Below are 114,168 nucleotides of genomic sequence, written 5' to 3'. Positions count from 1 at the left end.
CGGCGCAGGGTCTGCGACAGCCAGGGCTCAAACGCCGGGTGGCGGCCGAGCACGTGGTCGCACAGCCGCACGAGGGCGTGGGCATCGTTCAGTGCTTCCTGGCCGGTGAACATCAGGAAGGCATGCGACATCACATGGGAGCAGAACCAGGCCGGACGCACGGTCAGGCGCGGCACGTCTTCCGGCAGCGGTGCCACGTCGGTGATGCGGGCATAGCGCCAGTCGATGACGGCCGCCCAGGCCGCCTCGATGCGCAGCCGCAGGTCGCTCACGTCGGTGTGCGACTCGAAGCGCGCCGCGACCCATTCGCAGCTGGCAATGCCCAGCGCATAGAGCGGCGTCGGCTTGATTCTCTGCATGGCTTGCGCGAGCCGCGGGTCGTCCTCGTCGTTGGAGGTCCAGATCAGGTTGGCATCGATGGGCTCCCAGCTGAAATCGAGAGGCCATGCCGCGAGGTCGAGCGACTGCAGGTAGGTGGGGAAGGTCATGGTGGAGCGCAGGTCACATGTTCTTGGCAAGTTCGGCCGCGCGCTTGGCGGCCGCGCGTCCGGGCGTTGGGGCGCCGTCGACTTTCGTGCACAGTGCCCGGTACGATCCGTCGTCGGCGCAGTCGTCCTTCGAGATCGGTGTCGGTTCCTTGTCCTCGGCGCAGATCAGGATGACGATATCGCATTCCTTGGCGGCCTTGCAGAGCATCGCGTAGCAGGTCGGGCACGGCATGCCCGACTGATCGGCGCGCCCATCGGGCTGCTTGAAGCGCCAGTCGATGTTCAGCACCACGGTGCCGCCCCGCATCGCCGCGGCGCCGGCCTTGTTGGTCAGGTCGTTGAAGATCTTCGGCTCGGCATGCCCGCCCTTGCCGCCGCCGGGGTGGACATGGCTCTTGTCGCACAGCACCCCCGCTTTCTCCTTGGCCGCGTCGTGCTTCGAGTCGTCGCTCTCGCGGGTTTCCTTGTTGCAGCCGACCTTCTGCTCGCTGGTGCCGCCCGGCGTCAGCCCGCTCGGATTGCATTCCTGCGCCGGGCCGCTGCTGCTCGCGCAGAAGGTGCCGCCGGCCCCGGGGATGCTGCTGAGCGCCGACGAGAAGGTCATGCCGGTTCCCTTGGCCTTGTCGAGCGTCTTCTGCAGCTCCTCGCTCAGGTACCCGCTCTGGCGCCTCTTGCGCTTCTCGATGATGTCGATCGTGCGCTTGCGTTCGCCCTCATTGCGGATCTCGAGCTTCCCGCACTCGTTCTCGAACCCGGGCGGTGCCACGCCGCCGGTGATCATCTGGGGGGGGGCAACGCTCGGCGTCATGCGGTGGTCTCATCCATTGTTGCTGGTGGTCAGGTCGAGCAGCCGGATCGCGTTCTTGCCCTCGAACTTGACGTCGAAGGACCAGGCTTGCGCGATGGTCTTGCCCTGGATGCAGTGCGAGCCGACGTTCATGCCGAACGACCGAGTGGCCGCCTCGTCGCCCTTGCATTGCTTGTAGTTGGAGTCGCTCTTGATGCCGGCCTGGTCGCCGCCGATCTTCACCGAGCGGGTGCCGTCGCCGGTGTCCGACGCCTTCGAGAAGACCGGGTAGGGCAGCGGCAGCGGACCGGCCGGCGGCCCCGGCGGGGACAGGCACACGTCGGGCATGGCCGCGAGGACCTGGTTGTCGTCCTTGGTGGCCGATACCTCGCGGCCGTTGGCGAACACGTTGGCACTCATGTCGATGGCGCGCCGGCAGGCGGCGCAGCTTGAAGGACCAGCGCGGCGCGGCCGCCGTCGTCGCTGCCGATGTGGCACAGCGCGCGCAGGCCGGGCGCATAGCCCGCCAGGTGCGCATGCCGTGTCCACGCCAGCAGACAGGGCAGCACCGCGGCGCCGATCTCGCCGAGGAACTCGATCGGATGCCACAGCGGCAGCGCGCCGTCGCGCGTGCTGCGGTCCAGCCGCATCGCGGCCAGCAGGGCTTCCTTGAACTTGTAGTGCTCGCCGGACAGGTCGGTAATGCGCCAGGCGACATCGCCCATGCCGACGCCGGCCACGCCCAGCGCCTGCTTGATCGCCGCGGTGAGCCCGCGCGCCCGCAGCGGCTGCGTGTCCTCGATCGTCGCGGCTTCGCGCGCCAGCCCCCAGCCGGCGATGTGCAAGGCATCGGGCGCCGCCGCGCCGCGCCGCGCGAGCAGCACGGCGCAGCCGGCCTCGCCCGGCAGGAAACCGTTGAAGTTGGCTGCGGTCAGCAGCCGCCGACGTTGCTCGTAGGCTTCGAGCGTCCCCGCGCTCAGGAAACTGTCGACACCGGCCACGACGACGTGATCGGCCTGGCCGGTCGCCAGCAGTTGCTCCGCCAGCAGCAGCGCCTGCATGCAGCCGATCTGGTCGCCGGCGAACAGGCGCGAGACCGGATGCGGCGCCCGCTCGAGCCGGAGATGGACCTCCCCCAGCAGCCGGGCGTCGAGATCGGCCGGCCGCCCCGGGCGGGCGGCGCTCGACACGCCGAGCAACAGCGGCACGCGCGCATGGGCGTCCGCGGGCAGGGCCTGGAGGCATTCATGGATGGCCGGCGCCACCAGCTCGGCCAGCTTGCCGGTGCCTTCCCACCAGTGCGGCAGCGACACGCGCGCGCCGCGGATCGGCTGGCCGTCCTGGGTGTCGACCCAGCGCGTCGCCTGCACCGCGCTGACGCCGGCGCGCAGCGCGGCGAGCGTCGACGGCGCGTTGTAGCCCAGCGCGGTGACCATGCCGCTCGCGAGCACCATCATGGGCGCTCCCTTCGTGCCGAGCGGCGCGCCGCCACCGCATCGGCCAGGCTGCGGTGGTAGGTCTTGCCGGGAAAGCGCCGGGCCCGGTGCCAGTCGTCGGACTTCTCGCCGACGATCACTTCCTTGACGTCGAACACGCTCTTGCCGAGCGGCAGCGTGACGCGCCACGTCAGGCAGAAGCGGTTCAGCTCCGGCTCGATGACGATGGTGTCGATCTGCGCATCGCGGCGCAGGTCGCGGCCGCGGTACGGCGCGAACAGCACCGGCATCGGGTGCACCGGCAGCCGGAACGCCCGCAGCCCGTCGGGCGTCAGGTTGCGCAGCACCACCTGCTCGCCACCCACCGGGTGGGGAATCACCTGGTCGGCGGGCGCGGCATGGAAGTAGCGGTCGTCGAAATCGTCCGGCCAGAACGGCGCCTGCTCCTCGATCCACGCGTCGTCGTAAGTGCCGGCCCACCGGTGGCGCGGGAACCAGTTGCGCCCGACCGGCGAGAAGGCCATCGGCAGGTAGTCGCCGTGGTGGTCGGTCACGCTGCGGCCGATCTCTTCGGTGTTGGGCAGCGGCAGGCCGTCGATCTCGCGGGTGTGCTTCATGAAGCCGCGTCCGACCGGGTTCGCCAGCACGCTGGCCACCTCGCCGCCGGACGCTTCTTCGGTGCGATCGGTGCCGCCCCACGCGTGGTCGTAGCCGACCGGCATGGTCTCGAACGGCTCGGGCGAGGTCGCGGTGACGACGCCGAGGATCCGCTTGTGCCAGCGGCGATCGCCGACGACGTTGAACTGCTTGACCAGCGATCCGACCTGCAGCCCCACCGCCAGCTGCGAGACGCGCCGGCCCGGCGGCGCATGAGCCTGCCCGTTGATCAGCACGTCGCAGGCGGGTTTGCGGTGCGCGAAGTCGGTCTCGTAGCGCGGCGCGCTGAGGCCGGGCTCGCCGGTGAACTCGTCCGCCTCGACCAGCGGCACTTGCTGCCGCGCGAGCCGCGGCTCGTCGCCGGAGGCCGGCAGCTCGTAGGTGGCCTTGACGACCACGATCAGCAGCTCGCGGGCGTCGCGGTCGTAGCCGCTGGTCCACTTCGCCGGCAGGTGGCTGTCGTTGGTGAATCTCATGCGGCCCGCCGGTGTCGCTCGAGCTTGCGCTGTTGCCAATCGGCCCGTGCCGCGACGGCAAACAGCGACGCGCCCGGCACCAGGCGTGCCAGCTCGAAGGCCGCCGCGGCGCGCTGCCGCTGGTAGCCGTTGGCGAGCACCGTCAGCAGGGGCTGCACCGCCACCGGTTGACCGGCGAGGTAGCGTTGCCCGGGTTCGAAGGCCGAGCGGTGGCCGTGCCACCAGGCGGCCAGGCCGTCGACGTCGGGCCATGGCAGCTCGTCGTCATCGGGGTGGTCGGGATCGACAGGTTCAGCGGGATCGGCGGCTTCGGCCGGTGCTGCCGGCGCATCGCGCTTGAGGCCGAGTTCGTCCAGGTCGGCGCCGGTGATCATCGTGAACGCTTCGCCGGCAACGCGCGCGAACCGCGCATCGGCCATCGCCTGCAGCAGCCACGGCACTGCCGCCGGATCGCCGAGCGCGGCGGCCGCGACGATGCCTTCGCGCCGGCTCGCGGGGTCGGCGGCGAATGCCCGCACCCGTTCGCGCCCGGCCTGCATGTCATCGGCCCGCACGGCGTGCTCGATCGCGAGCCGGGTGCGGCCGGGCAGGCTCGCGCCGGATTCGAACAGGCGCGTCGGGGCGCCCGGTTCACCGAGGACGACCAGCGACCAGGCGGCCCAGAAGCGGCAGCCGGCATCGCCATCCGCCAGGCCGGCTTGCGCGGCGGCCGACAGGTCGCGGCGCTTGCATTCGCCGACGGCACGCAGCGCGCGCGAGCGCAGCGACGCGTCGGTCGCGCCCAGCGCCTGCGGGATGAGGGTGCCGCTGTCGAGCCGGTGCGCGCCGGCCGCCGCGAGCTGCAGCCGCCGGTGCACCGGCAGCGTGGATCGCGCCAGGCGTTCGAGCGTGTCGCGCAGGCGCTCCGGCTCGATCCAGGCGAGCGCGGCGACCAGCGCCTGCGTGAAGGCGGGCGTGGCCAGGCCGCATTGCAGCGCCAGGCGCATGCGCTGCGGCTGTTGCTCGCGGAAGGCCAGCCAGGCGACGACGAAACAGGCGCCGGCGTCGCCGCTCTCGAGCGCGCGGCAGGCCAGCTGCCAGCCGGTGTCGCCGGCGGTGTGCACGCCCTCGAGATGGGCGGTCACGCGCTCGTCGAGGCGGGCCAGGTGGAGCAGCTTGTAGTGCGGTGCGGCAAGGGCCCGCTCGCGCAGCATCCACAGCGCGGCGGCCTGGCCGACGTGCTCTTCCACCACCGGGCGGTTCACCAGGCGAGTGATCTCTGACGGCGCGAAGCCGATGGGCTGAAGAAGGGCGGCGGTATTCACGCTCATTCCGTCGCGCTCATTCAGTTCAGCTGAACAGAACCCCCGCGCACATGGTTGGCGCCGACCGCCTGCGTGATGACGGTCTCGCCCCGGATCTCGACCCGGCCATCGCTGCGCAGCACGATGCTCGATTCGCCGCAGCGCAACACCAGCTGGTGGCGAGCCGACACGGTCATGCGCTCGCCGTCGGCCGAGACCTCGACGTTGCCGACGCTCTCGCGCAGCGGCCAGCCTTCGTCACCGCCGAGCACGCCGAGCACGATCGGGCGGCGCAGGTCGCCGCCTTCGTGGCCCATCACGACCCGGCGGCCCACGTGGGCGCCGTGCAGGTCGACGGCCGACTGCGCGGGCAGGGCGGGTCCGTCCGACGCGTCGACGACGGCCACCAGCGGCGTGCGGCCTTCGTTCGTGAAACCGACCAGCCGCCCGACCACGAGGCCCGCGGCAGGCGCGCGGACGCCGCGCGCATCGAGGAGGCTGTCGGTGATCAGGCTGTCGGATGGCAGCGGCGGCAGGGGCACTGGGTCGCGGGCGCTCATGAGGATCCTTGCGTGCGGGAGCAGGGGCAATGTCCACAACGCGACAACGGCACAGCGACCGGGGCCGGACATCGATTCGCCGGCAGGATTGCGCACCGGAGCCGGGGCGTAAAGCGACCAAAGTCACGCCCGGGTTCTCTCCTGTTCCTGTTCCTGTTCCTGCCCCTGCTCCTACGCCGGCTGCGCCTGCGGCGCGCGCGTTTTCATCATGAACGCCGCGAACTGCCACACGATGAACACCGCGATCAGCCCGATCAGCGTCGCGCTGATCGGCCGCGTGACGAACGCGCTGAAACTGCCGCGGCTCAGCAGCATCGCGCGGCGGAAGTTCTCCTCCAGCATCGGCCCGAGGATGAAGCCCAGCATCAGCGGCGCCGCGTCCATGTCCAGGCGCGAGAACAGGTAGCCGCCCAGGCCGAACGCCGCGGTGACGAAGATGTCGTCGAGGTTGTTGTTGACGCTGTAGGTGCCGATGCAGCAGAAGAACAGGATCGACGGGAACAGCACGCTGTACGGGATCTTGAACACCGACAGCCAGTAGCGCACCAGCGGCACGTTCAGGATCAGCAGGAAACAGTTGCCCACCCACATGCTGGCCACCAGCCCCCAGAACAGGTCCGGGTGCCCGGCGATCATGTTCGGCCCGGGCTGGATGCCCTTGATCACGAAGGCCGCCATCATCAGCGCCATCACCGCGTTCTCCGGAATGCCGATGCTCATCAGCGGGATGAAGCTGGTGCGGGCGGCGGCCTCGTCGGCCGCGGCCTGGCCGGCCACGCCCTCGATCGCGCCGGAGCCGATCTCGTGGCGGTACTTGCTGACCTTCTTGTCGAGCGCGTAGGCGGCGAACTGCGCGATCACCGGCCCGCCGCCCGGCAGGATGCCGAGGAACGAACCGACGACGCTGCCGCGCAGCGCGCTCGGGATGATGCGCTTGAACTCGGCCCAGGTCGGCATCAGCTTGATGGTGCCGTTGAAGGGCGAGCGCTCCTCGCGCGAATCGAGGTTCTTCGTGATCTCGGCGATGCCGAAGCAACCGAGCGCGACGCTGACCAGGCCCACGCCGTCGGCGAGCATCGGCAGGTCCCAGGTGTAGCGCTGCACGCCGCTGTTCACGTCGGTGCCGATCTGGCCGAGCAGCACGCCGATCAGGCACATCGCCATGCCGTTGAGCAGGCTGCCGGTGGTCACGAAGCTGACGCAGACGAAACCGACCAGCATCAGCGCGCAGTAGTCGGCCGGGCCGAACAGGAAGGCCACTTCGCCGAGGCTGGGCGCCAGGAAGGTCAGCACGACGATCGCCACCGTGCCGCCGATGAAGCTGGACACGCCGGCGGTGAACAGCGCCAGGCCGGTCTTGCCCTTCAGCGTCATCTGGTAGCCGTCGATGCAGGCCACGATGCTGCTGGCGTGCGGGATCTTCATCGTGATCGCACTGACGCTGTCGCCGTACTGCGCACCGTAGTAGATGCCGGCCAGCATGATCAGCGCGCCGTTGGTGGGAATGGAATACGTCAGCGGCAGCAGCAGGCTGATGGTGGCCAGCGGCCCGAGGCCCGGCAGCAGGCCGACCAGCGTGCCCACCGTGCAGCCGATGGCGCAGAACAGCAGGTTCTGCATCGTCAGCGCGTGGCTGAATCCGAAGGCGAGGTTGTGCAGGAGATCCATGTCCGTCGCCTCAGTACAGGTTGAGGCTCAGGCCGAGCAGTTTCTGGAAGACCAGCGCCACCAGGAACAAGCCGACCGACACCTTCAGGTTGCGCACGATCGAGTACTTGGCCGTGCCGGCGAAGCCCGAGATGAACACCATCGCGACGATGCCGGCCGTCATGTTCAGCACCCGCGAGACCAGCGCGAACGCGCACAGGGCGGACAGCAGCAGCGCGATGTTGACCGGGTTGAACTCGAAGCGCGGGCCGGTGACGACGCGCGACCGCACCAGCGTCGCCAGCGCGATCAGCAGCAGCAGCACGCTCACCATCAGCGGGAACAGCCCGGCGCCGGCGCGGGCGAAATCGCCGATCGGGTAGCGCAGCGCGCCGAGTCCGAAGGCCAGCGCGATGGCGGCCAGGAAGAGTCCCCGGGCAAGGTTTCTGTCGATCATGGTGGCTCCGTCAGAGGAGGCCCACTCTAGGCAGTGCGCCCTCCGCAGGCGCCATCGGTTTTTACCTACGACAGGTTGGCGACAGGTTCAGCGGAGGCCGCGGGTGCAACGCTGCGCGGCAGCGTCACGCTGGCGACCAGGCCGCGGCCTTCGGCGCCGGGCCGCAGCACGGCATCGCCGCCATGCAGGCGCGCGATGTCGCGCACGATGGCCAAGCCGAGGCCGGTGCCCAGGCCGCCGGCACCGGCGCCGCGGCGGAACCGGTCCCAGACCTGCGGCAGTTCGTCGGCGGGCAGGCCGCGGCCGTCGTCGATCACCTCCAGCAGCGAACGTTCGGGCTCGCCGCGCGTGCGCACGGTGATGCGCGATCCGGCACCCGCATGCTCGATCGCGTTGTGGATCAGGTTGCCGAGCAGCTCGCGCAGCAGCAGTGCATCGCCGTCAACGAGCGCGGGTTCGAGATCGAAGCCGAGGTCCTGCCCGGCAGCGAGCGCGGGCCGCAGCCAGTCGTCGGCCGACTGCGCGGCCAGCGCGGCCAGGTCGATGCGCGCGAGCGGCGTGCCGGCGCCGAGTGCCGCGCCGTCGGCACGCGCCAGCGTCAGCAACTGCTGCACCAGGTGCGCGCCGCGCTCGGCGGCCGCGTGCAGCCGCAGCAGCGTCGGCTGCAGTTCGGGCGGGCAGGCCTGCGCCAGCGCCTGCGTCGATTCCACGCGCAGCGTCGACAGCGGCGTGCGCAGCTGGTGCGCGGCGTCTTCGACGAATGCACGCTGCGCCGAGGCGGCCAGGCGAAGCCGCGCGAACAGGTCGTTCAGCGCCGCCACAAAGGGCGCGACCTCGCGCGGCACGGTGTCCGGCTCGATCGGGTCGAGCCGCTGCAGCGAGCGCGCTCCGATCTCGACCGATGCGCGCTGCAGCGGGCGCAGCCCGCGCTGCACCGCCACCACCGACAGCAGCCCCAGCGACAGCGCCAGCAGCACGGCCGCGGCCAGCGCGGCCCAGGCCACCGCGCGTTCGGCATCCTCGCGCTTGCCGAGCGATTCGGCGACCAGGATCGTGCAGACCTGCACCGGCTCGCCGCAGCGCGCCCCGAAGGCGGCCGCGCGCATGTGCCGGCCGCGCAGCGTGGCATTGAAGAAGCGCCATTGCCCGGCCTGCAGCACCGGGGACAGCGCGAGCAGCGCGGCGTCACCACCGAGCGGCCGGCCTTGCGCGTCGCCGACCACGAAGGCCACCTCGTCGACCAGGTCGGCTCGCAGCGCGCGCAGCGTCTGCGCACTGAGCGGCAGCGTCGCCTGGCCGCCGTGCACTTCGAGGATGCCGGTCAGTGCGACCGCGGTGTCGGTCAGCGCGCGGTCCAGCCCGTCGAGCGCCGGGCGCACCGCGAGCGCATAGACCACCGCGGCCGACAAGGGCACCAGCGCGACCAGCGGCAGGATCAGCCAGCGCAGCAGCGTGCGGCGCAGGCTGCTCGCGGGCGGCGTTGTCGTCACCGGCAGCGTCACGCGTCGTCCCCCGCGTCGAGCAGGTAGCCGAGGCCGCGCACGGTGCGCAGGCGCACGCCTGCTGGTTCGATCTTCGTGCGCAAGCGCGACACCAGCAGGTCGAGTGCGTTGTCGGAGGTGGCGCCGCTCCAGCCCGGCACCAGCGTGACGAGCTGCTCGCGCTGCACCACGCGCCCGGCCTTCAGCATCAGGTACTGCAGGATGTCGCACTCGCGGCGCGAGAGCTTCACCGGCTCGTCGCCGACCCAGGCGCGCAGCGCCTTCGGATCGAAGCGCAACCGGGCCACCGACAGCACCTCGGCCACGCGGTTCTCGTGGCGGCGGGTAAGGGCGCGCAGCCGCGCGACCAGCTCGACTGGCGCGAACGGCTTGACGAGGTAGTCGTCGGCGCCGACCTCGAGCCCGTGCACGCGCTGCTCGACGGTGTCGCGCGCCGTCAGCATCAGCACCGGCAGCCGCGAGCCTTGTGCGCGCACGCGCCGCAGCGTCTCCAGCCCGTCGATGCCGGGCAGGCCGATGTCGAGGATCAGCGCGTCGTAGTCGTCGCGCATCAGCGAGGCCGGCACCGGCTCGCCGAGCGGGCTGATGTCGACCCGCCAGCCTTGCGCGCCGAGCGCGCCCGCGATCGACGCGGCGAGAGGCTGGTCGTCCTCGACCAGCAGGATCAGCATGGGGGCGGGGCCTCGGCGAGAGGATTGCGATCGTGCGGCGTCATCGGGTCTTCCCAGCAGGCACTTCGCTGACCATGTCGTGTCTCCTGTAGGTTGAGAAGCCCAGGCCGACAGTATGTCCGGATCGGCCCCATCCATCCCCAACATGAAGGACAAGCCGCCCTGACGGCTTGAGCTAGGGATGTCCGTGCGCGAAGATCTTCCGAAGAATCCGCTTCCGACCACCACAAGACTTCAGGGAGGACACATGACTGTCCTGGTCTTTGCGATCGATGGCGTGCCGCTGCGGCGGCAATGCCCCCATGACTGCACCGCGTTGCACCGTCGCCGCCTGCCACGCGCATGACGCGCTCGCGCAGTCGCTGAGCGGCGTCATCGCGGCAGCCGACCTGTTCAGCGTCGGCCGCCACGCGTTGTCGCTGTGCGATGCCGACTGCGACCTGCTGGTGCCGATCGTCGATGCGGGCAACGTCGCCCGCATGGCCGGCGACATCGCGCTGTGGCGGCACGGCCATCCGCATGCGAGCGTGGTGCCGGCGGTCATCGACCTGTCGCAATCGCAGCTGCTCGACCTGATGACCAGCGGCGCGTTCGACTTCACCAGCCTGCCCGGCGACGACGCCGCGATGCTGGTGCGGCTGCAGCGCGCGGCCGGCCTGCTGCCTGCTCAACCGTTGTCGCCGCAGCCGATGCCGCCGCACCTGCTGGCATCCCCCGCGCTGCGCGAGCTGGTCGGCAGCAGCCCGGCCTTCGTCAAGCAGCTCGCGCTGCTGCCGGGCATCGCCGGATGCGACGCCGGCGTGCTGATCCTCGGCGAGACCGGCAGCGGCAAGGAGATCTATGCCCGCGCGATCCACTACAGCTCGGCGCGCGCGACCCGGCCGCTGGTGGCGGTGAACTGCGGCGCGATCCCGGCCGAGCTGCTCGAGAGCGAGCTGTTCGGCCACGTGCGCGGCGCCTTCACGCATGCGCACACGGCGCGCGCCGGGCTCGTGCGAGAGGCGCAGGGCGGCACGCTGTTCCTCGACGAGGTCGATTCGCTGCCGGCACCGGCCCAGTCGAAGCTGCTGCGCTTCCTGCAGGAGATGGAGTTCCGCCCGGTCGGCGGCGACACGGTGCAGAACGCCGACGTGCGCGTGATCGCGGCCAGCAACCAGGACCTTCCCGGCCTGGTGGAGCGCGGGCTGTTCCGGCGCGACCTCTACTTCCGGCTGCACGTGCTCAGCGTCACGCTGCCGCCGCTGCGCGAGCGCGCCGAAGACATCGTGACGCTCGCGCTGCGCTTCATCCAGCAGTGCGCCGCGCAGAACCGCCGGCCCACGCTCGGCCTGTCGCCGCAGGCGATGCGGCGCCTGCTGGCCCACCACTGGCCGGGTAACGTGCGCGAGCTGAAGCATGTGATCGAGCGCGCGGTGCTGCTGGCCGACCACGCGACCATCCAGGAAGACGACCTGGAGCTGCCGGCGCCTGGCGCGCCGCTGGACGCCGACGAATCGTTCCGCGCCGCCAAGTCGCGCATGGTCGACGCCTTCGAGCGCTGCTACATCGAGCGCCTGCTGGCCGCGAGCGGCGGCAACATCACGCAGGCCGCCGAGATGGCCAAGAAGAACCGGCGCGCGTTCTTCGAGCTGATCCGCAAGCACGAGATCTGCACCGAGCGATTCAGGGCCTGAGCAGGACATTCGCGCGCATCTGCGCGGACAAATTTGTCCACGCGATCCCCCACGGCAGGGAAGGCACCAACGACCCGATCGCGCGGCTTGGCGCGTGGACAAATTCATCCACGCTGCAGGTCCCGACCACGGCGTTTCTCCCCGCAAACGTCCGTTGAAAAGCATGGCACCGCTCTTGCGATGAAGAGCCTCAACAGGCCGCAGCCGCCATGAACGCCAACGATCCGGTCGAGGAGATTGTTCGAGCCTTGTCGCGGTACCTGCGCCTGAACCCGCTCGCGTCCGACACGCTGGAAGGCATCACGCAATGGTGGCTCACCTTCGACGACTTCACCGACACCGAGTTGCAGCAGGCGCTGCAGCGGCTGGTCGATGCCGGCGCCGTCGAGGCGGTGCCGGCGGCCGATGGCCGGGTGCGCTATCGGCGCTCCGCGCTGAACGCGAGCGTCGACGCGCAGCTTGACCGATTCATTGCCGGACCGCGTACCCCCTAGGAGGCCCCATGGTGCAAGTGACTTATCCAGGCGTCTACATCCAGGAAGTGTCGAGCGGGGTGCACACGATCACCAGCGTGGGCACCTCCATCACCGCCTTCATCGACTTTTTCCGCGAGGGGCCGCTCGACGAGGCGACCGAGATCTTCGGCATGGCCGATTTCCAGCGCATCTTCGGCGGGCTGGACGACCGCAGCGACGCAAGCTATGCGCTCGCGCAGTACTTCCTGAACGGCGGCAGCTCGGCCTACGTGATCCGTGTCGCCGGCACCGGCACCGGCACCGGCGCGGTCATCCTGCGGGTCGACGCCGCCGGCGGCAGCACCCAGCTGCTGCGCGCCGATGCGGCCAGTCCCGGCCTGTGGGGCAACACGCTGCGCATCGACATCGACCACAACGTCGACGACCCGGCCGGAAAGCTCTTCAACCTGGTGGTGGCGCGCTACGACGGCCCGGGCCCGCGTGCCAAGCCGCTGGGCGTCGAGCGCTACCTCAACGTCACGCTCGACAGCACCAAGCCGCGCTATGCGGTGAGCGTGGTGAATGCCAATTCCCACCTGGTGCGGCTGACCCACCTGGTCTCGAGCGACGTGCGGCCCGCCGCCACCGGAACCGTCAGCGGTGCGCTCGACACGCTGATCACGACCGACTACAACGGCCTCAGTGCCGACAAGATCGACATCACCGTCACCACGGCCGCCGGCGCCACAGTGTCGACCGCGACGCTGGACACCTGGGTCGCCGGCAGCGTCACCACCCTCAAGCAGCTGCGGCCGCTGCTGGAGGATGCGGTGCAGAAGGCCGCCCCGGCGCAGGACGCGCTCTCGGGCGCCAGCGTCGAGATCGTCGGCAACCGCCTGCGCATCGTTGCCGGCCGCAACGGCAAGGACTACGACCCCAGCGCCGTTCTCAGCTTCGCGAACGGCGGCGGCGACACCGCGGCGACCGTGCTGAAGCTGGTGGCCGCCGCCAATGCCAGCATCCAGCAGTACGCCCTCGGCCTGGCCACCAGCGCCGGGGCGCAGACAGCCTCGACGGTCGGTGCGGACGGCGGCCTGCCCGGGGCGCTGCAGATCGTCGGCAATCCGGCGCTGTTCACCGGCCTGTACGCCCTGGACCGCGTGGACCTGTTCAACATCCTGTGCATCCCGCGCGCGGTCGCCAAGGACATCGCCGCCACCCCGGCGCAGATCGACGCGATCTACAGCCCGGCGCTCGCGTTCTGCGAACGCAAGCGCGCGTTCCTGCTGATCGACGTGCCGGAAGACATCGACGAGGTGGCCGAGGCCAAGGACTGGCTCGACGACCACGCGACGCTGCGCCACCGCAATGCCGCCATCTACTTCCCGCGCACGCAGATTCCCGACCCGGTGAACGACTTCCGGCTGCGCTCGGTGGCCGCCAGCGGCACGATGGCCGGCATCTTCGCGCGCACCGACAACCAGCGCGGTGTCTGGAAGGCGCCGGCCGGCGTCGAGGCGGTGCTCAACGGCGTGGTGCAGCTCGACATCCGCCTCACCGATGCCGAGAACGGCGTGCTCAATCCACTGGCCATCAACTGCCTGCGCACCTTCCCGGTCTACGGTGGCGTGGCCTGGGGCGCGCGCACGCTGGTCGGCGCGGACCAGCTGGCGTCGGAATGGAAATACGTGCCGATCCGCCGGCTCGCGCTGATGCTCGAGGAGTCGCTCTTCCGCGGCAGCAAGTGGGTGGTGTTCGAGCCGAACGACGAGCCGCTGTGGGCCAAAGTCCGGCTCAACGTCGGCGCCTACATGAACTCGCTGTTCCGCCAGGGCGCCTTCCAGGGCGCCACGCCGAAGGAAGCGTACTTCGTCAAGTGCGACGCCGAGACCACCACCCAGGACGATCGCAACAAGGGCATCGTGAACATCCAGGTCGGCTTCGCGCCCCTGAAGCCCGCCGAGTTCGTCGTCATCAGCATCCAGCAGATCGCTGGCGATCTCTAAACCCTGCGCGGAGAACCAGCCATGGCAAACACAGGCTTCGTCGTCAACGCCACGCGCGTCGACCCCTACAAGAACTTCAAGTTCCGGGTGCTGTGGGACGGCAAGACCGTGCTCGGCGTGTCCAAGGTCGGCTCGCTGAAGCGCACCACCGAGGTCGTCAAGCACCGCAGCGGTGGCCAGAACAGCTACGACCACAAGTCGCCCGGGCGCTCGTCGTACGACGCGGTCACGCTGGAGCGCGGCATTACCCACGACCTGGAGTTCGAGAAATGGGCCAACGCGGTGTCCAGCTACGCCGGCGATTCGGCGATGGACCTGGCCGGCTACAAGAAAGACCTGACGCTGGAGGTGCTGAACGAGAAGAGCCAGGTCGCGATCCGCTACTTCCTGTTCCGCTGCTGGGTCAGCGAGTTCACGACGCTGCCCGACCTCGACGCGAACGCCAACGCGACCGCGATCGAGCACCTGAAGATCGAGCTCGAAGGCTGGGCGCGCGATGTCGACACGCCCGAGCCGAGCGAGGCGGGCTGAGCGGCCATGCACGCCGTGGCATTTGCGTCATCGACCGCCGGCTGGCAGGCGCGCGCCTTCGGGAGCGGCGCCGATGACGTGGCGGTCGTGTTCGACGCGGCCGAACCGGGCAGCGCGACCACGGCGGTGCTGGCGGCCTGCCTGAGCGATGGCGACGGCCGTGCGCTGCAGCACGAGGAGGCCTGGGACTGGACGCTGAACCGGCGCCTGCACGGGCTGATCGCGGTGCGCCTGGCAGCGGGTGACGCGAGCCTCGAACTGCAGGCACCGTGCGGGGCCTGTGGCGAGCCGATGGCGCTGCCGCTCGACGTGGCCAGCCTCGGCAGCGAACCGGCCGCGCCGCGTTTTGCGTGGCGCGATGCGCAGGGCGTGGAGTTCCGCCTGCGCCTGCCATGCGGGCGCGACCTGCGGCAGTGGCGCGACCGTGCGTCGCTGTCGCCGATGGCGCTCGCCCGCACGCTCGTCGAGGCGATCGACGACCGGTCGGTGGAAGAAGGCGTGCCGTGGAGCGCCGACGCCTTGCCCGCACTCGACGACGCCTTCGAAGCGCACGACCCGCTGACGGCGCTGCGGCTGCAGGCGGGCTGCCCGTCCTGTGGCCAGGTCAACGACGTGGCCTGCGACCTGGAGGCGGCGTTGCTGGCCGGCTTCGCGGGGCGCCAGGCGGTGCTGCTCGACGAGGTGGCGCGGCTGGCCGGCGCCTTTCACTGGAGCGAGGCCGAGATCCTGGCGCTGCCGCGCTGGCGGCGTGCGCAGTATCTGCGGCGCATCGACGGCGCGGGGAGCTGGGCATGAGCGGGTATTTCGCGCGGCTGATGGCCAAGGCGGCACCGGTCGCGGCGGCGCCGCGGGCTGCGTCGGCGGTCGCGCCGCTGGAGCAGGTGGTGGAGGTCGAGTCGGTGCCGGTCGGCGTGGCGCGGCCGGTGGCATCGGCCCCCGCCGAGGCGACGCGTGGGGTCGAGCAGGCGGTGTCGAGCGCGCCGGGACCGACGGTGCAGCGCGAAGGGTTGCCGGCGGCGTCGTCCGCGATGCCTCTGCCTGCATCGATGCCGGCGCGGAGCGAACCGCAGGGTCGCGAGGCGCCGGTGCGGGGCACCCCGACGCAGGCCTTGTCATCGACCGCGCCTCGCCGCGAATTGCCCACGTCGCTGACCCCATCGCTCGCGCAGCCGGTGAGCTCGACGCTGCCTGGCATCGAGACCGCGCTGCCGGGGCTGCAGACGATCCACACCGAGACGCGCATCCCATCGGAGGCGGGTGTGTCGACTCCCTCCGCCGTGCGATCCGTCGACGCGCTCGACCTGCAGGCGACGCTCCCCGTGCAGACCGCCGCCCACGCGACGGCCGACATCGCGGCACGCGCGATGCCCGCCCTCATCGCCGGCTCGCCCCTCCGTTCGATCGACGCAGCGCCGTCCCCGGTCGTCCATGCCGACGCCGTCGCCACGCCGTTGGTTCCGCCGGCCCCGTCCCGCCGCGACACCCCCGCGCGCCCGGACGTGCACATCGGCACCGTCTCGCTCGAAGTGCGCCTGCCACCGCCCGCCGCCCCCGCCGCTCGCCCCGCACCGGCCGCCGCGGCCCCGGCGCCCGCCGCACCGCGCTTCTCGCCGCAGCGCCACTACCTGCGCTGGAGCTGAGCCATGTCGCTTGCCGCGAGCCAGGAAGCCATCGGCGCCGTCAGCGAGCTGCTGAAGGTGCAGCTCGCGGTGCGCACCGGCATCAACGCGGTGGCCGTCGGCCGCCCCGAGGAGGCGAGCAAGGCCGCCTCGTCCGGCTCGGGCGGCAGCAGCTTCAACCTGTTCCTGTACCGCGTCGGCATCGACGGCCAGCTGCGCAACCGCGCGCTCGACGACGGCCAGGCGCCACCGGTGTGGCTGGTGCTGCACTACCTGCTGACCGCGTTCGACGGCACCGACAGCGACTCGCCGCTCGCGCACAAGCTGCTCAGCCGCGGCATGGTGGCGCTGAACGCGATGAGCATCCTGCGCCCCGCGGCGACCAACGTGGTGCTCGCGAGCAACCCCGATCCGCTGCGCATCAGCTTCGACGAGGCCGACGTGGAGATGCTGTCGAAGGTGATGCAGGGCAGCGACGAGAAGTACCGCGTGTCGGCCGCGTTCCAGGTGCGCCCGGTGATGCTGGCCTCGACCGATGCGGCGCCCGCCTATGCCTTGCCGGTGCAGACCATCGGCCCGGCGCTGCCGCCCCCGCAGCTGTACACCGGCGTCAGCGTGCTGCCCGGCATGGGGCCGCGCATCAGCGCGATCGAGCCCGAGCGCTTCGCCGCCGGCCAGGCCTTCGTGCTGCGCGGCAGCGACCTTGCCGGTTGCGACCAGGTCTTCATCGGCGCCACCGCGTACCCGGCGACGCCGACCGCCGACGGTGGCCTCGGCGCGACGATCCCGCTGGCCGACACCAATGCCGCCGGCACCTACCCGGTGTGTGCGGCGCGCACGCTGCCCGACGGCCACCTGTTCAGCAGCAACGCGCTGGCCGGTCACCTGCTGCCGAAGATCACCGGCGTTGCGCTGAACGGGCCGCTGGTGCCGCAGCTGGGCAAGCTGTCGGGCAGCTTCACGGTCACCGGCAGCCAGCTCGGCGGGCCGCTCGCGGCCGCGTATGCGGCGCTGTACCTCGATGGGCAGGCCCGGTTGCTGCTGGAGCCGCAACCCGGCGGCACGCCGACCGCGCTGAGCTTCACCGTCAGCGACGTGCAGGCGCTGCCGCCCGATCCGGCCTACCGCGTGATCCTGCGCGTCAACGGCGAGCAGGCGCTGGACACGCCGACGCTGGCCTGGACCTGAGCCGCGATGAACGCGCCGCAACTCCTGCTGCCGCCGGCCCTGAACCCCGAGCTGGGTCCGGACGACCCGCTGTGCGCGCTCTGGCTGGCCCAGGTCAGCCTGCGGCTGCGGCGTGAGGTGGCCTGGTGCTGGCACCAGCGCGGCGTCAGCCAGCCGGCGCCGGGCGCGTTGCCGGCGGCCGGCGACCCGGCGCAGGACAGCCTCGACCTGCTGCGCTTCCGCGACGACAAGCGGCGCTTCTTCGACGCCGACCCGACCGCGCGCTACCTCGACGACTGCCTGGCCGCGCTGGCGCCCTCGCCACAGCACAGCGCGCGGCGTGGCGACTGGGCCTGGATCGCCGCCGAATGCCGGTTGACGCCGGCCGCGCAGTTCGTGCTGGCGTGTGCGCTGGCGGGCCGCGCCGATGCCGCGCTCGGACCCGTCTGCGCCGCCTGCCTGAACGACGCGTCGCGCCCGTGGCCGACGTTCGCGCTGGCGCAGCGCCTGTGGGACGAGCCGCTGGCCATCGCGGCCTGCGCCGATGCCGGCCATGCGCTGTTCCGCCACGGCCTCTTGAGCCTGCCGCCGGGGCGCGACGCGCTCGACTGGCACCAGCCGCTGGAGATGCCGTCGCGGGTGGCGCAGGCACTGCTCGAACCCTTCGCCACGTTCACCGCGGACGACGACCTGCCGCCGCGCCGCGAGATCCCGCCGGCACTGCAGCCGCTGCTCGCGCGCCTGCGCTGCGACCCACCGTCGGCGATGCAGGTGTTGCCGCTGCAAGGCGCGCACGGCACCGACTTCGCCGCGTGGGCGCAGACGCTGGCCCAGGCCTGCGGCCGCGGGCTGATGGGGGTCGGTGATGGCGTGACCGCCGAGCGCGGCCTCGGCGGGATCGCCACGCTGGCCTGGCTGCAAGGCTGCGACCTGCTGCTGCCCGAGCACTGGCAGGAGCGCTGCTGCGCCGGTGCCGCCGACGGTGCCTGGACCGCGCCGATCTCGGCGCTGCCGCTGCGCTGGATGCTGCCGGTCGGCGAGGGCAGTGCTGCTCTGCGCGGGGTGCCACCGGGACTGCTGCTGCCGGCCTGGCCGGTCGCGCCGCTCGACACGCCGGCGCGCACCGCGCAACTCGTGCAGGCGCTCGCGACAGCGGCCCCGGCGGTGCGCGCCGCCGGGCCCGAAGCGGCACGCCGTTTCCGCCTCGCCGAGCGGCCGCTCGCGCGCGTCGCCGCGGCCGCCTGCGGGCTGGGCCCGGACGCCGGCGCACGCGAGCTGTTCGCCGTCTGCCGGGCCGAGGCGCGGCTCGAACTCGACGGCCTGGCGAATGCCGTGGCGACCCGCTTCGACCTCGACGAGCTGGTGCTGCCCGCGAACCAGGCGAGCCAGCTGCGCGAGATCGTCGACGCGATGGGCGCGCTCGGCCGCGTGCACCACGACTGGGGCACCGCGCGGGCCTGGAACGAGGGCGGGCTGTCGGTGCTGTTCTGCGGCCCGCCGGGCACCGGCAAGACGATGGCGGCCGAGGCGCTGGCGCAGACGCTCGCGCTGCCGATGTACCGCATCGACCTGTCGCAGGTCGTCAACAAGTACATCGGCGAGACCGAGAAGAACCTGCGCCGCATCTTCGACGCGGCCGAGACCAGCGACTGCCTGATGTTCTTCGACGAGGCCGATGCGCTCTTCGGCAAGCGCACCGAGGTGCGCGACGCCCACGACCGCTTCGCCAACATCGAGATCAGCTACCTGCTGGAGCGCATGGAGCGCTTCAAGGGCCTGGCAGTGCTGGCCAGCAACCGGCGCAAGGACCTGGACGAAGCCTTCACGCGGCGCCTGCGCCACATCGTCGAGTTCCCGATGCCCGGCGTGCCCGAGCGCGAGCGGCTGTGGCGCCAGGCCTTTCCGGCGCGCGTCGACATCGGTTCGCTCGACTGCCGCTGGCTCGGCCAGCAGTTCGAGCTGGCCGGCGGGCACATCCGCTCGGCTGCGTTCAACGCCTGCCTGATCGCTGCCGGGCGCGCGCCGCAGGCCGAGGCGCGGGTCGACATGGTGCATGTGCTGGGCGCCGTGCGGCGCGAGCTCGAGAAGATGAACCGGGTCGCCGGGCGCGAGCAGTTCGGGCGCTACGCACCGCTGCTGGAGAGCACGCCATGAGCCTCGAGATCGCGCGGCTGTCGATCACGTTGCATGGCGGCTCGGGCTTGCTCGGCGCGGATCTGGCCGAGGCGATCGAGGGCGCGCTGCAGCGGGCGCTGGCGCGGCACGCCGGCCTGCAGGGCCTGGCCGACACCGCGCAGCTGGACCTGGGCGTCGTCAACGCGCCGGCGGGCGCGCAGCGGGATGCCCATGCCATCGCCGACCTGATCGCCGCGCGCCTGCTCGCGCTCGGCGGGGAGGGCCGCTGAATGGCACTCTTCCCGTTGCGCGGCGTGCTGGTCGAGTACGGCATCAACCTGCTCGGGCCGATCCCGAACATCGTCGTGTTCCAGTTCAACCCGGACCAGATGACGCGCACCATCGCGATCCCGGCGCCGCCGCCCGCCGCGTCGGCGCAGCCGCGCACCGAATCGCATTCGGCCGCCGCGCCGCCATCGGAGAGCTTCGAGGTCAGCGCGCAGTTCTCGTCCGCCGACGACCTGGGCGCCGGCGGCGTGGTGTCGGCGATCCCGCGGATCTTCGGCGTCGGCCCGCAGCTCGCGGCGCTCGAGAAGATGATCTACCCGCCGACCACGCCGGGCGGCCTGCTCGGCGCGGCGATCGACGCGATCGGCTCGGCACTGTCCGGCCCGAAGAAGGACCCGCCGTCGCAGCCGGTGCCGCGCGTGCCGCTGCCGCGCATCCTGTTCATCTGGGGGCCGTCGCGCGTGCTGCCGGTCAGCATCACCTCGATGACCATCACCGAGCAGAAGTACGACGTGCTGCTGAACCCGATCCAGGCCGAAGTGAAGATCGGCATGCAGGTCTCCAGCCAGGCGCCGGCCGACGACGCGGTGGGCGAGGGCGCCTGGCAGTACTCGCAGATGGTCAAGGACACCCAGGCCACGCTCAACCTGGCCAAGGTGATCGAGTTCGCGCTCGACATCATTCCCTTCTGAACACCCCAAGCCCATGAATGCACTCGACGTTCGCAACGAAGCACCGTTCGGGGTGAGCGCACATCCGTTCGGACTGAGCCTGTCGAAGGGCCTGTCCGTCGAAGGGGTGTGCCTGGCGCGCGCAGGACTTCGACAAGCTCAGTCCGATCGGGCGGGGGCTCCGTCGGACCCTTCGACAGGCTCAGGGCGAACGGGGATTCCTTGCCGCTGCACAAAACCCGCTCGCCCTGAGCAGGGACCGAGCTTGTCGAGGGCCCGTCCGTCGAAGGGTTGTGCCCGAAGCGCGCATGGCCTTCGACAAGCTCAAGCCATTCGACAGGCTCAGGACGATCGGACCCTTCGACAAGCTCAGGGCGAACGGTTTTTTTTGCGAGCGCCGGGTTCCTTCGGGGACCTCTTGTGCTCCGACCGAGCTGCCTCCTGAAAGGACCTGCCATGTTCCTGCCGAACTCCCGCTACCACGGCCTGCCGACGGTGACCGTGCTCGACCGCACCGGCGCCGAGGTGGCGGCCGTCAAGCTGCGGCCTTTGCCGGAGACACCGGGCGACCCGGTCACCGTGCGCGCGCACGACCAGCTCGACGCGCTCAGCGAGCAGCGCTATGCCGATGCCACCCGCTACTGGCACGTGGCCGATGCCAACGCCGAGCTCGAGGCCGGCACGCTGCTGCAGCCGGTCGGCCGGCCGATCAACCTGCCGCGGGGCTGAGCACCATGGCCAAGGCCGAGTTCCGGGTCTTCTTCGACAACGCGCCGGCCAGCGTGGAGCAGCTGGCGCGCTTCACCGAGATCCGCATCGACCAGGGCATCGGCATCGCGGCCGAGGCCGAACTCGACTGGCCGGTCGGCACCAGCGACCAGGGCGTCTGGCAGGGCGCCGAGGAAGACTGGGCGCGCGTGCGCGTCGAGGTCAAGGTGGCCGATGCCGATTTCGTGGCGCTGATCGACGGGCCGGTGGTCGGCAACCGCTACGAACTCAGCGCGCAGTCCGACCAGAGCCACGTGACGCTGGTGGTGCAGGACGACAGCGTGCTGCTGAACCGCGACGAGAAGGTGCAGCTGTTCGAGGACATGGCGGCGCAGGACATCGTCAGCAGCGTCTACGCCGAGGCCGGCCTGACGCCTGACGTCGACAGCACGCCCGATGCCGGCGCGGCGCTGCAGCGCGTGGTGGTGCAGCGCGGCACCGGCATGCAGCTGCTGCGCGAGCTGGCGCGGCGGCTCGGCATGTTCGCGTACGTCAAGCCGGGAGAAGCGCCGGGGCTGAGCATCGGCGCCTTCAAGCGGCTGCAGCTCGCGCCCGGCACGCTGCCCGAGCTGCTGCTGGTGGGCGACAAGCGCAACGTGGCGCGCTTCTCGGCGCAGTTCGACGCGCTGCGCCCGCTGGCCAGCCAGGCCGGCAGCGTCGCGCTGGCCGACCGCAGCGTGCTGGCCGGCAACGCCGATGCATCGAGCCAGCTGCCGCTCGGCGACAGCGCGGCACACGACCTCGCCGCCCCCGGCACGGCGCTGCTCACCGGCACGCGCGAAGAGCAGGCCGACCTCGACGCCGCCACCGCCGCCGCGGTCGACCTGTCGTCCTGGGCCTGGGCCGCCAGCGGCGAGCTCGATGCCAACGACTACGCCGGCGTGCTGCAGCCCTACGAGGTGATCCGGGTGCGCGGTGTCGGCGGATTCCTGTCGGGCGACTACCTGGTTGGGCACGTCACCCATGTGCTCAACGACAGCGCCTACCGGCAGCGCTTCTCGCTGCACCGCAATGCGCGCTCGGCCGGCAGCGGTGGCAGCTCCGGCGGCCTGCCTGGAGGGCTCTTCTGATGGAAACCGGCAGCCTCGAACGCCTGGTGGTCGACCTCGCGTCGCAGTCGCGCTCGCGCCACTGGGGCAAGTACCGCGGCATCGTCAGCGACGTCGATGACCCGTCCGCGATCGGCCGCGTCAAGGCGCAGGTGCCCGAGGTCTTCGGTCCCGACGTGGTGACGCCCTGGGCCACGCCATGCACGCCGTACGCCGGCCCCGGCGTCGGCCTCCATGCCGTGCCGCCGGTGGGCGCGGGGGTGTGGATCGAGTTCGAGGCCGGCGACCCGTCGCGGCCGATCTGGTCCGGCGGCTGGTGGGGCACCGACGACATGCCGGCCGACGAGAAGGGCAGCGCCGCGACCCCGACGCTGAAGATCCTGCGCAGCGAGAAAGGCCTGCTGGTCGCGCTGGACGACGACGCCAACACGCTGACGCTGTCGGACGGCGACGGCAGCAACCTGCTGACCATCAGCGTCAACGACGGCCTGATCACCGTGAAGTCGACCGCCAAGGTGGTGGTCGAGGCGCCGTCGATCGAGCTGACCGATGGCGCCAGCCACCCGCTGGTCCTGGGCGATTCACTGGTGAGCTACCTGACCGAGCTGGTCGGCATCTTCAACGCCCACCTGCACGTCGGCCAGACGGTGATGGGCATCCCGGTCACGCCGATGGCGCCCGTCACCCCGTTCTCGCCCGCGAAGCCTTCGCTGCTGTCGACGCGCGTCACCACCGGTTGAGGCCGCCATGGCAAACCAACTCAAGGCCGGCCAGACCGACAACATGGCGGACAGCCTCGCGCAGTACATCGACACCGCGATGCACAACGAGTGGAAGCTGACCAAGGGCGAGGAGCTGCCCGACAAGGAGGGCGCAGAGGACCGGCAGATCCTGTTCGCGGCCATCGCGCAGGGCGTGCTGAAGTTCCTCGAAGACCACCGGGTCGACCTGATCACCACCGACGACAGTGGCGACTCGGGCATGACGACGCACCACCACGCGATGGCCTTCACGGTCGGCACCTACCGGCCCGACCTGCCATGAACCGGCAACCGCACGGCCGCCACCTCGCGTTCCCGTTCCACATCGGACCGGACGGGCGCACGGCCACGCCGATCAACCTGCCCGAGCACGTGCGCGGCGAACTGATCCAGCTGCTGCTCACCGCGCCCGGCGAGCGGCCCTTCCTGCCGGGCTTCGGCGCCGGGCTGCGGCGGATGGTGTTCCACCAGAACGACGACGCGACCGCCGGCATCACGAAGGCGCTGCTCAGCCGCAACCTGTCGCGCTGGCTCGGGCAGCGCGTCAGCGTGCAGGCGCTGGACGTCAGCGCGATCGACGCGACGCTGAACGTCGACCTGCGCTACCTCGTGATCGCCACCGGCGAGGTGAAGCAGGTGCGCTTCCAGCGCCAGGGAGCCTTGTGATGGCCGTGCTGCACGACGACGAACGCCTCGAGGACCGCGCCCGCGACCTCGACACCCAGGGCCTGAACGGCTTCCGGCTCGCCTACGTCACGCTGGAGGCGGTGGCCAAGCCCACGTTCGCGTGGCTGGACCTGGAGTTCTGGAACGACGGCGCACTGGCGCCGCTGCCGCCGAAGGCCGCGTTCCGGGTGCGCGGTGCCGAGCGGGCGCGTGGCGGCAACCCGGCGCGCGCGGTCGAAGTCACCGAGGTGCAGGCCGGCGCGAACGCCAGCACGCTGCGCCTGAAGATCGCGCCGGTCGGCGACTACTCGACCTACCTGTTGTCGACGACCGCCGACGGCCTGGCCGCGCCCGGCAATGCGCTGCCGCTGGCGATGGACCCGCTGCTGAATGCGCTGCCGTTCAAGTTCCGCCCCGGCTGCTTCAACCTCGGCTGCACGCCGCGCAGCAGCTTCAAGCCGCCGCCCGACGAGCCGGCGATCGACTACCTGGCGCGCGACTACGACTCCTTCCGCCATGTGCTGATCGCCGCGATGATGCGACGCGTGCCGGGCTGGCAGGTCACCAGCGAGGCCGACCTCGACCAGGTGCTGATCGACCTGATCGCCGCCGATGCCGACGAGCAGGCCGACTACCACGACCGGGTGCTGGCCGAGCGCTCGATCGCGAGCGCGCGCAAGCGGGTCTCGTTGGCCCGCCACGCGCGGCTGATGGACTACCACGTGCACCAGGGCAACCAGGCCGGCACCTGGCTCGCGCTGGAGGTGGCCGGCACGCCCGACCTGCCAGCGGGGCCCAACGACGAGTTCGGCGCGTGGACCGGGCACGAATGGGCCGCGCCCGATGCGGTGGTCTTCGCGATGCCGCGCGACGGCGTGCGCTGGCGCCGCCGCTGCTTCGCGCTGCTGAACCGGCTGCGGCTGTACACCTGGGGCGACACCACCCGCGCGCTCGCCGCCGGCAGCACCGAGGCCGACCTGACCGGCCCCGCGCCGCTGACGCAGGCCGGCGCCGAGGCGCTGCGCGACCTGTTCCTCGGCACCCACGCGAGCCAGGCGGTGGCCGCGGCCGACGTCGAGGTGCACGTCGACCAGCTGCTGGTGCAGGAGGTGCTGAACCCTGAGACCGGCCTGCCGAACGGCGCGCGCGCCGACCAGCGCCAGCTGCTGCGCCTGCTGCCGCTGGGGGGCTCGCTGCCGCGCGCCGAGGCGCTGCGCGATCCTTATACCGGCGAGTGGCTGGTGCGGGTGCGCTGGCGCGACGACGACGCGCTGCGCCGCAATGTCTGCTTCACCTGCGACTGCAACGAAGTGCCGGTGCACGACGTGAGCGTGTTCCACGCCAACCTGGTCCGGGTGACGCAGGGCCGCCCGCGCATCACCACCTTCCGTGCGCCGGGCGCGCCGCTGGGCCCGCTCGACGAGCATGCGCTGGTCGTGAGCGACGAGGCCGCGTACGAGGTGGTGCTGCGCCCGCGCGGCAGCGAACTCGTGCGGCGCGGCGTGCTGTGCCCGCTGCCGGCGGCGCCGCTGGCCTGGCGCGACACGCCGCCCGGCGGCGAGGTGCCGACGCGCAGCACGGCGCAAGTGCGGGTGCAGGGCAGCGCGGCGTTCTGGCAGGAGCAGTCGGACCTGATCGAGAGCGAGGGCGACGACGAGCACTTCATCGTCGAGACCGACGAACTGGGCGGCAGCTCGCTGCGCTTCGGCGACGGCGCCAACGGCGCGGCGCTGGCCGAGGGCGCGGCGGTGGTCTGCCGCTGGCGCGTCGGCCAGGGGCGTTCAGGCAACGTCGGTGCCGACCGCCTCACCGGCTTCCGCGACCCGGGCGGCGCGGTGCTGCGGGTCTGGAACCCGCTCGATGTCGACAACGGGCGGGACCCTGAACCCGCCACGGAGATCGTGCGGCGCGTGCCCGAGGCCTACCGGCAGCGCCAGTTGCGCGCGGTGACGCTGGCCGACTACGCGAAGCGCGCCGAAGAGCTGCCCGGCGTGGCCCATGCCCGCGCGCGCTATGCCTGGACCGGAAGCTGGCGCTGCGTGCGCGTGGTGATCGACCCTGCGGGCAGCACGGTGCTGGGGGAGCCGCTGCGCGCGGCGATCGCCGAGCACCTGGAGGCGGTGCGGCTGATCGGCGAAGACCTCGAGGTGCGGCCGGCCACGTATGTGCCGCTGGACATCACGCTGACGCTGTGCGCGCAGCCGGCCTACTGGCCCGAAGACCTGCGCGCCGAGCTGGAACAGGCCTTCGGCGACGGCTGGACGGCGCGCGGCGAGCGCGGCTTCTTCAACCCCGATGCGTGGACCTTCGGCCAGCCGCTGTACGCGAGCCAGCTGATCGGCCGCGCGCTCGCGGTCACCGGCATCGGCCGGGTGCTGCGGCTGGGCATGCGGCGCTGGAACCCCGGCAGCGGCGGCGGGCTGACCGTGATCGACATCGACCCGGCTGCTCTGCCGACCGCCTATGCCGACAAGCTGGCGATGGGCCCGTTCGAGATCCTGGTCGTCGCGAACGACCCGGACCACCTGGAGACGGGGCGCATCCGCTTCGAGATCACCGGAGGCCGGCGATGAGCAATTGCGACAACGACTGCAAGCGGCCCGTCGAGTTTCCGAAGCTGATCGGCAACCGGCCCGGGCTGTCGACGATCGACTACCGCATCGGCAGCTATGCCGACCTGCGCGAGCACATGCTGGGCTGCATCGACGCCGCGCCCGCGCTGGCCGACTGGACGCACCGCGGCACCGACGACCCGGGCATCGCGCTGGTCGAGGCGGCGGCCGAGGTCGGCGACATCCTCAGCTTCTACCAGGACCTGTACGCCAACGAGGCGTACCTCGGCACCGCGAAGTGGCGCGAGAGCGTGGCGCCGTTGGTGCGGCTGCTGGGCTACCGGCTCGCGCCGGGGCTGGGCGGGCGCGGGCGCTTCGCGTTCACCGTGAAGGGCGAGCGGCCGGTGCTGCTGCCGGCGGGGCTGGGCGTCAAGGCGCAGCTAGCCGGGACCGACCCGCCGGCGGTGTTCGAGACCGCGCGCGAGCTGCTCGCGTGGCCGGCGCTGTCGGCTTTCCGGCTGTACCGGCCGCGGCGTGCGCCGGAGATCCGCTACGGGGCGACGGTGTTCACGCTGGTGCTCGATGCGAACGCGGCGCCGACGCTGAAAGCCGGCGACCGGTTGATGGTCGGCGTGGCGCGCGATGGCGGCCAGTCCTTCGACCACTTGCAGGTGCTGGTGGTCGACAAGGTCGAGCAGGCCTTCGGCGACACGGTGCTGACGATGAAGGGCGCGCTGACGAGCCTGAAGAAGCCGGTGTTCAGCCTGGCGGTGTCGGCGTTCTTCAGTGCGCCGGCGCTGTCCTTGGCGTCATCGGTCTCCACTGCCTTCTCGTTCGCGCCCGCGACGAGCCTGTTCACCAGCAGCTTCACGACCCTGCAGCTGTTCACGCCCAGCATCGACTTCCTCTCGTTCGCGCTGCTCGGTGCCGGTCTCGGTGTGCCGACCCTCGCGTCGACGCCGCGCCTGCAGGCCTGGAAACTCGGCGGCACGCACCGCCACTTCGGGCACAGCGCGCCGGCCACGCAGGTCGTGGTGGATGCCAAGGGTCGTGCGAGCACCAAGGACATGAGCTATGTGCGGCGCCTGGACGGCAGCACCTATGCGCCGGCCGTGCCGGCGCTGACGGCGGCCCAGTTGCCGCTGGATGGCGAGGTGCGCAGCCTGGTGGCCGGCACGCGCGTGCTGGTCGAGGCGAACCTCAGCGCGCTGAGCAGCGGCGGGTCGGGCCGCAAGCGGCTGCTGGCGCGTCGCGTCGCGCAGCTCGATCGCCAATCCCTTGCCTGGGGCCCGCTGAGCGGCGCCAGCACCGTGCTGAGCCTGGACGAGAACCTCTCCCTCAGCGAAGGCGCCAGCACACTGGCCTATGCCGACATCCGCGGCATCAGCATCCACGAGGTGCAGGGCGAGCCGTTCCAGCTGCGCGCGCAGTTCGTGCCGACCGCGGCGACGCGTGGCACCGAGCTGCATTTCCACGGCACGGCCGAGCAGGCCGCGACGCTCGCGAAGCGCGCGCTGCTGTTCGCCGGGCCGGGCGCGCAGCGGCTGGCGGCCAACGCGCTGTCGGTCGAGAGCGGCGGCGTCGATGCCGACCAGCCGCAGTTCCACCGCGTGCTGCTCGATGCGGAGGTCGACTACGCCGAGTTCGGCCACGTCGATCCGCCGGTCACCGTGCATGGCAACCTGGTCGACGCGACGCAAGGCAAGACCGAGGCGCAGGCGACGCTGGGCGACGGCGATGCGCGCGCGGTGTTCCAGACCTTCGCGCTGCCGAAGGCGCCGCTGACGTACCTGCTCGACCCGACGCTCGCGCCGCCGCAGGTGCCGCAGCTGCAGGTGTGGGTCGACGGCGTCGCGTGGACTGCCGTCGACAGCCTGTTCGGGCGGGGGCCTGGCGACCGGGTGTACATCGTGCGTGAGGATGACGCCGGCAAGAGCTGGGTGCAGTTCGGCGACGGCAAGAGCGGCGCGCGGCTGCGCTCGGGGCGCGGCAACGTGGTGGCAGTGTGGCGAAGTGGCAGCGGCGCCCACGGCCCGCTGAAGGCCGATGCCAAGCCGGCCATCGACAAGAAGCTGCCCGGCCTGGACGCCGCGCTGCTGCTGGAGCCGATCACCGGCGGTGCCGCGCCCGAGAGCGCCGACGGTGCCCGCATCGCCGCCCCCGGCACGATGCAGAGCCTGGGCCGCATCGTCAGCCTGGCCGACCACGAGGCCGAGGCGCTGGCGATCCCCGGCGTGCTGAAGGCGCGCGCCGCGTGGACGCTGGTCGACGGCTCGCCGCTGGTGCGCGTGACGCTGCTGACCGCGAGTGCCGCCGCGGCCGATGCCGCCGCCGCCGCCGATGCGCTGCGCGCGGCGGTGCGGGCGCGCGGCGCCGCGCGCTGCCCGCTGCTGGTGGTGCAGGGCGCGCGCACGCCGGTCGCGCTGCGGCTGGTGGTCGGCATCGACCCGCTGCGCCGCGCCGACGACCTGCGCCCGCTGATCCTCGAAGCGCTGGGCGCGAGCGGCGATGAAGGCATCGACGACTCGCGCGGCCTCTTCAGCTGGCAGCGCCGTCGCTTCGGCGAAGGCGTGCACGGCTCGCAGGTGGTCGCCGCGGTACAGCAGGTGACGGGCGTGGCCTGGGTGCGGCTGGTGTGGTTGTCGAGCGGCTTCGGCCTGGCACTCGCGAACGTGCCGGCGACCCAGCGCTCGCTCACTTGTGCCGGCGACCGCGTGCTGGCGCTGGACAGCACATCGCTGCAACTGCAGCTCGCGGCCGACAAGGAAGGGGTGACACCATGAGCTCACCGCGCCTGCCGCTGTTCGAGCGGCTGCCCGAGGTCTACCGGATGCGCGACACCGAGCAGTCGCCGCCGGGACAGCTGGCCGCCTTTCTCGGGGCGCTCGAGGAGACCTTCGCCGCGCTGCATGCGCGCACCGATGCGCAGTACCACGACCTGTTCATCGAGCACTGCGACGACTGGGTGGTGGCCTACCTCGTCGACCTGCTCGGCACCTCGCGGCTGGCCGGCGACCCGTGGACGCTGCGCGCCGACGTCGCGCGCACCGTGTTCCACCGCCGCCGCAAGGGCACGCTGGGCGCGGTCGAGTCGCAGGTGTTCACGCTGTCCGGCTGGGCCGCGCATGCGGTCGAGATGCGCGAACGCCTGGCCTGGAACCAGCACCTGAACCACCAGCGGCCCGATGCCGGCGGCACGCCGCCGCTGCGGCTGCGCCTGGACATCGCGTCGGCGGTGCGCGGCGGCACCGCCACGCTGCGCGACCCGGCGCTGCTGTCGCTGGTGGGCGGGGCCTTCGACCCGTTCGCCCGTGTCGTCGACGTGAAGCCGCCGACCGCCGGCCTGTCGGGCTGGAACCTGCCGAACCTCGCGGTGATGCTGTGGCGGCTGGAGGACTTCCAGGTGCCGCTGTCGCGCCCGCGTTTCCGCCAGATCGCCACGGTGCCGGCCGCACCGTTGTTCCCCGACACCGCGGCGCTCGCGGTGCGCTTCGACGTGCAGGCCCAGGGCGAACCGTGGCCGCTGTTCAACACCCACCGCTTCGAGCCCGACCGCGACCCGCCGCGCCTGGGCACCGAGGACGAGGTGCCCGGCCCGATGCCGCGCGCCCGCCTGACCGAGGGCACGCCCGCCGGCCGGCCCGAGGCCTATGTCGAGCTGCGCACCTATGCCGTGGCGCAGGACGCGCGCCCCGGCCACGGCGCGGTCGGCCTGGTGCTGCACCTGCCGCAAGTGCCGTTCGTCGGCCGGGCCTGGCGCCTGCGCGGCGCGAACCTGTGCGCGTGGGAGACCGGCCTCGCACCGCCGCTGCGCGAGTGGGAGGTGGCGATCGACCCCGAGCGCGGCCGCCTGGTGTTCGGCACGCCCGATGCCGACCCGACGCTGCAGGCCGAGCCGCTGCGAGACGGCTTGCTGGTCTCGGCCACCTACGGCCTGGCCGGGCCGACCGGTGCGCACCCGGCACCGGCGCTGCGCACGCCCTTGCCGACGACCTGGCCGGACGAGCAGGCCTACGACCTGCTGCGCATCGACTGGTTCACCGACCCGCTCGCGCTGCAGCATGCGCTCGACAACCTGCCGACGCGGCTGCGCCCGCTGGTGATCGAGATCAACGACAGCCAGACGCACCGGCTCGATCTCACGGCCGTCGCGGCGATCGGCAACGACGCCGGCGTGCGGTCGCTGCGGCTGGCGCATGCGCTGTGGATCCGCAGCGCGCAGGGCGAGCGGCCGGTGATCCGGCTGGTGCAACCCTTGCGCGCGCGGCCGACGCAGGTCGGTGGCGCCGGCGCGCCCGAGATCGGCCAGCTTGCGCTGGTGCTCGAAGGCCTGTACCTGACGCCCGACGCCGCGTTCGCGGACGGCGATGCGCTGGTGATGCAGGCGGCGCTCGGCGGCCTGCGCATCGCCGGCTGCACGCTCGATCCGGGTGGCGGGCTGGTGCTCGACGGCAGCGTCAACGGCAAGCGCGCCAACCCGCGCACCGCGTTGCGCCTGACAGGGGACTTCGGGCTCGGCGCGGCCGAAGCCGATGCCTTCGACCAGGTGCCCGAGATCGGCATCGAGCGCAGCATCACCGGCGCGCTGGCGGTCGACACCGGCTACCGGCTGACGCTCACCGACAGCATCGTCGACGCCGGCAGCGGCATCGTCGCGACGACCCCGGCGCTCGCGATCGGCGCCGCCAGCGGCGACCCGGAGCTGGCCTGGGGGCCCGACCTGACGCTGCACGGCCTGACCTGCTTCGGCCGCACGCGGGTGCAGACGGCGCACGGCGAAGGCGGCCTGTTCGTGCACCGGCTGGAGGTGCACGACAACCAGGACAGCCACACCGTCGACGCGACACCCGGGCTGGTCGGCAGCTGCCTGAAGTTCTGCTGGTTCCGCGGCGACCACGACCGGTTGCCGCAGCACGTCGGCTGCGTGTTCGCCGCCGACGCGCGGCTGCGCTTCACCGCCGAGTGGCATGGCCGCCCGGGCTATGCGCAGCTGCGGCTCGACTGCGACCGCCGCGTGCTCGAAGACGGCCCGGCGAGCGACGAGATGGGCGCCTTCGGCTACCGGCTCAACACGCACAAGTGGAAAAACATCGGCATCCGGCTGCGCGAGTTCATGCCGGTCGGCGTGCGGCCGGTGCTCATTCCGATCACCTGAAGTTCACCTGAGGAATTCACCATGAAGGGCGACTTCTCTTTCCTTCCAACCGATCCGCCTCCGCACTACAGCGGCGTGCTGCACCAGCAAGGCCGCGTGCTGCTGGACCGCGACTGGAACGAGGCCGCGGCCATCGCGGCGACCTGGCGCAGTGCGGTCGGGCGCGACACCTTCGGCGCCGGCGTGCTGGCGGTGCCGGTCTCGGGCACCGCGGCCTTCAAGGTGCTGGACGCCAGCACCGATGGCGCGGTGGTCAAGGTCCGGCTCGACGCCGGCCGCGCCTGGGCCGACGGCCTGTCGCTGACGCTGGACAAGCCGGCCAGCTTCCTCGCGAGCTACTTCGCGCCGCCGTTCCAGTCGCCCACCGCCACTGCCAAGACCATCGCCGACGGCGTGCGCGACCTGGTGGTGCTGGAGGCCTGGGAAGACACGCTCAGCGGCTTCCAGGATCCGCTGCACCTGATCGAGCCAGCCCTCGGCGGGCCCGACACCACCGAGCGAACCCAGGCCTACATCAGCCTGAAGCTGCTGCGGCTGGGGCCGAACGAGGACTGCAGCGCGGCGGCCGGGCTGGCCGACGACCTGGGTTCTCGCGGCCGCTTGACGGTGTCGCCGGCACCGGTGCTGAACATCACCGGCGACTGCCCGCTGGAGGCCGGTGGCGGCTACACCGGCCTCGAGCACTACCTGTACCGCATCGAGATCGCTGACCCCGACAGCACCGGACGAGCCCGCTTCAAGTGGTCGCAATGGAACGGCGGGCTGGTCGGGCGCGGCCTCTTCACCGCCGGTGCGCCGGGCACCGCGACGCTCGCGATCACCGCGAACGACCAGATGATCAACCACTGCGGCCTGCAGGATTTCTACCTGGAAGCGCTGGCGCCGGACGCCGCGCGCGGCGGCTGGAGCGTGCGGCTCAGCGCGGACGCGACGCTGTCGCAGGACGGCGTGCTGGCGCTGAGCAACGTGCAGGGCGTGTGGCCGGCGGTGGCCCCGTCCAGCGGCTTCTTCCGGCTGTGGAACGGCATCGAGCTGGTGCAGGACTTTCCGCCAGGCGGCGCCAACCCGGTGGAGCTGAAGGACGGCATCCGCGTCGAACTCGACGCCGCGAGCGCCGGCAACGCCAACTACCTGCCGGGCGACTACTGGACCTTTCCGGTGCGCGCCGCGGGCGCGGTGTTCGAGCCGGCGCCGTGGCCGGTGAAGGCGCCGCCGCAAGGCATCCTGCACCACCGCGTCGCGCTCGGCATCCTGAACTGGAGCGGGCCGCCGCCGGTCGACATCAGCTTCGCGAACGGCGAGATCGACGACTGCCGGCGCATCTTCCGGCCGCTGACCAACCAGAAGATCTGCTGCACCTTCAACGTCGGCGACGGGCGCAGCAGCCGCGGCGATTTCGATTCGATCGAAGAGGCGCTGCAGCACCTGCCGGCCAGCGGCGGCGAGATCTGCCTGCTGCCGGGGCTGCACACCACCAACGCGGTGATCGATGGCCGGAGCAACGTGCGCATCAAGGGCTGCGACACCAAGACCAAGGTGATCCCGCGCAAGGAAGGCGCGGCCCAGCCGATCTTCACGGTGCGCGATTCGCACAACGTGGTGCTGGAGCACATGGACCTGGTGACGCTGGGCGGCACCGCGATCGTCGTCGGCGCGAGCCAGCGCGGCGCGTGCAGCGAGATCGAGATCGCGCACAACCGCATCCTGGCCTGCACCAACGCGATCCGGGCGCGCCAGGTGCGCGGCATCCACATCCACGACAACCGCATCCGCATGCTCGACAAGCGCGGCAGCGACGTGGCGATCTACCTGGCCGGCGACGACGGGCTGATCGAGCGCAACGACATCCGGCTGGTGCCGGCGCCGGCGATGCCGCCACTCGACGTGCCGACCGAGCCGGACCCGCTGGACCCGAACGACCCGTGCGCGAAGTTGGAGATCGTCTACTTCAACCCGCGGCTGTTCGTGACTTACGTGAACGCGGTGTGGACGCTGCTGCTGCCGCCGTTGATCCTGCTGCTGCAGCCGTACCGGGCGCTCGGCGGCATCCAGCTGGGCGGCGGCAGCGAGCGCGTGACGGTGCTGGAGAACGCGGTGACCGGCGGGGCGGGCAATGGCGTCACGCTGGGCGGCACGCCGCCGGCGGCGCCGCCGCAAGAGGAGGCTCCGGTCTTCACGCTGCCGCGCGAGTCGATCGTGCGCGGGCTCGTGATCGGCCCCGACGGCAAGCCGATGGCCGGCGTGCAGGTGACGCTGACCAACCTGGGCGACGGCACGGTGATCACGCCGCAGCCCAGCGACGCGAAGGGCGAGTTCACGTTCGGCAGCGTGGCGGCGAAGTTCAGCGTCGGCGAGGGCGAGGCGGCGCTGTCGATCGACAAGCTCGATGTTCAGGACGACCCGAACCAGCGCTTCTTCCAGCTGACCGTCGTGCTGAAGGCCGACCAGACGCCGCTGCCGGAGGACTCGGGCTTTCTGTACGACATCGCGATCGAGCGCAACGCGATCGAGGCGATGGGCTTGTCGGGCATCGGCATCGCGACCGCCGCGGTGCAGCAGCCGGCCAGGCTGCTGAGCGTGCTGGCGGCGGCCGCCGAGAGCCTGGGCACACCGGTGGTCGGCCTCGCGATCCGCGGCAACCGCATCCGCGGCTGCCTGCTGAACCCGTTCGACAACGTGCTGCGCGCGCGGGCGGCGAAGCAGGGCCTCGGCGGCATCTCGCTCGGCCTGGTGCAGAACCTGGCCATCGTCGACAACGTCATCGAGCGCAACGGACCGAGCGGCGCCGATCCGGTGTGCGGCATCTTCGTGAACAAGGCCATCGAGGCGGAGGTGACGCACAACCGGATCGTCGACAACGGCCCGCTGACGTCCGACGCCACGTCGCGCGAACTGGTCGCAGGCCTGCGCGGGGGCATCTTCTTCAAGTGGGTCACCAACTTCGAGGTGCTGGGCCCGGCCGAGGGCGAGGGGCGCTTGACCTTCTCCCGACGGCCGGCCGCGCGCATCCACGAGAACGTGGTCGACCAACCTGTCGGGCAGGCGCTGTTCATGCTGGCCTTCGGGCCGGTGCTGTGCACCGACAACGCCTTCAGCAGCGACCTGTCGGGCCTGGGCGTCTACGAGCGCCTGGCCGGCACCGTCTACCTGTACGACCTGGGAGGCGTCACCGAATCGCCGGCCGGCATGAAGTTGCTGCGTTCCAGCAACGTGATCGACACCTCGGGCGTGGCGCTCGACCGCGCTGCGGCCGCCGCGCCGGCCGCGGCACCGGCGGGTGCCTCACGGGCCGCAGCGTTCGGCTCGTTCCATGCCGCACCGGTGCTGCTGGTGCCGCAGCGCGATGCCGCGGTGGCCGACCTCATCCCGCCCGGCAACGTGCTGTTCCACAGCAACGAGCTTCGCACCGGCGCCCGCAATACCAGCGCGGTCTGCCATTGGGTGACGGCGGAGGACGACCTGAGCTGGCAGCAGAACCAGAGCTTCTGCCTGCACACCAACCATCTGTTGGCCAATGCGATGCTCACCGGCAACGCCGCGCTGGTGATCGGCAACCGCCTGAGCGAGCGCGGCCAGGAGACCCAAGCCTCGCTGATGACGCTGGGCATACGGCTGAACAACACCAGCTTCAACCAGGGCGACCACTGCATCATTGCCAACACCTCCAGCCCGGCTGTGGCCGAGGTGCAGTATGGCAACCAGGTGCTGAACCCGGGGCCGCAGTGCCAGAGTCGCAGCCTGGTCACGGCCCTTCTTTTCAAGCCACAGGGGTGAACCATGCCGCTGATCATCAACCGCGGGAACGCGAGCTTCAAGAGCGATGTCGAGAACCTGTTCGAGGCGGGCCAGGAGCGGCGCAGCGAGGCACTGGCGCTGACGCGCGAGATGATGCTGTCCGCACGCGTGCTCGTGCTGGCCGAGGCGCACCGGCTGGAGGCGGGTGATGCCGGCCAGCTCGACCCGCGCGCGGCCCGCCTGCGCGCGGCCGGCGACCTGATGGTGCGGCGCAGCGCGGCGCTGGAGGTCGAGCAGCAGATCGCCGCGATCCGCACGCCGCCAGTCACCAAGACCGAGACGCTGCTGCAGGGCCGCGTCACCGACGAGTCGGCGAAGGCGGCCGGCCGCGTGACGGTGACGCTGATCGACGAGAAGGGCACGCCGGTGGCCGGGATCGAGCCGGTGGAGGCCGACGACGCGGGCTACTACGCCTTCGTGCTGCAGCCGCAGCAGGTCGAGGCGATCGGCGCGACCCGCCAGCTCACGCTGCTGGTCGGCACGCAAGGCGGCAAGCTGGTGCCGGCGGCGGCCACGCCGTTCACGCTGGCGAGCGGCAAGATCCGCGTGGGCGAGACGCGGCTGCAGACGGCGGAGCTGGAGAAGCTGCAGTTGCGGATGGTGGCGAAGTCGGTGATGCGGGTCGGGAAGACGGCTGCTGCGAAGACGGCCGCGAAGAAGCCGGCCGCGAAGAACGTGGCGGCCAAGAAGGCGGCACCGAAGCCGAAGCGCTGATCGCGGCGACCCCCGAGGCACCGGCATGAAACCGCTGCATGGCACCGACACCGCCGCCCGAGCGTCGGTCACTCCGGTCGCCCCGCCCACGCCGCTGCGCAGCAGCCAACCGGCGCCCGGCCCGTTGGCCGCGCCTGCGGCGACGGCGTGCAGCTGCGGTGGCAATTGCCCGCGCTGCGCGGCGATGCCGGCGCTCGGCGCGTCGGCTCCGATGATCGCCCGCGCGCCCGCGGTGGCGGCTCTGACCGAGCGCGACTACCGCGATTTCGTGCAGGCCACCATCGGGCAGCTGAACGCGGCGGCCAGCTTCTATGCCGATCCGCTGGTGCAGGTGAACGCGGCGCGCTTCGACACGCTGATCAACGCCTGGTACGCGATGGTGACCGACCGCGACAAGATGATCACCGACCACCTGGGCGGCGACGTGCTGCTGCGGCGCAATCTGCAGGCCGCCTACATCGCCGCGCTGCGTGCGCTGATGCCGAAGGCCGCGACCGTGCTGGGGCAGACCGAGGACGCGCTGTACCGCATCAACAACGGCCGCATCCCGCCGTGGGCGTGGCAGGTGCCGCACCGCCAGGAGGCGGGTTTCTCGACGCCGCTGGCCGACGGCCAGGCGGTCGACCCGCTCGGCGGCAACGTGGCGTTCGCGAGCAACGGGGTCTCGGTGACGCTGCTGCCCGACGGCGTGGCGGTGACGAACCCGGCCAACCCGACAGCGGCCGGCACGCGGCTGCTGTTCCCCATCAGCGTGCCGTTCACGACGACGATCGCCAACGGTGTCGCCCGCATCGCGAGCTTCACGCCGCCGGCCGCGGTGGCGACCTTGCAGACGCTCTACCCGCCCGGCGTGTCGGCCGGCGGAAGCTCGGGCTACGGGCGCGGCACGACGCGCGAGGACCAGGCGGGCGGCAAGGTCGACCCGCGCAGCACCAGGCTGCGCTTCCACGAGGGCCAGCACGGGCTGGACTTCCAGGCCTTCATCGCCGCGAACGCACTCCCGGCCTTCACCGGCGCCACCGGCCAGACCGAGCAGCAGTTCCGCGATGCCGTCGAGGCGTACAAGCGGGCGATCAGGGCCTACGTCGATCGCGCGACGAAGGCCTCGTCGCGCGTGACGCACTGCGTCGGCACGACGATCGACCAGTACAACCAAGCACAGGCACCGGGCGCGACGATCACGCTCGAGTGCACGCCCTGAGCGAGGCCGGCCATGACTGCACAGACCGCCGCTGCTGCCAAACCCGCCGCCGCGCAACGCGCCACACCGGCCGCGGCGCAGGCGCGCGGCGAGCCACTCGCGATGCCGATGCAGGGCGCCGCGCAGGGGCTTCGGGCCGGCTGCGCCTGCGGCGGCGGCTGCCCGCGCTGCAGCAGCGCCGCGCTGCAGCGCAAGCCGCGCATCAGCGTGCCGGGCGACCGCTTCGAGCGCGAAGCCGACGATGTGGCCGATCGCGTGATGGGCATGACGCAGCCGCCGCGCGCCGACATCTCGCCGGTTGCCGTGCAGCGCAAATGCAAGTCGTGCAACGAAGAGAGCGGAAAGGTCCAACGTGAAGCCGTGCCCGGCGACCCAGGCATGCTGGACGCGGACGCAGCAACGCAGGCGGCGCAAGGCGACGGAGTCCCGCTCGGCGCAGAGTCGCGGTCCTGGTTCGAGCCACGCTTCGGCCGTGACCTGGGTCACGTGCGCGTGCACAGCGGCCCGGCGGCGGCGCTGGGCGCTCAGGCGGTGCAGGCACGTGCCTACACCCTGGGCCGCGACATCGTCTTTGCAGCTGGCGAGTACGCGCCGCACACGGCGAGCGGTCGCAGGCTGCTGGCGCACGAGCTCGTGCATGTGATGCAGCAGCAGGCGGCAGATGCACCGGCCGGGATTCATCGGCAAGCGGCTGGCGACCAGCCGACGCAAGGCGGCGACGTGGCGCCGCAGGGGCAGGCCCCCCAGTCTGCGTCAGCGCAGGCGGCTGCACAGGGCACGCAAGCCGTGCCGCCGCAGAGGCCCCAGCGACAGTGGGGTCCGCACATCCCGTACATCTGGTTCGATCTGCACGACGCGTTTCGTGCCTTCACTGCGCCTCAGGGGCCCTACCTTTACTCGTCGTTCAAGTATTTCGACCGGGCGGTGAATCCCAACTTCGAGAACAACCTCAATCCCGGGCCGGCACGTGATGTGGGGACCCGGCTTCCCAGTGGGTGGCCTGCGAACCGGAGCGATGTCCTGTGGTTCTTCTACACGAAGTTTTTCGTCGACGCGGCCGACGCGCAGTTGCCACCGCAATACACACGCTTCGAAACGAGCGCCGACATCCGCTTCGTGCCCAGCGCCGGAGGCACCGGGTTCTCGTACCAGTTCACGGACAACAGTCCTGGCTACATCTCGCCGGGCACGCTGTCGTTCCCGATGGCGTTGAGCACCCAGCCGTATGGGTTCCGCGCGCAGGACGTGATCACGGCGCCCGGGACGCTGCAATGGGACGCGCGACTGCTCGTGGCCTACGCCGACGATCGAATCCCGCTCGCCATCGACTTCATACCGCTGCCCGGCATGTCCGACAGGGCGGCCCTGGACGCCGAGCTTGCGATTCGAGGAGTCCGGTGGCGCGACCCGCTGCCGGGTGAAGCGGCGAGTCGCTTCCGCGTGAGCTACACGCCGCTGGGGCACGATCGGTTTGACATCCACATCGACGGGATCGGGGAGGACGGAGTTGTTGTTTCGTCGCGCATCTTGAACAACGCCACCCGGGCTGACCTCTTGCCTGTGGCAGCGCTCGTGATTGCAATCCACCTTGATGTGACGGGGTCCGGCGGGTCGTCCGCCGGCCGGCGGCACGTGGAGATTCGTGGATCGCAGCGCGTGCCGTTCGGCCTGCCCTCGGCGGAACAGGCGGCAGCGCCGGGTTCTCAAACCCCCTCGCAGCCATGACGCACGCACTGCTTGCCAAACCCGCCGCTCCCGCGCCGCGAACGGGCCTCCTGCCACCGCGGGTGTTCCCGCCTGTTTCTCGATCGACCAGGCCGTTGCCGGGCGCTTGTGCCTGTGGCGGCGGCTGCCCGCGGTGCGCCGGGGCTGCGGTGCAGCGCAAGCTGGCCATCGGCGCGTCGAGTGACGTCCATGAGCGACAAGCGGACGAGGCGGCCGACAAGGTGATGCGCATGGCTGAGCCGGCTTCCACCACCTCGGCGGCGCCTGCACCCGCGGCAGCAGACGGCCATCGGGTCGGGCCCGGAATGCCGCAGGCTCCTGCGATCGTCCAGGACGTCTTGCAGGCACCCGGACAGCCGCTGGATGCGTCGGATCAACGTTTTTTTGCCAGGCGCTTCGGCCACGATTTTTCGGCAGTGCGTATTCATGCCGACAAGCGGGCCGCCGTCTCCGCACGTTCGGTGAGCGCCGAAGCCTACGCAGTCGGATCACAAATCGTCTTCGCCGAGGGCAGGTACGCGCCTGGCACGCAAGCAGGCCGCCGGTTGCTCGCCCATGAGCTTGCACACGTGGTTCAGCAAGCCAGCATGGTTGAGCCACGCATGCAGCGCAAGCTCGACAAGATCACGCAGGCGGGCTGCAAGTTCACGTTCGAGCTCGGCATCGGAATCTACGGGCCTCGGGCCAATGCGGCGCTTGCGGCATCGTGGCAGAGCATCATCAATTCCCACTGGAGCACGGACATCGTCTGCGCTTCAAATCAGAACCGCTGCCCAGTGACCATGAAGGCAACAGTGAGCGCATATCCGTCAAAGAACTGGTCTTACGAAATCTCGGAAAGCAATGCAGTCTATGTGGAGGATGCCGGGTATCGCGACATCTCCGCGCCCCTGTACAAGCATTGGGCCAAGGATGCCGACGACTTGACCGTCACCCATGAAACCGGCCATCTGATGGGATTGTTCGACCTGTACATCGGCAAGTACTCTCTACCGGGCTTCGAGAACGACATCATGGCGAACTACTACAGTGATCCTGGTCCGACTCAGTACAGCGGCGCTCTCGCCTCCATCTTGTTCAACAACAAGAAGGGATGCGGGTGCTGCTTCGGTGCACAAACGCCGAAGTCTGCTGCCGCCGATGCGGCTTCCGACGATTCGGGGTCGAGCAATGGCCAGACATCGCCAACGGACGATTCGAGCGAATACGCTTGAATCGAGGAGATCGGCATGAGGGACGTCCAGTTCACACCATCGCGTGGCCACATCGTGGCGCGCCGCTCGCGCTCCGGCACGATGCCGTCGTCGGTGCTCGACGGCGCGGTGCTGCGCAAACCGTCGTGCGCCTGCGGCGGTGGCTGCCCGCGATGCGCGGCGCAGACCTTGCAGCGCAAACCCGCCATCAGCTCGCCGGGTGATGCGCATGAGCGTGAAGCCGACGCCATGGCGGACCGGGTCATGCGCAGCGCCGAGCCCGCGCACGTGGTCCGGCAAGGTGGTGCCGCCGGGTCGACACTGCATCGGCAGCCGACCGATGAAGAGTCGAAGCCGACGCCGAAGCCCCTGGTGCCGATTCCATTCTTCGACAAGTTCGACGTCGCTCCCTTCGTACCGGCGCCCGGCGGCAGCGCGCCGACGCCCTTCGACGCACCGGGCAACACGACCGACCCATCCGGCAAGGGCCCGTCGATGGAGGACTTGAACGCCGCACGTTCCCTGCTCGACAAGAAGCCGCTGCAGCTGGGCCTGAACTACAACACGACGATGCCGGGCTGCTCGATGCTCGAAGCGTTCGGCAGCACCAAGGAGAGTCGCCGCTACCGGACCTTCGAGCAATACGACCTGGACTGCAAGGTCTTCCACGGCCCTCTCAGCAAGGACCCTTGGCCGGTGCTGGACCGCGACAGCTACAACCAGGCGATCGGCGCCTGCCCGAAGAGCGAGCCGCCGATGTTGAAGCCGGACTTCCCGATCGAGAGGCCGCCGCTGCAGGACGCGCCCGAACGCACGCTGCCGGAAGGGCAGGCTTATGCATGAGGCCGTCTCCAGCAACTCGCATGCCGCGGGGCGCCATGCGGCGAAAGACGCGAAGCCCGCGCCGCCCATGCAGGCGCAGGTGCCCGACACGCCGACGCTCGCCTCGGGGCCCTGCGCCTGTGGCGGGGGCTGCCCGCGCTGCCGCGGTGCCGCGCTGCAGCGCAAGCCTCGGCTCAGCACGCCGGGCGATCGCTTCGAGCGCGAGGCCGATGCGGTCGCCGACCAGGTGATGCGGATGGCGAGCGCGACGCCGGTGTCGGCCGGAGTCGCTGGGATCAGGAGCTTGCAGCGCAAGTGCGCCGACTGCGAGGACGAGGCGGAGGGCGCGACGATCCGGCGCGAAGCCGACGCAGCCGGCGCGCAGTCGCTCGACACCGAGGCCGCGGCCCGCGCCGCGCAGCAGGGCGGGGCGCCGCTGTCGCCGGACCAGCGCGACTTCTTCGAGCCGCGCCTGGGCCACGACCTGGGCCACGTGCGCGTGCACACCGGCGGCTCGGCGGACGCCGGCGCGAGCGCGGTGCAGGCCCGGGCATACACGCTGGGCCGCGACATCGTGTTCGGCTCCGGCGAGTACAAGCCCGGCACGCCGGCCGGCCAGCGCCTGCTGGCGCACGAGCTGGTGCATGTGCTGCAGCAGGGCCAGGCGCCGCAAGCAGTGCAGCGCACGCTGAAGGTCGACGCCGCGGCGTCGGACGACCCGGCCACCGCGATCTCGACCATCAAGCCGCTGCTGACGGCGCTGTGCCCCGATTTCGACATCGCGGCGACCGGCCAGGTCTTGCCGAACAAGGGCAGCGATTGCGCCGGCTTCAAGTTCGGCGCGCTGGCCAAGGGCAAGCAGCAGGTCGGCTGCTGCTGCCTGTGCACGCTGACGGCGGCACCGGACGCCTGGCGCATCGTCGTGACCACCAAGGACGCACCCACCACCGACGAGGCCGGCAAGCAGGTCTCGATGACCCCCACCGCCGGCCCGGCGGCGCCATCGCTGAGCTACTGGACCGCGGCCCAGAAGGTGCAGACCCTGCCGCTCACCGAGGCCTTCGGGCACGAGCTGTGCGGCCATGCGGCGCTGATGCAGATCAAGGCGCATCCGTCGTCCAGCGCCCCCGACACCGACCGCGCCTACAGCGACGTGCACGACCCCACGGTGCGCATCGAGAACGCGCTCGCCACCGAGATGGGCCTCGGCGGGGACCGGCGCGGCCTGGCCGGCAGCGGCACGCACCGCGGCGAATCGCTGCGGGTGTTCAGCGTCGGGCCGTATGCGGCCGATGCCGACGACCCGGCGCCGTTTGCCGCGCAGATCAAGGCGGCGGTGGATTTCCTGAACGGCAACGAGCTGCTGCTGGTCGACGAGATCGGCCAGCGCAGCGCGGCCGACAAGACGGCGACCGTCGGCAAGACGCGCGCCGACAAGGTCGAGGCGGCGCTGAAGAAGGGCATCGCGAAGGCGGACGTCGCGGTCGAGACCACGCCCGGCGTCGACGAGACGCTGACCCGCGTGCGGCCGGCCACCGATGGTGGCGTGGGTGCGACACCGGGCGTCGAGCTGCGGATGGCGATCCGCCCGGCCGGGCTGGTCGTGCCGGCCGGCGCGGCACCGCCGAAGGCGCCGGTGCACGTCGGTCCCGCGAACCCGGCGGTGGTGGCGGCGCTGAAGGCCAAGGGGGCCGTCAACCCGTGCCACGTGCTGCTGTCGGGAACGGCCTGGCCTTGATCAGAGTTGCGAAATCACCTGGCTGGGCACCCCGTCCGATGTAGTGTTGCCGATCACGCGGTTGTTGCCGAAGGACACGTAGGAGCCGCCACCGACCGGCGGAAAGAAGCCGTAGCTGTTGCCCGACAGAAGCGTGTTGGCCAGCCAGATGATGGCGCCTGCGCCCTTGACCAGCACGCCGCCGTCGCGGTTCCCGGATGACACCACCCGGTCGAGGCTGATCGTGGAACTGCCACCCGTCGACGATGCCGCGACGCCCGAGGTGCCGTTGCCGGTGAGCAGGCTGTCGCTGACGCTGGCCGAACAGTTGTCGTTGAGGCGAATTCCCGTCAAGCCGTTGGCGGCCGAGGTGCTGTTGAACAGCGCCAGCCTCGCGACACCGCCCGTCGGGGCGAGCCAGATGCCGTGCCCGGCGTTCTCGCGGATCACGCTGTTGGTCACCGTGACGTTCGTGGACGCGCTCGTGAGCACGTCGATGCCGTTGCCGGTCTGCCCTCGAATGATGACCTGATCGATCTGGACGCTCGCCGCGGACAGCACGCGGATGCCCGCCTGCCCGCTGCCGTTCGCGACCGCGTCGATGGAGAGGTTGCGCAGCGTCACCTGGCCCGCGCCTGCATTGACGATGATCCCGTTGGTGCCGGCGTTCAGCACGCCCGCGAGAACACCGGTGCAGTCGATGACGATGGACTTCGTGATCGTGACGGCACCGAAACCTCCCGGGTCGATGCAATTGATCTCGCCATTCGTCGCGGTCTTGCTGATCGCTCCGGCGAAGGTCTTGCAAGGGGCCGTCCGGCTGCACGGGTTGGCGTCGTCACCGACCCCGGAGACCCAGGTGCGCGAGGCCTGCGCTGACGCGACCTGCGGCACGCTCGACAGCACGAGCGCCGCGACCACGGCAACTGACGACGAGAGGATGGCCCTGATGATTTGCATGGATGCTCCGATCTGTTGATTGATGAAGAAGCGGTCTTCAATATCGCATCGGAGGACATCGATCACAACATCGAAATCACCGAGGGCCTATCCCACATGCCCCCGCGCCAGCGCCCTGAACCCCTCGCGAAGTCTCGCGCCGAACCCTTGCGGAAGCGGCCGCCACAGATCGACCGAACTGGACAAGGTGACCTGCAGGAAATTGCGCGGATGGCGTTGCCGAACGATGGGCGAAACGGAATGCCATGACGCGTTGTTGCAGGGGAACATGACCAGCCGGTTCGCGCGCGGCACGATGGTGGCGGTGGCCCCGCGGGCACCATGCAGCAACAGGTTGCCGCCGTCGGCCTCGGAGGGCTCGGACTCGGTGAAATAGAGCAGCATCGTCGCCGCACGCCTGCGGTGATCGACGTGAACCTTGCGCTTGTAGCCGACCCGCCCCTGCATCAGGTCGAACCTGACCCACAGATCGTCAGGCGCCAGCTCGTTGGCCGGCGGGTGCCGACTTTCTTTCTCGGCCCTCGACTCGACACGCAGCACGTGGCGCGCGTGATCCAGGCTCACCACCGCATCCTTCGAGAAGCAGGCAGCGAACTGCCGCAGCATGAAGTCGGTGAAGGCCTGGCTGTCACACGCCTTCCACAGGTCGCTCCACGCGCCATGGGTGCTCATGAGGCGGTCGAACCCGGCATCGCCTGGGTGGATGGTGAAGCCGGTCGGACCCGTGGCCGGCGGGCATTCCGGAAAGGTCGAAGCCAGTTCGTCGAACAGGTCCCGAGGCAGGAAGCCGTCGACACAGACATGGTCGAAGGGCAGCGTGTTCACCGGGAACGGCGGGCGATTCCACAGGCCGGAGACCGCGGGTTCAGTCATGGCGTCATCCTTTCGGCCGGGCGAGTTGGGCAAGACGCGAGAACTGTCGCCGAGCCCACAGCGTCGCAGCGGCCGGCAAAGGCTCCAGGCGCGACACATCCTTCTCGCGGGCGAGAAAGCGCCGCCGCCACTCGTCGGACAGCGCATCGCGCTGGACGTCGAGCGTCACCCGCTGCGGATGGATCGGGTGCGCCCCCTCCAGACCGATGAAGCGGGCCACGGCATCGACGGCCGCTTGCGGTCGTGCCGCAACGTCCTCGTAGTTCAACTGCAGCGGCACCAGGCCATTGCGCGCGAAGAAGAGTTTCCAGCGTCCGGCGTCGCGGGCGGTCCGTGCCAGCGAATCGCAAATGGCGCGATGGTCGAACCGCGGGTCCGCCTGCACCGGTGCCGTCGAGCGGTATTGCCCGGTCTGGGTCGAGCGCACATCCGAGATGGCCTGGCCCAGCAGGTCCTGCCTCTCCAGGTGGATCCAGTGCAGCTGCGGCAACGCACTCGGCCAGTCGAGGCCGGCAATGCGGTCGAAGCTGGCGCAGAACATCTTCATGCCGTGCACGCCGTTCCCGGTGCCGCCGCGCAGCAGCAACTGCTGCAGCTGGGCATGCGGTTCAAGCGGATAGTCGGCGTCCTCGCGCAAGCGGATTCCGGCGCCGTTGAACCAGTCCTGCGGGCGGCCCAAGGTGCCCGTCGAGGCGAGCAGCTCGCACAGGTAGTTCGATCCGCTGCGAGGGTAGGAACAGATCACGTACGCAAGGGTGGTCGGGGTCGTCATCGGGCAAGTTCTTGCACGGGTGGTGGTCGCGAGGCCGACAGGATGAAATCCCGGCATCGCTCGGCCAGCTGTCGCGCCAGCGGCCGCCAGTTCTCGGGGTTGGGCGGCGGCGTCTTCAGGTCGAAATCGAAGCGCCCCGACAGGAAGGCGGCCGGCATCGCGACGTGCGCCAGGTCGAACCCCGGCTGCTGGCGCCTGCGATCCGGATCGACGGGCACGAACAGCACCGGCGTGCCGAATGCCAGGCAGGGCAGGGTGCAGTGCAGCCGCGTCGTGACCACCGCACGTGCGCGCGCATAGAGATCGAGCAGGGCCTGCGCGGTGGCCATGCGCTGCGCATGGCCCGTCGTGACCGCATCGTGATGCGTCACGCAGACGACCCGTGAAGCCGTCCGACGCCTCAGGGCCTCGACGTGCCGTGGCGGCAGATCACACGCCACGACGACATCGTCGCGCACCGCGGAACTCGCCGGCAGCGTCAAGGTGAGGCATCCGGAATGCCAGCTCGGGATGCGGTGACGCTGCAGCAGTTCGAACGTGGCCAGGTCGCGCGCGCCGACCGGGCCGTTCGCCGTCAGCCACGCCCGCCCCTGCGGCGTCAGCATCCGGGCGGCGGGCGGCGCGCGCCAGATGCGCCTGCGCGAACGCCGGGTGCTGAAGTGCATCGACAGGAGCAGCGGGCGGATGCGTGGGTGTGGCGGCCACTGCATCGGCGGTCCGAGGTACCACCCGTTGAGGATGGCGTGCACCGGGCCGGCACCGTCCGGCTCCCGTTGCAACGCATCGCGCTGCAGCAGAGCGTCGACGCGGGGCAGGAAGCGCTGCGCAGCGATGCTTTGAACCTCATCGCCCAGGTTGGTCGTCTCGTAGGTGAGCAGCCCGAAACTCATGGCGCCCCCGCCGGCACCCGCTCGACCACGCTGCCGTGGCGAACGTCCAGGATCCGGTTGCAGCCGCGCAGCGCTGCGTCGCGGTGGGTGACGATCAGGATCGTCATCGACGCGCCGAGCGCATCCAGCGTGTCCAGGATGCCGGCCTCGGTGGCCGCATCGAGCTGGCTCGTCGCCTCGTCGAGCACCAGCACCGGCGCCTGGCGATACAAGGCTCGTGCGATGGCGATTCGCTGCCGCTGCCCGCCGGACAACAGAACACCGCCGTCGCCGACGCGGGTGTCCGCGCCCGACGGCAACGAGGCCAGCCACGGCCCGAGCCCGGCGCCGCGGACGGCACTGTCGAACTGCGCGGCATTCACCGGGCTGTTCACCGCCGAATCCATGACGACGTCTCGAACGGATGCATCGCGCAGGTACACGTTCTGCGCGACACAGGCCAGCTGCCGCTGCCAGGCCCACAAGCGCTCATGCGAATCGAGCGGCACGCCATCGACCAGCAGACGCCCCGCGGTGGGCGCCACCAGGCCCAGCAGGATGTCGAGCAGGCTGGTCTTGCCGCTGCCGGAGGGGCCGACGATCGCCACGCGTTCGCCCTTGTGGATCGTCAGGTCGACATGGCGCAGGACGAGCTCGCGGTCGTCGTAGCGCATCTCCACCTGTTCCAGGGTGATCGAGCGCTCGAACGGCACGGCAGCGGCCGAGACCTGCGGCATCGGCAGCGCAGGCCGCTGCATCAGGCGAAGCGTTTGGGCGAGCACGTCGCTGTTGGCCTTGAAAAGCCGCCACCCCGCGTGGCTGCCGTTGATCATCGGCAGCAAGCGCTGCATGCCCAGCGCCGCCACGCCGATCACCGGGATGCCGGGAATCAGCCCCCCGGTTCGGCTCGACAGCAGCCAGACCAGCGCGACCGCGACCAGCACGACGACCAGTTCCACGACATGACGAGGCCCCAAGGCGGCGAAACGATCGCTCGCCTGGCGGGACCGGTAGTCCGCCTCCGCCTGGCGGAACTGCTCGGTGGCACGCGACTGCTCATGCGAGAGAACCAGGTCGCGAAAACCGCTCTGTGCTTCATGAACCACGTGGAGGCGGCGCACGGCCAGGGCCTGCAGCGTGGGCAATCCGTGTCCGGTGCGGCGGGTCGCCCAGACGCTGAGACTGCCGTACAGCAGTGCCAGCAAGCCCAGCACCGGAAGAACGACGATGGGCGCGATGACCAGCAGGTAGGCCAGCAGCACGGTGGCCAGCGCGGCGCTGACCAGGGCCTGCGCCAGCGGTCCGAGCGCGCCGTTCACCAGGCGCTGCATGTCTTCGAGCGCCGCGAACAACTCGGCAGACTCGCGCTTCACATGCTGAAGATAGGGTTGCCTGAGGGCACGGGAGAAGATCTCGGAACTCGCATCGCCGGCAAAGGCCAGCACGAACCCGTCCTGCAGTTTGAGGGTGGCCAATCGCGCCCCCGCGAGCGCGATGGCGCTGCCCGCAAAAACGAGCGATGGCACCAGGAGCTGTCGCTGGTCCACGGCATGCACGACGGTGGTCAGGAATTCCTTCAGGGCGATGAGCGTTCCGAGCTCGGCAGCCGCTGCGATGAGCATGACACCGGTCGTCAGGCCCACGGTGCGCCTGCGGCGAGCCGGGAGCACACGCCAGAGTGTCGCCAGCAAGGCCGCGGGGCTCATTCGGTCACCGACCCATCGATGCGACCCAGGTTGATCGACGGCTTGCCGGGCACCCATCGAAAGAGGTGGCCTGGCGGGAAGCGCCGGCGTGTGCGCCAGTTTCGCCACGCCAGTCGCATGCGGGTGGCCTGGCGCGCCATCGACGGCGACAGGCTGCAGACGAGGGCCCAGGCCATCACGCGCGCACTCGCGCTCAGGGGCCACAGGCGCATCCGCGCTGCCATGTCGGCCAGGATGCCGGGCGACCGGTGCGCCCAGAGTCGCAGGCTGCCCAGTGCCCGGAAGACTTCAGGCTCGAGCCTGGCGGAGCCGTCGTGCCTGAACTCGCGCTGCTTCAGCGTGGCCGGCATGGCGTTCAGCGCCTGCTCGACAACCGCCTGGTCATCGGTCAGGCGCGCATTCATGCCGGTGACCCGGTACAGCAGCAGGTCATCGGCGATGACGAGGATGTCGCCGACTTCGACCAGCCGGAGGTAAAGCTCGGCATCCTCGAAATAGTTCGCCCGTTGGCAGTACCCGCCGATGTGGTCGAACGCCCATTTGCGGTAGAGCACCGAGGAATGCGCGATCGGGGGCGTGGGCCGGCCGAGGAGCGTCGACCGATCCACGCCGCGAACGGGCCGGTCGGCACCGTCGATGAGACTGAAGAGCGCGCCGACGAGCACCGCGGACGGATTCTCGGCCAGCGCCCGCAGTTGCAACTCCAGCCGGCGCGGATGGCACAGGTCGTCGGCATCCATGCGGGCGACCAGCGGCGCACGCGCTTCGTTCGCGACCCAATTGGAACTGCGTGCCGGCCCGAGGCGCACCGCACTTCTCAACACGCGAATGCGCGGATCGAGCCTGGCGAAGGCCTCGGCGCATTCGGCGGACCCGTCGGTCGAACAGTCATCCCCGATCACGAATTCAAAGTCACCGAAGCTCTGCCGCAGGATCGCTTCGATGGCCGCGCCGAGGTAGGGAATGGCGTTGTGCACCGGCATCACGACGCTCAATCGCGGCACCGCACCCTCGGTCAAGCCAGCCCCTCAGGCCGGTCGCGTGTCAGATGAATCATGAGTATTGCTCCCCGTGATGACCTCCGGGGATGGTGCCACATCGCAATGCAGCGCCACTTCATCGAGCAGGATCTCCAGGGCTCGGCGATCGAGCGCCTGCAACGCAGCGGAGCGTTGCGGGTCGTCTTCGGGCAGCAGCGACGCGGCACCCAGGTCGCTGAGCAAGGCACGACCTTCGCCATCGACCAGCAGGTTGTGTGCATAGAGATCGCCATGGGCGAGACCGCATGCATGCAGGTGGTCCAGCGCCTCGGTCGCCGCGCGTGCGACCGAGGTGGCCTGGGCGACGGACAAGTGCAAGTCGGCGCTGTACACGTCGCGGCTGCAGCTGACCATGCTGGGCGGTCCGGCGAGTGGCTTCCACTGCGGGGCGAGGCGCGGCAGCACGAGGCCTTGCGTGCCGTCAGGATGATCGGCGAGGGCGCCGAGCACGCCGACAAGGTGAGGGTGGCGGCCGGCCCTCAGCGTGGCGGCGATCTCGCAAGCGGGCAGGCCGTCGCTGGTTACAGCGCCTTTGAACAGTTTCACCGCCACGTCTTGCGCCGGGCCGTCGGCCGGCTGCCACTGCGCCGCATGGATGTGACCGGACGCCCCTTCGCCCAGCAGCGCTTGCAGCCGCAACTCGCGCCACGCGATCGGCGCGACGGTGGTCGTGGCCTGCGCGGCCTGCTCGCGCGCAGCGCTGAACGGATTGCCGGCATGGGCCAGCCAGGCCAGTTGCGGCAAGGCCAGCAGCTCGTCGGTCAACGCATGTTCTGCGCGCTCGAAGGCGTTGGCCGACAGCCGAAGCAGTTCGAGCCGCTGCAGGCGATCGATGCCCGCCGGCAGCCGCGTGAGCCGGTTGCCGGCCAGCATCAGCTTCTGCATGCGGCTGCAATCGGTCAGTGTCGACGGCAAGGCCGCGATGCGGTTGTCGGTCAGGATCAGCCAGCGCAGCGTCGGTGCGAGGGCCGCGGCCGGCACCTCGGCGATCTGGTTGGCCTTGAAGCCCATCGTGTCGAGCACCGGCAGGCGGCCCAGCACCGGTGGCAACGCGGTGAAGCGGTTGCTGGAGGCGAACAGCGTGTGGAGCCTGGTCAGGCGCGCCAGCCCGTCGGGCAGCGAGCTCAGCGCGTTGCCCGACACGTCGAGCACCTCGAGCGTGTCGGCCAGCATCAGCACCTCGGCCGGCAGTTCGGTCAGGCCACCGCCGCGCAAGTCGAGGCGGGTGCAGCCCTGCAATTCGCCGGCGCGCAGGCGGGCCAGGGTGCGGGCAGCGGTCGGGTCGGGTTGTGGCGTGTGGTCCATCGGGCAGGTCGGCGGGCGGCCCGCATTCTCGGTCATCGATCCAGCGCTTGACATGCAGGTATTTACCTGCCTATCATGGGCTCACGCACGAACCTCGCAACGGATGGACGCAGACAAGGTATTCAAGGCACTGGGCGACCCGACCCGCAGAAAGCTGCTCGACCTGCTGTGCGAGCACAACGGGCAGACGCTGGGCGAGCTGTGCGAGCACCTCGACATGGCGCGTCAATCGGTCACGCAGCACATCGGGCTGCTGGAAGCGGCCAACCTGGTGAGCACGGTCTGGCGTGGCCGGGAGAAGCTGCATTTCATCAACCCGGTGCCGCTGCACGAGGTCTATGAGCGGTGGGTGCGCAAGTTCGAACGTCAGCGGCTGAGCCTGCTGCACGACCTGAAGAAGGAACTCGAAGGAGAGTGACGATGAGCAAAGAAAAAACCAGTTGCGTCTACGTGACCTACATCCGCTCGACGCCGGAGAAGGTGTTCGAGGCGATCACGAAACCGGAGATCGCGCGGCGCTACTGGGGCCACGAGAACGTGTCCGACTGGCAGCCCGGATCGGACTGGCAGCACATTCGCGCCGACGAGCAGCGCACGCTGCAACTGGTCGGCAAGGTGATCGAGGTGTCGTCGCCGACGCGCCTGGTCATCACCTGGGCGAACGCCTCGCAGGCGGACGATCCGGGCAGCTACAGCCGCGTGAGCTTCGACATCGCGCCGTACGACGGGATGGTGCGGCTGACCGTCACCCACGATGAACTCGAGGCCGGCAGCGGCATGGCCAAGGGCATCCAGCAAGGCTGGCCGATCGTTCTGTCGAGCCTGAAGTCGCTGCTCGAGACGGGGCAGGGCATCGATGTCTTCGCCAAGCCCAAGGCGGCGTGAAGCCATGACGACGCCCTACACCGGCGGATGCGCGTGCGGCGCGATCCGCTATGCCACACCGCACCAACCCATCTTCCAGAACCACTGCCAGTGCCGCGACTGCCAGCGGCGCAGCGGCACCGGGCACGGCTCCTGGCTGACCTTTGCCGCCCGGGCCGAGATGGCGATCACCGGCGAGGCGACGCACTGGGAAGTCGCCGGCGACAGCGGCAACGTGAAGGTGCACGCCTTCTGCCCACGCTGCGGAACGCCGGTGTTCCTGCGCTTCGCCGCGATGCCCGAGCTGATCGCGGTGCCGGCGGGCAGCCTGGACGAGCCGTCACGCTTCGATCCCCAGGTGCTCACGTACAAGGTGCGTGGACTGGCGTGGGATACCGTCGATCCGGCGTTGCAGGCGTTCGAGCGGATGCCGGTCGCCCAGGGCAGCGCTTCGTCGTGACGTGACGCGGTTGAAACGCCGGGGGCGCCTTGCGGCCGGTCAGACCGCGGTCGGCGCGCCGCCTGCCGTGTCGCCGGATGCCTCGGGCGGATGCGTCACGATGCTCTTCAGCTCCGGCCGCGGCGCGCGCAGCGCGTCCAGGTCGGGCCGCGGCCGGCGCAGCGCAGGTATCGTCTCGAAGCAGTGCTCGAGCGCTTGCGCGGCCGCGAGCAGAGCGGCATCCCCGCGCAGCCGCCCGATCACCTGCAGCCCGAACGGCATGCCATGTTCGTCGCGCCCGCACGGAAGCGACAGCGCCGGGTTCGTCGCCAGCGTGACCACATAGGTCAGCCCGAGCCAGTGGTAGTAGTTGCGCATCGCCTGGCCGTCGATGTTCCGGGCATACAGCTCGGTCCACGGGAACGGCGTGACCGGCGTGGTCGGCGCGATGATCAGGTCGTAGCGCTCGAAGGCGTGCGCAAAGCGCCGCGCGATGCGCGTCTGCTCGAGATGCGCCCAGGCGCGGTCGGCGAGCGTGATCGACGCCGCCATCTCGACATTGGCGCGCACATTGGGTCCGAGCGTCTCGGGGGCGGTGCGGAAGGTGTCGGCGAATGCGGCGACGAAGCTCTCGGCGCGCAGCGTGTCGAACGCCCGGTCGGCGTCGCCCAGCTCGAGGTCGACGGGCTCGCAGCAGGCCACCCACGGCCGGATCGCTTCGACGCGCGTGCGAAACACGCGCCGGATCTCCGGGTCGACGATGCACAGGCCGAAGTCTTCGGTCGTGCCGACACGAAGCCCGGCCAGGTCCACCCCGGTGAGCGGCCAGAACGACGCGCCGTGCGCCGCATGCGACAGCGGGTCGCGTGGGTCGAAGCCGACCGCGGCGGCCAGCTGCAGCGCCGTGTCGCCGACGTCGCGCCCCATCGGCCCCAGCACCGAGAGGACCGACCAGCCGAGCGGCCGCGCATCGTTGGCGACCAGGCCGGGCGAGGGCCGCAAGCCGACCACGCCGCACAGGGCCGCCGGGATGCGCAGCGAGCCGCCGGTGTCGGAGCCGGTCGCGATCGGCAGCATGTCGACCGCCAGCGCGGCCGCCGAGCCGCCTGACGAGCCGCCGGCGTTCAGCGCGGGGTCGAAGGGGTTGCCGGTCGCGCCCCACACCGGATTGCGGGTGTTGGCGCCGGCGCCCATGTCGGGCACGTTGGTCTTGGCGGTGACGATCGCACCGGCCGCGCGCAGCCGCGCGACGAGCCCGTTGTCGTGCACCGGCACGTTGGCACGCCGGCCGACGTTGCCGTGGGTGGTGAGCAGCCCCGCGGTGTCCAGCAGGTCCTTCACACCGAGCGGCAGGCCGTGCAGCAGGCCCAGCGGCGCGCCGCGCATCACGTCGGCCTCGGCCTGGCGGGCGCTCGCGCGGGCGCGTTCGAAGTCGGTGGCGGCGATCGCGTTGACGGCGGGGTTGAAGGCTTCGATGCGCGCGATGCAGGCGTCCATCAGCTCGACCGGCGAGAGCTGCCGGCTGCCGATCAGGCGGCGCAGCTCGACGGCGGAACGCTCCGGCAGCGTGGGGTCGTGGCTCATGGGGCTCACTCCAGCGGAATGTTGGCCTTGTGGACGTAGGCCCGCAGCAGCGGCAGCTCCTTCGCCACGCGCGCATCGTAGAACGAGCCCGGCTCGTACGACACGTCGACGCCGGCCTTCTCGAGATCGGCGCGGACGGCGGCATCGGCCAGCGTGTCGGCGAGCGCCTTGCCCAGCGTCTTCTGCACGGCAGGCGGCAGCCCGCGCGGCGCGACGATGGTGATCCACGGCAGCATCTCGAACCCGGGGTAGCCGGCCTCGGCGATGGTCGGCACCCGGGGCAGGGAGGGCGAACGCCGCGCCGACGTGACGGCCAGCGCCTTCACATGGCCGGCCCGCAGCATCGGCAGGGCGGCGACGTTGGTGTCGAAGCTCAGGGCCACCTGGCCGCCGATCAGGTCCGTCATCGCCGGCGAGCTGCCCTTGTACGGCACGTGCAGGATGTCGACGCCCGCCACCAGCTTGAACATCTCGCCGGCCAGGTGCGCGGTGGTGCCGTTGCCGAACGATGCATAGGCCAGCTTGCCGGGCTGCGCCTTGGCGAGCGCGACCAGCTCCTTCACGCTGTTGGCCGGCAGCGACGGGTTGGCCAGCAGCACCAGCGGCGAGGTGCCGATCAGGCCGATCGATTCGAAGCTCTTCTGGGCGTCGTACGGCAGCTTCGCCTTCAGCGCCGGGTTGACGGTGAAGGTGGTGTTGGAGCTGATCAGCAGCGTGTGGCCGTCGGGTGCCGCCTGTGCCACCGCGCCCGCGCCGATCGTGGTGCCGGCGCCGGCCTTGTTGTCGACGATGACGGGCTGGGCGAGCCGCTGTCCCATGCCCTTCGCGATGATGCGGGCCATGGTGTCGGTCGCGCCACCGGGCGGGAAGGGCACGACCAGCGTCACCGGCTTCTCGGGAAAGCCGGCCGCCAGCGCCGGGCTGCATGCCAGCGCGCCGAGCAAGACGCAGAACAGCGGGGCGAGGCGGGTGGTGGTTCTCGACATGGACGGTCCTTTCGAAAAAATGTCAGCGCAAGCGTTGCGGCGCCAGCGCGCGCACGTCGACGCCCTGTTGCACCAGGTCGGGCGGCAGGGCGGCACCGCGCAGCAGCGTGGCGGCCAGCGCCGCGGCGCCGGCCGCGCTCTGGATGCCGTAGCCGCCCTGGCCGGCGAGCCAGAAGAATCCGGGGCAGTGTTCATCCCAGCCGATCACCGGCTCGCCGTCGCGCACGAACGAGCGCAGGCCGGCCCAGGTGCTGGCGGGCCGGCGGATCGTGAGCGTGGTGACGGCCTCGATCTGGTGGATGCCCAGCGCGATGTCGAGCTCCTCGGGCACCACGTCGTGCGGCACGGTCGGGTCGGCATTCGCGGGCGAGCCGAGCAGCCGGCCGGCGTCGGGCTTGAAGTAGTAGCTTTCGTCGACACCGACCACCGCCGGCCAGTCCGACACGTCCGATCCTTCGGGCGCCTTGAACGTGAAGGCACTGCGCCGGTGCGGCACCAGGCCGATCGGCGCCGCACCGAACACGGCCGCCACGTCGTCGGCCCAGGCGCCGGCGGCGTCGACCACGGTCCGCGCCTGCACGGCCTCGCCGTCGGCCAGGCGCAGCGTCCAGCGGTCGTTGCTGCGCTGCGCGGCGATGACGTCCGCGCCGGTGCGGAGCTCGCCGCCGCGGGCGCGCATGCCGCGCAGGAAGCCCTGGTGCAGTGCGTTCACGTCGATGTCCTGCGCACCAGGCTCGTAGAGCGCGCCGTGCACCACGTCGGGCCGCAGGCAGCCGACGCGGGCCAGCGCCGCATCGGCGTCCACCCGATCGAGCACGCTGCCGCTGGCCGCCAGCGTGCGCTGCATGGCTTCGAGCAGGGCCTCCTGGCCGTGCGTGGCGAGGTAGAGCACGCCGCGCGGCGCGAGCAGCGCAGCCTGGGTGAAACCGTGCGGTGGCGTCTCGTAGAACGCCCGGCTGGCCCGCGTCAGCGCGCGCACGGCTGGCGGGCCGTAGCTCTCCATGAACATGGCCGCCGAACGGCCGGTGGCGTGGTAGCCGGGCTGGGTTTCGCGCTCCAGCAGCAGCACGCTGCGCTCACCGGCCAACTGCCAGGCAAGCGACGCACCGGCGATGCCGGCGCCGACGATGGCGACATCAAATTCTCTCATACGAGAATTCTCACATGCGAGAATCGTGCCCGCAACCCCTTCGACAGAAACGATGCCCAAGCTTCGAACGACGAGTCGCCCGCCCGCCCGCACGACAGCGGCCGCCTTGCCCGACCGCGAGCGCGTCGGCGAGCGCCTGCGCGCCATCCGCAAGCGGCACGGGCTGACGCTGGGAGCGCTGTCCGCCCGTTCGGGCGTCGCGCTGTCGACCTTGTCGAAGATCGAGCTCGGGCAGATCTCGGTGAGCTACGAGAAGTTCGCAGCGGTCGCGCGCGCGCTCGACGTGGACATCGCCTCGCTGTTCGACCCGCTCGCCGAAGCGGCGCCGGCCGCGGGCCGCCGGCCGGTGGTCGTGCGCACCACCCTGGACGCCGCACCCCGCTACGACGCCGAGAACTACGACTACCGCATGCTCGCCACCGGGTTCCCGGCCAAGCGCATGACACCGCTGCACGGCATCGTCGTCGCGCGACAGATGGCGCAGTTCCCCGGCTACATCCGCCATCCGGGGCAGGAGTTCGTGATGGTGCTGTCGGGCCGCGTGCGCATCCACTTCGAGACCGGCGAGGTGGTCGACCTCGCGCGCCAGGAGTCGGCGTATTTCGACAGCGGCGTCGGCCACGTGTACCTGTCCACCGGCAAGGCGGACGCGCGCGTCGTCGTGGTGATGACGGAGTGAGGGGCGCCGGGCTCATCGTCATTCATGTGGATGGCGCCGCCCCGCAGCGTGAGCAGAATGAGGCGCTTCAAGGGAGAGCCACATGAGCAATGACATCGCGTCGCAGCGCCGGCGCCTGCTGCTGTTGTCCGGCCTGGGCGGATCGGCGTTGGCGGCCGGGCCGGCCCGCGCCGAGGACGAGCTGGCCCCCGGTGGCCACCACCCGCCCAGCCTGGACACCCGGCTCACGCGCGGCTACGGCGTGCGCCATCCTTTCGTCGGTGCCGGCATGGGCTTCGTCGCGCTGCCGTCGCTGGTGGCGGCGGTGTCGAACGCCGGCGGCATCGGCGTGCTGGGCAACGGCATCGAGCCGCCGCCCGGCACGCAGGCGCTGATCCAGTCGATCAAGGCCATGACGGCGCGGCCCTTCGGCGTGGATTTCATCTTCGACGACTCGGCGTTCGGACCGCTGGTGACGGATGCGCACATCGATGTCTGCATCGCCGAGCGGGTGCGCCTGGTGGTGTTCCACATGAACGTGCCGCCGCGGGCCTGGGTCGACCGGCTGCATGCGGCGGGCGCCCGGGTGTGGATGCAGGTGGCCTCGGTGCCGCAGGCGCTGGAGGCAGCGGCCGTCGGGATGGATGCGGTGATCGCCCAGGGCTCGCAGGCGGGCGGACACAACAAGAGCGGCACGCGCACGCTCAAGCTGCTGCAGCAGGTGGTCCACGCGGTGCGGCCGTTGATGGTGCTGGCCTCGGGCGGCATTGCCGATGGCCAGGGCGTGGTCGACGCCTTGTCCCACGGGGCCGATGGCGTCTGGGTGGGCACGCGGCTGGTCGCGTCGAGCGAGGCCCATGCGCATCCGGAGTACAAGCGCCGCATCGTCGAGGCCCGCGGGCACGCCACGGTCACCACCACGCTGTTCGGGCCGGAGTACCCCGGGCGGCCGTACCGCGTGCTGCGCAACCGGGTCGTCGACGAATGGGCAGGCCGGGAAGGGCAGGTGCCGAACCCGCCGCCGCCGCCGGCCGTCATCGGCAGCACGCTGCTGTTCCCGTTGACGCTGAAGCAGAACTACAGCATGCCCAAGTTCAGCGCCATCGTGCCGACGCCTGAGACGACCGGCGACTTCGAGGAGATGGGGCTGCCGGCCGGCTCGGAGAGCGTGAAGTTCATCAAGCGAGTGCAGCCGGCGGGCGAGATCGTGCGGGAGATGATGGAAGAAGCCCAGGCGCTCATCCGGGCAGCCTGACCGCAGCAGCTCAGCCCTGCGCGGCGCCGGGATGCCCGGCGATCTGCCGCGGTGTCTGCCCGAGGAATCGCTTCAGCGAATGCGTCAGGTGGGCCTGGTCGGTGAATTCGAGCTCGGCGGCCACTTGCGACGGCGCCTGCCCCAGGCGCAGCAGCCGCGCGGCCTCGTGGGCGCGGGCGATCTGCTGGAAGGCCTTCAGGCCGAGGCCGGTGACCTCTGCGAAGTGGCGCTGGATGCTGCGCTCGTCGAGCCGCTGGCGCGCGCCCTGCAGCGCGCGCGAGACCACCGGGTCGCGCTCCAGCAGGCCCTTGCGCGCCAGCGCGGACACGAACGCCTCGACGTTGTCGAAGCGGGGCACCTCGAAGCGATCGGGGCCGATCCAGACACTGCGATCCGCCTCCACCGGGCACGGCACGCCCTGGTTGAACGTCAATCGCCCCGGCAGGCGGGGCATGTAGACCTCGGGCTTGAAGGCGATCGTCAGCATCTCGTCGCCGGCGCGGCTGTCCACGGCGAGGGGTGCTGCGATCTGCCCGGTCTGGATGACCATCAGCGGGCCGCCGCCGCGGCGCAAGAACAGCAGGTCCCAGGAGCCGTCGGGCAGCGCCATCTCGCGCACGTCGCCGGCGTAGCGGGCACGGCGGACCTTCGCCACCAGGGGCGAGTCCGCCGCGCGCTCTTCTTCAGTGATCAGTCCTTCCGTGGAGGGCATCCTGTTGGGCCTGCAGTCCGACGAAGAAGCGGCGCAGGTCGTCGACGACGAGGTCGGGATCGGTTTCGCTGGCGAAGTGGCCACCGCGCGGCATCTCGGTCCACTGTAGCAGCCGGGTGTGGGAGCGGGCCACGAAGCGGCGGACCGAGCGGAAGTCGTTCGGGAACACGGCCACGGCGGTCGGCGTGGGGTTGGGCAGTTCACGGTAGCCGGCACCGCTGGCGGCGTTGGCCAGGTAGAACTCCGCGGCCTGGCCGCCGGTGGCGGTGAACCAGTACAGCGACACGTGCGTCAGGAAGCGATCGCGGTCGACCTCGGCGATGCGCTCGCCTTCGAAGCCGAAGAACAGCTCGGCATTCCATGACAGCAGCGCGGCCGGCGAATCGACCAGCCCGTAGGCCAGCGTGCCGGGGCGCTTGGACTGGATGTCGACATAGCCCGCGTACTTGCGGAAGTGGTCCAGGCCCTTGAACCCTTCCATCTCGAACGCGGACAGTCCTTCCATCTCGCCGGGGCTGCCATTGGGGAAGGCGAAGACCTGCTGCAGGTGGACGCCGGCCAGGCCCTCGGGCGCGAGGATGCCCAGCTCACGCCCGATCAGCGCGCCCACGTCGCCGCCTTGCGCGCCATAGCGGGTGTAGCCCAGCCGCCCCATCAGCGTGTGCCAGGCCGCCGCGGTGCGGGCCGCGTCCCAGCCGGTGGCGGCCAGCGGTGACGACAGCCCCATGCCCGGCACCGACGGGATCACCAGGTCGAACGCGATCGAGGCATCGAGGCCGTGGCTGCGCGGGTCGGTGAGCGGGCCGATCAGGTCCAGGTACTCGGCCGGGGAACTGGGCCAGCCGTGCGTCAGGATCAACGGGAAGGCGTTGGGCTCCTTCGACTTCACGTGGATGAAATGGAGGGTCTGGCCGTCGATCTCGGTGATGAACTGGGGATGGCGGTTCAACCGCGCCTCCTGGGCGCGCCAGTCGAATCCGTCGGCCCAGTACGCGGCCAGCTCGCGCATCAGCGCCAGCGACTGGCCATGGCCGAAGCCCGGGTCCACCGGTTGCGGCCAGCGCGTGGCCGCGAGGCGGCGCTGCAGGTCGAGGACCTGCGCTTGCGCGATGTCGATGCGGAACGGGCGGATCGTCGTGTTCGTCGTCATCATGGCTCCTGGCGGTGATCAGTGGTGAGGGCTTCACTGTCTCGCAACGCCACCCGGCGATCTTGTAGAAAACCGACGCCGCAGGTAGTCCCCACAATTGCCGCCTGGATCGCTTCTTGCTACCGTCTTCAGCTTCATCGAACACGGACTGCAGAGCATCACATGCCAGGAAGTATTTCCCTCGGGCCCGTCGGCCGATCCCTGCTGGTCGCCGGTGTCATCGCTGCCGGCGTCTCTCTCTCGACCGCTGCCGCAGCGCGCGACCTCGTGGTGGCGCTGAAGACCGAGCCCACGTCGATGGACCCGCAGTACCACGCGCTGACGCCGAACATCCAGCTGTCGCAGACGCTGTTCGAACCGCTGGTCTGCGTCGATGCCGACCTGAAGCCCGAGCCCTGCCTCGCCGAATCCTGGAAGGCCGACGGCAAGGTCTGGACCTTCAAGCTGCGGCCGAACGTCAAGTTCTCCGATGGCAGCCCGATGACCTCGGCCGACGTGCTGTTCACGATGGACCGCGTGCCCAAGGTGCCCAACAGCCCGTCATCGTTCAAGGTCTACCTGCAGAAGGTCGAGAAGATCGAGGCTCCCGACCCGCTGACGGTGCGCATCACCACCACCGAGCCGTACCCGCTGCTCGCGATCAACATGGTGGGCCTGCCGATCATGTCGGCCAAGGCCGCCGCAGGCGCCGCCCCCGAAGGCAAGACCACCACCGAGCTGAACGCCGGCAACGGCCTGGTGGGCACCGGCCCGTACAAGTTCGTCTCGTGGAAGCGCGGCTCCGAGGTCATCTTCGAGCGCAACCCCCACTACTGGGGCAAGGCACCGGCCTGGGACAAGGTCATCTACCGCCCGATCAGCAACCCGGCCGCGCGCGTCGCCGCGCTGCTCGCGGGCGACGTCGACCTCGCCGAAGACCCGCCGACCGATGACCTGGAGCGCCTGCGCAAGGAGCCCAAGCTGACGGTGGAGACCAAGGCGTCGAACCGCATCATCTACGTGGCACTCGACCAGAACGGCGACACCACGCCGGGCATCACCGCCACTGCCGGTGGCCCCATCGGCAAGAACCCGCTGCTCGACAAGCGCGTGCGCGAAGCGCTGTCGCTCGCCGTCGACCGCTCGGCGCTGGTCTCGCGCACGATGGGCGGCGTGGCATCGCCGGCCGCGCAGCTGCTGCCGTACCCGATGTTCGGCGCCAGCAAGAACCTGGTCACCGCCGCCAAGCCCGATCCCGAGAAGGCCAAGGCGCTGTTGAAGGAGGCCGGCTACCCGGACGGCTTCACGCTGGTGCTGGGCACGCCGAACGGGCGCTACATCAACGACAGCAAGGTCGCGCAGACGCTGGCTGCCATGTGGACGCGCATCGGCGTCAAGACCTCGATCGATGCCAACGCGCCGGCCGTGTTCTTCAAGAACCGCGATACCTACACCTACAGCGCCTACCTGGCCGGCTGGGGCACCGCGACCGGCGAGATGTCGAACACGCTGATCGCGCTGCTGGTCACGCCGGACAAGGACAAGGGCCTGGGCACCACCAACCGCGCGCGCTATTCCAACCCCGGGATGGACAAGCTGGTGGCGGAAGCCTCGTCGCAGATGGACGATGCCGCGCGCGCCGCGACGCTGGCCAAGGCCAGCGAGCTGGCGATGGCCGATTACGCGATGCTGCCGATCCACTTCGAGCACTCGGTGTGGGCGATGAAGAAGAACGTCAGCTTCAAGGGCCGCGCCGACCAGCAGACGATGGTCCAGTACGCGGTGCCGGCCAAGTAATCAGCATGCACACAGGGCAGTACCGAGCACGCTGATGTCGGCTTTCATCATCCGCCGCCTGCTGCAGGCGGTGCTCGTCATGGCGGTCATGTCGGGCCTGGTCTTCGTCGGCCTCTACGTCGTCGGCGACCCGGTCTCGATGATGGCCAGCGCCGAGGCCACCGAGCAGGACCGCGCCGAGATCCGCGCCAGCTTCGGCCTCGACAAGCCGCTGTGGCAGCAGTACGGTATCTTCATGTCGCACGCGCTGCGGCTCGATTTCGGCAAGAGCTTCCTGACCGGGCAGTCGGCGATGGGCCTGATCCTGGAGCGCATGCCGGCCACGCTGGAGCTCGCGCTGGTGTCGATGGGCCTGTCGGTGCTGGTCGGCATCCCGCTGGGCATCTGGGCCGGCCTGCGGCCGCAGGCGCTCAGCACGCGCGGCATCATGGCCGGCTCGGTGCTCGGCTTCTCGCTGCCCAACTTCTGGGTCGGGCTGATGCTGATCATGGTGTTCGCGGTGCAGCTCGGCTGGCTGCCGGCCAGCGGGCGCGGCGCCACGGTGCACCTCGGGCCGCTCGACCTCAGCGTGCTGACGCTCGACGGCTGGTCGCGCCTGCTGCTGCCGGCCGTGACGATCGCGCTCGCGAAGACCGCGCTGATCATCCGCGTGACGCGTGCTGCCACGCGCGAGGCGCTGCCGATGGACTACATCAAGTTCGCGCGCGCCAAGGGCCTGGGCTGGGGCCGCATCCTGCGCGTGCACCTGCTGAAGAACATCATGGTGCCGATCGTCACGGTGGGCGGGCTGGAGTTCGGCCAGGTGGTCGCGTTCGCGGTGGTCACCGAGACCATCTTCGCGTGGCCCGGCATGGGCAAGCTGCTGCTCGATTCGATCATCACGCTCGACCGGCCGGTGGTCGTCGCCTACCTGATCCTGATCGTGTTCTTCCTCGTGATGCTGAACCTCGTGGTGGACGTTCTCTATTCGGTGCTCGACCCGCGCGTGCGGCTGCAAGGGGCGAAGGCATGACGATCGAAGCGCTGTCGACTGCATTGCCGCCGCCGCTTCCTCCGCCAGAAACGCCGTGGCAGCGCCTGCGCCGCGAGTTCATGGCCGACCGGCTGGCGATGTTCGGCCTGGTGCTGCTGGCGCTCGCGCTGTTCGCCGCGGTGTTCGCGCCGTGGATCTCGCCGCAGAACCCGTACGACATCGGCAAGCTCGACATCTTCGACTCGAAGCTGCCGCCCGGCAGCCGCGATGCCGCCGGCACGATGACCTACTGGCTCGGCACCGACGGCCAGGCGCGCGACCTGCTGTCGGCCATCCTCTACGGCTTGCGCACCAGCCTGTTGGTGGGCGGCGTCTCGGTCGCGGCGGCGCTGGCCATCGGCAGCGCGGTCGGGCTGGCGGCGGCCTATTTCGGCGGGTGGATCGATGCGATGCTGATGCGCATCGTCGACATCCAGCTGTCGTTCCCGGCGATCCTGGTCGCGCTGATCCTGCTGGCCATTCTCGGCAAGGGCGTCGACAAGGTGATCCTCGCGCTCGTCATCGTGCAGTGGGCGTATTTCGCGCGGGCCGCGCGCGGCGCCGCGCTGGTGGAGCGCGCGAAGGAGTACATCGAGGCCGCGCAGTGCATGTCGCTCGGCTGGCCGCGCGTGCTGCTGCGCCACATGCTGCCCAACTGCCTGCCGCCGCTGATCGTGATCGCCACCATCGACTTGGCGCACGCCATTGCGCTGGAGTCGACGCTGTCGTTCCTCGGCGTCGGCGTGCCGGTGACCGAGCCGTCGCTCGGCATGCTGATCGCCAACGGCTACGAGTTCCTGCTGTCGGGCAACTACTGGATCTCGTTCTTTCCCGGCATCGCGCTGGCGCTGTCGATCGTCGGCATCAACCTGGTGGGCGACCACCTGCGCGACATCCTGAACCCGCGCAACGCGCACTGACACGATGACCGTCCTCGACGTCCAGGGCCTGCAGACGCACTTCTTCACGCATGGCGGCGTGGTGAAGGCGGTCGACGGCGTCGACCTGCGCATCGAGGCCGGCGAGATCCTCGGGCTGGTCGGCGAATCGGGCTCGGGCAAGAGCATCACCGGCTTCTCGATCCTCGGGCTGATCGACCCGCCGGGGCGCATCGTCGGCGGGCACATCCGCTACCTCGGCGAGGAACTGGTCGGAGCGACCGAGCGCCGGCTGCAGGCGCTGCGCGGCAAGGAGATCGCGATGATCTTCCAGGACCCGATGATGACGCTGAACCCGGTGCTGCGCGTCGACACGCAGATGGTCGAGGCGATCCATGCGCATGAGAAGGTGAGCGCGAAGGCCGCACTCGCGCGGGCCCGCGATGCGCTCGCGATGGTCGGCATCCCGTCGCCCGACGAGCGGCTGCAGGCCTACCCGCACCAGCTCTCGGGCGGCATGCGCCAGCGCGTGGCGATCGCGATCGCGCTGCTGAACCGCCCGAAACTCCTGATCGCCGACGAGCCGACGACCGCGCTCGACGTGACGATCCAGGCGCAGATCCTGTACGAGGTGCAGAAGCTGTGCCGCGAGACCGGCACCGCGATGATGTGGATCACGCACGACCTGGCGGTGGTGTCTGGCCTGGCCGACCGCCTGGCGGTGATGTACGCCGGCCGCATCGTCGAGAGCGGCGCGACGGCCGACGTGATCGGCAACCCGTCTCACCCCTACACGCGCGGCCTGATCGATTCGATCCCGACGCGCGCCACGCACGGCACCTTGCTGCGGCAGATCCCCGGCATGACGCCGTCGCTGCTGAACCTGCCGCAGGGCTGCGCGTTCCGGCCGCGCTGCGGCCATGCGACCGACGCGTGCCTGGTGGTGCCGCAGGCCGCGCCCGGCCCCGCGGGCAAGACGGTGCGCTGCTGGAACATGCTGACGCCCGAGCCGGCCTGAGGACCGCATGGACACCCTCCTCGAACCTACCCCTGTCAGCACTGCCGCGCCGCTGCTGCAGCTGCGCGGCGTCTCGAAGCGCTTCGTGCAGGACATCGATCTCGCAGGCCGCATCGCGAACCTGCTGGGGGCCGGCCACCGCGCCTCGGTGGTGCACGCCGTGGCCGATGTCGACCTGGAGATCCGGCCCGGCGAAGTGATCGGCGTGGTCGGCGAATCCGGCTGCGGCAAATCGACGCTGGGCCGCGTGGTCGCCGGCATCACGCCGCCGACCGAGGGCAGCGTCAGCTTCCTCGGCAAGCCGGTGGCCGCGATGGACGCCACCGAGCGCCGCGCCTGGGGGCTGGGCGTGCAGATGATCTTCCAGAACCCGATGGCCTCGCTGAACCCGCGCATGCGGGTGATGGACATCGTCGGCGAGGCGCCGGTGGTGCACGGGCTGGTGAAGGCGTCGCAGAAGGTGGAGTACGTCGAGAGCCTGATGCGCCAGGTGGGACTCGACCCCGGCTACGCGCAGCGCTATCCGCACCAGTTCTCGGGCGGGCAGCGGCAGCGCATCGGCATCGCGCGTGCGCTCGCCCTGAAGCCGCGGCTGATCGTCTGCGACGAGGCGGTGGCGGCGCTCGACGTGTCGATCCAGGCGCAGGTGCTGAACCTGTTCCTCGCGCTGCGCCGCGAGTTCGAGCTGACCTACCTCTTCATCAGCCACAACCTGGGCGTGGTGGGGCATGTGTCGGACCGCGTCGTGATCATGTACCTGGGCCGCATCGTCGAGGCCGCGCCCACCGAGACGATCTTCAGCGCGCCCAACCACCCCTACACGCAGGCGCTGCTGGCCGAGCTGCCGACACTCGACACCACGCGTCGCGCCTACCTGCCCATCCAGGGCGAACTGCCGTCGCCGCTGGCGCCGCCCCCGGGCTGCGCCTTCCACCCGCGCTGCCCGCATGCGATGCCGCGCTGCAAGGTCGAGGCGCCGGTGCTGCGCACGCTGCAGACAGGCCACACCAGCGCGTGCCACCTCAACGATCCCACGCCATGACAGCCGTCCTTCAAAGCGTTCCGACGCCGTTCCCGCCGTTCACGCTGCGCCTGCCCGAGGCCGACCCGGTGCCGCTGGTCTGCGACTCGCCGCACAGCGGCGTGCTGTACCCCGATGACTTCGGCCACGTCGTGCCCTTCGATCAGCTGCGCGGCGCGGAAGACACCGACGTGCATGTGCTGTGGCAGGCGCTGCCCTCGGTCGGTGCCACGCTGCTGGCAGCGGATTTCCCGCGCGCCTACATCGACCCGAACCGCGACATCGACGACATCGACCCCGGCATGCTGGCCGAGCCGTGGCCGACGCCGCTGCACCCCAGCGAGAAGACGCGCCTGGGCATCGGCCTGATCTGGCGCGATGCGGGCAAGAGCGGCAAGTGGCCGATCTATGCGCGCAAGCTGCCGGTGGCCGAGGTGCAGCGGCGCATCGCCACGTACCACGCGCCGTACCACGCCGCGATGCGCGAGCAGATCCAGGCCGCCCATGCGCGCTTCGGCGCGGTGTGGCACCTGAACCTGCACTCGATGCCCGCCGATTCGTACGAGGGCCTGCAGATCCAGAGCGACCATCCGCTCGCCGATTTCGTGCTGGGCGACCGCGACGGCAGCACCGCATCGCCCGAGTTCACCGCGCTGGTGGCCGAGGCGCTGCGCCGGCGCGGTTTCAGCGTGGCGCTGAACGACCCGTTCAAGGGCGTCGCGCTGATCGCGCGGCTGGGCCGACCCGCCGAGCGCCGCCACAGCCTGCAGGTGGAGATCCACCGCGGGCTTTACATGAACGAGACCACGCGCGAGCGCAGTGCCGGCTTCGCCGCCTTGCAGAATGCGCTCACCGCCGTCTCCCGCGAGATTGCCGACTACGTGAAGGATCAAGTGACATGACGCTCATCGCCGAGATCGAAGACAAGCACGCCGAGTTCACCGCGCTGCGCCGCGACATCCACGCGCACCCGGAACTGGCATTCAAAGAGACGCGCACCTCCGACCTGGTGGCCGAGCGCCTGGCGGCGTGGGGCATCGAGGTGCACCGCGGCCTCGGCCAGACCGGCGTGGTGGGCGTGCTGCACGGTACGCGCGGCGCTGGCGAGCGCGCGATCGGCCTGCGAGCCGACATGGATGCGCTGCCGATGCCGGAGCACAACCGTTTTCTGCATGCGTCGAAGGAGCCGGGGCGCATGCACGGCTGCGGGCACGACGGTCACACCGCGATGCTGCTGGGCGCGGCGCACTACCTGGCTACGCACCGCGATTTCGAGGGCACGGTGAACTTCATCTTCCAGCCGGCGGAGGAGGGCGGCAACGCCGGCGCGAAGGCGATGATGGACGACGGGCTGTTCACCCGCTTCCCGTGCGAGGAGATCTACGGCATCCACAACATGCCGGGTTTCGAGGCGGGGCATTTCGCGTTCCGCAAGGGGCCGACGATGGCGTCGAGCAACCGCTTCGACATCATCGTGCGCGGCACCGGCGGGCATGCGGCGCAGCCGCACAAGGCGGTCGACACGATCGTCATCGCGGCCGAGATGGTGGGCGCGCTGCAGACGCTCATCTCGCGCCACAAGAACCCGATCGACGTGGCGGTGGTGAGCGTGACGCAGATCCATGCAGGCGATGCCTACAACGTGCTGCCGGGCGAGGCGGTGATCCGCGGCACGGTGCGCACCTTCAGCACCGAGGTGCTGGACGAGATCGAGGCCAACATGCGCCGCATGGCCGAGCTGCTGCCGCAGGTACACGGCGGCACCGGCGAGCTGAAGTTCCACCGCGCCTACCCGCCGCTGGTGAACTGGGACGCGCAGACCGATTTCGCGATGAAGGTGGCGCAGGACACCTTCGGGGCCGACAAGGTGGACGGCAACACGCCGCAGCACGGCGGCGCCGAGGATTTCTCGTTCTACCTGCAGAAGGTGCCGGGCACCTACCTGTTCGTCGGCAATGGCGGCGGCGGCCACCGCGAGGCCACGTACCACGGCATGGGGCCGTGCGAGCTGCACAACCCGAACTACGACTTCAACGATGCGCTGCTGCCGGTGGGCGGGACGTATTGGGTGCGGCTGGTGGAGGCGTTCTTCGCGCGGGGGTGAGCGGAAATTGCAGCCTGCGACCTCGATTCCTGACAATTATCGATAATCGAGTTCGGCCGATTGAAATCGGCCACGTCGACAATTAATCTACTGCTCAGCCTGAGCCCACACGATCAGGTGTCAGCCCTGGGGAGGGATGCAATGAGCAGCAAGACGGTTGATCGCCGGTTCGATGACGTGGCCGTGTTCGCTCGGGAGAGCAACGGCCTGAGCGCCAAGGTCTCCGTCGTGATCCCCACCTACAACCGTGCCGAGGACGTGGTGCGCGCGGCGCGTTCCGCGCTGGCCCAGACGCTGCCGCCGCACCAGGTCATCGTGGTCGACGACGGCTCCACCGACAACACGGCCGAGCTGGTGCGCGCGCTGCCGGAGCCGGTGCTGTACATCCCCAAGTCCAACGGTGGTGTGTCCAGCGCACGAAACACGGCGTTCCCGCAGGTGACCGGCGACTACGTGGCGCTGCTCGATTCCGATGACCACTGGGATCCGCGCTGGCTGGAGACTGCGGTGAACAGCATCGAAGCAGTGCCCGGCGCCGGCGCGGCCTGCTGCACCCGCGCGCGCGGCGTGCGCCCCGACGGCTCGGAGATCGGCATCGCGCCGCCCAAGCCCGGGGTGGTGAACGGCATGCTGCGCCTGCCCGACCTGCTGATGGGGGGCATGATGGGCTCCAACGTCGTGCTGCGCACCGAGGCACGCAATGCAGCGGGCGACTTCGACACCACGCTGAAGACCGGCGAGGACATCGACTTCGCGCTGCGCGTGGCGGTGTCCACCACCATCGTCGAGGTGGCGCAGCCGCTGGTGAACGTGACCAGCACGCCGGGCTCGCTCAGCAGGAACATCAACACCGGCAACCGCCTGAAGGTGTATGCCAAGTTCGAGCAGGAACATCCGGAGCAGGCCCGCCATTTCGCCAAGGAGTTTCGCGACGCCCGGGTGGCCACCACGCTCGGTTACGCGCGCGACCTGATGTGGGCTCGCCAACTGCCGGCGGCGCGCGAGCGGCTGCGCGAATCGTGGCGCTACCGACCCACGGTGGAAGCCGCCAAGCTGGCAATCAAGCTGGTGGTGCTCAGTGCGCTGGGGCGTGGGCGCACCCCGGGCTGACTTTCCTCATCGTTCACGCGCGCGCCGCATCAGCAGGTACGCGGCCGGGATCACGAACATCGACAGCAGCGGCGCGGTGATCATCCCGCCCACCATCGGCGCGGCGATGCGCTGCATGACTTCGGAGCCGGTGCCGCTGCCCGTCATGATCGGCAACAGGCCGGCGAGGATGACCGCGACCGTCATCGCCTTCGGCCGCACGCGCAGCACCGCGCCTTCGCGGATCGAGTCGAGCAGGTCGGCCGCGCTCGTCTGGCCGGCGTCGAGGCGATCCTGCCAGGCGTGCTTCAGGTACAGCAGCATGATCACGCCGAACTCGGCCGACACGCCGGCCAGCGCAATGAAGCCCACCGCCCCGGCCACGGACAGGTTGTAGCTGAGCAGGTACAGCAGCCAGATGCCGCCCACCAGCGCGAACGGCAGCGCCGCCATGATCAGCAGCGCCTCGTCGAAGCGCCTGAACGTGAGGTACAGCAGCACGAAGATGATCAGCAACGTGAACGGCACGACGATCTTCAGCTTGGCCGTGGCGCGTTCGAGGAACTCGAACTGGCCCGACCAGGAGATCGAGTAGCCCGGCGGCAACTTCAGCGCCTTCATCACGGCGCGCTGCATGTCCTGCACGGCACCGCTCAGGTCGCGCCCGCGGATGTCGACGTAGACCCAGCCCGACAGCCGCGCGTTCTCGCTGCGCAGCATCGGCGGGCCGTCGGTGATCCGGATGTCGGCCACATCGGACAGCAGCAGCCGGGCGCCGCGTTCGCTGACGATCGGCAGCGTGCGCAGTTTGTCCAGCGAGTCGCGCAGCTCGCGCGGGTAGCGCAGGTTGATCGGGAAGCGCTGCAGGCCCTCGACGGTCTCGCCGATGTTTTCGCCGCCCACGGCCGACGAGATGACGGACTGCACGTCCGAGATGTTCATGCCGAAGCGCGCCGCGTCGTCGCGCCGGATGTTGACGTCGACATAGCGACCGCCCGTGAGCCGCTCGGCCAACGCGCTGGTGACGCCCGGCACGTCCTTCAGCACGCGCTCGATCTCGCCGGTCAGCCGGTCGATCGTCGCCAGGTCGGTGCCCGCCACCTTCACGCCCACCGGGCTCTTGATGCCGGTGGCCAGCATGTCGATGCGGTTGCGGATCGGCGGCACCCAGATGTTCGAGAGCCCGGGGACACGCACGATGCGGTCCAGCTCCTCGACCAGCTTGTCCTGCGTCATGCCGGCACGCCACTGGTCGCGTGGCTTGAACTGGATCGTCGTCTCGAACATCTCGAGCGGTGCCGGGTCGGTGGCGGTCTCGGCGCGGCCTGCCTTGCCGTAGACGCTGACGACTTCGGGGACGGTCCTGATCAACCGGTCGGTCTGCTGCAGCAGCTCGGCCGCCTTGCCGGCTGACAGGCCCGGCAGCGCCGAGGGCATGTACAGCAGGTCGCCTTCGTCCAGCCGCGGCATGAACTCGCCGCCGATGTGCTGCAGCGGCCACAGGCTGATGACGAGCACGACGGCGGCGCCCGCGATCGTGAGCCTGGGCCGGCGCAGCACCCCCTCGAGCAAGGGCCTGTACACCGCGATCAGCAGGCGGTTCAGCGGATTGCTCCGCTCGTCCGGAATCTTTCCGCGAATGAGGTAGCCCATCAGCACCGGGATCAGCGTCACCGAGAGCCCGGCGGCGGCCGCCATCGCATAGGTCTTGGTGAAGGCGAGCGGCGCGAAGAGCCGCCCCTCCTGGGCTTCCAGCGTGAACACCGGAATGAACGACAGCGTGATGATGAGCAGCGAGAAGAACAGCGCCGGACCCACCTCCGCCGCGGATTCGGCGATCACCCGCCAATGGTCCTCACCCTGCAAGGACTGGCCGGGGTGCCGGTGCCGCCAGTGCTCGACATGCTTGTGCGCGTTCTCGATCATCACGACCGCCGCATCCACCATCGCGCCGATCGCGATCGCGATGCCGCCGAGCGACATGACGTTGGCGTTGACGCCCTGGTAGTGCATCACGATGAACGCGGCCAGGATGCCCAAGGGCAGCGAGACGATCGCGACGAAGGCCGAGCGCAGGTGAAAGAGGAAGATGAAGCACACCACCGCGACGACGACGAATTCTTCGACCAGCTTGTGGGTGAGGTTCTCGACGGCGCGCTCGATCAGGCTGGCCCGGTCGTAGGTCGGGACGATCTCGACGCCCTGGGGCAGGCTGGCCTGCAGCGCCTTGAGCTTGTCCTTGACCGCGGCGATCGTCTCCAGCGCGTTCTTGCCCGAACGCATCACGATCACGCCGCCGACGGCTTCGCCTTCACCGTCGAGTTCGCCGATGCCGCGGCGCATCTCGGGGCCGAGCTGGATGCGCGCCACGTCGCCCAGGCGCACCGACACGCCGGCCTGCGAGGTGGTCAACGGGATCTTGCGGAAGTCGTCCAGCCCCTGCAGATAGCCGGAGGCGCGCACCATGTACTCGGCTTCGCCGAGCTCGAGCACCGATCCGCCGGTCTCCTGGTTGGCCTTCTGGATCGCGTCGACGATCCTGGTGTGCGGGATGCCATAGGCCGCCAGCTTGTCCGGGTCGAGCACGACCTGGTACTGCCGCACCATGCCGCCGACCGAGGCGACCTCGGCCACGTTGGGCACGGTCTTCAGTTCGTACTTCAGGAACCAGTCCTGCAGCGCACGCAGCTGGCCGGCGTCCTGGGTGCCGCCGCGGTCGACCAGCGCGTATTGATAGATCCAGCCGACGCCGGTCGCATCCGGTCCGAGCGATGCCTTGGCCTGCGGGGGCAGGCGCGACTGCACCTGGTTCAGGTACTCGAGCACCCGGGAGCGCGCCCAGTACGGATCGGTGCCGTCCTCGAACAGGACGTAGACGAAGGAGTCGCCGAAGAACGAGTAGCCGCGCACCGTCTTCGCGCCGGGCACCGACAGCATCGTCGTCGTCAGCGGGTAGGTGACCTGGTTCTCGACGATGCGCGGTGCCTGGCCGGGATAGGTCGTGCGGATGATGACCTGCACGTCCGACAGGTCCGGCAGCGCGTCCAGCGGCGTCTTCGTCACCGCGTGGATGCCCCATGCCGCGACCATCAGCGTCGCGAGCAGCACCAGGAAGCGGTTCGCGATGGACCAGCGGATGAGCCTGGCGATCATGGCTTGCTCCCCGCTTGGGAGCGCGACTCGACCCCTCGGAGACTCGCCTCGGAGTCGATCAGGAACTGCGACGACACGACCACCCGTTGACCCGCCTGCAAGCCGCGCTTGATCTCGGTCTGGCCACCGCTCTCGATGCCGGCCTCGACGTCGACCGGCCGGAAGCGGCCGTTCTCCTCGGCCAGCATCACGACCGTGCGCCTGCCGGTCTGGATCACCGCTTCGGTCGGTACCAGCAGGCTCTTCTCCGGGCGCATGTCCATGAACTGCATCTGCACGAACATGCCGGGCACCAGGCGGCCTGTCGGGTTCGCGAGCTCCATGCGTGCCTTCAGCGTGCGGGTCGAGGCATTCACCTCGGGCAGGATGGCCTGCACCTTGCCTTCGAAGCGTTCACCGGGCGCCGCGGGGCTCCTGGCCATCACCTTGGCGCCGGGACGCAGCAGCGCCGATTGGCTTTCGGGGACCTCGGCGTTCGCCCACACGCTCGACAAGCCGTTGATGCGGAACAGTGTCGTGCCGGCCACCACCGTCATGCCTTCCCGCGCCATCAACTCGACGACCACGCCATCGATGGGTGCTGCCAGCGTGATGCGCGGCTGCGTCGTGCCGGTTTTCTCGACCAGGCGGATCTGCTCGTCGCTCATGCCGACCTGGCGCATGCGCTGGCGAGCGCCATCGACCAGCGACGCCAGGTCGGTGCCTTGCATCCGCCGCACCGACAGATATTCTTCCTGCGCCGCAATCCAGTCCGGCACGTACAGCTCGGCCAGCGGCTGCCCCTTGCCGACGCGATCGAGCGTCGCCCGGATATGCAGTCTCTCGACATACCCGGTCGCCCGCGCCTGCACGATCGCCTGGTCGCGCTCGTTGAAGGCGATGCTGCCGACCGCGGAGACCTGCGGTGACAGCAGGCCCTCGACGACCTGGGCGGTGCGCACACCGAGGTTCTGCTGCACGCGCGGGCTGACGGTGACTTGGCCGGGGTCGCTGCCGCTGTCCGAGTACACCGGCGACATCATCATGTCCATGAACGGCGACTTGCCCGGCTTGTCGAACCTGCTGGCCGGCACCATGGGGTCGTGGTAGTAGAGGATCTTCTTGCCCGTCACCGGGTCGGTGTCGCCGGCCTTCAGGCCGGCCTGCATGTGGCGCCGGGTGGCGTCTTCGCCTTCGGCCGCGCTGGGAGGAGCACCCGAGACGGCGGCGGTCGAATCCGGAGACGTCGCATCACCGGCGCTCATTCCCATGCCGCGCTGTATGCCGAGCACGTACAGGCCGTAGCCGCCGGCGCCGACGAGCGCAGCCATCGCGAGCGAGATCAAGAGGGGTCTGGTTTTCATGGCGTTCTTCCGTGGGCGGCCGGGAGGAGGTAGTTCAACTGCGCCCACAGCCGGGCCGTGTCCATCTCGATGCGCAGCCGATCGATGCGCGTGTCGATCTCGTTGCGGCGCGCTTCCAGCACGGCGGCCAGCGAGCCCGTGCTGCCGCGGTAGGCTGCGACAGCGGCGCGCGTTCGTTCGGTGGCCAACGGGAGGATGGCGCTGTCGTAGCGGGTCAGCCGCTCGCGGTTGCCTTGCCATTCCTGCCACATGGCCAGCAACTCGGCCACGTGCATGCGTGTGGCTTCCTCGCGCTCGGCGCGCACCTGCTCCAGTGCGGCCAGCCTGGCCGCGACCTCGCGGTCCTGGCGGTTCTTCTGATCCCACTGCAAGGGAATCGCCAGGTTCACCGACACCATGTTCGAATAGCCGGGCCCGCGCTGGCTGTACATCAGCTCGACACTCGCATCGGTCTTCCTGTTGGCGCGGGCGACGTCGACCTCGGCCTGGGCCACTTCCTCACGCTTGACCATGACCGCGATGTCGGGGTGGTGCGCGAGGCGTGTCTCGAGTTCGTCCGGTTGGAAGCTCACCGTCTCCATCGGCGGTGCTGCGGACAAGGGATCGGTGGCCGCGGCACCGATCCAGCGCGCGAGCTGTGTCTTGGCCGTGGCGATCTGTCGCTCGCTTTGGGCGATGCGGTCCTCGACGAGCGCGACGGCCGCGCGGGCGGTGAACACGTCGGCCTGAGCGCCGCGACCGCCGCGATAGGCGGCGTCGGCTGCGTCGATCTGCAGCTTGGCCTCGTCGCGCTGGCTGACGAGCACCTCTCGCATGCGCTCTTGATAAAAGCGATCCAGCCACGCCACCGCCGTGTCGCGCTGGAGCTGGGTAAGGGCGAGCGCGCGGTTCGCTTCGGCAACCTCGGCCTCGCGCTCGAAGCGGGCTGCGCGGGCGTTCAGCTTGCTGGCTCGCGTGAGCTCCTGCATGACGCCGATGGAGCGCATGGTCATGAAGTCGCGGGGCGTGCTGAACGCGTCCGGTCCGTTGACCGGCAGGTTGTTGATGCCGGCCTTCAGCGTGGGGTCCGGACGCTGTCCGGCGGCGACCGCCATCTGCCGGGCGGCATCGGCGGCGGCGTCCTGAGCCGGCAACTGCCGGGATCGGTCGCGGGCCAGTTGCTGCGCGGCGTCCAGGGTCAGCGCGCCTTCGGCACGCGCGGGAAGCACCGCGAGACCCAGCGCGACCGCCAGCGATGCGCCGACGAGCTGGCGCCGGACGGACGGGGTCCGTTGGGGTAGGAAAAGAAGCATGAGATCTCCGAGCGAACGACGTGGGGTCGAAGCTGCGCTCGGTGGCGAGCACAGCCTGCGGCCGGGCCGACGACGAGTCAGCTCAGCGCGCGCAGCGGCGGGAGATCAGATGCGGAAACAGCAGTGCCGAATCGCGATGGGCGGCGCCGTGGTGCGCCGCAGGAACGAAGGCTGCTCAGCGACCGGTTGCGGCGAGGCGAGGAGCGGTTCCAGCGGGAAGAGGAGGGTCGAAACGAGAACGGCCGCGGGTGTGACCGTCGGCGCCTGGGGCTTGTCCAGCGACGACTTGCCGTCCAGGCAGTGCGCGTGGCACAAGGCAGGGTTGCCCGCGTCGGGCTGGGGCTGATCGCATCCAGGCATCGCAGCCATCGATGGCTGATCGACGACCGTGCTGCCCAGGTCGCCGCCGCTTTGCAAGCCGGGGCAGGTGTACGACGCCACGGCCGCCTGCATGAACAGCATGCTGAACAGCGCGATGAGCGCCGTCAGGATGCGGTACTTGCGGGGCAGTTTCATGGGCATAGTCTAAGTCGAGGGAGTGGATCCGTCCTTACGCCATCGGAATGCAGTCACATCACGAGTTCAGTCCAGCCCGGTCTTTCCTGGCGCCCAATAGGCCTTTGTCAAGACGCGGGACGAAGCGACGCCTGAGTCCTTCAGCACGCGGCGCAGGCGCTGGATGGTCGACGCCTTGCCCGTCAGCACGAAGGTCGAGCCGGCGGCATCGAGCGCTGGCAGGCGGCGCTCGATGCCTTCCAGATGCGCGTCGTTCTCCGTGCATTCGAACAACTCCGCCGCGTCGAGATGCAGTCGCGCCATCGCCTCACGGGCAGGCGCCGCAGCTTGCACCTCGAACAGGCAGGGCAGGGTCGCGGCGCTCGGACGACCAGCGAGCCCGATTGCATGCGCCAGTCCGATCGAAGTCTCGTCGCCGATCAGCACGGGCATGTCGATGTTCCGGACATCCAGCGATGCCCGTGGCCCGAAGACATCGCACGCATCGCCGGGGCTGACACCACGGACCCAGGCGCTTCCGGGACCGTGCCCGTGCGCCACCCCGAGGATCCGCGTCCGTCCCGCCGCGGCATCCCACTCGATCGGCGTGAAGGTCCGTGCGACGAAGGCCGATCCCATCGAAATCTGCACCTTCTGCCCGGGGACCCACTGAAGGCCCTTGAACTCCGGACTCTCCAGCGTGATCAGCCGGAAGCCTTCGGCGACGGGCTCGACCTCCACCACACGCGCCTGCTTCATCAGCATGCGCACCAGCGCACGGCTCCAGCTCATCGCGTGAACACGCTGAACTCGTTGCCCCGGCCCTCGCTGATCGGGATCGGTTGCGAGAGGTAGCCGTTCGCCGGATCGCGCACGTAGGCCAGGTACTCGTTGTCGTGATCGAAGGCGTTCTCCGCGAGGATGGGCGTGCCGGTCTTCAGGTGCGGCTCCAGCAGCTTCAGCACCGGCAGGTACAGGCTGAACGCGCCGTCGAGCAGCACCAGGTCGACCTCGCCGCCGACATCGGCCAGCGTCTCGCTCGCATCGCCCACGCGGATCTCGACCAGGTCGGCGAGCCCCGCCGCTTCGAGGTTGGCCCGTGCGCGCGCGGCCTTGCCGGGCTCCAGCTCGGTGCCGATCAGCTGGCCGCCGCCCATGTCGCGCAGCGCCGCGGCGAGGTGGATCGTCGAGACGCCCATCGACGTGCCGAACTCGACGATCCGCGTCGCCTTGCGCGCCCGGGCGCATTGGTAGAGGAAGCGGCCGTATTCCGGCGCCACGTTCAGGAAGTTGTCGGCGTAGCCGCGGTAGAAGCCGCGCAGGTCGCGGCGCTCTTCGGCGACGTGGTGGGCGATGGTGTCCGCGATCAGCTGTTCGGGATGCGCCGCGTCGACGAACTGCGCCATCAAGGGCCGGTCGGCCTGCTCCGCTTCGGTGAAGAGGTGCTGCAGCGTCCGGGCGACGCGGCCCGTGCTCAATGAATCCATGGTTTCGTGTGCTCCAGAGGGTGACGGCACATCGTACGGAGGGGCTCTTGCGAGCGCATTGCGCGGCAATGCCAGAATCTTCGGAGATCCTGCCAATCGTCATCGCCCCCCATGCCCCTTCTGAGTGAGCTTGCCGCCGACTGGGCGGACCCGGATCTCGTGCCGCGCCCGGTGCTGAGCATCGGTGCCGTGGTCGAGAGCCCCAGCCAGCGGCACGAGATGGATTTCCACAGCCACCGCAAGGGCGAACTGCTGTTGCTGATGCGCGGGGTGCTGACCTGCGAGGTGGCGGGCGGGTTCTGGCTCGTGCCGCCGCAAGGGGCGATCTGGATACCCGGTGGCGTGGCGCACAAGGTGACCGGTGCCGGCGAGATGGAGGGCTACGTCGTCTTCATAGAACCGGAGGCCGCATCGAACCTGCCGTCGACCTGCTGCGCGGTGTCGACGACGCCACTGCTGCGCGAGCTGGTGATCCGCTCGTCGACACTGCCGACGCTCTATGCCGAGGAGGGCATGGAGGCTCGCCTGACCACGCTGCTGGTCGATGAACTCGCGGTGGCGCCGACCGGTCACCTGCACCTTCCGATGCCGGTGGATGCGCGCCTGCGCAAGATCGTCGAGATGATCATCGACGACCCGGCCGACCGTGGAACGACGCAGAGCTGGGCGCAGCGCGCCGGGCTGAGCGAGCGGACGATGGCGCGCCTGCTCGCGAAGGAAACCGGCATGAGCTTCGGCCGCTGGCGCCAGCAGCTGCACCTGATGCTGGCGGTGAAATGGCTGGGCATCGGCTCGTCGGTCCAGCAGGTCGCGGACCGGCTGGGCTACGAGAGTTCGGGCAGCTTCGTGACGATGTTCCGCAAGGCGATGGGGACCACGCCGGGGCGGTATGTCGCTGAGTGAGCCCGCGTCACGACGCCCGTAGCGTTCACAGGCCCTGGGGCCCTCGGGGCGGATACACCAGCTCGTCCCGCGCCGGCGAGTACTGCGCGCCATCCTTCGCCGCACGCTGTAGCTCCGCACGGTCGAAGTGGCCGAAGCCGCGATCGATGAGCGTGTCGATCAGGCCCTCCGTCAGCGGCTCGACGGCATCGCGGGACGCGGCGGAGGTGAACCGCGCCTGGAACGACGCCGTCGCCACTCTGCACGCTTCACGCAATTCGGCGACAGGCAAGCCCTGAACCGTCCGGTTCCCCACCAGAGGCAGGCCCGTTCGAAAGTGCACCGCGTCGTCATCCAGGCGGTACGTGCCGTGAAACTGCATCGTGACCTGCTCGCCGTGTTCCGCCAGTCCCGACTCGACGCGCTCGCCGTGGAAGGCGAGGCACATGCATTCCTGCGTGTGCGGCTCCAGCATCCAGGCATCTCCCGCCGCCGCGAACATCACCATCGGCACGGCGAGCATTTCCGGGCCCGTCACTTCGATGCGATGGCCCCCCTCGGCAGCCAGCGCCTGAAACGCGGCGATCCTGCTGCGCAGCAAGGCCACGCCGTCCTCGGCCTGTCTCTGCTGAAGGCAGGCCGTGACATGGCCCCAATGGTCGTACCCGGCGCCACGGGCGACGCGGTCCAGCAGTTCGGCCAGCTTGCCGCCACCGTTGCGCTGCAGGCGCCTGGCCTGCTTCTTCAATTGCTCCACCTTCTCGGCGGACGTCGGGATGTGTCGCATGCCGCGAAGCATAAACACCAATGCTGTCGCATCATCCGCAACCGATCCTCCCCGCACGCGGCGCCGCCTCGTGCAGATCGGCGGCCAGTCTCGCGGCCCGCTTCAGGTCGGCGGTTCGATGCCCTTCGGTGAAGCGCGACCGGATTGCATCGACCAGGCCTGCGGCCTCGTCGGTGCGGTCGCAGCCGGCCAGCAGCTCGGCCAGGCTGAGCGTTGCGCGCAACTCCAGCGCCAGCGCACCTTGGCGCCGCGCCATCCCCATCGACTGCCGGAAGAGCTGCTGGGCTTCTGCACGCGTCGCCGGCGACCCATCCTGCCGCAGCAGCTCGCCCTTGATGCGAAGCACCTCGGGCAGGAACCAGCGTTCCGCCGTCTGCTCGCACAACGCGAGGGCGTTGTCGAGGGTCACCAGCGCTTCGCCATGCCGGCCCGCCAACGCCTGGCCTCGAGCCAACGCGACGCCGTAGAACGACTGGCGCAGGCCATAGCCGGACGCGCGCAGCTTGCCGAGCAGGGACGCAAGCTCATCGACGCAGGAACCGTCGCCGCGCTCGATGCCGATCATCCCCTGCAGGCAGTGGCTGAGCATGCACCAGACGTTGAGCGCATGCTGCCTCAGGTGCGCGCGCAGGCGCTGCATCAGCGCGTCGGCGGCGGCCAGGTCGCCGGTGTAGAGAGCGATCGGAATGGCCGTGTGCCCCAGCGCATTGCACAGCGAAACGGGATGACTCGCGGCCTGCGCACTCTCGACCGCCTCGTGCGCGATGTGCAGGGCCTGCTCCGCCAGGCCCTGAAGCCACAGCACGCTGGCCATCGTGCCCCTTGCGACGACGCGCTGGTCGAACTGGAAACGGGAGATGTCCGCATGCTGCACCGGGTCGGCACCGGCCTGCAGCACCTTGTCCAGGCGTGCGCGGGCGCTGCCTTGCCGGCCGAAATAGTGCAGGTTGGTCGCGATCAGGCGCTCCGCGCCCAGCCGGTCGGCGGCATCGCCGTGCCGACGCGCCGCGATGCGCAGGCGGCGCAGGTAACCCAGCGCCGCGTGGTACTGGCCCGCAAAAACCAGGTAGACCGACAGCCCCCACAAGGTGCGCAGCTGGAACGAGGCATCGCCGCTGTCGTCGGCGTCGCGCAGCGCGTCCTTCCACAGCGCATCGGTCTCCGGGCGTGGCCCGCGCGTATAGAGGGTGGCCTGCGCCAGCGCGGCGCCGAGTCGCATGCGGTCGCGCACCGCCAGCAGCGACTGTCCGGTGCCGATCGCCAGCGCCCGTTCCGTGCTGTCGCGGCACTCGTCGAGCAGCGAGAGCTGGGTCCACAGCGGGATCGCGCAGACGGTCAGCGCGATGCCGAGCCGCGCATCGCCCGCGGGCGAGAAGGCCCAGGCGAGCGCGCCGCGCACGTCGTCGACGCGGTGGCCGTGCGCGGCCACCCAGTCGGCGCTGTGCTGGTGGCGTGCCTCGCGTTCAACGCGCGTCAGCACGTCGACCAGGTGTTCCGCGTGGCGCCGGTGCAGATCGTGCGCCTCCCCGCTGTCCTGCAGCTTCTGCGCGGCGAAGGCGCGCGTGGTGTCGAGCAGCCGGTATCGGACCTCGGAGCCCCGCACGTCGGCACAGACCAGCGACTTGGCCGTCAGGCTCTCCATGGCCGCCACCATGTCGCAGTCGCCGCCGGCCAGTGCCGTGGCCGAGGCCAGCGTGAACGAGCCGGCGAAGACGGCCACGCGGCGCAGCGCCATGCGGTCGTTGGGCGCCAGCAGGTCGTGGCTCCAGGCCAGCGCCGCCGCCAGGCTGCGGTGCCGCGGTGCCACGCCGCGCTGCTCGAGACCGAGCAGGCGCAGCCGGTCTTCCAGCAGCAGCGACAGCTCGCGCAGCGTGAAGGCCTCGACTCGGGTCGCGGCCAACTCGATGGCCAGCGCGATGCCGTCCAGGCGCTCGCAGATGCCGGCGACGATGGGCGCGTCCGCATCGGACAGGCCGAATCCGTCGAGGCAGGCCGCGGCACGCCGCACGAAGAGTTCGACGGCAGGGAAGGCCAGCGCCTCGGCGGCCGTGAGTTGCGCGTGCGGCACCGGCACCGGCAAGGGTGCCAGGCGGTGAACCGTCTCGCCGCGTATGCGCAGCGGCTCGCGCGTGGTCGCCAGCACCAGCACGTCGGGGGCTCCGGCAACAATGCGGTCGACCAGCGCGGCCGCGGCGTCGAGGACATGCTCGCAGCCGTCGAGCACCAGGACCCCGCGGCGCTGGCGAAGTGCCGAGACCAGGGCCTCGGCAGGGTCTTCGCCGTAGATCGCGATCCCGAGCGCGTTGGCGACCGCCATCGGCAGGAAGCGTGGATCGGCCAGCGGCGCCAGGTCGACGACGTGCGCGCCGCCCTGATGGTCTTCGGCGAGCTCGGAAACGACGGCCAGCGCGACGCTTGTCTTGCCGATCCCGCCGGCACCGGTGATCGTCACCATGCGCCGTTCGGGCAGCGAGCGCACCAGGGCCGAGATGACCTCGGCGCGACCGACCAGGCGCGTGGCGCATTGCGGCAGTCCGTTGCTTCGTGGGCCGTCACGGCCATCGGCGTCGATGCGCTGCACCGGCGCGACGAAGCGATAGCCCAGCCCGCTGATGTTGGCAATGTAGCGGTGACCGGGCCGGCCATCGCCGAGCGCACGGCGCAGCGCCGCGATCGTGACCTTCAGATTGCTCTGCTCGACCACCGTGCCGTGCCAGGCGCGGGCCATCAGGTCGCGCTTGGTGACGAGGGTGCCGGGCGATTCGACGAGCGCGCACAGCACCTCGATGGCCCGGCTGCCCAGGCGCACCGGCGCCTCGCCGTCGAGCAGCAGTTGTTGCTGCGCCAGCAGGCGGAACGGCCCGAAGCAGAAGACCCGGCCAGTGGGCGCAGGCGGGCGTTCGGTCACGGTGGTGGGCCTGTCCACAGGGGGTCACAGGTGGTCGATGCCGGCCGCCTGGATCAGGCGCTTCCAGCGCAGGCGGTCGGCGACGACGAAGTCCGCGACCTCGCTGCGCGGCATCGGCGGATACGGGATCAATCCCTTCGCGACCACCGCCCGGTGCAGCGCGTCCCCGGCCATCGTTGCCGCGACCTCGCTGTTCAGCAGCTCGAGGATCCCGGCCGGCGTTCCGGCCGGTGCGAACAAGCCGTTCCAGGTCGACACGTCGAACTCCTGCATCAGCAGGTTGGCGACGCTGGCGACGCCCGGCAGCCATGGCAGGGCCGTGGTGTCGCACGACGCCAGCACCAGCAGCCTGCCGGCGGCGACCAGCTGCGACACCGAACCCCACGAATCGATCATGAAGGTGGTGCGGGCCGCGACCAGGTCGGCCGTGGCGAGCGGGCTGCTGTAGGGGATATGCGCGAGCCGGTCGGCACCGACCTTCCGGGCGAACAATGCCGCGGCAATGTGGCTGGCCGTGCCGTTGCCGTAGGACCCGTAGCTGCTGGTCGACTCGTGCCTGCGCAGGTGAGCTACGAGTGCGTGGAGCGTGCCGATGCCCAGCGGCCTGCCGGTCACCACCACGAGCGGCTGCCGTACGGTCAGTGCGATCGGCGCGAAGGCGGTGTCGGGGTCGTAGGGCAGGGCGGCGAAGAGGTGGGGATTGACCGACAGCGGCGTGGCCGTCGTGTAGAGCAGCGTCCTGCCGTCGGGCGCGGCGGCCGCGACGGCGCGCGTGCCGATGGTGGCGCTGGCGCCGGGCAGGTTCTCGACGACGAACCGGTTGCCGAGCCTGGCGCCCAGGTCCGTCGCGAGGAGCCGGGCGAGCTGGTCGGTGGCCCCGCCCGGGGCGAAGGGGACGACGACGGTGACCGTGTCGCCCGCCAGGCCCGTCGGCCGGGCTCGGCCGAACAGCGGCAGCGCCAGCGCGGCGCCGGTGAGGGCCTTGAGCGCGTGCCTGCGCGAAACGTCCGCAGACGTGTGCGTGACTGGCAGTCCGAGGTTGCGCATCGCTCGAGCAGAGAAGTACCCGCGTCCGGCAGGGACGCATTCTCGCTCAGCAACTCCTTGGCACCACCATTTTCTGCTTCGTCATGTCGCGCCAGGCCGGCGCGGCGGTCGATGCTTCACTCGATCGATCGCAGCAACTCGACTTTGCGGTCCGACAGCAGCGGAAGGATGCGCTGGACCACCACGCCCTGGTAGTGCGCCGAGCCGCGGTGCACCTCGATCGCGGCTTGGTCACGGTAGCGCTCGACCAGCAGCAGTTCGCCGGGTGTGTCGGCGCTGCGGAAGACGTCGTAGCCCAGACAGCCCGGCTCGGCGAGCGTGTGCGGGCGCAGCTCGGCGACCAGCGCCAGCACGCTGTCGACTGCGGCGGCGTTCACCCGCCAGCGCGCGACGACGGTGATCGGACCCGGCGTGCTCACCGGCTGTCCTTGCGGAGAACCTCCACGATCGCTTGCGCGAGCGGGCCGGCCGACGCCGGGTTCTGCCCGGTCATGAGTCGCCCGTCGACGACGACCCGGGGCTGCCAGACCGCCGTCGACTCGTACTTCGCCCCTTCCTCGACCAGGGCGGTCTCCAGCGAGAACGGCACATCGTCGCTGGCATAGCCGTCTTCCTCCGCATTCGAGAAGGAGGTCAGCCGGCGCCCGCGCACCAGCGGCGTGCCGTCGTCCAGCCGGACACCCAGGAACGCGCAAGGGCCGTGGCAGACGGCGGCCACCACCATGCCTGCATTCCAGGCGCGGGCGACGGCACGCTTCACGTCAGGATCCTTCGAGATGTCCACCATCGGGCCCAGCCCGCCGGGGATGAAGACGGCGTCGTAGTCCAGCACGTCGACCTCGGACAACCGGCGGCTGCGTCCCATCCGCCGCATCGACCTGCTCGCGCGAAAGGCGCGCTGTGCGGCGTCCTTCTCGTCGAAGGAGTCCTCGTGCGGCTGGCCACCCGCGGGCGTCACGTATTCCACCGCGACGCCCGCCTGGTCGAAGACCTCGAACGGATGGGCCACTTCCGCAAAGAAGAAGCCGGTGGCGCGGTGGTGGGGGCCGATCACGGCCGTGTTGGTCACGATGAACAGGACGTGCGGGACGCTCATGGGAATCTCCTTGGCAATCTCTGTAGCGATCTCTGCAGCAACGGCAGCTCAGTGCGGCATGCTCTCGAACTGCGGCAGCCCGAGCGGCCTGGCCCACGCCAGACGGCGCTTCGTGAACATCTCGAGCATCGGTTCGATGCCAGCCGGCTGGTCCAGGCTGCCGAGCGTGACGAAGACCGTTCCGGGGAAGCTTTCCAGGTTGGTGGAGAACACCCGCGCACCGCACTCGGGGCAGAAGTTCCGGTCCAGTCCCTTGCCGGACTCGGCGATGTAGTGAAACGCCTTGGGCTTGCCGCTGATCAACCTGAAGTCGCTTTCGGGCACGCCGAAGAAGATGGCGGCCTCGCCACCCGATGCCCGCTTGCAGTCCAGGCAGTGACAGACGGCAATGAAGCCGGGATCGGTGTCGAACTCGAACTTGACACTGCCGCAGGCGCACTGCGCCGTGTGCTTCTTCGCCATGGGATGCCCCTTTGCGTGGATGTCGGCGAGTTTAGGAACGCGCGTCGCGGCGGGGCGGTTAAATCGGGTTAAACGATGGCCGCGGAGAATTCACCACGCTTCACCATCGGCGACCGTCAGCACGATCTTCCCCTGGAGGTGCCCGCGCGCGGCTCGCTCATGGGCCGCTCGCGCCTCCGCCAGCGCGAACCTGCTGTCGATGGCGACGCGAACCGTCCCCGCATCGAGCAGCTTCCCGAACGCTGCCAGCTGCGAGCCGCTCGAGCGCACCTGCGTCATCGAGACGGTGATGCCGCGCTGCGCGGCCTCTTGCGCATCGGAGAAGCCGATGAACACCGGGAACAGCGCGCCGCCGCGCTTCAGCGTGCGCAGGAAGCGGCCGGTGGTGGGGCCGCCGAGGGTGTCGACGACGAGGTCGAGGTCGCGCGCCACCTCTTCGGGCGCGCTGTGGGTGTAGTCGATGAACTCGTCCGCCCCGAGTTCGCGCAGGAACGCCTCGTGCGCGCCCGAGGCCACCGCGGTGACGTGCGCGCCTTGCCACTTCGCCACTTGCAAGGCCAGGTGTCCGACGCCGCCCGCCGCGCCATTGACGAGCACTCTCTTGCCGTCGAGCGGCACCGGGTGATGACGCTGCGCTTGCAGCGGGTTGGGTTGGTCGTGCCCCAGCTCGACCAAGTACTGCCAGGCGGTGAGACCTGCCATCGGCGCCGCGGCGGCGTGCAGGTGGTCGATGCCCACAGGCTTGTGCGCCAGTTCCGCCACCGGCACGGCGACGTACTCGGCATACGCGGCCCCTTCACCCTTGAGGCCGGGAAACCGGACCATGCCGAAGACTTCATCGCCCACCGCGAAGCCATCGACATTGCCCGCGATGGCCTCGACGACACCCGACACGTCCGTCCCCGGAATGACAGGGAAGGGAATCACGGGCCGCCACTCGGGAGGCAGGTTCCTGTAGCCCTCGCGCAGGTACCAGTCGGGGGGATTGATGCCCACCGCGTGCACGCGAACCAGCACCTCACCCGGCCTCAGCGCGGGCACCGGCGCATCCTCGTAGCGCAGCACCTGCGGACCACCGAACTCGTGCAGCCGGATCGCCTTCATCGTTTTCGCCGTCATCGCCATGTCCTTCATCGGGTTGTGTGGGAAGGACTGTGGATCCGCGCCATCCGTTTGATAATCCCTGCGCGATTCACATATCAAGTGCCATGACGGAACAAATCAGCCTGGAGCGCCTGACCGGCATCGTCGCGTTTGCGCGCGCGGCGTCGTACGGCAGCTTCACCGCGGCGGCACGCTCGCTGTCGGTGTCGCCGTCGGCCGTCAGCAAGACGATCCAGCGCCTGGAGCAGCAGCTGGGCCTGCGCCTGTTCACGCGGACGACCCGTTCGCTGGTGCTGACGCCGGAGGGGCGCGAGCTGCACGAGCGCGCCCTGGTCCTGCTGCGAGCCGCGGAAGATGTCGTCCAGTCCGCGGCCGCGGTGCGGGCCGAGCCCTCCGGCACGCTGAAGATCGCCGCGCCGCTGCCGATCGGCACCCGCCTGCTCGCGCCGGCGCTGCCGGAATTCCGGCGCCGCTACCCGAAGCTGAACATCGACCTGCGGCTGAACGACCGCTTCGTCAACCTGGTCGAGGAGGGCATCGACGTGGCGATCCGCGTCGGCCAGCTCGCCGATTCCACGCTGATCTCGCGCCGCTTCGCGCCGAACCGGGTCGGCGCGTACGCGTCGCCGGGCTACCTCGCGGCGCGCGGAACGCCGCGCAAGCCGGAGGACCTGCGCGATCACGACTGCGTGAACTTCCGCTACCAGACCTCGGGCCAGCCGCTGCGCTGGTTGTTCAAGGTCGGCAGCCGCAACATCGAGTTCACGCCCGACGCGGCCATCGTGGTCGATGTCAGCGACGCGGTCGTCGAGGTGCTGGCGGCCGGCGGCGGCATCGGCATGACGGCGTCGTGGATCGCGGCCCCGTATGTGGAGCGAGGACTGCTGCTGCCGGTGCTCGCCGAGTTCTCGGTCGACCGATCGGCGATCACCGCCGTGTGGCCCGAGAGCCGGCGCGGCAGCCCGAACGTCAAGGCCTTCGTCGCGTTTCTCGACGAGGTGTTTCCGGGCTCGGCACCGCAGGCGTGATCGGCGCGGCGGATGATTTGGAAACACGGCGTGACGGTACGCGCCGGCACCGAGTGGAACCGTATCCACTTTTTATCGGGCCATGTCCTTCCACACGGTGGATCGCCTTGCAGGGAAGCCGGCTACATCACGTTGCAGCCGATGCAGATGCACACGGCTCGCGACAGGTCGGCTGCCTAGGATGCGCCCCACCGTTCAGAGACCTGGAGCCACCGTGACACTCTCCCGCCGCACTTTCCTGGGGTCCGCCGCTGCCGGCGCCTTGCCGTTCGCCACCGGCGCGGCCCATGCCGCGAGCCCGGTCGGCGACGTGGTCGGCAAGATCACCGTCGGCTACCAAGGCTGGTTCGCCTGCGCGGGCGACGGGGCGCCGATCCGCGGCTGGTGGCACTGGTCCAACGACTGGGGCCGCCCGCCGTCGCCCACCAACAAGGCCATCAGCGCCTGGCCCGACATGCGCGAATACGCCGCCGGCTACCGCAGCGACTACGGCAACCTGAACAACGGCTCGCCCGCCACGCTGTTCTCGTCGTACGACCAATCGACGGTCAACACGCATTTCCTGTGGATGCAGCAGAACGGCTGCGACACCGCCGCGCTGCAGCGCTTCAACCCGAACGGCGGCGAAGGCGCCACGCGCGATGCGATGGCCACCAAGGTGCGCATTGCCGCCGAGGCGACCGGCCGCAAGTTCTACATCATGTACGACGTGAGCGGCTGGACCAACATGCAGCCGGAGATCAAGACCGACTGGCTCAACAAGATGGCGGCGCTGGTCGCCTCGCCCGCCTATGCGCGGCAGAACGGCCGCCCGGTGGTCGGCATCTGGGGCTTCGGCTTCAACGACGACAACCACCCGTGGTCCGCCGCGGCCTGCCTAGAGGTCGTCAACTGGTTCAAGGCCCAGGGCTGCTACGTGATGGGGGGCGTACCGACCTGGTGGCGCAACGGCAACAGCGACTCGCGCGCCGGCTACCTCGACGTTTACCACGCCTTCAACATGATCTCGCCGTGGATGGTGGGGCGCATCGGCGATGCCGCGGGCTCCGACTGGTTCTACACCAATGCCAACCAGCAGGACCAGGCCGATTGCAACGCGCACGGCATCGACTACCAGCCCTGCGTGCTGCCGGGCGACCTGGGTGCGCGCCAGCGGGCGCATGGCGATTTCATGTGGCGCCAGTTCTACAACATGGTGCGGGTCGGCGCGCAGGGCATCTACATCTCGATGTTCGACGAGTACAACGAGGGCAACCAGATCGCGAAGACCGCCGAGACCGCGGCCTTCCTGCCGTCGAACGCCGGCATGCTCGCGCTCGACGAGGACGGCACGCCGTGTTCGTCCGACTACTACCTGCGCCTCACCGCCGACGGCGGCCGGATGCTGAAGCGCCAGATCGCGCTGACGGCCACCCGGCCGACGCCACCGGTGGCCGGCGGCACGACGCCGGTCACCGGCAAGGTCGTCAGCCTGCGCGCGCGGGTCAACAACGCCTATGTGTGTGCCGAGAACGCGGGCGACGGCGCGCTGATCGCCAACCGCGCGGCCATCGGCGGGTGGGAGCAGTTCGACCTGCTGGACGCCGGCGGCGGCAACGTTGCGCTGCGCGCGCATGCGAACGGCAAGCTGGTCACGGCCGAGAACGCCGGCAACTCCCAGCTGATCCCGAACCGCACGGCGATCGGCCTCTGGGAAACCTTCCAGCTGATCCGCAACCCCAACGGCAGCGTCTCACTGCTGGCGCGGGTCAACAACCGCTACGTCACGGCCGAGAGCGCGGGCGCCGCGCCGCTGATCGCCAACCGCACGGCGATCGGTCCGTGGGAGCAGTTCGACCTGATCGGCGGCTGATTCTTCGCGGCACCGCGAGCGACCCCCCGAGCGAAGGGCATGGACCTTGGTCCCATGGCGTCGCCGCCCGCGTGCGGCCGACCATGGAGGCGCCGCTCGGCGTCACGTCACCCCGTATTCACATGCACCCGCAGGTGCAGCCGCCGGTACGCCTGCGGCGTCATGCCGGTCGATCGCTTGAACAGCCGCCGGAAATAGCCGGTGTCGTCGAATCCGCAACGCGCGGCGATGGCATCGATCGAGGTCTTGCCTTCGGCCAGCAGGGCCGTCGCCTGGCGCAGCCGCCGCAGGTGGATGGCCTCGGTCAGCGTGCAGCGGTAGATGGTGCGGAACACCCGCCCCAGGTAGTCGGCGTTGCAGCCCAGCGCCGCGGCAATCGTCGAGGTGCTCATCGGTCCGTGGAAGCCGGTGCAGATCAGCGCCTCGGCCCGCGCCGCCAGCACGGCCGCGGAGCTGTCCTGCACGCTGCCGATGGTCCCGACGGCGCGCGAGTTCGTCACCTCCCACAGCATCAGCATCAGCATCAGGCTCATCGGAATCTGGCGCTCGCCCAGCAGCTCCTGCTCGTTCAGGAAGCGCCGGAACAGGCTGGTCATCTGCTCGGGGCGCGCCACCATCGCGTGCTGCGGCACGTCGAGCATCTGCGCGGCCTGCCGCGCCGGCTTGGCGGGCAGTACGAAGTGCGCCCAGAAGAACTGCAGGTCGGGCGGGTAGGGCAGGGTACCGCCGTGCTCCTTGCCGGGCCACAGCAGCAGCGTCTCTTCGGCGCCGACCCGGAATTCGCGCCCCGCCTCCTCGATGCCCAGCGTGCCGCGCTTGACGTACAGCAGCTCGAACGAATCGATCACGCGGCGCGGATGCTCGCCCACGGCACGCGACATGAAAAGCCCGCCGTTGGTTGCCTGCAAGGCCATCGGAAGCGCAAACGAGAGGCTGCTGTCCTGCATTCGAAGGAAGTCGGATTTGTCCCGTTTTGCTCGGGCTTTGTCATCTTGTTGGCCGCATTCGTTGCTGTCAACATGGCTTTCACCGCGCACCAACACCAACAAGCAGGAGACAAACCCATGCGTAGTCCCAACTGGGCGAAACAGCTCGCCGGTGGCCTGGCGGCTGTGCTGCTGGCAGGCGGCGTCCACGCCCAAGCCGGCCAGGAGATCAGCTTCTGGATCCGTGCCGCAGACGCCGGCTTCGTGGAGCCGCTGGTCAAGACCTGGAACGCCAAGCAGGCCAACAAGGTGGCGCTGACCGTCATCCCGAGCGATGACTTCGTCACCAAGTTCGGCACCGCCGTGGCGGGCGGCGCGGCACCCGACGTGGTCGCAATCGACCTGATCTTCGTGCCCGCTTTCGCGCAGGCCGGGCAGCTGAGCGACATCGGCGCCGAGGCGCGCGCCCTGCCGTTCGCGAAGAGCCTGTCGCCCTCGCACGTCCGCCTGGCCATGTACGGCGGCAAGCAGTACGCCGTGCCGTTCAGCGCGGAAAGCTCCTTCCTGCTCTACAACAAGGCGCTGTTCAAGCGCGCCGGCCTGGACCCCGAGAAGCCGCCGACCACGCTGGCCGAACTGGAGGCCTACGCCCGGAAGATCGCCGCGCTGGGTGGCGGTGTCAAAGGCTTCTACTTCTCCGGCGCGTGCGGCGGCTGCAACATCTTCACGATGACGCCCTACGTCTGGGCCTCGGGCGGCGACGTGTTCTCGGCTGACGGCAAGAGCGATGCGCTCGACAACCCCGCGCTGCGCAACACGCTCGCGATGTACCGCCGCCTGTGGAAGGACGGCGTGATGCCCGGCGGCGTCAAGACCGACAACGGCAGCAACTTCATCAGCCCGTTCTTCTCCGGCAAGATCGGCATGCAGGGGACGGGCGCCTTCGCGATCGGCCTGCTGAAAAAGGACCACCCCGAGATCGACTTCGGCGTGGCGCCGCTGCCCGGCGAGAAGGGCGGCAGTGCCAGCTTCGCCGGCGGAGACTCCATCGCCATCCCGGTCGGCTCCCGGCACAAGAAGGAGGCCTGGGACTTCATCACCTGGTGCCTGTCCGAGGAAGTGCAGGTCGAACAGTTCGCGAAGAACGGCAGCATCCCGGTGCGTGCCGACCTGGCCGACAACGCCTACAGCCGGCAGGACAGCCGCTTCGCGATGGCGTCGGTCGCGATGCAGTCCGGGCGCACGCCGTACTCGGTGCACTTCAACCAGCTGATCAACGACCCCAACGGCCCTTGGCTCGCGATGATCCAGGAGGCGGTGTTCGGCAAGGGCGTCGACGTGGCCATCAAGGACGCGCAGGCCAGGTTCCGGCAAGTCCTGGCCGCGCCCTGAGGATGCTGGCACTCCTCGGCCTCCGGGTTCGCCGCGGGCGCGCTGGCCTGCTCTTCATCCTGCCGTGCCTGGCGGTGACGACGCTGTTCTTCATCGTCCCGCTGCTGATGACGGCGTGGATGTCGCTGAACAACTGGCCCCTGCTCGGCCACCCGAGCTTCACCGGCCTGAAGAACTACCTGGACCTGTTCCACGATGCGTCCTTCTGGGGCAGCGTGCTCTTCACGGTGAAGTACACGCTGGTCGTCACGCCGGCGATCTTCCTGTTCGCGTTTGCACTGGCGCTGCTGGTGCACCGTGGCGTGCGCTTCGTCGGGATCTTCCGCACCGCCTATTTCCTGCCGGTGGTGATCGGCATGACCACGGCCAGCCTGCTGTGGACCTGGCTGTTCAATGACCAGGTCGGCATCTTCAGCGCCGTGCTGATGGATCTCGGCTGGATCGACGAGCCGGTGCAGTGGCTCGGCGACACCTACGGCGCGCTGGCCTCCATCGTGGTGATGGTGATGTGGAAGGCGGCCGGCTTCACGATGGTGATCCTGCTGGTGGGCATGCAGGCGATCCCGGTCGACCTGTACGAGGCGGCCAGCCTCGACGGCGCGCGCTGGTGGGCCCAGGTGCGCCACATCACCATTCCGCTGATGCGGCGCACCTTCGCGCTCGCGCTGACCATGTCCTTCATCGGGTCCTTCCTGGCCTTCGAGCAGTTCTTCGTGATGACGCGCGGCGGGCCGTTCAACAGCACGATCACCGTCGTGCACTGGATCTACCGCGCCTCGTTCACCTACTTCAAGCTGGGCTACGGCGCGGCGATGTCGGTGGTGCTGCTGCTGATGCTGCTGGTGCTCTCCGCCGTGCAGCTGTACCTGCTGAGGGACGAGCGATGATCGAACTCGCGCCGCTCTCGATGCGCCCGCACGCCGCGATCGACACCCCCGGCCGCTACCACTGGCGCCGGCTCGGCCTGCAGGCCGCGTACTACGGGCTGTGCAGCGTGCTGATGCTGATGTTCCTGTTCCCGATCCTGTGGTCGCTGCTGACGTCGTTCGAGACCGCGGCCGAAGCCTCGGCGTCGCCGCCGCTGTACTGGCCCAGCCGCTTCTCGCTCGAGAACTACCGCAACCTGGCGAACTACGGGCAGGGCATCGGCCGCTACCTCGGCAACAGCGCCGGCGTGGCCTCGATGACGGTGCTGTTCACGCTGGTGCTCGCGACGCTGGGCGGCTACGGCTTCTCGCGCTTCACGTTCCCCGGGCGGCATGCCTTGTTCATGCTGATCCTGGCGACCTTGATGATCCCGTTCCAGTCCATCCTCAACCCGCTGTTCGTGCTGCTGCGGCTGCTGCACCTGCAGGACACGCAGCTCGGCCTGGCGCTGGTCTACACCACCTTCCAGCTGCCGTTCGCCGTCTTCATGATGCGCAATGCGTTCGATGCGGTCCCGAGGGACATCGAAGAGGCCGCGGTGCTCGACGGCTGCTCGCCGCTCGGCCTGCTGCTGCGGGTGATGCTGCCGCTGGTCGGGCCCGGCCTCGCGACGGTCGCGTTGTTCGCCTTCTTCGGTTCCTGGAACGAGCTGCTGGCCGCGCTGATCCTGATCTCCGATTCGCGCGCCTTCACGCTGCCGGTGATGCTGATCAACGCGCAGAGCGGCCAGCTCGGCTCCGTCAACTGGGGCTTGATGCAGGCCGGCATCGTGCTCTCCATCGTGCCGTGCGCGGCGCTGTTCCTGCTGCTGCAGCGCTACTACATCCAGGGCCTGATCGCGGGTGCGGTCAAGGCCTGATGCCGTCGATCTCCACCGAGTCCACCGGGAACGCTTCATGACATTCGTCGTCGATTTCAGCCGCAGCCGCGGCGCCGTGCTGCGGCCGGTGGCGGTGGCCGCCGTCACGCTGGCGGGCCGCTTCTGGGGGCCGCGCCTGCAGCGCAACGTGGCGGTCACGCTGCCCACACAGTACGACTTGCTGGAGAGCACCGGCCGGCTGAACAACTTCCGGCGCGTGACCGGGCGGTACGACGGGCCGTATGCCGGCATCTTCTTCAACGACTCCGACGTCTACAAGTGGATCGAGGCGGCGTCGTGGGCGCAGGCCGCCGGGCCGGTGCCGGCACTGCAGGAGCGCATCGACGCGGCCATTGCGCTGATCGAGGCGGCACAGGGCGACGACGGCTACATCAACACCTGGTTCAGCCTGGAGCGCCGGCACGAGCGCTGGAGCAACCTGCGCGACCTGCACGAGATGTACTGCGGCGGGCACTTGATCCAGGCAGCGGTGGCGCATCACCGCGTCACCGGCAGCACGCGGCTGCTGACCGTGGCGCGGCGCTTCGCCGACCTGCTGTGCGAGGTGTTCGGCCCGGCCGGCGAGGGCAAGCGCGTGATGGTGGACGGCCACGAAGAGATCGAGATGGCGCTGATCGAGCTGGCCCGCGAGACCGGCGAGCCGCGCTACCTGAAGCAGGCCGAGTTCTTCATCCATGCGCGCGGGCACGGCCTGCTCCACGGTGGCCGCATGGGGCTGGACTACTTCCAGGACGACGTGCCGATCCGTGCCATGACCTGTCTGTGCGGCCACGCGGTGCGCGCGCTCTACATGGCCTGCGGCATCACCGACCTGGCGCTGGAGCGCGAGGACGCGGCGCTGCTCGACCGGCTCGGCTCGCTGTGGACCCAGCTGACGCGCCGGCGCATGTACATCTCCGGCGGCATGGGCGCGCGCTACGAGGGCGAGGCGCTGGGCAAGGACTTCGAGCTGCCGAATGCCCGCGCCTACACCGAGACCTGCGCAGCCATCGGCAGCATGATGTGGAACCACCGCATGCTGGCCGCGACCGGCGATGCGCGCCACGCCGACCTGCTGGAGTGGAGCTTGTACAACGGCATGCTGCCCGGCTGGGGGCTGGACGGCAGGCACTACTTCTACGTCAACCCGCTTGAAGACGACGGCACGCACCACCGACAGGCCTGGTACGACGTGGCCTGCTGCCCGCCCAACGTGGCCCGCACCGTCGCGGGCCTGCCGGGCTGCGTGTACAGCACCAGCGCCGAGGCCATCTGGGTCCACCTTTTCATCGAAGGGACGGCACGCATTCCGCTGGGCGAACGCACGGTGCAGCTCGCGCAGCGCACGCAGTACCCGTGGGACGGCAGCGTCGCGATCGAGGTCGGCACGGCGGGCAGCTTCACGCTGCACGTCCGCGTGCCGGGCTGGTGCGACGGCGGCGCAAGCCTCGCGGTCAACGGGCGCGCCGTGCTGCAGGCCGTCGAGGCTGGTGCGTATGCGGCGATCAGCCGCGACTGGCAGGCCGGCGACGTGGTGCAGCTCACGCTTCCCATGCCCGTGCAGTGCTGGCAAAGCCACCCGCGGGTGCACGAGAACGCGGGGCGCATCGCGCTGACGCGCGGTCCGCTGCTGTACTGCGTGGAGGCGCTGGACCACCCGGGTGCGGACATCGAGGACTTGAGCATCGACACGCAGGCCGCGTTCGAGAGCCGGTTCGAGCCGGACACGCTGGGCGGGGTGGTGACCCTGCGTGGCACGGCGCGCATCGTGCCGCGCGATGCGGCCTGGGACGACGCGCTGTACCGGCGCGTGCAGCCGGGCAAGCCGGACGTGCCGCCCGGCGGCGACACCGTCGAGGTCGTCGCGATTCCGTACTTCGCGTGGCAGAACCGCGGGGCTTCGCCGATGGCGGTGTGGTTGCCTCGGGCCTAGTGGATGTAGGTGCCGCTCAGGCTGATCAGCGTCAGGTCCACGAAGCTGGAGCCGTTGTGGCTCTTGTTCGAGAAGTGCACCCGCATCCCTCCGAGATCCACGTCGTCCATCTTCTCCAACGCGGCGATGAGGCCCGCGCGCGTCGGGTCGGATCCGGCCGAGCGCAGCGCGTTGACCACCAGCTTCGCGGCGATGAAGCCTTCGAAGCTGGCGTACGACACCGGCACCTTGCTGCCGCCATCCTTCAGGGCCTGCTGGTACTCGCGTGCCAGCGGGATGGTGTTGCTCCAGGGATAGGGCACGACCTGCGACATCACGACGCCGCGGCCGAGGTCGCCCAGCGACTTGACGAATTCGTTGGAGTTCACGTTCGACAGCAGCAGGAACTGCGGCCGGCGCCCGGCGGCATTCATCTGCTTGATGAAATCGGCGCAGGCGCTGGGCGTGCAGGCCATCACCACGGCATCCGGGGCCGCCGCTGCGATCGCCTTGACCGCGGCCTCTATGTTCAGCGTCTTGCGATCGTAGTTGGCTTGTGCAATGGCCGTGAGTCCCGCCTTCTTCAGCGCCTGCTCCATGCCCGACAAGGCGTCCTTGCCGAACGGGTCGTCCTGATAGAAGACCGCGATCTTGCGCACGCCTTCGGTGGCGAGGTGGTCGATGAGCTTGGTCGCCTCCTGCTGGTAGCTGGCCCGCAGGTGGAAGACCATCGGGTTGTGCGGCGAGCGCACCGACTGCGCGCCGGAATACGGCGCGATCATCGGCACGCCTTCCTTCGACAGGATCGGGATCGCCGCCTCCAGCGACGGCGTGCTGCGGTAGCCGAACAAGGCGAAGACATGGTCCTCGGCGATCAGCTTCTGGGTGTTCTGCACCACCCGCTTGATGTCGCGGCCGTCGTCGTAGGCCTTGAGTTCGATCAAGCGACCGAACAGGCCACCGCGCTTGTTGACCGAATCGAAGTACGCCGTGGCCCCTTGCAGGCCTTCGACGCCGACGGCCAGCCCGCTGAGTTCACCGGTCACCCCGAGCACGATCGGCGGTTTGGAGCCGCTGTTGTCCGCCGCGGCGGCAGGCAGCGACGCGACGAGCGAGACGGTGAGTGAGGCAGTGAACGAAACAAGACAGTGGAAGAGGCCCCGCAACACTGGCGATCGGAAAGTCATGGCGTGTTCGTTGTTGAAGGGCGGTTGAAGGGGTGCAGCGACTGCCCGTCGAGTTTGACATCCGCTCGTGGCGGCTGCGCGGCCGTGTCCCCAGGGTCTGCCCGGATTGCAGCTGTCCTGGCGCACGGTCACGACTCGACGGGAACCACGGCATGAGCCTCGACAGCCGGAGCATTCCCATCGCCGACCCCCCCGTTTCGCTCCCGCATCGCGCCGTTGCGATCCGTGCTGCAAGTCACGAGCGGCAACCTGCTCGAGATGTTCGATTTCTTCCTTTTCGGCTTTTACGCCACGAACATCGCCACGGCGTTCTTCCCGACCCAGCCGGAATACGCGTCGCCGATGTTGACCTTCCTGACCTTCGGCGCCGCCGGGCGCTAGAACGAGTACTGGATTCCGAAAGAGGTCAGCACCGGCAACTGGTAGGCCTCTTCGCGTGTCCTGTAGTCGGGGCTGTAGCTGTAGCCCGAGACATTCTTTCGGTTGTAGGCGTTGATCAGCTCGACGTAGTACGTGAAGCGATCCGACACCTTGCGGTCGAGCCGCAGGTCCAGCCGGTGGTAGGCGGGTACGCGCAGCGAATTGATGGCGCCATAGACCGGCTTGGGGCGCCCATCAGGGTACACGCCGGTGCCCACCACCGGCGTGTACGGCGAGCCGGTGTGGTAGCTCCACTTGGCGCCCCAGGTCCAGGCGTCCGACTGCTTGTACTGGCCCACCAGCGTGGCGATGACGGGCTGGTCGTAGTCGAAGCGGAAGCTCTCGCCCGTGAGGTCGTTGCGACGCCGTGCCTGCGAGACGCTGAGCGAGAAGAAGCCTGTCAACCTCTCGCTGCCGTCCTTCTTCACCAGCAGCTCGAAACCGCTGGCCGTGCCGCTGCCGCCGTTGCGATAGTTCAGCGCCGGGTCGTCGACCGCGTAGCCCTGGAAGGTCTTGCGATAGACCTCGGCACGCACCGACCAGCCTGCGTCGAGTGCCTGCGTCACGCCCAGCACGTGCTGCGTGCTGCGCAGGTGGGCGAGCTGGGGGTTGCCGATGTCGCGCAGCGCCTGCTCGATGGGCGGCGGCTGGTGGTGCCGGCCCGTGCCCACCGACACCAGGGTGCGTGGCAACACGTTCCACTCCAGTCCCAGGCGCGGCTCGGTGAAGGTCTGCCGCAGGTAGAAATCGCGGCTGGCACGCAGGCCACCGGTGGCCGTCCACTGCGGCGTCAGCCGCCATCGGTGATGGGCGTACGCCTCGGCCTGGTTCTGGCGTGTCTTCTGCAGCGAGACCACGCGGCCGGCCGTGCTGATGTCGCAATTGGGGTCGAACTCGGTACAGCGCGGGTCCTGGATGTCCAGCTCAAGATCGACGAGGCGGCTGTTCACCGCAGCGCCCAGCGTCGTGGCGTGCTCGGGCGTCCAGGCCAGGCGCAGTTGCTCGCGCAGATAGGTGGTGACCACCTCGGCGTCGTAGAAGCCCGCGCTGCCGATGCGCGTGAAGTCGCGGGTGGCCATCTGGCCCAGCGCGAGCTGGTTGCTGGTGGACGGGGCGAACTCGCCATCCCAGCTGAGTGCGAAGCTGCTGTAGGACTGGTGCATGCTGCTGTTCCCCAGCAGCACCGGGTCGCGCTGTACAGCCCTGGAGCCCTCTTTCGTGGTGAAGTCGATGCGGTCGTTTGCGGTGCTGAAGTCCAGGCGCAGGCGATGGCCGGGGTTCAGCTCCCACAACAGCCGGCCCTGCGAGTCGTGGTACACGGGCACGGTGAGGCTGACGCCTTCTTTCTCGTCTTCCACCGTCTTGACGGCCAGGTCGAACCAGCTGCGCCGCCCGGCCAGGAAGAACGACACGCCATCGCCGATGGGCCCTTCGGCCAGCACGCTGGCCCCCAGCAGGCTGAAGTCGAGCTTGCCGCCGAGGCGGTCGCTGCGCGGGTTGCGCAGCGAGATGTCGAACACCGCGCCCACCACGTCGCCGTACTCGGGGCTCCATGCGGCGCTGGCCAGGTCGAAGCGGCGAATCAGGTCGGGGTGGAAGGTGCTGGCGAAGCCGCCCAGGTGGAACAGGTAGCCCACGGGCAGGAAGTCGACGTAGTAGGCGTTGTCCTGCGGCCGCGCACCTCGCACCGCGGGGGCGCTGCTGCTGTCGTCGGTGGTGGTCACGCCGGGCAGGGCCATCACGGCCTTCATCGGGTCGCCGCTGCTGCCGGGGATGCGCGACAGCTCCTCGCGTGTCAGCGTCTGCTTGCCGGCGGCGTTGCGCGCGCGCTGGCCCTGGATCTCGACGGGTTCCAGGTGGATGGGCTCGGCAGGTGCTTCAGCTTGCTGGGCCCAGGCAGAGGGGACGCAGGCCAGGGCGACGGCGCTGAGGGCGAGGCGGTGTGGGTGGCGCAGGAGCGGCATGAAGCACAAGAAGCAGTGACGACGGGCGAGATGCTCGCCGCAACCACCTTCGTGCTTCCTGAAGACGGGCCCCCTAGGTTCGAGGGAGCTTGACGGTGAAGCTGCAGCCGTGCCCGCCGGGGCCGACCTGCAAGTCGACGTCGCCACCCAGCGAGCGCGCCGCTTCGCGCACGATGGCCAGGCCCAGGCCCGCACCGCGTTCGTCGCCGGCCTTGCCGCGCCAGAAGCGCTCGAACACCTGTTCACGCTGCGCGGCAGGAATGCCCGGGCCGTTGTCGACCACCCGCAGTTGCCAGCGCGCGGGCTGCACGTCGATGCTCACGTCCACCAGCACGCCGTGCCCGCCGTAGCGCAGCGCGTTGTCCACCAGGTTGCCCAGCATCGAGCGCAATGCACGCGGGTCGGTGGCCAGCACGGCGTTGTCGGGGCCGCTCAGCGACAGCTCGCTGCCCAGGCCGGTCGCCGCCTCGGTCATGCCGGCCAGGGTGTCGCGCGCGACGTTCATCACGTCCACCGGCTCGCGTGGCGCGAGCGCCGTGGCGTCGGCCTGGGCCAGGCGGAGCAGCTGGTGCGCCAGGTGCGAGGCACGCTCCACCGCGCCCTGCAAGTGGCGCGCGGCCTCGTGGCGCGCCGGACCTTCGCTGGTCTGCAGCACATGGGCCTGGGTGCTGATGACGGCCAGCGGCGTGCGCAGCTCGTGTGCGGCGTCGTGCACGAAGGCCTTCTCGCGGGCGAAGGTGGCGGCCATGCGCTCGAACAGCCGGTTCAACGCCGTCTGCAGCGGCAGCAGCTCGCGGTAGCCCTTGGGCAGCACGATGGGGCTCATGTCGGCGGGCGCGCGCACCGCCACCTGCTCCGACAGGCCGTGCAGCGGCGCCAGTGCCGCGCGCAGTGCCAGCCACACCGGCAGCAGGATGAACGGCAGCGTCAGCGCCAGGTAGCCCAGCAGCTCGACGCCGGCCTCGCGTGCGGCCCAGCGCGTGCTCCGCGCGTCGTCGTCGAGCAAGGTCACGGTCCAGTGCTGGCCACGGGCGGTGTAGCTGCGCAGCGTGGCACCTTGATGCAGGGTTTCGGACAGCCCGTCGGGCAGGCGCAGCGGGTCGGCGTCGCCGGGCTGCGCCGCCGGCAGGCGCAGGCCACCGTCGCGGCGCGACACCAGCAGCAGGGGCCGCGGCTCGCCGTGCGGATCGTTGGCCGCGGCGTCGTCCCTCAGGTTCAGCAGGACGGCGACGCCGGCGCTGACGCTGGCATCGGCCGGCGTGAGGTCCAGCGCCCGTGCCAGGCTCTGCGCCCGGCGCAGCAGGGTGCTGTCCAGCTCGCCCGAATCGCGCTTGAGCGTCTGCCACAGGATGAAGCCGAAGAAGACGAGGAACAGCAGCACGATCACGCCCATCATGGCCACCAGCACGCGTCGCTGCAGCCGCGGCGGGCGCGCGGTGGCTGCGACCGCGCTCAAGCGCGGTCCCCGACCAGCAGGTAGCCGATGCCGCGCACGGTTTTCACGCGCTCCGCGCCGACCTTGCGCCGCAGGTTGTGCACGTGGACCTCGACGGCGTTGAAATCGAGCGGCTCGCCCAGTGGCGCCAGGGACTGCGCCAGGCGGTGCTTGGGCACCACGCTGCCACCGGCGCGCGCCAACGCAGCGAGCACGTCGAACTCGCGCAGCGAGAGGCCCGCCGGCTCGCCATCCACCGTGCAGACGCGCTGGCGCATGTCGATGGCCAGCGTGCCGATGGTCCACACCGAAGCCGCCTGCTGGGCGGCACGCCGCGTCACCGCGTGCACGCGCGCGATCAGCTCGACCACGGCGAAGGGCTTGACGATGAAGTCGTCGGCGCCTTCGTCCAGGCCGGCCAGCCGATCGCCCAGCGCGTCGCTGGCGGTGATGACGATCAGCGGCACGGCCAGGCCCTCGCGGCGCCATGTGCGCAACAGGTCGAGGCCGTGGCCGTCCGGCAAGCCCAGGTCGAGCAGGATGCAGTGGTGGCCGCCGGCCACGGCGAAGCGGTGGGCGTCGCACGCCGTGCGCAGCCATTCACTGGTGAATCCAGCGCCGCGCAGGGCTTGCTGCAGCGACGCGCCCAGGTCCACATCGTCTTCGATCAGCAGCAGGTGCATCGTGCGCGATGGTAGGGCCCGCGAGCTTGGCCGATGCTTAAGAGGTGCAGCGGCGTCGCATCAGCCGATCGTGGCGGCCGACGCAACGCTGTTGCGCTTCATGGCCGATGCGGCCTCCCGGCAGGCCTCGAAGAAGGCGAGCTTGGTGGCATTGCGGCGGCGGTGCTGGGCGCGGTGCTTGGATGCCACCTCGCTGTCCGGCCGGATCCCCGGCGTTTCCGGCAGTTGCCAATGGCGCGAACCGAGGCGGGCCGCGCCGGCCTCGGTCCAGACTCTGTCGTAGTCGAGCTGGATGTTCCGCCGCCGCGCATAGCCTGCCGACACGTGCGATTGCTGGGCGACGGTGACCGGTGCCGGAAGGTCCCAGCCCGCGCACACGCCTTGCAATGCACACAGCAGCAGCGACGACGGCCGCAGGCGGTGCAGTTGCGTGCCCAGTTCGCGCATCAGCGCCTCGGTCCCGCGCACCCCTTGGAAACCGGCGATGAGGGCGACGCTGCGCTCCTCGCCGGCGATGCCGGCCGCGCGGGCGCCGACGATGCTGAAGTTGGTCGACACCAGGCGCTGGCCCTGGAACAGCAGGTCGAAGCTGAGCTCGCCTTCGCGGCTTTGCGAGGCCGACTGCCGCAGCACGAGCGAGACGTCGGTGCAGGTCTCGGACGCCAGCGGAAACAGCAGGCACTGTCGTTGCCACAGCGCCCGGCAGGTGTCCGACCGGAGCGTTGCATGCAACCAGCTGAAATGGGACACGACGCAGGCTGCCCGGTCAGACACGCTCAGGCCATCGCAGAGGTACGGCCGCAACGGCCGCAGGCTCACTTCGATCGGGTAGTGCGCACCGTGCTCCAGCTTGAGGCGATGCAAGGAAACCCGGCAGATCTGGACGCCGGCCTTGCGCAGCGCAAAGCGCCAGAAGAACTTGACAGCCCGCCTGTACGTCGCCCACCTCCCGCCTGCGCCGTCGTCCGTGCTGCGGAACAAGACGTGCCAATCCACTCGGGCTTGCGCCGCTGCTGCAAACATCCTCTGGTCTCCTCCCGCCCCGCGAATCGCCATTCGGCGACTGAATTTGTACAAAACTTTACCATCAGGAAATGTTGCGGAAGCCTTGTTTTCTTTGGGCTTCCTTGGTTTTGCTGCGTCTCGCGTCTCGCGTCTCGCGTGTCGTTTTTCGCCGTGAGCAGGCCTCGGCACTCGACCAGGCGGCCGCTTCGATGGAAGAGCTCGGCTCCACCGTCAGCCTGACCGGCCGTTCGGCCGAGGCGGCAAAGGGAGCAAGGCACGACGCTCGTCGGCCAGGCCGGCGTCACGATGACCGAGGTGGTCAGCTGCCATCCAGCGCGTGACCGACATCGCCAGCGAGATCAGCGCCGCCAGCAGCGAGCAGAGCGTGGGCGTTCCGCGGTGCAGGCCGTGGCCGTCTTCAAGCTGCCGGCCGGCGGCGCGGAACATCGGGCAAGCCCCGGCCAGGCCGACGTCGCGCGCAACCCCACCGAGCGCCGCGGTGACGGTGGCGCGCACCGGCACCGACGACTGGGCCAGCTTCTGACCAGCGGAGCGGACCGGGTTCAGTTGCTGTACAGAAAGCCCCGGCCGGTGCCGCTGAGGTAGATCCGGCCATAGACCTTCTGGTCGGCGGCCATCGCGCCGATGCCGCCGAACTGGTGCGCGTCGTCGTTGAAGCGCGACCAGGTGGTGCCGCCGTCGTCGGAGCGGTAGACGCCCCACACGCCGCCCGCCACGCCCACCACGTAGACCGCAGCCGAGTACGCAGCGCCGGCCTTGGCCTTGCCCAGCGCCACCGCGGTGGCGCCCTGCACGTCGGGCCACGCGTTGCTGCCCGTGATCGACGCAAACCGGCTCAGCTTCGTCCAGGTCGATCCTGAATCCACCGAGTGGTACACGGCGTTGCCGTCGGCCAGCCAGAGGTCGCCCTCGGTGTTGGGGTTGACCACGAGCGAGGTGTTCGCGAAGTAGTTGGGGGCCAGGCCAGCGGTCACCGAGCTCTGGCTCAGCGTGAACGTGTGGCCGCCATTCGTCGACACGTAGACCTTGCCCGGCGTGCCCCACCAATTGGCGCCTGAATCGTAGGCATAGACCTTGTTCGGGTTCTTGCGATCTGCGGCCAGATGGTAGGCGCGGGGGTAGATGTCGGAGACCGGCGGCAGATTGGTCGGGACCCAGGTGGCGCCGTTGTCGGTGGTGTAGGACGGCACCGAGTACGCGGGCGCCCAGACCGCCTTGTTGCGCGCGGTGACGGCGATGCTTGCTTCGCCGTTCGTGTTGGCCGCGGCACCGGGAGCGAGGGTGGCGAACGGCGTCCAGGTCTTGCCACCGTCGCCGGACCAGACGCCGAAGGCGGTACCGGTGCCGAGGACGACGCCCATGCTGGCGATGTAGAGCGGGTCGGACCACGCCATGTCGGCGGCGAAGCCGTTGCTCCAACTGGTGCCCGGCGTCAGGGTCGGCTTCGTCGCGAGATCCGCGTGCACCCAGGGGCCGACGTCGCCCGAACTGTTGATCACGGTGTACGTTGCCTCGGCCGGCGGCGTGGCGAGGCTCAGGACGGCAGTCTCCTCCATCCCCTCGACGACCTCGTTCCAACTCGGCGTTGACGAGGAAGCGTTGCGGGTTTCCCAGGCGCCGCCGCCATGGACGTGCAGAACGCGGTCGGGGTTGAGCGGATCGATCTCGACGTCGTCGGGCCATCCCCAGAAGGCGCCGTCGGCCGGCGTACGCGGCATGGTCGCCGCGATCTCGCGCCAGGTCTTGCCGCCGTCGGCGGACCACTGAATGACCTGCTGGCCGCTGTAATTGCCCCAGGAGTTGGTCACGCCCAATGCAATGCGGGTGCTCGTGCCGGTGCCGGAGACGGACAGGCCGCCGAGGCCCAAGCCCGTCCCTGTCCCGCCGCTGTTGGGGTCCTTCAGCAAGGTCCAGTTGGTGCCGTCGAACTTGTAGAGCCCGGCGGGGCCGGAGGCGCCCGGCCCTGGATCCTTGGTGAAGACAACATAGAACATGCCGTCCGCAGCGCGCACCATGTGCGGAATGTGGTAGCCGGAGATCGGGGTCGACACCGCGGTCCACGAAGCGCCGCCGTTGGTCGACTTGTACAGGTTCGAGCCCAGGCCCGCGGTGCCGACGTAGTCCGGGGCGATGGCCGCGTAGATCGTCTGCGTGGCCGAGCCGCTGCCCTTGGTGCCGGTGTCGAGCACCACCAGCTCGACGCCCATCGCGCTGCCGACGCCCAAGTCATTGACCTGATCCTGGGTCAACTTGGCGCTCGACAGCGACGTGACCTGGGCCCAGGTGAGGCCCGAGTCGACGCTCTTCCACAGGCCGGCCGTGCGCGAGCCATAAAACAGCGTCGAGGGCTTGTTGGGGTCGACCGTCAGGCGTTCGCCGATGGCCCGGCCGGGGCTGTTGCCCGCCAGGGGAAAGGGCAGGCCGACGTGGGTCCAGTGGTCACCGCGGTCGCTGGAGATGTACAGGCGGCCATTGCCACCGAACGTGTACATGCCGGCGGCCAGGTAGACGAGCTTGTCGTTGTTCGGATCGACGGCGATGCTTTCGATGCCGTGGAACCGTTCCTCGCCTCCGCCGAAGCCCAGGCCGTCGGTGATGGGCGTCCAGGACGACGCGCCCTGGTTCCAGCGGTAGGCGCCACCGACGTCGGTGCGCGCGTACAGCAGGTTGGCGGTGCCCGGATGGAAGACGAGGCCGGTGACGTAGCCGCCACCGCCGAACTTCACGCTCTTCCAGGGGGTGGCCTGGGCTGGTGCCGGCGCAGGCGAGGGTGCAGGTGCAGGCGAGGGTGCAGGTGCAGGCGAGGGTGCAGGTGCAGGCGAGGGTGCAGGTGAGGGTGCAGGTGCAGGTGCAGGTGCAGGTGCAGGTGCAGGTGCAGGTGCAGGTGCAGGTGCAGGTGCTGACCCAATCGGTGCTGCAGCGGTGTCGGAGTCATGGCCTCCCCCGCAGGCAGACAGCACCATGGCGCACAGCAGTGCGCTTGTCGCGGTGGCGCGTTTGGGGCGTTGGCTTGGCATGCTCATCGTGAAGATCCTGTTGCGTCAAAGTCAGTGCGGCACGCTCATGTCGCTCGACATGCAGCGCCCTCGATTTCGGCGCCAGTGTGTGAGTCGCGCTGTCAGCAAAGCTGACCAAACTTGCGGAGTCGACGGACGCCACGCGGCGCGTTGTCGCAGCGAGACGTCATGCAACAGGATGAAAATCAACGTGAATCGGAAGACGCCGAATCGGGTCCGCAAGTGCCGCAAATTGCGCCAGAGCGACGAAATTCGACGCCCTCAAGCTCCTCCGTCAGCACCGACCCAGCGTTCCTCCGACAGCTTGAGGTGCATGTGCATCGCGGACTGCGCCGCCAGGGGGTCGCGCGCTTCGATGGCGCGAAGAATGGCCTCGTGCTCCTTCAGCGCAAGGTTCCACGTGCGGGCGTTCTCGTAGCGTGAACTGATCTTGGCCGAGATGGGGCTGTGACGTTCGTCGAACAGCTCCGCCACGATCCGCACCATCACCGAGTTGCCGCTCATCTCGGCGATGGTCAGGTGGAACTGCCGGTCCTGGTCGATCGGCGTGCGGCGTTTGGCGACCTCGCTGCGCATGCCCTTGACGATCTCGCGCAAGCGCAGCAGCGCCGGCTCGGTCCCGTGCACGCACGCAAGCATGATCACCGAACCTTCGAATGCCGCGCGCGCCTGCATCAGCTCGCTCGGGCTCTCGCCGAGCGCGGCCGTCGTCTCGGGCGCACGTTCCGCCCGGGGGCACACATACACGCCGGATCCGCTGCGGATCTCCACGCTGCCTTCGACGTCGAGCGCGATCAGGGCTTCGCGCAGCGAGGGTCGCGACACACCCAGTTGCTGCGCCAGGTCGCGCTCCGGCGGCAGCCGCGTGCCGGTGTCGAAACCGCCTTGCTGGATGAGTTCGCGGATCTGGTCGGCGATCTGCTGGTAGAGCCGGCGGGGCTCCACCTGCTTCAACTGGAGGGTCATGGCGGGTCCGGAAAATTGGCCTGACCATGATAGCGACATCGTTTGCCCGATGCCGCCCTGGAACGCACAAGCGCCATGGCACGTTCAGGGAATGTCCCAGGTCCCTGGAGAGTTTTGGTCAGGCCAAATCGAAAATCGTTGGTAAGGTGGTTTGACCAAACCAACGGCGGCCCGAACCCGAAACCCGACAGGAGACACGACTTGCAGCTTCACGCAGAGCCGGCCGGCACGGTGGACTCGCCGCGCCGCGCAGCGCCCGAACCCTTGCTGAGCCTGCACGGCATCGGCAAGCGTTTCCTCGCGGTGACCGCGCTGCAGGGCGTGAGCTTCGAGCTGCGCCGCGGTGAAGTGCATGCCGTGTGCGGCGAGAACGGTGCGGGCAAGTCGACGCTGATGAAGATCGTCAGCGGACAGCTGCAGCCCGACGAGGGCCACATCGCGTTCAAGGGTACGCGGACCCGCTTCGCGTCGACGCGCGAGGCCGAGGCCGCCGGCATCGCGATGATCCACCAGGAGCTCAACCTCGTGCCCCACCTGTCGGTGGCCGAAAACATCTTCCTGGCCCGCGAGCCGCGCCGGGGCTGGTGGATCGACCGGGCGAAACTGCAGGCCGGCGCGACGGCCTGCCTGCAGCGGCTGGGCGTGGACATCGCCCCGGCTCAGCAGGTGCGCACGCTGTCGGTGGCGCAGCGACAGATGGTCGAGATCGCCAAGGCGCTGTCGCTGAATGCGGAAGTCCTCATCATGGACGAGCCCACCTCGTCGCTCACCGAGACGGAAACCGCGCAACTCTTCAAGGTCATCCACGAGCTCAAGCGCGCCGGTGTCGGCGTGGTCTACATCTCGCATCGGCTCGACGAAATGGCGCACATCGTCGACCGCGTGACGGTGCTGCGCGACGGCCGCCACGTGAGCACCGATGACTTCGCCGCGACGACGGTCGACAGCATCGTCGAGCGAATGGTCGGCCGTCCGCTGGAAGACAAGTTCCCGCCCGCCACGCGGGTGCCGACCACCGAGGTCCTGATGTCAGTGCGTGGCCTGGCGCGCAAGCAGGTGTTCGAAGGCATCGGCTTCGAGCTGCGGCGCGGAGAAATCCTCGGCTTTGCGGGGCTGCTGGGGGCCGGGCGCACCGAGGCCGCGCGCGCGGTCTTCGGCGCCGACCTGCCGGACGCCGGCACCGTGCAGCTGGGCGACCAGGTGCTGCGCATCCGGTCGCCGCGGGACGCGATCCGCCACGGCATCGCCTACCTGTCGGAAGACCGCAAGCACGACGGCCTCGCGATCGACATGCCGCTGGTGCACAACGTCAGCATGGCCAACATGGCGGCGGTGTCGGGTCGTGCGGGCTTCATCCGCTTCAAGGACGAAGAGGCGTCCGCCCGGCGCTTCGTCGACTCGCTGGCCATCCGCACGCCGTCCGCGCGCCAGCTGGTGCGGCTGCTGTCGGGCGGCAACCAGCAGAAGGTCGTGATCGCCAAATGGCTGTTCCGCGACTCGCGCGTGCTGTTCTTCGACGAGCCCACGCGCGGCATCGACGTGGGCGCGAAGTACGCCATCTACCAGCTGCTCGACGAACTCGCCGCGCAGGGCATCGGCGTGGTGCTCATCAGCTCGGAGCTGCCCGAAATCCTGGGCATGACCGACCGCGTGGCGGTGTTCCATGCCGGGCACATCACCGGCACGCTCGACACGCGCAGCACCTCACAGGAAGAAATCATGCATTTCGCCTCGGGCCGGCCGGCACGCGCGGCCGCATGACCAGGCCAGGCACCCCATGACCGACAAGCAGAAAGACCTGTTCCAGAAGTTCGCGGCGCTCGCGAGCCTGATCGCGCTCACCGCGGTGTTCTCGTTCGTGAGCGATTCGTTCTTCTCCGTCGGCAACGGCATGACGGTCGCGCTGCAGGTGACCTCCATCGCCTACCTCGGCATCGGCGCGACCTGCGTGATCATCACCGGCGGGATCGACCTGTCGGTGGGCGCCATCCTCGCGCTGGCGGGCGTCGTCGCGGCGCTGGCAGTGAAGGCGGGCCTGCCGGTGCCGCTGGGCATGCTGTGCGGGCTGGTGGTGGGGGCCTTGTGCGGGCTCGTCAACGGCCTGTGCGTGACCTTGCTCAGGCTGCCGCCGTTCATCGCGACGCTGGGCATGATGATGGTCGCGCGCGGCGTGGCGCTGCAGATCACCGATGCCAAGGCCATCGGCGGGCTCGGAGACGGCTTCGCGGCACTCGGCAACGGATCGCTGGCACGCATCGTCAACATCGGCGCCGACGGCTTTCCGGACGTCGTGTTCCCGGGCATTCCCTACCCGGTGCTGCTGATGATCGCGCTGGCCGTCGCGGTGGCGGTGCTGCTCAACCGCACCACGCTCGGCCGCTTCATCTATGCCATCGGGTCGAACACCGAAGCGGCGCGCCTGTCGGGCGTGGACGTGCGCGGCGTCACCGTCTTCGCCTACGTGCTGTCGGGAACGCTCGCGGGGCTGACGGGCTGCGTGCTGATGTCGCGCCTGGTCACCGCCCAGCCGAGCGAAGGCCTGATGTACGAGCTCGACGCGATCGCTGCCGCGGTGATCGGCGGCACCTCGCTGTCGGGCGGCGTCGGAACGATATCGGGCACCGTCATCGGCGCCTTCGTGATCGGCATCCTGCGCAACGGCCTGAACATGGGCGGCGTGTCTGCCTTCACGCAGCAAATCATCATCGGTCTGGTCATCCTGCTCACCGTGTGGATCGACCAGATGCGTCATCGCAGATGACACCTCACCGGCAGGACCGCCCGGGAATCGGAGAGAGACAAGCTCGTTCATCAAGAGGACTGACATGAAGAAAATCCTGACCACCGTGTTCGCATCCACGTTCCTGTTCGCCGCCTCGGCGGCATCGGCCGCAGACAAGGAGATCGCCGTCATCGTGAAGACCGCGAACTCCGATTTCTGGCAGAACGTGAAGAAGGGATCGACCGCCGCCGCCGGCGAGCTCAAGGGCTACACCGCCAGCTTCCAGGGCGCGGCGTCGGACACCGATCTCGCCGGCCAGGTCGCGCTGGTCGAGAACGCCGTGAACCGCAAGGTGGCGGCCATCGTGCTCGCGCCGTCCGATCCCGATGCGCTGATTCCGGCGATGAAGAAGGCCTGGGAGGCCAAGATCCCGGTGATCCTGATCGACTCCGCGGCCAGCGACGCGGGCAAGGACTACTACCAGTCCTTCCTCGCCACCGACAACAAGAAGGCGGGCGAGCTGTGCGCGCAGGCCCTGATCGACAAGGTCGGCACGACGGGCAAGATCGCGATCATGTCGTACACGGCAGGCTCCGGCTCGGAGATCGGCCGCGTCGGAGGTTTCCGCAAGTACATCGAAACCCACTCGAAGCTGCAGGTCGTGGGCCCGTTCTATTCGAACTCGCAGATGGGAACGGCGCTGAACCAGACCACCGACGTGCTCGCGGCGAACGCCGACCTGAAGGGCCTGTTCGGCGCCAACGAGCCGACCGCGATCGGCATGGGCCGCGCGCTCGTGCAGTCGGGCAAGGCAGGCAAGGTGGTGGCCATCGGCTTCGACGGCAACGGCGACCTGCAGGGCTTCATCAAGGATGGCACGCTCGAAGCCATCGCCGTGCAAAGCGCCTACCAGATGGGCCACCTGGGCGTGAAGACCGCGGTGGAAGCGAGCCAGGGCAAGACCGTGCCGAAGTTCCGCGACACCGGTGTGGTGATGGTGACCAAGAAGAACATCGAGTCCACCGAAGCGAAGAACGTCCTGTACTGAGCGACTCGAAGGGAGCGTCATGCTGACTGTCATCTGCGACACCCCGGGCACCTTGCGTGTCGTGGACAGGGAGATGCCCCTGCGCGGCGAAGGCGAGGTGCTGCTGCGGGTGCGGCGGGTGGGGGTGTGCGGCACCGACCTGCACATCTTCACCGGCCACCAACCCTATCTCGAATACCCGCGCGTGATGGGCCACGAGTTCTCCGGCACCGTGGCCGAAGCGCCCGCCGGCAGCGCGCTGGCGGTCGACGACCCGGTGTTCGTGATGCCCTACCTGTCGTGCGGCAGCTGCATCGCGTGCCGCCAGGGCAAGACCAACTGCTGCGTGGCCATCCAGGTGCTGGGCGTCCACCGCGACGGCGCCTTCACCGAGTACATCAGCGTTCCGCAAGCCTTTGTCCACAAGGCGGAAGGCGTCACGCTCGACCAGGCGGCGATGCTCGAATTCCTGGCCATCGGCGCACATGCCGTGCGGCGCGGCGATGTGCAGGCCGGCCAGCGCGTGCTGGTCGTCGGCACCGGGCCCATCGGCATGGCGGCAGTGACGTTCGCCGTGCTGCGCGGCGCCACCGTCGCCGCGCTCGACACGCGCCGCGATCGCGTCGACTTCTGCTGCGAGCACCTCGGAGCGCATGCCGGCGTGGTGATCGGCCCGAGCGACGAAGCGGAGCTGTCGCGGCTGACCGGCGGCGACTTCTTCGACGTCGTGTTCGATGCCACCGGCAATGCCCGCGCGATGGAGCGCGGCTTTCGCTTCATCGCCCACGGCGGCAAGTACGTGCTGGTCTCCGTCGTGCGCGACAACATCGCGTTCGCCGATCCCGAGTTCCACAAGCGCGAGGCGAGCCTGCTGGGCAGCCGCAACGCCACGATGGAGGATTTCGAGACCGTGCTCGCCGCGATGCGCGCCGGCCAGATCCCGCACGCGGCGCTGAACACGCATAGGCTCGCACTCGCGAACCTGCCCGCCGACTTCGTGCAGCTGCTCGACCCGTCGCGAGGCGTGGTCAAGGCCATCGTCGAGTGCTGAGGGGTCGCACGATGGCGCTGCCCATTCTTCAGTTCGGCACCGGTCGCTTCCTGCAGGCGCACGTGGACCTGTTCGTGTCGCAGGCGCTCGCGCGGGGCGAGGCCCTCGGCGGCATCGCCGTCGTGCAGACGACGGGCAGCGCGCAGAGCACGGCACGCACGGCGGCGCTGGCCGGCGGCGCGGGCTACCCCGTCGAGGTGCGCGGCCTGCTCGACGGGCGCCGGCTGTGCGAGACCGTGCGCGTCGATTCGGTGCGGCAGGCCTGGCATGCGGACACCCATTGGCCGCAGATCGTCGAGGCGGTCGCCACGGACGTCCGCGTCATCGTGTCGAACACGGGCGAACGCGGCTACGCGCTCGATTCCGCCGATGGGCCGTCGCTGTTGTCCGGTGGCACGGTCGCGCCACGCAGCTTCCCGGCGAAGCTGGCCGTGCTGCTGTATCGCCGCTGGCGGCATCAGCCGGGCGGCGGCCCGTCGCTGTTCCCCTGCGAACTCGTGCCGAGGAACGGCGACACCTTGCGCGCGATCGTCTGCGAACTCGCGAAGTCGTGGCAGGCGCCGGGCTCCTTCATCGACTACCTGCACGACGAATGCGTGTGGGTCAACTCGCTGGTCGATCGCATCGTGTCGGAGCCGCTGGTTCCGGTCGGCGCGATCGCCGAGCCGTATGCCCTGTGGGCGATCGAGCGGCAGCGTGGCATGGTGCTGCCGTGCACGCATCCGGCCATCGTCCTGACCGACGAACTGGGGCGCTTCGAGCGATTGAAGCTGATGCTGCTGAACCTCGGCCACACGTTTCTCGCCGAACGCTGGCTGGCCGGCGGGCGGCCGCGCGATGAAACCGTGCTGCAGGCCCTGGGCGATGCGCTGTTGCGCGCCGAGCTGGAAGCGGTCTGGCGCGACGAGGTGATGCCGGTGTTCGACGCCCTCGGCGAAGGCCGCGACGCGCGCGACTACCTCATCGTGCTTCGTGATCGCCTGCTCAATCCTTTCCTGGCCCACCGGCTGGCCGACATTGCGCAGAACCACCCGTCGAAGAAGCAGGCGCGCATCGGCCTGCTGCTGTCGCATGCGGACAAGCTGGGATTGCCGCCGACGCAGACGCGGCTGAGAGCGGCGATGGCCACCGATGAGGAGCTGCATTCATGAAGCGAACCGGTGAGAGCAGGGGCCGGATGCTCGTGACGGGCGCGGCCGGCAAGGTGGGGCAGGCCTTTCTTGCGCGCGCGCTGCACGACCCGGCGTTCGACCGCTTCGTGTTTCGCGCCTTCACGCATCGACGGCCGCTCGACGCGCACGATCGCCTCGACTGCGTGCAGGGCTCGATCCAGAACCGCGTCGACGTCGACCGCGCGCTGGACGGCGTGACCCACGTGCTGCACCTGGCCACCAGCAAGGAAACGCCTGACGACGTGATGGACGTGGCCGTGAAGGGCATGTTCTGGTTGCTCGAGGCCTGCCGCAGCAGCGCCAGCTTCGAACAATTCCTGCTGGTCGGCGGCGATGCCGGCGTGGGCCATTTCTTCTACCCGCACCCGGTGCCCGTCGTCGAGACGCAGGCCCACAGCGCCTACCCCGGTTGCTATGCCTTGTCGAAGGTGCTCGAAGAAGTGATGCTGCAGCAGTACTTCGTCCAGTACGGCCTCAACGGCTGCTGCCTGCGCGCCCCCTGGATCATGGAGAAGGACGACTTCAGGTTCCAGTTGTCCTTCGGCCCCGACGTGTTCGGCGGGCCGCGCTGGTGCGAGCTGGTGGGCGCCGAAGCGGCCGCCACCCATGTCGCCAGCGGCGCGGTCCCGGTGATGCTCGACGAGGCGGGCGTGCCGGTGCAGCGGAATTTCGTGCATGTGGACGACCTCGTGGACGCCATCTGCACCGCGGTCGATCACCCACGGGCGCGCCAGCAGCTGATGAACATCGCGATGGACGAGCCGGTCGACTACGGCGCGCTGGGCGACTACCTCGCGCGCACGCGGGGCGTGCCGCTGGTGCCCGTCAAGACGCCGTACCACTCGACCTGGCTCGACAACACCAAGGCCAGGTTCCTGCTCGGCTGGCGACCGAAGTACGACATGGCGAGGCTGGTCGAGGCCGCGTGGTCGTATCGCCGCGCCGTCGACGACCCGCGCCACGTCTGGTACCCCGGCTGAGGGCCACGGCATCACTCGGACCCGGGTGGCATTCCGCCATGCCGGCCTGTTCTGTTCCATCGGAAGGAGACATCATGCAGATGAACAAGAGAACGCTGGTCGCCACGCTGCTCGCCGCGGCGGGGGCGTCGCTGCTTCCCGGCTTGGGCGCTGCCGCAGGCAAGCGGCTGGTGATCGGTTTCGCGCAGACCGGCGCGGAGAGCGAATGGCGCACGGCGAACACCGAATCGGTGAAGTCCGCGGCGAAGGCCGCCGGCGTCGAGCTGAAGTTCTCCGACGGGCAGCAGAAGCAGGAGAACCAGATCAAGGCGATCCGGGCCTTCATCGCGCAGAAGGTCGACGTGATCATCCTCGCGCCGCTGGTGACGACCGGCTGGGACACGGTGCTGAAGGAAGCGAAGGCCGCGAAGATTCCGGTCATCCTCGAGAGCCGCAACGTCGAGGTCAAGGACCCGACGACCTGGGCCTCGTTCGTCGGGTCGGACTTCGTCGAGGAAGGGCGGCGCGCCGCCCGCTGGCTGCTCGATCACACCAAGGACACGCAGGGCGACGTCAACATCGTCGAGCTGCAGGGCACGGTCGGCTCCGACCCGGCGAACGACCGCAAGAAGGGCTTCGAGGAGGTGATCAGGACGAACCCGCGCTACAAGGTCGTCCGGTCGCAGACGGGGGACTTCACGCGCTCGAAGGGCAAGGAGGTGATGGAGGCCTTCCTGAAGGCGGAGGGCAAGAAGATCAACGTCCTCTACGCACACAACGACGACATGGCGATCGGCGCCATCCAGGCCATCGAAGAGACGGGGCTGAAGCCGGGCAAGGACATCCTCGTCATCGGCGTCGACGCGGTGAAGGGCGCCTTCGAAGCCATGATGGCCGGCAAGATGAACGTGTCGGTCGAATGCAGCCCGCTGCTCGGGCCGCAGCTGATGGAGGCCGCCAAGAAGGCGGCGGCCGGTGAAACACTGCCGCGCTGGATCAAGACCAACGAGGGGGTGTTCCCGCAGGAGGTCGCGGCCAAGGAGTTCCCGAACCGCAAGTACTGAGCGTCAGCCGCAACCCGGCGGTGCGGCCATCGACACCCCTGCGCACCGTCACTGCATCAGCGCCGCGACCTCTGCGGCACTCAGCGCGCCCGCGTGCACGCGGAAGTCCTGGATTCGGCCGTCGAACGACGGATGCCCCCAGTTGCGCCCCAGGAAGGCCACCTGATCGCCAACCTGACGCGGCGACAACAGGATGGCGTCCGAGCTCGCCACCTCGGTGCCGTCGACGTAGAGCCGCCCGGTGCTGCCCTGGAGCGTGACCGCCACATGGACCCAGCGCCGGATGGGCAGGAAGCCCGGCGCCTCGACGACCTGCTCGTCGTTGTGCCCTGCGCCGCAGATCCCGAAACGCAGCCCCTGGCCGGCCTTGGGCGCGATCCGCATGGACGAGAAGCCGTCGTGTCCGGCGAAGAACAGGCAGCTGTCCCAGCGCAGCGAATTCGCATAGGCCCACAGCGACACCGTGAAATCGTCCAGGCCGCTGAAGATCCCCGGCGGCAGTTGCAGGCCGGCCGCCTTGCCGTCGAACGCCACGGCCTTGTCGTTGTTCAGGCGTCCCTCGCCCCAGGTCGCCCCGTCCAGCAACGTGCCCTCGATGGTGGTTCTGCTGCCGGCCGGGGTCAGCAGCGTGCCGGCGGTGCCGGTGCCGTTCATGCCGTTCAGGGGCATCGACAAGCGCGTCTCGCCGGACACCGAGGCCCGGACCGAGCCCGAGCTGGCGCTGGTGCCGCCGCTGCCCAGGGCGGTGACCTGGTAGAACCAGGTGCTCCTGGGCGCGGCGTCGGTGTGGGTGAGCAATTCGTTGGCCGCGACCGTGGCCAGGTCCGTGAAGGGGCCATCGGCACTGGCGCTTCGCCTGACCACATAGGACGTCGCGCCGACGCTGCCCCACCACGACAGCACCGCGCGGCCATCGCGCACCGGGGCGGTCAGGCCGGACGGCGGCTTCATCGGCCCTGCATAGGCCGGGCGGCGGTGGACGAGGGTCGGGAACACCACGTCGTCGCCACCGCTGGACCCATAGTTCGGCTCGCACAGCGGCACCATGCGCGCGACGTTGGGCGCTGCCAGGCCCATTCGATTCACATAGTGGTTGTAGATGGGCTCCCAGGCGTTCCTCTTGTGCTGGAACGACTGGTTCACTTCCGTCCACAGCGACGTGTGGGGTTCCGGCGGGTTCTGCTCGCGTGCATACGGCATCGGGTACGTGTTGCCGTTCTCGTCCAGCAGATTGGAGCGGGCCACGTATTCGGCTCCCGCGAGGAAGCGGTTGTCGTACAGCCCGTAGAGGTCGTCGCCCTGGCTCCAGGCCATCTCCAGCAGGTCGCCACCCAGCGACATGCCCAGCGTCGAGTGGCCCTGGTCGCGGCCGCTCTCTTGCCACTGCCCGAAGTGACCCGGGTGCATGAAGTAGACGGCGTGCACGATGGAGCCATTGCCGAACATCGTCAGCTTGCCGCGGTTGTTCGCCGCGTAGTAGTCGCAGGCCTGCCGGTACAGGTCGGGCCGGTCGCAGAACACCCCGATGGCCAGCGTGCCGCACAACGAGGCCATGTCCCAGTTGGCGTGGGAACCCGGGTGCGGCCCGCTGAGGAACCGCGACGAGATGCCGACGAAGACGCTCGTGAGCATCTCCTGGAAGCGCGCCAGGCGCTCGGGCGGCCAGCCGGGGTAGCCACGCATGATCTCGCCGGCCTGGGCCCATTGGTGGCCCTGCATGCCGGCCAGCAGGATGAAGGTGTGGTCGTCATGGGCGGTCGAGCCCTCGGGCACGGTCCCGATCACCTTCAGCGTGTTCGCCCACGCATCCAGTGTTTCCACCGCCTTGTCGGCATAGCGCGTGTCGTCCGACAGCCGCCAGCGCAGCGCCAGGCACCAGGCGCGCTGGATGTCGCGGTACATCGCGAACTTGCTGCTGTCGGCGCGATAGACACCGGCGAGCGGATTGGGCTTGCCATCCAGGCTGGCGGCGCGGTCGGCGCACAGCTTGTTCCACCAGCCGGTCCACGGCTGCTGGCCGGCCTTGATGTGCTCGCGGATGCGCGCGAAGTCGTCATCGGTGACCAGCAGTCCCGGGTGACGGAAGACGCCGCTCACCGAGCCGGGGACGCTCGCGGACGGGCTTCGCCCCTGGCCTCGAGCCTGCGCGGACTGGCCGGTGTCCTCGGCGCCCGCGCCGCATCCGGACAGCAGCGGGAACATCGGGAGCAGGCCCAGCCCCAGAGAGAGCGCACGCCGTGCGGGATCGGGCAACTGACCGAGGTCGGTGCGTTCCGGGAATGTCTTCGACACGTTCACGTCCTGGTTCTCCTCGTTGAGCTCAGCGGGGAAACGCAGCGGGGTTGGCCAGGTAGGCCTTGGACAGGCGCGCGAACTGGCCGCCGTCGTTCGTGATGTCCGCCGACGTGTCGTCCCCGGGACTGAAGACGATCGCGAAGGTGCCGTTGCCCGCGTACTGGGTTGGATGCGTCAGCATGTACTGGACGTGGTTGTCCCGATAGTGCTTCGGTGTTCCGCCGGGGGTCGTCGAGGGCACACCCATGGGGGTCTGCCAGTACAGGATCGGCAGGCCGCCCAGGTGGCTGCGCACGATGCTCCAATCGTTGATGCCCTGGTTGAAATTCGGTGTGGTGACGTTGTTCTCGTCCAGGTAGAACGGGCCGGGGCCGCGATTCGCACAATTTGGCACGGGGTT

The 114,168-nt window shown here is 69.8% G+C and carries 97 protein-coding genes and 4 pseudogenes (1 of these 101 only partly in view); 54 read left to right on the top strand and 47 right to left on the bottom strand.

Annotation, left to right across the window (positions count from 1 at the left end):
* From BUE42_RS16330 to BUE42_RS16280, 11 genes are all read right to left on the bottom strand, one after another.
* Nucleotides 1–488, bottom strand: partial view of a hypothetical protein gene (locus tag BUE42_RS16330; protein WP_073466163.1) — the 5' portion only. It extends 220 nt beyond the left edge of the window; only the first 488 of its 708 coding nucleotides appear in the window; the start codon lies at nt 486–488; the stop codon falls past the left edge of the window.
* 13 nt (nt 489–501) lie between these two features.
* The gene (locus BUE42_RS16325; protein ID WP_143171536.1) at nt 502–1,296 is read right to left on the bottom strand and encodes a hypothetical protein; all 795 of its coding nucleotides are present in this window, start codon (nt 1,294–1,296) and stop codon (nt 502–504) included.
* 9 nt (nt 1,297–1,305) lie between these two features.
* Nucleotides 1,306–1,695, bottom strand: coding sequence for a PAAR-like domain-containing protein (locus BUE42_RS16320; RefSeq protein WP_073466161.1), 390 nt, complete (start codon nt 1,693–1,695; stop codon nt 1,306–1,308).
* Nucleotides 1,692–2,732 carry a hypothetical protein gene (locus tag BUE42_RS16315; RefSeq protein ID WP_073466160.1) on the bottom strand — a complete coding sequence of 347 codons (1,041 nt, stop codon included), beginning with the start codon at nt 2,730–2,732 and terminating at the stop codon, nt 1,692–1,694. The genes BUE42_RS16320 and BUE42_RS16315 overlap by 4 nt, the downstream gene beginning before the upstream one ends.
* Nucleotides 2,729–3,844, bottom strand: a complete 1,116-nt coding sequence (locus tag BUE42_RS16310; RefSeq protein WP_073466159.1) for a DUF2169 family type VI secretion system accessory protein — start codon at nt 3,842–3,844, stop codon at nt 2,729–2,731. Before BUE42_RS16310 ends, BUE42_RS16315 begins: the two co-directional genes overlap by 4 nt.
* Complete coding sequence (locus BUE42_RS16305) at nt 3,841–5,154, bottom strand: TIGR02270 family protein (RefSeq protein WP_073466158.1); 1,314 nt, start codon at nt 5,152–5,154, stop codon at nt 3,841–3,843. The genes BUE42_RS16310 and BUE42_RS16305 overlap by 4 nt, the downstream gene beginning before the upstream one ends.
* A gap of 14 nt (nt 5,155–5,168) precedes the next feature.
* On the bottom strand, nt 5,169–5,687 hold the full coding sequence (locus tag BUE42_RS16300; RefSeq protein WP_083614195.1) for a DUF6484 domain-containing protein: 519 nt from the start codon (nt 5,685–5,687) through the stop codon (nt 5,169–5,171).
* Between the two features lie 171 nt (nt 5,688–5,858).
* Nucleotides 5,859–7,355, bottom strand: coding sequence for a tripartite tricarboxylate transporter permease (locus tag BUE42_RS16295; RefSeq protein WP_073466157.1), 1,497 nt, complete (start codon nt 7,353–7,355; stop codon nt 5,859–5,861).
* 10 nt (nt 7,356–7,365) lie between these two features.
* Nucleotides 7,366–7,791, bottom strand: coding sequence for a tripartite tricarboxylate transporter TctB family protein (locus BUE42_RS16290; protein WP_073466156.1), 426 nt, complete (start codon nt 7,789–7,791; stop codon nt 7,366–7,368).
* Nucleotides 7,792–7,856: 65 nt separating this feature from the next.
* Nucleotides 7,857–9,293 carry a sensor histidine kinase gene (locus tag BUE42_RS16285; protein ID WP_083614194.1) on the bottom strand — a complete coding sequence of 479 codons (1,437 nt, stop codon included), beginning with the start codon at nt 9,291–9,293 and terminating at the stop codon, nt 7,857–7,859.
* A complete protein-coding gene (locus tag BUE42_RS16280) occupies nt 9,290–9,964 on the bottom strand; it encodes a response regulator transcription factor (protein ID WP_073466155.1) in 675 nt (224 codons plus the stop codon). Before BUE42_RS16280 ends, BUE42_RS16285 begins: the two co-directional genes overlap by 4 nt.
* Before the next feature lie 302 nt (nt 9,965–10,266).
* Between BUE42_RS16280 and BUE42_RS16275 the strand changes: the two genes are divergently transcribed.
* From BUE42_RS16275 to BUE42_RS16155, 25 genes are all read left to right on the top strand, one after another.
* Nucleotides 10,267–11,637, top strand: a complete 1,371-nt coding sequence (locus BUE42_RS16275; protein ID WP_235002392.1) for a sigma-54 interaction domain-containing protein — start codon at nt 10,267–10,269, stop codon at nt 11,635–11,637.
* Between the two features lie 209 nt (nt 11,638–11,846).
* Nucleotides 11,847–12,131 carry a hypothetical protein gene (locus tag BUE42_RS16270; RefSeq protein WP_073466154.1) on the top strand — a complete coding sequence of 95 codons (285 nt, stop codon included), beginning with the start codon at nt 11,847–11,849 and terminating at the stop codon, nt 12,129–12,131.
* A gap of 8 nt (nt 12,132–12,139) precedes the next feature.
* Entirely contained in the window at nt 12,140–14,098 is a 1,959-nt protein-coding gene (locus tag BUE42_RS16265) for a phage tail sheath C-terminal domain-containing protein (RefSeq protein ID WP_073466153.1), read from the top strand.
* 21 nt (nt 14,099–14,119) lie between these two features.
* Nucleotides 14,120–14,629, top strand: coding sequence for a phage tail protein (locus BUE42_RS16260; protein WP_073466152.1), 510 nt, complete (start codon nt 14,120–14,122; stop codon nt 14,627–14,629).
* Nucleotides 14,630–14,635: 6 nt separating this feature from the next.
* Nucleotides 14,636–15,424 (top strand): hypothetical protein, encoded by a 789-nt coding sequence (locus BUE42_RS16255; protein WP_073466151.1) that lies wholly within the window; start codon nt 14,636–14,638, stop codon nt 15,422–15,424.
* Nucleotides 15,421–16,269, top strand: coding sequence for a hypothetical protein (locus BUE42_RS32235; protein WP_073466150.1), 849 nt, complete (start codon nt 15,421–15,423; stop codon nt 16,267–16,269). Before BUE42_RS16255 ends, BUE42_RS32235 begins: the two co-directional genes overlap by 4 nt.
* Before the next feature lie 3 nt (nt 16,270–16,272).
* Nucleotides 16,273–17,436, top strand: coding sequence for a Pvc16 family protein (locus BUE42_RS16245; RefSeq protein WP_073466149.1), 1,164 nt, complete (start codon nt 16,273–16,275; stop codon nt 17,434–17,436).
* A 6-nt stretch (nt 17,437–17,442) separates the two neighbouring features.
* Complete coding sequence (locus tag BUE42_RS16240) at nt 17,443–19,569, top strand: ATP-binding protein (protein ID WP_073466148.1); 2,127 nt, start codon at nt 17,443–17,445, stop codon at nt 19,567–19,569.
* Complete coding sequence (locus tag BUE42_RS16235; RefSeq protein WP_073466147.1) at nt 19,566–19,820, top strand: hypothetical protein; 255 nt, start codon at nt 19,566–19,568, stop codon at nt 19,818–19,820. Before BUE42_RS16240 ends, BUE42_RS16235 begins: the two co-directional genes overlap by 4 nt.
* Complete coding sequence (locus BUE42_RS16230) at nt 19,821–20,510, top strand: hypothetical protein (protein WP_073466146.1); 690 nt, start codon at nt 19,821–19,823, stop codon at nt 20,508–20,510.
* Nucleotides 20,511–20,945: 435 nt separating this feature from the next.
* Complete coding sequence (locus BUE42_RS16225) at nt 20,946–21,218, top strand: hypothetical protein (RefSeq protein WP_073466145.1); 273 nt, start codon at nt 20,946–20,948, stop codon at nt 21,216–21,218.
* 5 nt (nt 21,219–21,223) lie between these two features.
* Nucleotides 21,224–22,327 (top strand): hypothetical protein, encoded by a 1,104-nt coding sequence (locus BUE42_RS16220; protein ID WP_073466144.1) that lies wholly within the window; start codon nt 21,224–21,226, stop codon nt 22,325–22,327.
* On the top strand, nt 22,327–23,046 hold the full coding sequence (locus tag BUE42_RS16215) for a phage baseplate assembly protein V (protein ID WP_073466143.1): 720 nt from the start codon (nt 22,327–22,329) through the stop codon (nt 23,044–23,046). Before BUE42_RS16220 ends, BUE42_RS16215 begins: the two co-directional genes overlap by 1 nt.
* Before the next feature lie 7 nt (nt 23,047–23,053).
* Complete coding sequence (locus BUE42_RS16210; RefSeq protein WP_073466142.1) at nt 23,054–23,350, top strand: hypothetical protein; 297 nt, start codon at nt 23,054–23,056, stop codon at nt 23,348–23,350.
* Nucleotides 23,347–23,733: a GPW/gp25 family protein gene (locus tag BUE42_RS16205; RefSeq protein WP_073466141.1), complete on the top strand. Its 387-nt coding sequence runs from the start codon at nt 23,347–23,349 to the stop codon at nt 23,731–23,733. The genes BUE42_RS16210 and BUE42_RS16205 overlap by 4 nt, the downstream gene beginning before the upstream one ends.
* Nucleotides 23,733–26,306 (top strand): baseplate J/gp47 family protein, encoded by a 2,574-nt coding sequence (locus BUE42_RS16200; protein ID WP_073466140.1) that lies wholly within the window; start codon nt 23,733–23,735, stop codon nt 26,304–26,306. The genes BUE42_RS16205 and BUE42_RS16200 overlap by 1 nt, the downstream gene beginning before the upstream one ends.
* Nucleotides 26,303–29,068, top strand: coding sequence for a baseplate J/gp47 family protein (locus BUE42_RS16195; RefSeq protein WP_073466139.1), 2,766 nt, complete (start codon nt 26,303–26,305; stop codon nt 29,066–29,068). The genes BUE42_RS16200 and BUE42_RS16195 overlap by 4 nt, the downstream gene beginning before the upstream one ends.
* Nucleotides 29,065–31,440, top strand: coding sequence for a hypothetical protein (locus BUE42_RS16190; RefSeq protein ID WP_073466138.1), 2,376 nt, complete (start codon nt 29,065–29,067; stop codon nt 31,438–31,440). The genes BUE42_RS16195 and BUE42_RS16190 overlap by 4 nt, the downstream gene beginning before the upstream one ends.
* Nucleotides 31,441–31,461: 21 nt before the next feature.
* Entirely contained in the window at nt 31,462–35,214 is a 3,753-nt protein-coding gene (locus tag BUE42_RS16185) for a DUF6519 domain-containing protein (protein WP_073466137.1), read from the top strand.
* A 3-nt stretch (nt 35,215–35,217) separates the two neighbouring features.
* On the top strand, nt 35,218–35,949 hold the full coding sequence (locus BUE42_RS33780) for a hypothetical protein (protein ID WP_073466136.1): 732 nt from the start codon (nt 35,218–35,220) through the stop codon (nt 35,947–35,949).
* Between the two features lie 25 nt (nt 35,950–35,974).
* Nucleotides 35,975–37,150 carry a hypothetical protein gene (locus BUE42_RS16175; protein ID WP_073466135.1) on the top strand — a complete coding sequence of 392 codons (1,176 nt, stop codon included), beginning with the start codon at nt 35,975–35,977 and terminating at the stop codon, nt 37,148–37,150.
* Between the two features lie 12 nt (nt 37,151–37,162).
* The gene (locus BUE42_RS16170) at nt 37,163–38,875 is read left to right on the top strand and encodes an eCIS core domain-containing protein (protein ID WP_073466134.1); all 1,713 of its coding nucleotides are present in this window, start codon (nt 37,163–37,165) and stop codon (nt 38,873–38,875) included.
* Nucleotides 38,872–40,089 carry an eCIS core domain-containing protein gene (locus tag BUE42_RS16165; protein ID WP_083614192.1) on the top strand — a complete coding sequence of 406 codons (1,218 nt, stop codon included), beginning with the start codon at nt 38,872–38,874 and terminating at the stop codon, nt 40,087–40,089. The genes BUE42_RS16170 and BUE42_RS16165 overlap by 4 nt, the downstream gene beginning before the upstream one ends.
* Nucleotides 40,090–40,104: 15 nt before the next feature.
* Nucleotides 40,105–40,911: a hypothetical protein gene (locus tag BUE42_RS16160; RefSeq protein ID WP_073466132.1), complete on the top strand. Its 807-nt coding sequence runs from the start codon at nt 40,105–40,107 to the stop codon at nt 40,909–40,911.
* On the top strand, nt 40,904–42,628 hold the full coding sequence (locus BUE42_RS16155) for an eCIS core domain-containing protein (protein ID WP_073466131.1): 1,725 nt from the start codon (nt 40,904–40,906) through the stop codon (nt 42,626–42,628). The genes BUE42_RS16160 and BUE42_RS16155 overlap by 8 nt, the downstream gene beginning before the upstream one ends.
* On the opposite strand, the gene BUE42_RS16150 is transcribed toward BUE42_RS16155, so the two are convergent.
* Genes BUE42_RS16150 through BUE42_RS16120 form a run of 7 tightly spaced genes read right to left on the bottom strand, consistent with a single transcriptional unit; the run spans nt 42,629 to nt 50,132 of the window.
* Nucleotides 42,629–43,633, bottom strand: coding sequence for a right-handed parallel beta-helix repeat-containing protein (locus BUE42_RS16150; RefSeq protein WP_143171535.1), 1,005 nt, complete (start codon nt 43,631–43,633; stop codon nt 42,629–42,631). It abuts the gene before it with no gap.
* A 21-nt stretch (nt 43,634–43,654) separates the two neighbouring features.
* Nucleotides 43,655–44,440 (bottom strand): 2OG-Fe(II) oxygenase family protein, encoded by a 786-nt coding sequence (locus tag BUE42_RS16145; protein WP_073466129.1) that lies wholly within the window; start codon nt 44,438–44,440, stop codon nt 43,655–43,657.
* Between the two features lie 4 nt (nt 44,441–44,444).
* Entirely contained in the window at nt 44,445–45,212 is a 768-nt protein-coding gene (locus BUE42_RS16140) for a Stf0 family sulfotransferase (protein ID WP_073466128.1), read from the bottom strand.
* The gene (locus BUE42_RS16135; RefSeq protein WP_073466127.1) at nt 45,209–46,102 is read right to left on the bottom strand and encodes a polysaccharide pyruvyl transferase family protein; all 894 of its coding nucleotides are present in this window, start codon (nt 46,100–46,102) and stop codon (nt 45,209–45,211) included. Before BUE42_RS16135 ends, BUE42_RS16140 begins: the two co-directional genes overlap by 4 nt.
* Entirely contained in the window at nt 46,099–47,724 is a 1,626-nt protein-coding gene (locus BUE42_RS16130) for an ATP-binding cassette domain-containing protein (RefSeq protein ID WP_159445431.1), read from the bottom strand. Before BUE42_RS16130 ends, BUE42_RS16135 begins: the two co-directional genes overlap by 4 nt.
* 59 nt (nt 47,725–47,783) lie before the next feature.
* Nucleotides 47,784–48,806 carry a glycosyltransferase family 2 protein gene (locus tag BUE42_RS16125; RefSeq protein WP_073466125.1) on the bottom strand — a complete coding sequence of 341 codons (1,023 nt, stop codon included), beginning with the start codon at nt 48,804–48,806 and terminating at the stop codon, nt 47,784–47,786.
* Between the two features lie 9 nt (nt 48,807–48,815).
* Nucleotides 48,816–50,132 (bottom strand): leucine-rich repeat-containing protein kinase family protein, encoded by a 1,317-nt coding sequence (locus tag BUE42_RS16120; protein WP_073466124.1) that lies wholly within the window; start codon nt 50,130–50,132, stop codon nt 48,816–48,818.
* A 103-nt stretch (nt 50,133–50,235) separates the two neighbouring features.
* On the opposite strand from BUE42_RS16120, the gene BUE42_RS16115 reads away from it, so the two are divergent.
* The 3 genes from BUE42_RS16115 to BUE42_RS16105 are packed head-to-tail and all read left to right on the top strand — an operon-like array spanning nt 50,236 to nt 51,456.
* Entirely contained in the window at nt 50,236–50,550 is a 315-nt protein-coding gene (locus BUE42_RS16115; RefSeq protein ID WP_073466123.1) for an ArsR/SmtB family transcription factor, read from the top strand.
* 2 nt (nt 50,551–50,552) lie between these two features.
* Nucleotides 50,553–51,017: an SRPBCC family protein gene (locus BUE42_RS16110; protein ID WP_073466122.1), complete on the top strand. Its 465-nt coding sequence runs from the start codon at nt 50,553–50,555 to the stop codon at nt 51,015–51,017.
* A gap of 4 nt (nt 51,018–51,021) precedes the next feature.
* Nucleotides 51,022–51,456 carry a GFA family protein gene (locus tag BUE42_RS16105; protein ID WP_073466121.1) on the top strand — a complete coding sequence of 145 codons (435 nt, stop codon included), beginning with the start codon at nt 51,022–51,024 and terminating at the stop codon, nt 51,454–51,456.
* A gap of 39 nt (nt 51,457–51,495) precedes the next feature.
* Here the strand turns inward: BUE42_RS16105 and BUE42_RS16100 are convergent, their stop codons facing one another.
* From BUE42_RS16100 to BUE42_RS16090, 3 genes are read right to left on the bottom strand one after another with little or no spacing between them, the layout of a single operon-like run.
* Complete coding sequence (locus tag BUE42_RS16100) at nt 51,496–53,019, bottom strand: amidase (protein WP_073466120.1); 1,524 nt, start codon at nt 53,017–53,019, stop codon at nt 51,496–51,498.
* A 5-nt stretch (nt 53,020–53,024) separates the two neighbouring features.
* Complete coding sequence (locus BUE42_RS16095; protein ID WP_073466119.1) at nt 53,025–54,005, bottom strand: Bug family tripartite tricarboxylate transporter substrate binding protein; 981 nt, start codon at nt 54,003–54,005, stop codon at nt 53,025–53,027.
* 22 nt (nt 54,006–54,027) lie between these two features.
* The gene (locus BUE42_RS16090) at nt 54,028–55,155 is read right to left on the bottom strand and encodes an NAD(P)/FAD-dependent oxidoreductase (RefSeq protein WP_073466118.1); all 1,128 of its coding nucleotides are present in this window, start codon (nt 55,153–55,155) and stop codon (nt 54,028–54,030) included.
* A gap of 52 nt (nt 55,156–55,207) precedes the next feature.
* Between BUE42_RS16090 and BUE42_RS16085 the strand changes: the two genes are divergently transcribed.
* Entirely contained in the window at nt 55,208–55,834 is a 627-nt protein-coding gene (locus BUE42_RS16085; protein WP_073466117.1) for a helix-turn-helix domain-containing protein, read from the top strand.
* A gap of 82 nt (nt 55,835–55,916) precedes the next feature.
* The gene (locus BUE42_RS16080; RefSeq protein ID WP_083614188.1) at nt 55,917–57,068 is read left to right on the top strand and encodes an NAD(P)H-dependent flavin oxidoreductase; all 1,152 of its coding nucleotides are present in this window, start codon (nt 55,917–55,919) and stop codon (nt 57,066–57,068) included.
* Between the two features lie 10 nt (nt 57,069–57,078).
* On the opposite strand, the gene BUE42_RS33775 is transcribed toward BUE42_RS16080, so the two are convergent.
* The gene (locus BUE42_RS33775) at nt 57,079–57,780 is read right to left on the bottom strand and encodes a helix-turn-helix domain-containing protein (RefSeq protein ID WP_143171533.1); all 702 of its coding nucleotides are present in this window, start codon (nt 57,778–57,780) and stop codon (nt 57,079–57,081) included.
* A complete protein-coding gene (locus tag BUE42_RS16070; protein ID WP_073466212.1) occupies nt 57,752–58,930 on the bottom strand; it encodes an epoxide hydrolase family protein in 1,179 nt (392 codons plus the stop codon). The genes BUE42_RS33775 and BUE42_RS16070 overlap by 29 nt, the downstream gene beginning before the upstream one ends.
* A 162-nt stretch (nt 58,931–59,092) precedes the next feature.
* On the opposite strand from BUE42_RS16070, the gene BUE42_RS16065 reads away from it, so the two are divergent.
* From BUE42_RS16065 to BUE42_RS16030, 8 genes are all read left to right on the top strand, one after another.
* The gene (locus BUE42_RS16065; protein WP_073466115.1) at nt 59,093–60,706 is read left to right on the top strand and encodes an ABC transporter substrate-binding protein; all 1,614 of its coding nucleotides are present in this window, start codon (nt 59,093–59,095) and stop codon (nt 60,704–60,706) included.
* Between the two features lie 34 nt (nt 60,707–60,740).
* The gene (locus BUE42_RS16060; RefSeq protein WP_073466114.1) at nt 60,741–61,718 is read left to right on the top strand and encodes an ABC transporter permease; all 978 of its coding nucleotides are present in this window, start codon (nt 60,741–60,743) and stop codon (nt 61,716–61,718) included.
* Nucleotides 61,715–62,638 carry an ABC transporter permease gene (locus BUE42_RS16055; RefSeq protein WP_073466113.1) on the top strand — a complete coding sequence of 308 codons (924 nt, stop codon included), beginning with the start codon at nt 61,715–61,717 and terminating at the stop codon, nt 62,636–62,638. Before BUE42_RS16060 ends, BUE42_RS16055 begins: the two co-directional genes overlap by 4 nt.
* A 4-nt stretch (nt 62,639–62,642) precedes the next feature.
* Complete coding sequence (locus BUE42_RS16050) at nt 62,643–63,614, top strand: ABC transporter ATP-binding protein (RefSeq protein WP_073466112.1); 972 nt, start codon at nt 62,643–62,645, stop codon at nt 63,612–63,614.
* A 7-nt stretch (nt 63,615–63,621) separates the two neighbouring features.
* Nucleotides 63,622–64,656 carry an ABC transporter ATP-binding protein gene (locus BUE42_RS16045; RefSeq protein ID WP_073466111.1) on the top strand — a complete coding sequence of 345 codons (1,035 nt, stop codon included), beginning with the start codon at nt 63,622–63,624 and terminating at the stop codon, nt 64,654–64,656.
* On the top strand, nt 64,653–65,537 hold the full coding sequence (locus tag BUE42_RS16040; RefSeq protein WP_073466110.1) for an N-formylglutamate amidohydrolase: 885 nt from the start codon (nt 64,653–64,655) through the stop codon (nt 65,535–65,537). The genes BUE42_RS16045 and BUE42_RS16040 overlap by 4 nt, the downstream gene beginning before the upstream one ends.
* A complete protein-coding gene (locus BUE42_RS16035) occupies nt 65,534–66,739 on the top strand; it encodes a M20 aminoacylase family protein (RefSeq protein ID WP_073466109.1) in 1,206 nt (401 codons plus the stop codon). The genes BUE42_RS16040 and BUE42_RS16035 overlap by 4 nt, the downstream gene beginning before the upstream one ends.
* A 141-nt stretch (nt 66,740–66,880) precedes the next feature.
* Nucleotides 66,881–67,849: a glycosyltransferase family 2 protein gene (locus BUE42_RS16030; protein WP_073466108.1), complete on the top strand. Its 969-nt coding sequence runs from the start codon at nt 66,881–66,883 to the stop codon at nt 67,847–67,849.
* Between the two features lie 6 nt (nt 67,850–67,855).
* Here BUE42_RS16030 and BUE42_RS16025 read toward each other — a convergent pair whose 3' ends face one another.
* The 6 genes and pseudogenes from BUE42_RS16025 to BUE42_RS16005 all read right to left on the bottom strand — a co-directional run bounded on the left by BUE42_RS16025 (nt 67,856) and on the right by BUE42_RS16005 (nt 75,598).
* Nucleotides 67,856–70,981: an efflux RND transporter permease subunit gene (locus BUE42_RS16025; protein WP_083614186.1), complete on the bottom strand. Its 3,126-nt coding sequence runs from the start codon at nt 70,979–70,981 to the stop codon at nt 67,856–67,858.
* A gap of 20 nt (nt 70,982–71,001) precedes the next feature.
* Nucleotides 71,002–72,324, bottom strand: a pseudogene (locus BUE42_RS31625) (efflux RND transporter periplasmic adaptor subunit); the annotation flags it as partial.
* The gene (locus BUE42_RS16020; protein WP_073466107.1) at nt 72,321–73,616 is read right to left on the bottom strand and encodes a TolC family protein; all 1,296 of its coding nucleotides are present in this window, start codon (nt 73,614–73,616) and stop codon (nt 72,321–72,323) included. The gene BUE42_RS16020 and the pseudogene BUE42_RS31625, both read right to left, overlap by 4 nt.
* Before the next feature lie 105 nt (nt 73,617–73,721).
* Entirely contained in the window at nt 73,722–74,132 is a 411-nt protein-coding gene (locus tag BUE42_RS16015) for a hypothetical protein (RefSeq protein ID WP_073466106.1), read from the bottom strand.
* Nucleotides 74,133–74,198: 66 nt separating this feature from the next.
* Nucleotides 74,199–74,903, bottom strand: a complete 705-nt coding sequence (locus BUE42_RS16010; RefSeq protein WP_073466105.1) for a siderophore-interacting protein — start codon at nt 74,901–74,903, stop codon at nt 74,199–74,201.
* On the bottom strand, nt 74,900–75,598 hold the full coding sequence (locus BUE42_RS16005; protein WP_073466104.1) for an O-methyltransferase: 699 nt from the start codon (nt 75,596–75,598) through the stop codon (nt 74,900–74,902). Before BUE42_RS16005 ends, BUE42_RS16010 begins: the two co-directional genes overlap by 4 nt.
* Before the next feature lie 111 nt (nt 75,599–75,709).
* Here BUE42_RS16005 and BUE42_RS16000 point away from each other — a divergent pair, with 111 nt between their 5' ends.
* Complete coding sequence (locus tag BUE42_RS16000) at nt 75,710–76,501, top strand: AraC family transcriptional regulator (protein WP_073466103.1); 792 nt, start codon at nt 75,710–75,712, stop codon at nt 76,499–76,501.
* A gap of 25 nt (nt 76,502–76,526) precedes the next feature.
* On the opposite strand, the gene BUE42_RS15995 is transcribed toward BUE42_RS16000, so the two are convergent.
* The 7 genes from BUE42_RS15995 to BUE42_RS15965 all read right to left on the bottom strand — a co-directional run bounded on the left by BUE42_RS15995 (nt 76,527) and on the right by BUE42_RS15965 (nt 83,914).
* Complete coding sequence (locus tag BUE42_RS15995; RefSeq protein ID WP_143171532.1) at nt 76,527–77,267, bottom strand: hypothetical protein; 741 nt, start codon at nt 77,265–77,267, stop codon at nt 76,527–76,529.
* Nucleotides 77,268–77,298: 31 nt separating this feature from the next.
* Entirely contained in the window at nt 77,299–80,175 is a 2,877-nt protein-coding gene (locus BUE42_RS15990) for an ATP-binding protein (RefSeq protein ID WP_073466211.1), read from the bottom strand.
* Between the two features lie 24 nt (nt 80,176–80,199).
* Complete coding sequence (locus BUE42_RS15985) at nt 80,200–81,222, bottom strand: Bug family tripartite tricarboxylate transporter substrate binding protein (protein WP_073466101.1); 1,023 nt, start codon at nt 81,220–81,222, stop codon at nt 80,200–80,202.
* Nucleotides 81,223–81,338: 116 nt separating this feature from the next.
* Nucleotides 81,339–81,641 carry a putative quinol monooxygenase gene (locus tag BUE42_RS15980; protein ID WP_083614183.1) on the bottom strand — a complete coding sequence of 101 codons (303 nt, stop codon included), beginning with the start codon at nt 81,639–81,641 and terminating at the stop codon, nt 81,339–81,341.
* Nucleotides 81,638–82,318, bottom strand: coding sequence for a type 1 glutamine amidotransferase domain-containing protein (locus tag BUE42_RS15975; protein WP_073466100.1), 681 nt, complete (start codon nt 82,316–82,318; stop codon nt 81,638–81,640). The genes BUE42_RS15980 and BUE42_RS15975 overlap by 4 nt, the downstream gene beginning before the upstream one ends.
* 48 nt (nt 82,319–82,366) lie before the next feature.
* A complete protein-coding gene (locus BUE42_RS15970) occupies nt 82,367–82,780 on the bottom strand; it encodes a GFA family protein (RefSeq protein WP_073466099.1) in 414 nt (137 codons plus the stop codon).
* A gap of 90 nt (nt 82,781–82,870) precedes the next feature.
* On the bottom strand, nt 82,871–83,914 hold the full coding sequence (locus BUE42_RS15965) for an NADP-dependent oxidoreductase (protein WP_235002390.1): 1,044 nt from the start codon (nt 83,912–83,914) through the stop codon (nt 82,871–82,873).
* Nucleotides 83,915–83,988: 74 nt separating this feature from the next.
* Here BUE42_RS15965 and BUE42_RS15960 point away from each other — a divergent pair, with 74 nt between their 5' ends.
* Nucleotides 83,989–84,912 carry a LysR family transcriptional regulator gene (locus tag BUE42_RS15960; RefSeq protein ID WP_073466098.1) on the top strand — a complete coding sequence of 308 codons (924 nt, stop codon included), beginning with the start codon at nt 83,989–83,991 and terminating at the stop codon, nt 84,910–84,912.
* A gap of 214 nt (nt 84,913–85,126) precedes the next feature.
* Nucleotides 85,127–86,764, top strand: coding sequence for a lectin (locus BUE42_RS15955; RefSeq protein ID WP_073466097.1), 1,638 nt, complete (start codon nt 85,127–85,129; stop codon nt 86,762–86,764).
* Nucleotides 86,765–86,871: 107 nt separating this feature from the next.
* Here BUE42_RS15955 and BUE42_RS15950 read toward each other — a convergent pair whose 3' ends face one another.
* Nucleotides 86,872–87,645, bottom strand: coding sequence for an AraC family transcriptional regulator (locus tag BUE42_RS15950; RefSeq protein ID WP_159445429.1), 774 nt, complete (start codon nt 87,643–87,645; stop codon nt 86,872–86,874).
* Between the two features lie 183 nt (nt 87,646–87,828).
* Here BUE42_RS15950 and BUE42_RS15945 point away from each other — a divergent pair, with 183 nt between their 5' ends.
* The 4 genes from BUE42_RS15945 to BUE42_RS15930 are packed head-to-tail and all read left to right on the top strand — an operon-like array spanning nt 87,829 to nt 92,801.
* Nucleotides 87,829–89,082, top strand: a complete 1,254-nt coding sequence (locus tag BUE42_RS15945; RefSeq protein ID WP_073466095.1) for an ABC transporter substrate-binding protein — start codon at nt 87,829–87,831, stop codon at nt 89,080–89,082.
* A gap of 2 nt (nt 89,083–89,084) precedes the next feature.
* On the top strand, nt 89,085–89,969 hold the full coding sequence (locus BUE42_RS15940) for a carbohydrate ABC transporter permease (RefSeq protein WP_073466094.1): 885 nt from the start codon (nt 89,085–89,087) through the stop codon (nt 89,967–89,969).
* On the top strand, nt 89,966–90,868 hold the full coding sequence (locus tag BUE42_RS15935; RefSeq protein ID WP_200798968.1) for a carbohydrate ABC transporter permease: 903 nt from the start codon (nt 89,966–89,968) through the stop codon (nt 90,866–90,868). The genes BUE42_RS15940 and BUE42_RS15935 overlap by 4 nt, the downstream gene beginning before the upstream one ends.
* A 37-nt stretch (nt 90,869–90,905) precedes the next feature.
* The gene (locus BUE42_RS15930) at nt 90,906–92,801 is read left to right on the top strand and encodes a glycoside hydrolase family 127 protein (protein ID WP_073466093.1); all 1,896 of its coding nucleotides are present in this window, start codon (nt 90,906–90,908) and stop codon (nt 92,799–92,801) included.
* Here BUE42_RS15930 and BUE42_RS15925 read toward each other — a convergent pair.
* A complete protein-coding gene (locus tag BUE42_RS15925) occupies nt 92,798–93,967 on the bottom strand; it encodes an ABC transporter substrate-binding protein (protein ID WP_073466092.1) in 1,170 nt (389 codons plus the stop codon). The genes BUE42_RS15930 and BUE42_RS15925 overlap by 4 nt on opposite strands.
* A 207-nt stretch (nt 93,968–94,174) precedes the next feature.
* Here BUE42_RS15925 and BUE42_RS31620 point away from each other — a divergent pair.
* Nucleotides 94,175–94,336 (top strand): annotated as a pseudogene (locus BUE42_RS31620) (MFS transporter); the annotation flags it as partial.
* Nucleotides 94,337–94,344: 8 nt separating this feature from the next.
* On the opposite strand, the gene BUE42_RS15920 reads toward BUE42_RS31620, so the two are convergent.
* The 4 genes from BUE42_RS15920 to BUE42_RS15905 all read right to left on the bottom strand — a co-directional run bounded on the left by BUE42_RS15920 (nt 94,345) and on the right by BUE42_RS15905 (nt 99,525).
* Entirely contained in the window at nt 94,345–96,351 is a 2,007-nt protein-coding gene (locus tag BUE42_RS15920) for a TonB-dependent receptor plug domain-containing protein (RefSeq protein WP_073466091.1), read from the bottom strand.
* A gap of 73 nt (nt 96,352–96,424) precedes the next feature.
* Nucleotides 96,425–97,807 (bottom strand): sensor histidine kinase, encoded by a 1,383-nt coding sequence (locus BUE42_RS15915; RefSeq protein WP_073466090.1) that lies wholly within the window; start codon nt 97,805–97,807, stop codon nt 96,425–96,427.
* On the bottom strand, nt 97,804–98,469 hold the full coding sequence (locus BUE42_RS15910) for a response regulator (RefSeq protein WP_073466089.1): 666 nt from the start codon (nt 98,467–98,469) through the stop codon (nt 97,804–97,806). The genes BUE42_RS15915 and BUE42_RS15910 overlap by 4 nt, the downstream gene beginning before the upstream one ends.
* A 60-nt stretch (nt 98,470–98,529) precedes the next feature.
* Nucleotides 98,530–99,525 (bottom strand): DUF535 family protein, encoded by a 996-nt coding sequence (locus tag BUE42_RS15905; RefSeq protein ID WP_083614181.1) that lies wholly within the window; start codon nt 99,523–99,525, stop codon nt 98,530–98,532.
* Between the two features lie 122 nt (nt 99,526–99,647).
* Here BUE42_RS15905 and BUE42_RS34300 point away from each other — a divergent pair.
* A pseudogene (locus tag BUE42_RS34300) lies at nt 99,648–99,868 on the top strand (hypothetical protein); the annotation flags it as partial.
* Between the two features lie 169 nt (nt 99,869–100,037).
* Here BUE42_RS34300 and BUE42_RS15895 read toward each other — a convergent pair.
* The 3 genes from BUE42_RS15895 to BUE42_RS15890 all read right to left on the bottom strand — a co-directional run bounded on the left by BUE42_RS15895 (nt 100,038) and on the right by BUE42_RS15890 (nt 103,466).
* Nucleotides 100,038–102,221, bottom strand: a complete 2,184-nt coding sequence (locus BUE42_RS15895; protein ID WP_073466086.1) for a dockerin — start codon at nt 102,219–102,221, stop codon at nt 100,038–100,040.
* A complete protein-coding gene (locus tag BUE42_RS33030; protein WP_159445428.1) occupies nt 102,218–102,430 on the bottom strand; it encodes a hypothetical protein in 213 nt (70 codons plus the stop codon). Before BUE42_RS33030 ends, BUE42_RS15895 begins: the two co-directional genes overlap by 4 nt.
* Before the next feature lie 343 nt (nt 102,431–102,773).
* Nucleotides 102,774–103,466: a FadR/GntR family transcriptional regulator gene (locus BUE42_RS15890; protein WP_235002388.1), complete on the bottom strand. Its 693-nt coding sequence runs from the start codon at nt 103,464–103,466 to the stop codon at nt 102,774–102,776.
* Between the two features lie 213 nt (nt 103,467–103,679).
* Here BUE42_RS15890 and BUE42_RS15885 point away from each other — a divergent pair, with 213 nt between their 5' ends.
* The 7 genes from BUE42_RS15885 to BUE42_RS15855 all read left to right on the top strand — a co-directional run bounded on the left by BUE42_RS15885 (nt 103,680) and on the right by BUE42_RS15855 (nt 111,473).
* Nucleotides 103,680–105,239, top strand: coding sequence for a sugar ABC transporter ATP-binding protein (locus tag BUE42_RS15885; protein WP_073466084.1), 1,560 nt, complete (start codon nt 103,680–103,682; stop codon nt 105,237–105,239).
* A 16-nt stretch (nt 105,240–105,255) separates the two neighbouring features.
* Nucleotides 105,256–106,239, top strand: a complete 984-nt coding sequence (locus BUE42_RS15880) for an ABC transporter permease (RefSeq protein ID WP_073466083.1) — start codon at nt 105,256–105,258, stop codon at nt 106,237–106,239.
* A gap of 64 nt (nt 106,240–106,303) precedes the next feature.
* Nucleotides 106,304–107,248 carry an ABC transporter substrate-binding protein gene (locus BUE42_RS15875; RefSeq protein WP_073466082.1) on the top strand — a complete coding sequence of 315 codons (945 nt, stop codon included), beginning with the start codon at nt 106,304–106,306 and terminating at the stop codon, nt 107,246–107,248.
* Nucleotides 107,249–107,267: 19 nt separating this feature from the next.
* Nucleotides 107,268–108,278, top strand: a complete 1,011-nt coding sequence (locus BUE42_RS15870; RefSeq protein WP_073466081.1) for a zinc-binding alcohol dehydrogenase family protein — start codon at nt 107,268–107,270, stop codon at nt 108,276–108,278.
* An 11-nt stretch (nt 108,279–108,289) separates the two neighbouring features.
* Nucleotides 108,290–109,429 carry a mannitol dehydrogenase family protein gene (locus tag BUE42_RS15865; protein ID WP_073466080.1) on the top strand — a complete coding sequence of 380 codons (1,140 nt, stop codon included), beginning with the start codon at nt 108,290–108,292 and terminating at the stop codon, nt 109,427–109,429.
* Complete coding sequence (locus tag BUE42_RS15860; protein ID WP_143171531.1) at nt 109,426–110,430, top strand: NAD-dependent epimerase/dehydratase family protein; 1,005 nt, start codon at nt 109,426–109,428, stop codon at nt 110,428–110,430. The genes BUE42_RS15865 and BUE42_RS15860 overlap by 4 nt, the downstream gene beginning before the upstream one ends.
* 74 nt (nt 110,431–110,504) lie before the next feature.
* Nucleotides 110,505–111,473: an ABC transporter substrate-binding protein gene (locus BUE42_RS15855; RefSeq protein ID WP_073466078.1), complete on the top strand. Its 969-nt coding sequence runs from the start codon at nt 110,505–110,507 to the stop codon at nt 111,471–111,473.
* 48 nt (nt 111,474–111,521) lie between these two features.
* Here BUE42_RS15855 and BUE42_RS15850 read toward each other — a convergent pair whose 3' ends face one another.
* Both BUE42_RS15850 and BUE42_RS33025 read right to left on the bottom strand, forming a co-directional pair.
* Complete coding sequence (locus tag BUE42_RS15850; protein ID WP_073466207.1) at nt 111,522–113,765, bottom strand: LamG-like jellyroll fold domain-containing protein; 2,244 nt, start codon at nt 113,763–113,765, stop codon at nt 111,522–111,524.
* Nucleotides 113,766–113,793: 28 nt separating this feature from the next.
* Nucleotides 113,794–114,168 (bottom strand): annotated as a pseudogene (locus tag BUE42_RS33025) (hypothetical protein); the annotation flags it as partial.

Source organism: Rhizobacter sp. OV335, from assembly GCF_900142965.1.
GTDB lineage: Bacteria > Pseudomonadota > Gammaproteobacteria > Burkholderiales > Burkholderiaceae_C > Rhizobacter.
Note: the sequence above shows the minus strand (reverse complement) of the source record. Positions and strands in the feature narration are given on the sequence as shown.

Bases quoted from the DNA above. Each gene is read 5' to 3' on its own strand.
- BUE42_RS16325 (WP_143171536.1), bottom strand. From the start codon at position 1,296: ATGACGCCGAGCGTTGCCCCCCCCCAGATGATCACCGGCGGCGTGGCA.
- BUE42_RS16320 (WP_073466161.1), bottom strand. From the start codon at position 1,695: ATGAGTGCCAACGTGTTCGCCAACGGCCGCGAGGTATCGGCCACCAAG.
- BUE42_RS16315 (WP_073466160.1), bottom strand. From the start codon at position 2,732: ATGATGGTGCTCGCGAGCGGCATGGTCACCGCGCTGGGCTACAACGCG.
- BUE42_RS16310 (WP_073466159.1), bottom strand. From the start codon at position 3,844: ATGAGATTCACCAACGACAGCCACCTGCCGGCGAAGTGGACCAGCGGC.
- BUE42_RS16305 (WP_073466158.1), bottom strand. From the start codon at position 5,154: ATGAGCGTGAATACCGCCGCCCTTCTTCAGCCCATCGGCTTCGCGCCG.
- BUE42_RS16300 (WP_083614195.1), bottom strand. From the start codon at position 5,687: ATGAGCGCCCGCGACCCAGTGCCCCTGCCGCCGCTGCCATCCGACAGC.
- BUE42_RS16295 (WP_073466157.1), bottom strand. From the start codon at position 7,355: ATGGATCTCCTGCACAACCTCGCCTTCGGATTCAGCCACGCGCTGACG.
- BUE42_RS16290 (WP_073466156.1), bottom strand. From the start codon at position 7,791: ATGATCGACAGAAACCTTGCCCGGGGACTCTTCCTGGCCGCCATCGCG.
- BUE42_RS16280 (WP_073466155.1), bottom strand. From the start codon at position 9,964: ATGCTGATCCTGCTGGTCGAGGACGACCAGCCTCTCGCCGCGTCGATC.
- BUE42_RS16275 (WP_235002392.1), top strand. From the start codon at position 10,267: ATGACTGCACCGCGTTGCACCGTCGCCGCCTGCCACGCGCATGACGCG.
- BUE42_RS16270 (WP_073466154.1), top strand. From the start codon at position 11,847: ATGAACGCCAACGATCCGGTCGAGGAGATTGTTCGAGCCTTGTCGCGG.
- BUE42_RS16265 (WP_073466153.1), top strand. From the start codon at position 12,140: ATGGTGCAAGTGACTTATCCAGGCGTCTACATCCAGGAAGTGTCGAGC.
- BUE42_RS16260 (WP_073466152.1), top strand. From the start codon at position 14,120: ATGGCAAACACAGGCTTCGTCGTCAACGCCACGCGCGTCGACCCCTAC.
- BUE42_RS16255 (WP_073466151.1), top strand. From the start codon at position 14,636: ATGCACGCCGTGGCATTTGCGTCATCGACCGCCGGCTGGCAGGCGCGC.
- BUE42_RS32235 (WP_073466150.1), top strand. From the start codon at position 15,421: ATGAGCGGGTATTTCGCGCGGCTGATGGCCAAGGCGGCACCGGTCGCG.
- BUE42_RS16245 (WP_073466149.1), top strand. From the start codon at position 16,273: ATGTCGCTTGCCGCGAGCCAGGAAGCCATCGGCGCCGTCAGCGAGCTG.
- BUE42_RS16240 (WP_073466148.1), top strand. From the start codon at position 17,443: ATGAACGCGCCGCAACTCCTGCTGCCGCCGGCCCTGAACCCCGAGCTG.
- BUE42_RS16235 (WP_073466147.1), top strand. From the start codon at position 19,566: ATGAGCCTCGAGATCGCGCGGCTGTCGATCACGTTGCATGGCGGCTCG.
- BUE42_RS16230 (WP_073466146.1), top strand. From the start codon at position 19,821: ATGGCACTCTTCCCGTTGCGCGGCGTGCTGGTCGAGTACGGCATCAAC.
- BUE42_RS16225 (WP_073466145.1), top strand. From the start codon at position 20,946: ATGTTCCTGCCGAACTCCCGCTACCACGGCCTGCCGACGGTGACCGTG.
- BUE42_RS16220 (WP_073466144.1), top strand. From the start codon at position 21,224: ATGGCCAAGGCCGAGTTCCGGGTCTTCTTCGACAACGCGCCGGCCAGC.
- BUE42_RS16215 (WP_073466143.1), top strand. From the start codon at position 22,327: ATGGAAACCGGCAGCCTCGAACGCCTGGTGGTCGACCTCGCGTCGCAG.
- BUE42_RS16210 (WP_073466142.1), top strand. From the start codon at position 23,054: ATGGCAAACCAACTCAAGGCCGGCCAGACCGACAACATGGCGGACAGC.
- BUE42_RS16205 (WP_073466141.1), top strand. From the start codon at position 23,347: ATGAACCGGCAACCGCACGGCCGCCACCTCGCGTTCCCGTTCCACATC.
- BUE42_RS16200 (WP_073466140.1), top strand. From the start codon at position 23,733: ATGGCCGTGCTGCACGACGACGAACGCCTCGAGGACCGCGCCCGCGAC.
- BUE42_RS16195 (WP_073466139.1), top strand. From the start codon at position 26,303: ATGAGCAATTGCGACAACGACTGCAAGCGGCCCGTCGAGTTTCCGAAG.
- BUE42_RS16190 (WP_073466138.1), top strand. From the start codon at position 29,065: ATGAGCTCACCGCGCCTGCCGCTGTTCGAGCGGCTGCCCGAGGTCTAC.
- BUE42_RS16185 (WP_073466137.1), top strand. From the start codon at position 31,462: ATGAAGGGCGACTTCTCTTTCCTTCCAACCGATCCGCCTCCGCACTAC.
- BUE42_RS33780 (WP_073466136.1), top strand. From the start codon at position 35,218: ATGCCGCTGATCATCAACCGCGGGAACGCGAGCTTCAAGAGCGATGTC.
- BUE42_RS16175 (WP_073466135.1), top strand. From the start codon at position 35,975: ATGAAACCGCTGCATGGCACCGACACCGCCGCCCGAGCGTCGGTCACT.
- BUE42_RS16170 (WP_073466134.1), top strand. From the start codon at position 37,163: ATGACTGCACAGACCGCCGCTGCTGCCAAACCCGCCGCCGCGCAACGC.
- BUE42_RS16165 (WP_083614192.1), top strand. From the start codon at position 38,872: ATGACGCACGCACTGCTTGCCAAACCCGCCGCTCCCGCGCCGCGAACG.
- BUE42_RS16160 (WP_073466132.1), top strand. From the start codon at position 40,105: ATGAGGGACGTCCAGTTCACACCATCGCGTGGCCACATCGTGGCGCGC.
- BUE42_RS16155 (WP_073466131.1), top strand. From the start codon at position 40,904: ATGCATGAGGCCGTCTCCAGCAACTCGCATGCCGCGGGGCGCCATGCG.
- BUE42_RS16145 (WP_073466129.1), bottom strand. From the start codon at position 44,440: ATGACTGAACCCGCGGTCTCCGGCCTGTGGAATCGCCCGCCGTTCCCG.
- BUE42_RS16140 (WP_073466128.1), bottom strand. From the start codon at position 45,212: ATGACGACCCCGACCACCCTTGCGTACGTGATCTGTTCCTACCCTCGC.
- BUE42_RS16135 (WP_073466127.1), bottom strand. From the start codon at position 46,102: ATGAGTTTCGGGCTGCTCACCTACGAGACGACCAACCTGGGCGATGAG.
- BUE42_RS16120 (WP_073466124.1), bottom strand. From the start codon at position 50,132: ATGGACCACACGCCACAACCCGACCCGACCGCTGCCCGCACCCTGGCC.
- BUE42_RS16115 (WP_073466123.1), top strand. From the start codon at position 50,236: ATGGACGCAGACAAGGTATTCAAGGCACTGGGCGACCCGACCCGCAGA.
- BUE42_RS16110 (WP_073466122.1), top strand. From the start codon at position 50,553: ATGAGCAAAGAAAAAACCAGTTGCGTCTACGTGACCTACATCCGCTCG.
- BUE42_RS16105 (WP_073466121.1), top strand. From the start codon at position 51,022: ATGACGACGCCCTACACCGGCGGATGCGCGTGCGGCGCGATCCGCTAT.
- BUE42_RS16100 (WP_073466120.1), bottom strand. From the start codon at position 53,019: ATGAGCCACGACCCCACGCTGCCGGAGCGTTCCGCCGTCGAGCTGCGC.
- BUE42_RS16095 (WP_073466119.1), bottom strand. From the start codon at position 54,005: ATGTCGAGAACCACCACCCGCCTCGCCCCGCTGTTCTGCGTCTTGCTC.
- BUE42_RS16090 (WP_073466118.1), bottom strand. From the start codon at position 55,155: ATGAGAGAATTTGATGTCGCCATCGTCGGCGCCGGCATCGCCGGTGCG.
- BUE42_RS16085 (WP_073466117.1), top strand. From the start codon at position 55,208: ATGCCCAAGCTTCGAACGACGAGTCGCCCGCCCGCCCGCACGACAGCG.
- BUE42_RS16080 (WP_083614188.1), top strand. From the start codon at position 55,917: ATGAGCAATGACATCGCGTCGCAGCGCCGGCGCCTGCTGCTGTTGTCC.
- BUE42_RS33775 (WP_143171533.1), bottom strand. From the start codon at position 57,780: ATGCCCTCCACGGAAGGACTGATCACTGAAGAAGAGCGCGCGGCGGAC.
- BUE42_RS16070 (WP_073466212.1), bottom strand. From the start codon at position 58,930: ATGACGACGAACACGACGATCCGCCCGTTCCGCATCGACATCGCGCAA.
- BUE42_RS16065 (WP_073466115.1), top strand. From the start codon at position 59,093: ATGCCAGGAAGTATTTCCCTCGGGCCCGTCGGCCGATCCCTGCTGGTC.
- BUE42_RS16060 (WP_073466114.1), top strand. From the start codon at position 60,741: ATGTCGGCTTTCATCATCCGCCGCCTGCTGCAGGCGGTGCTCGTCATG.
- BUE42_RS16055 (WP_073466113.1), top strand. From the start codon at position 61,715: ATGACGATCGAAGCGCTGTCGACTGCATTGCCGCCGCCGCTTCCTCCG.
- BUE42_RS16050 (WP_073466112.1), top strand. From the start codon at position 62,643: ATGACCGTCCTCGACGTCCAGGGCCTGCAGACGCACTTCTTCACGCAT.
- BUE42_RS16045 (WP_073466111.1), top strand. From the start codon at position 63,622: ATGGACACCCTCCTCGAACCTACCCCTGTCAGCACTGCCGCGCCGCTG.
- BUE42_RS16040 (WP_073466110.1), top strand. From the start codon at position 64,653: ATGACAGCCGTCCTTCAAAGCGTTCCGACGCCGTTCCCGCCGTTCACG.
- BUE42_RS16035 (WP_073466109.1), top strand. From the start codon at position 65,534: ATGACGCTCATCGCCGAGATCGAAGACAAGCACGCCGAGTTCACCGCG.
- BUE42_RS16030 (WP_073466108.1), top strand. From the start codon at position 66,881: ATGAGCAGCAAGACGGTTGATCGCCGGTTCGATGACGTGGCCGTGTTC.
- BUE42_RS16025 (WP_083614186.1), bottom strand. From the start codon at position 70,981: ATGATCGCCAGGCTCATCCGCTGGTCCATCGCGAACCGCTTCCTGGTG.
- BUE42_RS16020 (WP_073466107.1), bottom strand. From the start codon at position 73,616: ATGCTTCTTTTCCTACCCCAACGGACCCCGTCCGTCCGGCGCCAGCTC.
- BUE42_RS16015 (WP_073466106.1), bottom strand. From the start codon at position 74,132: ATGAAACTGCCCCGCAAGTACCGCATCCTGACGGCGCTCATCGCGCTG.
- BUE42_RS16010 (WP_073466105.1), bottom strand. From the start codon at position 74,903: ATGAGCTGGAGCCGTGCGCTGGTGCGCATGCTGATGAAGCAGGCGCGT.
- BUE42_RS16005 (WP_073466104.1), bottom strand. From the start codon at position 75,598: ATGGATTCATTGAGCACGGGCCGCGTCGCCCGGACGCTGCAGCACCTC.
- BUE42_RS16000 (WP_073466103.1), top strand. From the start codon at position 75,710: ATGCCCCTTCTGAGTGAGCTTGCCGCCGACTGGGCGGACCCGGATCTC.
- BUE42_RS15995 (WP_143171532.1), bottom strand. From the start codon at position 77,267: ATGCGACACATCCCGACGTCCGCCGAGAAGGTGGAGCAATTGAAGAAG.
- BUE42_RS15985 (WP_073466101.1), bottom strand. From the start codon at position 81,222: ATGCGCAACCTCGGACTGCCAGTCACGCACACGTCTGCGGACGTTTCG.
- BUE42_RS15975 (WP_073466100.1), bottom strand. From the start codon at position 82,318: ATGAGCGTCCCGCACGTCCTGTTCATCGTGACCAACACGGCCGTGATC.
- BUE42_RS15970 (WP_073466099.1), bottom strand. From the start codon at position 82,780: ATGGCGAAGAAGCACACGGCGCAGTGCGCCTGCGGCAGTGTCAAGTTC.
- BUE42_RS15965 (WP_235002390.1), bottom strand. From the start codon at position 83,914: ATGAAGGACATGGCGATGACGGCGAAAACGATGAAGGCGATCCGGCTG.
- BUE42_RS15960 (WP_073466098.1), top strand. From the start codon at position 83,989: ATGACGGAACAAATCAGCCTGGAGCGCCTGACCGGCATCGTCGCGTTT.
- BUE42_RS15950 (WP_159445429.1), bottom strand. From the start codon at position 87,645: ATGTCGCGTGCCGTGGGCGAGCATCCGCGCCGCGTGATCGATTCGTTC.
- BUE42_RS15945 (WP_073466095.1), top strand. From the start codon at position 87,829: ATGCGTAGTCCCAACTGGGCGAAACAGCTCGCCGGTGGCCTGGCGGCT.
- BUE42_RS15940 (WP_073466094.1), top strand. From the start codon at position 89,085: ATGCTGGCACTCCTCGGCCTCCGGGTTCGCCGCGGGCGCGCTGGCCTG.
- BUE42_RS15935 (WP_200798968.1), top strand. From the start codon at position 89,966: ATGATCGAACTCGCGCCGCTCTCGATGCGCCCGCACGCCGCGATCGAC.
- BUE42_RS15930 (WP_073466093.1), top strand. From the start codon at position 90,906: ATGACATTCGTCGTCGATTTCAGCCGCAGCCGCGGCGCCGTGCTGCGG.
- BUE42_RS15925 (WP_073466092.1), bottom strand. From the start codon at position 93,967: ATGACTTTCCGATCGCCAGTGTTGCGGGGCCTCTTCCACTGTCTTGTT.
- BUE42_RS15920 (WP_073466091.1), bottom strand. From the start codon at position 96,351: ATGCCGCTCCTGCGCCACCCACACCGCCTCGCCCTCAGCGCCGTCGCC.
- BUE42_RS15910 (WP_073466089.1), bottom strand. From the start codon at position 98,469: ATGCACCTGCTGCTGATCGAAGACGATGTGGACCTGGGCGCGTCGCTG.
- BUE42_RS15905 (WP_083614181.1), bottom strand. From the start codon at position 99,525: ATGGCGATTCGCGGGGCGGGAGGAGACCAGAGGATGTTTGCAGCAGCG.
- BUE42_RS33030 (WP_159445428.1), bottom strand. From the start codon at position 102,430: ATGACTCCGACACCGCTGCAGCACCGATTGGGTCAGCACCTGCACCTG.
- BUE42_RS15880 (WP_073466083.1), top strand. From the start codon at position 105,256: ATGACCGACAAGCAGAAAGACCTGTTCCAGAAGTTCGCGGCGCTCGCG.
- BUE42_RS15875 (WP_073466082.1), top strand. From the start codon at position 106,304: ATGAAGAAAATCCTGACCACCGTGTTCGCATCCACGTTCCTGTTCGCC.
- BUE42_RS15870 (WP_073466081.1), top strand. From the start codon at position 107,268: ATGCTGACTGTCATCTGCGACACCCCGGGCACCTTGCGTGTCGTGGAC.
- BUE42_RS15865 (WP_073466080.1), top strand. From the start codon at position 108,290: ATGGCGCTGCCCATTCTTCAGTTCGGCACCGGTCGCTTCCTGCAGGCG.
- BUE42_RS15860 (WP_143171531.1), top strand. From the start codon at position 109,426: ATGAAGCGAACCGGTGAGAGCAGGGGCCGGATGCTCGTGACGGGCGCG.
- BUE42_RS15855 (WP_073466078.1), top strand. From the start codon at position 110,505: ATGCAGATGAACAAGAGAACGCTGGTCGCCACGCTGCTCGCCGCGGCG.